This is a genomic window from Xanthomonas maliensis (assembly GCF_009192945.1).
Lineage (GTDB): Bacteria > Pseudomonadota > Gammaproteobacteria > Xanthomonadales > Xanthomonadaceae > Xanthomonas > Xanthomonas maliensis.
Window position 1 is genome coordinate 1 of sequence record NZ_NSET01000006.1, and the last position, 115,343, is coordinate 115,343.

Here is a 115,343-nt window from a genome sequence, read left to right on the forward strand (position 1 = left end):
CAGACCGCCAGCACCGTCGACGCGGCCCGCATCAGTCCCCAGGTGACCTTGCGGCTGATCGACCTGCTGGTCGCCAAGGGCGTGCTGACCCGCGAGCAGGCCGACGCGATGATCCAGGAGGCCGCGGTCACCGCGCCGGCTACCGCCACTGCGGACGTCGCCCCGGCGTCCAAACCGCCGTACCAGACCCAGCCTGGCGCGGTGGTCGTGCCCTATGTGCCAGCGCCGGTCCGCGAGCAGATCAAGGAGGAGCTACGCGGCGAAGTGACCGCACAGGCCAAACGCGAGGGCTGGGCCGCACCCGGCGTGCTGCCGGAATGGACCCAGCGCCTGCGCCTGTATGGCGACCTGCGCCTGCGTGGCGAAGGCATCTTCTACCCGGACGGCAACTACGGCTTCTTTCCCAATTTCGCCGACATCAACAACGGCTCTGGCTTCGATACGGTGGGCACATCGAATGCGCCCTTCCTCAACACCACCCGTAACCGCAGCCGCCTGCGCATCCGTGCCCGCCTGGGCGTGGAAGCACAGATCGCCGACTGGATCACCGGCGACGTGCGCGTGGTCACCGGCGCCGACCGTGGCCCGGTCTCCACCAACCAGACGCTGGGTGGCGGTGGCAATTTGGCCAAGGAGCCGATCTGGCTGGATCGCGCTGCGCTGCTGCTGCAGCCCACGCCCAAGCTGGGACTGTCGTTCGGCCGCTTCGCCAATCCGTTCTGGAGCAGCGAGCTGGTGTTCGACGAAGACATCAACTTCGACGGCCTCGCCGCCCGCTACGCCTTCGCGCCCGACACCGCGTTCGCGCCCTACCTGAGCGCTGGCGTGTTCCCGGTCTACAACACCGACCTGGACTTCGGCTCGACCAATACCGTCAAGACCCGCAGCCGCGACAAATGGCTGTATGGCGCCGAGCTCGGCGCGCACTGGCGCATGGGCGATGACACCGCGCTGCGGTTGGCGCTGAGCTATTTCCAGTACGACCAATTCGAAGGCAAGCGCTCCAGCCCGTGCCTGGCGCCCACCGCCAACGACAGCTGCGACACCGATGGCTCACGCCCGCAGTTCGAACAGTTCGGCAATACCCTGGTGCCGATCCGCAGCATCGTCACCGACCCGTCCAATCCGGGCGGGCCGCAACTGCAGTACTACGGCTACGGCAGCAAGTTTGGCGTCGCCAACCTGCATGCGCAGCTGGAGCTGGCGCAGTTCGACCCCATCAAGTTGGTGGTCGAAGCGGACATGGTCAAGAACACCCGCTATAACGCCGCCCGCGTGCGCTCGCTTGGCCCGGTCAACAATCTCGGCGATGGCGGCCGCTTCGATGGCGGTGATCAGGGCTACCTGCTCAACCTGTTGCTGGGGCATCCGCGCACGCTGGAAGCCGGGCAATGGAACGCGTCGATCGGTTACCGCTACCTGGAATCGGACGCAGTGCCCGATGCCTTCGCCGATTCGGACTTCCACATGGGCGGCACCAATGCGCGCGGCGTGATCCTCGGCGGCGCGTATGGCCTGGCGCACAACACCTGGCTGTCGCTGCGCTGGCTCAGCGCCAACGAGGTATCCGGGCCGCCGTACGCGGTGGACGTGCTGCAACTGGATCTGAGCGCGGAGTTCTGAGCATGCGCATGCGTCCTGTGCTGTCTGCCCTCGTGCTGGTCGGCTGCGTTCCGTGGATCGCCACCGCGCAGACCACCACCGAAGAACGTCTGCGCGACGCCCTGCGGCAGACCAGCGCGCAACTACGCCAGGTGCAGGCCGAGCTGGCGCAACAACAGCTCGCCACCGCCGCGGCGCAACGCGAGCACGAGGCCCAGCCACCGGCGCCGCCCGCCGCGAGCGCACCCAGCGATGCTGCGCGCACGGCGGCCTTGCAGCGCGAAGTCGCCCAGCTACGGCAGGCGCTGGAGCAGGAGCGCACGCAGCACGCGCGCGCCCTGGCCACCCAACAGCAGACCGCCGCCCAACAACAGCAGCAGCAGCAACAACAGGCGCTGGCGGACGCACGCAGCCAGACCCAGGCCCGGGTAAGCCGCTGCAACAGCGCCGGCGATGCGCTGTATGCCAGCGGTCGCAGCCTGGCCGGGCTGTATCGCGACCCGGCGTTCGTGCGCTTCGTGCGCCATCGTGGCCACGAGTTGTTCGGCATGACGCGAGTGGCGGAAGAGAACCGCGTGCACGCACTGGAAGACACGCTCGCCGACCAGCATGCGCGATTGCGCACCTGCCTGGACGGACGCGACGCACCGCCCCCGCAGAGCGCGGCGGCGCCATGAACCGCCTGGCCGTGGCGGCGCTGCTGCTGGGCCTGGCCGCGCGCGCCCTGGCCGGTTCGTCCGACGCCGCGGCACCGCCGATCTGCGTGGAAGTGCAGATCGGTCAGCATCGCAGCGGCCAGTTGTCGTGCTTGAACCAGCAGTTGCGCGACAGCGTGGCGCGTGCGCGCGCAGTTCCCAGCGCGACCGCGCCGCCGGTGGCCGGCACGCCGATCGCCCTGGGCCAGCCCACGCCGGCCGCGCTGCGACAACGCTACGGCCAGGCCTATGGCCAATCGCTGCAACCGCAACGCCCGCCCGCGCCGCAGTACGCCTCCCCCTTTGCACCGACGCGCTAGCCGCCTCGCCCAAGGATCTCGCCATGACCCGCACCTCCCGTCCCCGCCCGTTGCGCGTGCTGTTGCTGAGTGCCGCGATCGCCGCCGCGTTGGCCGAGCAGGCGTCCGCCCAGTCCAGTGCTTTCGTCCGGCGTGGTGCCGATCCATCCACCCAGGCGGCGCAGGCGGTGCAGCAGCAAGGTGCGCAGGCCGCCGCGGCCGGCCAGTTGGCGCAGAAATCGTTGCAGGCATTCCAACGTGCCGCGCAACTGCGGCAGGCGCTGGACGCCAGCCAGGCCGCGGCACGCGCCGCCGCGCAAGCAGCACAGGCCTCGGCCATCCCCGATGGTCTGGCGCAGGGCGGTCTGCAACTGCCGGACAACCTGCAGGTGGACCCGGGTGCGATCGCGCCCACCGACCCGCGCCTGGGCCAGCGCAATGTCTGGCTCGGCGCGCGGGCGCCGACTCAACAGACCAACAACGGCACCACCCAGGTCACCATTACCCAGACGCAGAAGAAGGCCATCCTCAACTGGGAGAACTTCAACGTCGGCAGCAAGACCCAGCTACGCTTCGATCAATCGGCCGGTGGCGATGCCGCCGCGCAATGGATCGCGTTGAATCGGGTCAACGATCCGAGTACCGCACCCAGCCGGATCCTCGGCAGCATCCAGGCGCCCGGCCAGGTCTATCTGCTCAACCGCAACGGCGTGCTGTTCGGCGGCAGCAGCCAGGTCAATGTGCACTCGTTGCTGGTGTCCTCGCTGGATCTGTTCGATCCCAATCGCGCGCTCAGCGACCAGACCTTCCTCAGTCGCGGGCTGTTCGGCACCACCGGCCAGAGCGGTGTGGTGCTCACCGGCCAGGATGCCGCCGCCTCCGGGGCGATGCCGGGCGATATCACTGTGGAGAGCGGCGCGCGCCTGAGTAGCGGATCGCAGGGCTACACCTTGATCGCCGCACCCAATGTCCGCAACGCCGGCACCATCGCTGCGCAGGATGGGCAAGCCTTGCTGGCCGCCGGGCTGGGGCTGCGGCAGTCGCAGGAGTTGCAGGGCCTGCTCAACCCCGCTGCCGGCACCGCCGCTCCGCTGGGGTTTTCCGGCTTCTCTTCGCCGATCAACAGCGACCTCTCGCGCATCGGCCATCTGGACAACAGCGGCATCGTCACCTCCATCCGCGGCAACGTGACCCTGGCCGGGTCCAGCCTGCAGCAGCGCGGCCTGGTCACCGCCACCACCGGCATCAGTCAGCCTGGCAGCGTCATGCTGCTGGCGATCGGCCAGGACAATGCCACCGGCGACGGCAGCCTGTTCGATTATCGCGGCGGCGCGTTGTCACTGGCGCCCGGCGCGGTGACCGCGATCCTGCCCGAACACGATGGCCAGACCACCGTGTCCAGCGCAGCAGCCGATCGCAGCTTCGTCGGTCCCAAGATGGTGCTGGCCGGCGCGCAAGTGCAACTGGCCGGACAGTCGCTGACGTTTGTTCCCGGCGGCAGCCTGAATCTGTACGGGCTGGCTGCCGAGAACACCCCAGGACAATTGCGCGGCCGTCAGGCACTGACCAATCGGGTCATGATCGACAGCGGCGCACAGCTGGCGGTCTCCGGCATCGCCAACGTGCAACAGACGATGCAGGACAATCTGGTGACGATCCCACGCGTCGGCCAGAACGAATTGGCCGATGCGCCGTTGCAACGCGATGGCACGCTGTTCCGCCAATCGCTGCAGTTCGACCGGCGTGTCAGCGGCGTGGACAGCCAGGGCCGGCCGTGGGTCGGCAGCCCGCTGCTCAACGCCCAGGGCTATGTCGACCAGGTGCCGCGCACGATCGACCAAATGCTGCTCGACGGCGGCAGCATCACCATCGCCGCCCGCGATGTGGTCATTGCGCCGGGCGCCCAGCTCGATCTGGACGGTGGCTATGTGCACACCCAGGGCGGCATGGTGGAAACGCCGCGCCTGCTCGGTGCCGATGGCCGTCTGTACGACCTGGCCAGTGCCGATCCCGAGCAACGCTATCTCGGCATTGCCGGGAGCCAGACCGTCAATCATGCGCGCTGGGGCGTCAGCGAACAGTTCGGCAATCCCCTGCTCGGCAGCCGCCGCTACTACGAAAGCGATTACCTGCAAGGCGGCAACGGCGGCACGCTGACCATCGAACTGGCACGCACCACCGGCCAGCCGGGCCTGGCCCTGCTGGGCGGCAGCGTATCGGCGCAGGCGCTGTCCGGGCGCTATCAACGTGCCGACGGCAGCATGGCGCAGGGTGGTGCCTTGCGGATCGACAGCGACAGCAACACCTATGCCGCCACGATCGGCAGTGCCGCCTTTGTCGAAGCGCGCGATGCACGCAGTTGGCAGATCCTCGACAGCACACTCGACTGGCCGCAAGGGCTGGCGCTCACGACTGCGGCGAGCGACGTGTCGGGCAGCGCAGGCGGTGCGCAGCAACGCGACAACCCGTTGTTCTGGTCGCAGCTGTCGACCCGGATGATCAACGGCAGCGGCCTGCAACAGCTGGCGATCGGCAATGCACCGACGATCGCGCTCGACGCCGGCGCGCGCCTGCAGGTGGCCGACGGCGGTAGCGTGTCGCTGCAGGCGCAGCGGGTCGAGCTCGATGGCGCGATCACTGCGCGCGCCGGCAGCATCGCCGTGCAGAGCGCCGGTGGCCTGGTCAATCCGCAGGATCCGCGCGCCAACGCAGCGCCGCTGTCGGTACGCGGCGATCTGTTGGTCGGTACGGGCGCACGCCTGGACGTCAGCGGGCGCTGGGTCAACGACGATCGCCGATTGACGCTCGATCCGGCCGGCAAGGCCTTCATCGACGGCGGCAGCATCGCCCTGGATGGCCTGCAGGCCCGCCTCACCGATTCGCTAAGCGGCGTGACGCGCGACCTCAGCGCCTCGGTGCAGGTCGCATCCGGTGCCGTGCTCGATGCATCCAGCGGCGGCTATGTCGCCCAGGATGGCAGCCTGACGCTCCGCGATGGCCGTCCGCTCGGCCATGGCGGCGACATCGCGCTGCGTACGTACGTGCGCGCCGGCAACGACGGCATCCCCACCCCGGCCGACGCCACCGATCTGCCGGTGGCCGACAATGCCGGCCGCCTGCAGTTCGATCCGGCCAGCCTGCATGCCGACAACTTCGCTGGCGGCGGCACGCTGCGTCTGCAGGCCTTCGGCGTGCAGATCGGGGCTGCGACGGCGAGCGACCCGCGGGTGCTGCAGCTGGCACCGGATTTCTTCGATGGACGCAGCTTCGGCAGCTACGATCTGGCGGCCTATCGCGATGCCAGCATCGCCGCCGGCGCCCAGGTACGGGTTCGCCAGCGCAACCTGATTCCCGACCAGCAGGCGCTGCGCAGCGCTCCCAGCGACAGCGCGGTGGTGGCCGGCGCGTCGCAAGCCGGCGGCAATGGGTATGCCACGCTTGCAACGCTGGATCCGTTCTATCGCCCGACGACCGATTTTGCGCTGCGTGGTGGCGAATTCCTGGCCTGGTCGGGCGCCAACCCGAACCTGAGCATCGCCAGCGGCCGCACCGCACTGGAAACCGGTGCCCAGCTGCTGCTGGACCCGGGCGCGAACGTGCGCGTCGGTGGCCGCGGCCAGGTCGATGTGCTCGGCAGCATCCAGAGCCAGGGCGGTCGCATCGCGATTTCCGGCGACTCCTCCGCCGACTCCGGCCTGTCCGCCCCGTCCGGCGGCGCGTCCGGCGTGGCGTACGCATTGCCGGGCAAATCGGTCTGGCTGGGCGCGGACAGCCGCCTGGATGTCTCCGGCATCGCCCTGCTCGATCCGCAGGCCGCGCTGCGCCCCAGCGCACGCGGCCTGGTGCAACCGCGTAGCGGACGCGTGCTCGACGGTGGCCAGATCATCCTCAGCAACGACAGCGGTGCCGTCGTGGTGGCCGCAGGCGCGCAACTGGATCTGCGCGGCAGTGCCGCGGTGCTCGACCTGCCCAGCGGCAACGGCGCGATCGGCGCCAGCGACACCTTGCAAGCGCAGACGGTCGGCAGCGCTGGCGGCCAGCTCGACCTGGCCGCGAACACCGGCCTGTTCTTCGAAGGCGCGATACGCGCTGCCGGCGGCACTGGGCAGGATCGCGGCGGTACGCTCTCGCTGTTGCCGCTCAATCTGGTCGATGGCCCGACCACCGTCCTGCCCGGGCCCAGCGGCATCATCCTCACCCAGCACGACAGCCGCCTGCCGGCGAGCGCGCAGTTGGGTCTGCCGTTGCCATCCGCTGGCGCCACGCCGGCACCGTTGTATTTTGCTGTCGATCGGCTGGACGGCAGCGGCATCGATACGCTGCGAGTCGGCGACCAGACCGGCGGCGAGCATGCGATGGTGCCGATCGGCTTTGCTGGCGATGTGACGCTGTCGCTGTCGCGCGCACTGCAATTGAACGCGCCGTCCTATGCGTTGCTGCGGGCCGATGCGCAGGATTTCTCCCGCCTGGCGGACGGCAGCCAGGTCAGCCTGAGTGCGGCCTATGTCGGCCTCAACGGTTGGCGTCAACCGAGCCGTGACGCCACCGTGTTGCCGCAGCCACGCAGCGGCAGCGGTACCACATTGGACGTACAGGCGCAGCAGCTGGATATCGGCGGCCAGCTCGCGCTGGATGGCGTCAGCCAAGCGGTGCTGTCCAGCACCGGTGCAGTGCGTCTGCACACACCGACCGACTACGCCTACCAGTTGGACGCCAACGGCGTGGCGAGCGCACGTGCCGGCGAACTGCTGACCGCCGGCGACCTGACCCTGCGTGCCGCGCAGATTTACCCGGCCAGCGGCGAGACCTTCCTGGTGCGTGCACTCGGTGTCGCCGATGCCAGCGGCACCCGGGCCGACACCACGATCCACATCCAGGCGCAGGGCGCGCTGCCGGCAGTGCCGCTGTCGGCCGGCGGCACGCTGGCGCTGGACGCCACCACCATCGTGCAAGAAGGCCGACTGCGCGCGCCGGGTGGTCAAGTGCTGCTGGGCGCCAGCGGCGACCCGCAGGACCCGGCCAGTGCGGTCTTCGGTGCGCGGGCGCTGACGCCGACCCGCACGCTGCAGCTGGGCGCCGGCAGCCTGACCTCGGTGTCGCTGGAGGGCGCGGTACTGCCGTACGGCACGACCGTCGACGGCAGCCAGTGGCGTTACGACTTCAGTCCCACCGGCAGCAGCGCTGCATTGACCGCGCCGCCACGCAAGCAGATCCTCCTGCAGGCCGACGCGATTGCGCTGGACGCCGGCGCACAGGTGAACGTGTCCGGCGGTGGCGATCTGCAGGCCAGCGAGTGGGTGCCCGGCACCGGCGGCAGCCGCGACGTGCTGTCTTCCAACAACACCAGCTACGCCACCGGCGTGGCGACGCAGGTACCGCTGTATCCGGACGGCCGCACGGTCTACGCGATCGTGCCGGGCGCGCAGCCGCTGGTCGCGGCCACCGACGCCGCATTCGAGCGCAGCGAAGGCGCGCCTGCGTTGGGCAGCGCGGTGGCGTTGAGTGGCGTTCCAGGACTGCCCGATGGCACCTACACCTTGCTGCCGGCGAAGTACGCCACCCTGCCCGGCGCCTACCGCGTGGTCGCCCGCAGCGGCAGCAGCGATGCTACCTCGGCACAAAACCTGATCGCGCCCGATGGCACTGCGGTGGTCGCCGGACGTCTGGTCGACACCTTGAGCGGCACCGGCAACGCGCGCACGCAATGGTTCGACGTGCAATCGGCCGCCAGCTGGGGGCTGTACTCGGAATACACCAGCAGCCGCGCCAACAGCTTCTTCGCCAAGCAGGCGGCCAGCGCCGGCCAGGTCGCACCGGCCCTGCCGCGCGATGGTGGACAGCTGATCCTGGCCGCCGGCGAACGGCTTGCGCTGGGCGCCACCCTCACCACCGGCGCAGATGGCGGCAACGCCGCCCAGGTCGACATTGCCGCCAAGGCGCTGCAAGTGCTTGGGAACAACCAGAGCGCCGCCAGCGGCTATCTCGGCGTCAGCGCCGCCGATCTCACCACCTTGAATGCCGGCAGCCTGCTGCTGGGCGGCATCCGCACGCAGACCACGGACGGCACGCGGGTGCAGGTCACCGCGCAGGATGTGCGCGTCAGCAACGATGCCAATGCGCCACTACGTGCGGCCGAGCTGCTGCTGGTCGCCGACGGTGCCGGTGGCAACGGCGTGCACGTGGATGCCGGCAGCGTCCTGCAGGCCAGTGGCGGCAATGGCACGGCGGCAACCTCAACGCTGTTGCTGGGCACGCCGACCAGCAGCGACGGCGACGCGGCGCTGGTGCGCTTGTCCAGCCTCGGCGCAGCCACACTGCAACGCACTCAGTCCGGTGATGCCGCACGACCGCGCGCGATGCTGCAGATCGGCGATGCCGCCGTGCTCGACGGCGCCGCTGCGCTGACGCTGGATTCGACCGGCGACAGCGCCATCGCTGCCGGCGCCTTGCTGCGCGCCGAGCGCATCGATGCCAGTGCCGGGCATGTCCGACTGGATCCGAATGCGCTCGGCAGCGACGCCGACGGCCTGGTGCTCGGCCCGGCCAGCCTGGGCCAGTTCGCTCAGGCCAAGCAGGTCACGGTGCGCAGCTATGGCGACATGGACCTGGCCGCCGGGCTCGACCTGCGGGTGGGCACGGCGCTCACCCTCAGTGCGCAGCGCTTCGTCGGCGAAGGTGGCGATGTCGGCCTGAGCGCAGACCGGCTCACCCTGTCCAATCTCGGCGGCAGCGATGCCGCGCCCGCAGACGATGCCGTGATCAGCGGCGGCACGCTGCGGCTGCAAGGTCGCGAGCTGGTCTTCGCTGGCGGCGACAAGCAATTGCTCGGCTTCGGCGCCCTGCTGGCCGATGCCAGCCAGACGCTGTCGGTGCAGGACCGTGGTCAGTTCGATGCCGGCGTGGCCAGCGTGCGCTTGCGTGCGCCCTTGCTGCGCGCCGATGCCGGCGCCGACCAGACCCTGCGCACCAGCGGGGCGATGCAGCTGCAACGCACCGACGGCAATGTCGACAGCGCCCAGCCGCTGGGCGGCCGCATCGGTCTGGAAGGCGGCAGCATCGACAGCACGGCGCTGATTCGCGCCAATTCCGGCGCGATCGCCCTGCGCAGCAGCAATGGCGCGTTGCTGCTGCACGACGGCGCCAGCCTGGACACCTCGGGCATCGCCGACCGTTTCTTCGACACGCTGCGCACCACCCCCGGCGGCAGCATCAGCCTGACCGCCCTTGGTGGCGATGTGCGTCTGGACGGCAGCAGCCGCGTGGATGTCGGTGCCAGCGGCAGCGCCGATGCCGGCCGTCTGGCGGTGTCGGCCGTGCAGGGCGGGGTCAGCCTCGCCGGCACGCTGGCCGGGCACGCCGCGCAGGGGCGCGGCGGGCGCTTCACCTTGGACGCGGGCACCCCGATCGCACTCGATCCGCTGGCGGCGCAATTGGCCAAGGGCGGCTTCGACGGCGCCATCGACGTGCACGCCCGCAGCGGCAACCTGGTGCTGTCGGCCGGCCAGACCCTGCGCGCCGACAGCGTCAGCCTGACCGCTGACGGAGGTACGGCGGCGGCGCGCGATGCCGACAATGGCAACCTGCGCATCGATGGCAGCATCGATGCGTCCGGGTCGCAGGGCGGCACCATCGGTCTGTGGGCGCGCCACACGCTTGCCGTCAACGGCACCCTGCTGGCCCGGGCCAGCACCGCCGATCGCCGTGGCGGCAGCATCCAGCTCGGCACCAGCGGCACTGGCGATGGCACCCTCAATGCCGACTACGGCTACCAGAACGTGCAGGCCGACGCTGCCGGCACCATCGCGATCGGCCCGAATGCGGTGCTGGACGTCTCCGGCGGCAGCGCCGGTGGCCTCTCCGGTGGCGAGGTGCAACTGCGCATGCCGCTGCTCAGCGACGGCGAAGTCAATCTCACCGTCGCCGCAGGCGCCAGCATCCGGGGCGCACGCGAGGTCGGCCTGGAAGCCTATGCGGTGTGGAGCACCACCGACGCCAGCGTCGATCCGTCCAAGCACTTCGACGGCATCGTCGATCCGGCCGGCTGGTACGACGCCCAGGGCAACCTGCTCGTCGGCAGCTGGGCGGACCTGTCGGGCAATGCGATCGCCAGCGCGCCCACCACTCCGGCGCAGATCGCCGACTACCTCAGCCGCTATGTCTTCACTCCCGACAGCGCCAACGCTGCGCATCGGCAGTTCTACGGCTACGCCGACGACACCGCCGGCACGCCTGGCACGTTGATGGGCTTCGTGCAGAACCCGGGGTTCCGCTTCGAGGGACGCCTGGCCAACGTGCCCAACCTGCGCGCACGTCCGGGCATCGAACTGCGCAACCCCGATCCCGGCATCAACGGCGGCGAGATCCGCGTGCTCAGCAACTGGAACCTCGGCTCCGGTGCCAATCGCAATCAGCTCGACTTCCGCTACCAGGGCACTGCGCCGACGCTGAGCCTGCGCGCGCAAGCAGGCGTCATGATCAAGGCCAGCCTGAGCGATGGCTTCTATCAGTTGAGCAATCCATTCGGCGGCGGCGGCCCGCAGGCGAACTACCCGAGCGCGCAGGCCGGCTACCAGGCGGTGCTGACCTTTGGCCAGGACCAATTCGTCTCGCTGGATGGATTGATTCCGGCACCGCCGGCCAATCCCGGAGGCGATCAAGAAGAAGCGTTGCAGTATTACGGGCAGTACCTGCAGCTGTTGGACATGCTGCAGAAACCGCAAGCCGAACTGCCGGGTTTCCCGCCCGCCAATACGCTGCTGGGCGGCTTCATCCTCAACTACGCGCCGGAGTCGGGATTCCCGGTACAGGATTATCCGGGACAACCCAGCGCGCCTGCCGGGCCGACCTCGCCGGCCGACTATGCGCAGTACCTGCACAACTACGAGCGCTATCTGCTCGACCTGTCGGCGTTCTACAACGCGCTGGGCGAATTCGCGCTGCCCACGCTCACCCTGCCCTCGCTGCCGGTGATCGGCCCGCTGTTGCCGGCCGCCACCCAGAACACGCCATCGCTGCAGGCCAATGCCCGCAATCCGCTGCCGATGGCGACCACCAGCCTGATCGGTGGCGACAGCACCCGCTATCGCATCGTCGCCGGTGCCGACTTCGCCAACCTGCGTCCGGATGCCTTGCGTCGCGACAGCACCGCCGACGTGGTGATCGACGGTCATCAGCGCTACCAGGAAGCAGGCAAGCGCGATGTGCTGCTGCCAACCGTGGTACGCACCGGCACCGGCAGCATCCAGATCGCCGCCGCGCGCGACCTGCGCCTGGCCGATGCCGATGCCCCGGCCAGCATCTATACCGCTGGACGACCGGCCGCCGACAGCGAGATCGGCACCGATACCCGCGTGCTGCGCAACGAAGACGCCGATGGCAATGGCGGCGTGATCAATCGCAGCGCCGACCAGGTGATCGGCGCGCAGGCCAATGCGGAGGCGGCCGGCGATCTGCTGCTGCAGGCCGGTCGCGACATCGTCGGCAACCGCCAGGTGTTCGATCGCGATGGCAGCCGCACCGGCCTGGTCGGCAACTATGTCGGCCAATACTGGTGGCCTTGGTTGCAGCTCGGCAATCCGGTCGGCGCCGATGGCAGCACCCCGCGTGCCGGGGTGATCAACTATGCAGGCTTCGCCCAGGGCATCCTCAGCAGCGGCGGCGATGTCGCGGTGCAGGCCGGACGCGATGTTCGCGAGTTGTCGGTGTCGTTGCCGACCAGCTACCAGCTCGATGGCAATGGCCGTCGCACCTATGGCGGCGGTGACCTGGACCTGGAGGCCGGTCGCGACGTGCTGGGCGGCGATTACTTCGTCGCACTGGGGCAAGGCCGCCTGCAAGCGGGCGGCAGTCTCGGCAGTGCCTTCTCGCTGTCGGCGCAAGGCTATGCGGGCACCGGTCCGCGCAGCGTGCAAAGCGGCATCGATCCGATCCTGGCCTTGCAGGACGGCCAATGGTCGGTGCACGCAGGCAGCGGCGCAGCGATCGGCGCCATCCTCAATCCCAGCTACCTGGTCGCCTCCGGCAATGCCGCGCCGACACTGGACAACGCACGCGCGACCATCGACTACGGCGATGCGTCGGCAGTGGCGATCGAAAGTCTGAACGGCGACGTCCGCCTGGGCACCCTCAAACTGCCGGGTTTGTTGTTCGCCAATGGCCAGCGCGAACGCAACGCGCTGGGAGAGGATGCGGTGATTCTCAGCGCCAGCGCCTACGACAGCGTGCTGCCGGCGCAGCTGCAGGCGATCGCGCACGGAGGCACGGTGCAGATCGAGAACAGCGCACGCCTGTACCCGTCCGCGCAGGGGCAACTGGAACTGATGGCGCAAGACGACGTACGGCTATTCGACGACACCTTGGTCGGCAACAAGCGCAAGTTCCAGTTGGCGATGCTCGATCAGGCCGGCGCCTATGCCGGCGACGACGGCCTGCCGGCTGCCGATGACCACCTCGACCTGCATCGCGACGATCCACAACCGGTGCGTATCTACGCCCGCCAGGGCGATCTGATCGGCGGCTACGCCACGACCGGCTTCATGGTCAATCCGCTGACGCTGGACTTGCCAAAAGCGGTCGATATCCGCGCAGGCGGCGACATCGTCAATCTGGACCTGCGCGCGCAGCATGACCGATCGTCCGATCTCAGCCGCGTGCAGGCCGGACGCGATCTGTACTACACCCCCATCCAGGGCGGACCGCGCAGCGACATCACCGAGACGGTACGCTGGGGTTGGCTGGACCTGGCCGGCCCCGGCACCTTCGTGGTGGAAGCCGGACGCAACCTTGGCCCGTTGACCTCTGCCAACGAAGCGCTCGCCAGCGGACTGTTGAACGACCGCAATGCCGGTGGCATCCGCACCAGCGGCAATCGCCGCAACAGCGCGCTGCCCACGGTCGGCGCCGATCTGGTCGTGCGTTATGGCGTGGCCAATGGCGAGGATGCCGATGCGCTGGCGGCGCTGTACCTGGATCCCTCCAGCCCGCAGAGCACGGCGACCTATCGCCAATGGTTGCTCGACTTCATCGCCCTGCACGATCCGCGCACCGGCACAACGATCATGCCTGCTGCGATGTCCACCACGCAGCCCTCCATGGAGGCGACCACGCCGACCGATGCCTGGCAGCTGTTCGCGCAATTGCCGGCCGACACCCGCAAACTGCTGGCCGAGCGCGTCTTCCTGGACGTCCTCAAGCAAGTCGGCGAAGGCTACGCCGACCCGGCCAGCGCCGACTTCCAGAAATACGCACGCGGCTATGCCGCCATCCAGGCGATGTTCCCGGCCGAACGCGGCTATACCCGCAATAACCTGGAGGGCGGCGCCAATGGCGCTGCAACCCGTGCCAGCACCGGCAGTTTGGACATGCGTGGCTCGACGCTGCAGACCGAGCGTGGTGGCGATCTGCGCATCCTCGGCCCGGGCGGCGATCTGCAGGCCGGTAGCACGCTGGCGCCGCCCAGCGTCGTCGACACGCAAGGCAGCGTGCTGATCGGCCCGGCGCAGCAAGGCATCCTGGCGGTTGGCCATGGCGATATCGGCATCTTCACCGATGCCAGCGTCCTGCTGGCCCAGAGCCGCATCTTCACCCAACGCGGCGGCGACCTGACGATCTGGAGTTCCAACGGCGACATCAACGCCGGCAAGGGCAGCAAGACCAGCGCCGAACGTGCACGTGCTCGCTATCTCTGCGACAACGACCAGTTCTGCATGTTCGACGCCAGCGGCCAGGTCAGCGGTGCCGGCATCGCAACCTTGCAGCTGACCGCGGACGATCCGCGCGGCAGTGCGGTCCTGGTCGCTCCACGCGGCACCGTGGATGCCGGTGATGCCGGTATCCGGGTCGCTGGCAACCTGGTGGTGGCTTCGCAATTCATCGCCAACGCCGACAACATCCAGGTCAAGGGCGACAGCGTGGGCATTGGCACCGCGCGTAGCGTGAATACCGCTGCGCTCAGCAGCGCCTCCACAGCCGCTGCGGCTGTGGCCGGTGCCGCCGACGACCTGTCCAAGCGACCGCCCTCGGTTACCGACACGCCATCGGTGATCACCGTGCAGGTCCTCGGCTTCGGCGAATGCGTCGACAACGATCCACGTTGCCGGCCGAGTCCGTGACAGCGCTGCGCTCGTGCCCGTCATCGTGCTGGCACGTAGCGCTGCATTGCAGCCGCAATTTTGACAACTTGCGGAAAAACGTGAGTTTCCGCACCCGCAAAGCCGCAATCGATCGCAGTTGGTGCAGGTAAGAAAACCGAATTGGTGCTGTCGCACCACGATCATGCACAGCGCGCACGCTGCAACGGCGATGAAGTCCCATCGCATGCCATTCGCACGGATCCCCCGATCCGACCCGCTGTTTTCCAATGAAGGAGAAAAGCAGTGCGTACTTTCGTCAATGCTCCCGCTTCGCTCACCGCCGCCCTCGCCATCGCGCTGAGCGCGCTGGCCACCCCCGCTTTCGCCGCGGAAACCCTCTACGGTGGTGGCGCCACCTTCCCCGCTCAGCCCTATGTCGGCAACGGCTATCTGAGCAGCAGCCCGAACGCACGTCTGTCCACCAATGCAGGCAATACCTCCGGCACCGCCAGCACCGCCGGCATCAGCGCCGGCTCGGTGTTCGCCGCGTTCAGTGCCGGCAGCAATGCCAACAAGGTGTCCTACTGCCAGACCGGCAGCGGCTTCGGCAAGAACACCCTTGCCGGCAGCACCGCCGCCAACCAGGCCTGTAACGATTTCAGCACGTCCCCCGCCGGTCTGAGCGCCGCCGCTGCCGCTCCGGACTTCATCGGCACCGATGCGCCTTACAGCACCACCGATTACAATGCCTTCCTCAACGGCACCAATGGCGCATCGCGCGTGGGCATCGTGCAGATCCCCACTCTCGCCGGCGCAATCGCCCTGCCGCACAGCGCAGCCACCAACCCCAGCACCGCCACCTTGGCGCTGACCACCGCCCAGGTCTGCCAGATCTACTCCGGCCAGGTCAGCGACTGGTCGCTGGTGTCCGGTAGCGGCGCGACCGGCGCGATCAAGATCGTGTACCGCACCGACGGTAGCGGCACCACCTTCGCCTTCACCAGCTATCTGGCGCGCGCGTGCAACAACACCTCCAACGTACCCTCCGGCTTCGTGTTCACCCCGAACCAGACCTTCAACTCGGCACTGCCTGGCGGCGTGAGCACCGTCTACGGCTCGCGTGCGATCGGTGCCAGCGGCAACAACGGCGTCGTGTCGGCGGTGCGTGCCAGCGGCAACAGCAATGCGGTGGGTTACGCCGATATCGGTGAAGTCGTGCTGCAGTCGGCGCGCTACGCCACTGTCGACAGCTTTGACCCGACCCAGTTCGGCAAGAACAGCGCCGGTCAGGCTACCCCGGTGGCGCTGGCGGCCGCCGCACTGCTGAGCGGCCGCGTGCTCGACGGCGCTACCGTCAACACCGTGCCGGGCAGCGGCTCGACGACCGTCAAGAATTGCACGCGTCTGGTCAATCCGACGGCCGCAATCACCAATGCCTACCCGATCGCTGCGATCACCTACCTGGCCGGCTACACCAGCGGCAATGGCAGCGCGGCCCATGTGCAGGCAGTGAAGGATCTGTTCGGCATCTTCTACAACTCCACTACCCGTCCGGCGCTGCCGACCGGCTTCGCTTACATCGATGGCGTGGCGGCGTTCCGTCAGCAGGTGCTGAACACCGTGAGCACCTGCGTGCAGTAATGTTCGCGCAATGCAGATGACAGACGGCGGGCAGCAATGCCCGCCGTTTTTCGTTGCACAGACACGCCGATGTCATACGGGCTGCGGCGAAAATGCCGCCATCGCGTTCGCCAACGGCGGCTGCGCGTTTGCCAGACGATGGAGGTTGGTGCAGCGCAACGACGCCACCGGGCGAGCAAGGCTTGGGCGCGCGCGCGACGCGGCCTGGCAGCCCAAGCGACCGACCATGGCCTGGCTGGCCAGCGCATTCCCATCGGTATCTGCCGTGGGAGGGCTCGCAGATGGGGAACACCCACGGCCCCTTCACACAGCATTCCTATGCTGGCGGCGCGCTGCAGCCTTGCAGCCGATTCAGGTCACATCACAAGGAGATCGCATGAAGACCGTGTACCGCACGTTGCTCGCTGGATGCCTGCTCGGGCTCAGCCCCCTGGCCATGGCCGAAGTCGCCAACCTGACCAACAGCGCCGAAGGCGCCAATCGCGAGGCGGGTATCACCGCCGTCAAGAAGAAATTGCAGGAAGCCTGTGAGTCGCGCAAAGGCAAGGTGAATATGGACTCGTTCGAGGTGGTGTTCGAGAAGACCAATCCCAATCCCGACGTCCCCAAGCCGTACTACGTGGACGCCAAGATCAAGTGCGATCTGCCATAACGACGCCATAAGCACGCTAGTCGTCTCGTAGGTCGCAGTCCTTCGACCAAGGCTCCGCTCTGCGGGGCCTTGATCGTTTCAGCGCTCGATCGACGTCGGCCCCGCGCAGCCGGATCTTGCTGCGGCGCAATAAAGCGATGAGCTGCTCTTGCTTTCCTGTCTGTGGAGGGAATCCATCCGGCGTGCCTCAATCGGCTGCATGCCCCATGCGGGCAATTGCGACGTTGACGCCCAGCTGCGCGCGCGCAGTATCCAGGGTCGTCATGATCTGGACGACTTCGTCCAGTGGGTGCAGTGGCGATTCGCGGCGACCTTCGCCGATGTAGCGCGCGGCCGCGGTAGCCTGCCACGACAGTCCGTCGTAGCCATGGATGCTGGTCGGATCCACCCACTCCATCGAGGTTCCGGCAGTGCTGACAATGCGCAAGGCGCCGGGATTATGGAAATCGTTCCCGAGATCGATACGCGCCTGGCTTCCTGCGATATAGGCGGTCGAGCTGCTGCGTCCGACGATGGAACTGATCAACGTGGATTGCGCCAGGGTTGCGTGCGACACCACCAGCGTCGAAAACGCATCCACGCCGGTGTCGGTCAGCGCGCCGACCGCAGTGATCGCCGTCGGCGCCGACAGCACCATCGACGAGAACTGCACGGTATAGACCCCCAGATCCAGCAACGCCCCGCCACCGAGCTCTGCGCGCCGCTGGCGATGCATGGGATCGGTGGGTCCGGATTGACTGAGATCGGCAAATACATGCCGCACCTCGCCGAGCGCTCCCTGCGCCAGCAGCTTGCGGATCACCGAGGTGTGCGGCTGGTAGCGGCTCCACATCGCCTCCATCAGGAACAGGCCACGTGCGCGTGCTTCCTGTACCAGCACGCGCGCATCGTCTGCGCAGGTGGTGATGGGCTTTTCGATCAGTACATGCTTGCCGGCGCGCAGGGCCAGCAATCCATGTGCGAGATGCGCGCTGTGCGGCGTGGCCACGTAGACGATGTCGACGTCGGGGTCTTCCACCAGCGCTGCATAGCGATCGTAGGAGCGCTCCAGTGCGAAGGTACTGGCGAATGCATCGGCGCGTTCGCGGCTGCGCGAAGCCACCGCGAACGGTCGCTGCCGGGTATTGCGGCGCAATGCCCGCACGAATGCCGACGCGATCGTTCCGGGGCCGAGAATGCCCCAGCGCAGGGACGGTTCGCCCTGCCCCTGCAGAAACAGCTCGGGCTCGGGAATGAGGATGTTCGCCATGTGGTGACGTTCCGAGGTGATACGGCGATGCTAGCAAGGCGGCAATCGCATCGACGTGCGGCCGTAGCGACGGCATGCGACAGCATGCGACAGCAGATCGTCGTCGCGCCGCCGATGGCTGCCTGAAGAACGTTCCACCCTCCGCCGGCGCAGCCGGCCGGCGGAGGCACGAACTTGCAACGCCTAGCGCGGGCTGGCTGTCTGCGGCGTCACGCGCCAGATGGTATTGGCCAGATCGTCGGCGATGATCAGCGCTCCGCGTGGATCGACCGTCACACCCACCGGACGCCCGCGGGTCTTGCCGTCGTCGCCGAAGAACCCCGACACGAAGTCGATGGGCTTGCCCACCGGTCGGCCATCGCGGAACGGCACGAACACCACTTTGTATCCCACCGGTGGATTGCGGTTCCAACTGCCGTGCTCGCCCACGAACACGCCATCGCCGAACTGCGTGCCCAGCGCGGGGGCGGAAAACGCCACGCCGAGCGCAGCGACGTGCGATCCCAGGGCATAGTCGGGCGCGATGGCGGACGCGACCTTGCCTGGATCCTGCGGCATCACGCGGGTGTCCACATGCTGGCCCCAGTAACTATACGGCCAGCCGTAGAAGCCGCCCTCGCGCACCGAGGTCAGATAGTCGGGCACCAGGTTCGGGCCGATCTCGTCGCGCTCGTTGACCACCGACCAGAGGACGCCGCTGCCTGGCTGGATCGCCAAGGCGGTGGGATTGCGCAGGCCGGTGGCATAGACCTTGTGCGCGCCAGTGGCGGCGTCCACCTGCCAGACCTGTGCGCGGTCGACTTCGGCCTCCATGCCGCGTTCGGTGATATTGCTGTTGGAGCCGATGCCCACGTAGAGAAACCGCCCGTCCGCACTGGCGGTCAATGACTTGGTCCAGTGGTGGTTGATCGCAGATGGCAAATCGGTGACCTTGCGCGGCGGGCCGTCGGCCTTGGTCTGCCCTTCGCGATAATCGAAGCGCACCAGCGCATCCTGGTTGGCCACGTACAAGGCCGACCCGATCAGCGCCAGGCCATACGGCGCGTTGAGCTTGTCGGCGAACACCGTCTTCAGCTCGTAACGGCCATCGCCGTCGGCATCGCGCAACAGGGTCAGGCGATTGCCGCTCTTGACCGAGGTCGTGCCACGCGCCTTGATCGGCGCGGCGATGATGTCCTTGGGCTTGAGCTTGGGTGCATTACCGCCGCGGCCTTCGGCCACCAGAATGTCGCCATTGGGAAGCAGCAGCGTCTGGCGCGGAATGGTGAGGTCTGTCGCGATCGCGTCGATCCGATACCCGGCCGGCACCGTCGGCTTGCGGTCGCCCCAAGCAACTGGATCGGCGATCACCATGTCCGGCATCAGACCACGCGCCGGCGCAGGCATCTCTGGCGTCTGACCGTATTGATCCAGCTGCGGCGCCTGACTGCAGGCGGCAAGGGCGATGGCCAACGACGTGCCAGCGATGCGTGTCACGTGATGAACCTTCATCGTGCACCTCCCCGCAAGCGTGCAAAACCCAGCACGGTGGCGACCAAGGCCAACGCCGTCGCGATCACCGACAACACCAACGCTGTGGGCATGATTGCCCAGGCATCGCGTCCGTGATGGACAGCATCGAAGAAGCCAACGCCCCAGGTTGCGAGCAGCACCAGTACATAGCCCAGGTGGCGCTGGCCGCGGATCAGCGCCACGATGGCGCAGACCAACGCCAAGGTCGCCATCACCATGGCGCCAACCAACAACCAGGCGGCAAAGTTGCTCCACTGAATGTGGTAGCTGCGCCAATAGGCGTAGTCGCTGAGCAACGCGCCCAGGAACAGCGGCCACACCGCGCCCAATAGCGCAGCATGCAGCGGACCGATGGTCCAACCGCGAGAAGACGAAGAGAGTGGCTGCATGAAGGCTCCGACAGCGGGATCGATCGGCCGATGCTGCCAGTCCACACGACTAGAGCCTGTGAGGCCGATGCAATGCGCTGATGACGACGCAGGCCGCACTGCGGCTGCCGCGCGGCGTTGCCGTGCCGCACGCCGCGGATGCACGCTGGCGCGTGGCATCAGCACAAGCAAGCGAACGCGGCCGCTCAGGTCGATGCGGCGTGGCGCGCGGAACGGCGGCGTGCCATCACCCAGGCGAAGAAGATCGGGGTGAACAGCACCCCCAGTGAACTGGCTGCCAGCATGCCACCGATGACGCCGGTGCCGATGGCGTTCTGACTGGCTGCGCCGGCACCACGGGCCAGCACCAGCGGTACCACCCCGAGGATGAAGGCCAGCGAAGTCATCACGATCGGGCGGAAGCGCAACCGCGCAGCCATCAGCGCCGCTGCACGCGCATCGTGGCCGTCGGCGTGCAGCTCCTTGGCGAACGCGACGATCAGGATCGCGTTCTTGGCGGCCAGACCGATGATGGTGATCAGCCCGACCTTGAAGTACACGTCATTGGCCAGGCCAGCGACCCACACCGCCGCAGTGGCGCCGATCGCGCCGATCGGAACGATCAACATCACCGACAACGGAATCGCCCAACTCTCGTACAGCGCGACCAACAACAGGAACACGATCAGCAGCGAAAAACCGAGCAGCAACGGCGCCTGCGTGCCGGCGGCGGCTTCCTGATAGGACAGCGCGGTCCATTCGTAGCCGATGCCGGCGGGCAGATCGTCGAGCAAGCGTTCCATCTCGGCCAACGCCTCGCCCGAGCTGGTGCCCTGCGCCGCCTCGCCGGTGATCTTGACCGCGGCATAGCCGTTGTAGCGGGCGATCTGTACCGGCCCCTGCTCCCAGACCAGGTGGGTGAACGCACTGAACGGCACCTGTTGTCCGTTGCGGTTGCCCACGTACAAGCTGTCCAGCGCCTCTGGCGTGGCGCGATAGCGGGCATCGCCCTGCACCACCACGCGCTGCAGGCGTCCTTGGTTGACGAAGTCGTTGACCATGGCCGAGCCGAACGCACTGGACAACACGTCCATCGCTCCCTGAAAGCTCACGCCCAGCGCCTCGGCCTTGCCGCGGTCGATCTGCAAGCGCAGCTGTGGCGCGTCGGCCAGCCCTTCGATCATGGCGTACGCCAGTCGTGGTGAATGACTGGCGCGCGCAAGCACCTGTTCGACCGCCGCCATCAGCTGCTCCCGGCCGAGATTGCCGCGATCCTGGATGCGCAAGGCGAAGCCGCCCGAGTTGCCCAAGCCTTCGACCGGTGGCGGCAGCACTGCCATGATGGTGGCGTCGCTGATGCCCGCCAGCGCGGCATTGGCTGCAGCGACCTCGCTGGCCGCGGAGGCGTCCGCATCGCGCTCGCTCCAGTCCTTCAAGGTCGGGAAAGCCAGCGCCGCATTGGCGCCGCTGCCGGAAAAGCTGAAGCCATAGACCAGGGTGATGTCCTGCATGTTGCGCCGGCCGGCGAAATAGCGATTGACCGCATCGCCCGCCGCCCGGGTGCGCTGGTCGCTGGCACCGGGTGGGAGCTGCACGTCCACCATCAGATAGCCCTCGTCCTCTTGCGGGACGAAGGCCTCCGGCAAGCGCAGATAGGCGAAGGCCAAGCCGGCCAGCAACGCCAGATAGATCAGCATGCAGCGTCCGGCCCGCCGCAGCAGGCGGCCATTGAGCGCATCGAAGCGCTCGGTCAGTGCGGCGAAGCGGCGATCGAACCAGCCGAACACCCCGCGCTTGGCCGGTTGCCCGTGTGCCGGTGCGAGCAGGCTGGCGCACAGGGCCGGCGTCATCGTCAGCGCCAGCAATCCGGAAAACAGGATCGAGACTGCCAGCACCGCCGAAAACTGCCGGTAGATCACGCCCACCGAACCGTCCATGAAAGCCAGCGGCAGGAACACCGCCGCCAGCACCAAGGTGATGCCGACGATGGCGCCACCCACCTGGTGCATCGCCTTGATCGCCGCTTCGCGCGGCGACAGGCCTTCCTCGGCCATCAGCCGCTCGACGTTCTCCACCACCACGATCGCATCGTCGACCAAAATGCCGATCGCCAGCACCATCGCGAACATGCTCATCATGTTGACCGAGAAGCCGAGCAGCTTCATCACCGCCAGCGTGCCGAGCAGGCACACCGGCACCACGATCGCGGGAATGAGCGTGTAGCGCAGGTTCTGCAAGAAGAGGTACATCACCAGGAAGACCAGCACCATCGCCTCGAGCAAGGTGCTCAACACCTTGTGGATCGCCACCTTGACGAAGGTCGAGCTGTCGAATGGAACCGAATAGGTGATGTCGGCCGGAAAGCCATGCGAGAGCTCCGCCAGCCGCGCCCGCACCGCGGCCACCGTCGCCACCGCATTGCCACCCGGCGCCAGTTGCACCGCGGCGCCGGCTGCCGGCCCGCCGTTCTGCTGCACGTCGAACTGGTAGTTCTCCAACCCCAGCTCCAGCTTGGCCACATCCGCCAGCCGCACCATGGCGCCATTGGGATCGGCCCGCAACACGATCTGACCGAATTCCTCCGGCGACTCCAGCATCCCGCGGACCACCAGGGGGGTGGTCAGCTCCTGCGCTTGTCCGAATGGGCGTTCGCCCAGATTGCCGGCAGCAACCTGCAGATTCTGTGCACGGATCGCGCTGTTGACGTCGGCGATGCTCAGGCCGTAGCCCGACAGCGCTTGCGGATCGACCCAAACGCGCATCGCCGCATCGGCACCGAAGAACTGCACCCGTCCCACGCCAGGAACCCGACGGATTTCGTTGTTGACCACGCGCGCGGCGTAATCGTTCAAGCGCACCACGTCGGTCGACGGCGCCTCGGGCCGGTAGGTGAGCGAATACAGCATCAGGAAGCCGGCGGTGGTCTGCTCCACCTGCAAGCCAAGCTGGGTCACTGCCGCCGGCAGACGCGACTCCGCTCGTCGGATCCGGTTCTGCACATCCACCTGGGCGATGTTCGGGTCGGTGCCCGGCTTGAAGGTCACCATCAGCTCGCCGCTGCCATTGGCGCTGCTGGACTCGTAATACAGCATGTCGCGCGCGCCGTTGAGCTCCTGCTCGATGATGCTGGTGACGGTGTCGTTGACCACCTGCGCCGACGCGCCAGGATAGGTGGCGTAGATGCTGATCTGCGGCGGCGCCACCTCTGGGTACTTTTCCACCGGCAAGCCTGGCAGCACCAGCACGCCTGCCAGCGAGATGAAGATGGCCATGACCCAGGCGAAGTTGGGGCGGTCGATGAAGAATCTGGACATGGCGATTACCTGGAGCCGCGGTGGTCCGGACGGACGGAAGAGCGTTAGCGCGCGAGATGCACGACGCTGCCGGGCTGGAGCTTGCCGGCACCGGAGACCACGTAGCGTTCGCCGGGGGCCAGGCCATCGAGCAGTTGCCACTCGGTGCCGACCATGGCGCCGGTACGGACCTTGCGTCGCTGCGCCTTGCCCGCCGCATCGACCACCATGACGCTCGCCTGACCTTCGGCATCGCGCTGGATGGCGCGCTGCGGGACGTAGACGGCGGTGCTGGCACCGCCATTGGGCGCACGCACACGCACGAACATTCCCGGCAACAACACTTGGTCCTGGTTGCGGAACTGCGCGCGCAAGGACACCGTGCCAGTGCCTTCATCCACACTCATGTCGGAAAACAGCAGCTCGCCCTCACGCGTCTGCGCCAGTTCCGGAATGTCGATGACCACCCTGACCGCGTCGGCATCCGTCTGCGCCTTGCGCCGCAGCCGCAAGGCGTCGGCGAGCGGACGTCGGAAGTCGGCGAAGATCGGATCGAGCTGCTGCACCAAGGCCATGGCCGTGGCGTCGCCGCCCTGTCCGACCAAGGCGCCCTCGGTCACCAGCGCCCGGCCGATACGGCCGTCGATCGGTGCCCGCACGGTGGCGAAGGCGCGCTCCAACTGCGCGGTCCGTAGCGCGGCCTGCGCCGACGCCACGGCCGCCTGCGCACTTCTGTCCCCGGCCTGGGTGGTCTCGAAGTCCTGCCGGCTGATGACCTGTTGTTCGACCAACCGCCGTGCGCGCTGGAACTGCGCACGTGCGTTGTCCTGCTCGGCCTGGGCACGTGCCAGCTCGGCCTGCGCACGCGCCACTGCGGCGTCGAACGGAGCCGGATCGATCTGGAACAACACCTGCCCGGCCTTGACGTCCGCGCCCTCGACGAATTGCCGGCTCAGCACGATGCCGGGCACTCGCGCACGCACCTGCGCCGCGCGGACGCTGGTGATCCGCCCAGGCAGCTCGGCGGTGGGCAGGACGGTCCGCGCATGCGCGACGGCAACCTCTACCGCGGGCGCGCTCGTGGGCGTGGCAGCCGGCTGGCTGCCGCAGGCGGCCAGGACAGCCGATAGGCAAAGCGGGAGAAGGACGAGGCGAGAAAGGACCACGGCGGCAATCCCTGAAGGCGGCAGCGGCATCATGCACCGTCGAATCAAATGAATCAAGTTTGATTCATAAGAGGCTTTGAGAAATCATTCGGTATGCTGTGGCTCCCTCGACGCCCAGCCCCGCATGAGCCAGGACGACCACCGTTTGATCCGCCTATTGGCCGCCACCCTGACGCGCCGCCCGCGCAGCACCCTCGCCGAGCTGGCCGCGGGTGCCGGCATCAGCCGCGCCACCTTGTATCGATTCGCTCCGACCCGCGCCGCGATCGCCGAACGCGTCACCCAGGTGGCCTGGGCCAGACTGGACGCGGCGCTGGAGCGCGGTCGCGAGCAGGATCCGCTGCAGGCGCTGGAACAGATGACCCGCGCGCTGGTCGAGGACATCGACCTGGTGATCTACGTCGTCAACCAGATGGGCATCGAAGGCACCGAGCGCGGAAACACCTACTACTCGGCGCCAGAGTGGGAGCCGTTCCAGGCGCGCCTGGATGCGTTCTTTCTCGATGGCCAGCAACGCGCCGTGTTCGGCATCGAATTCACCGCGCCCTGGTTGAGCGATTTCTATCTTTCGTGCCTGTTCGGCGCCGGCTGGGCTGTGGCCACCGGTCGGCTTGCGCCTGCGTCCGTGAAGCACGCGGTGCTGTCCTCCTTTCTGCACGGCGCCGTTGCCGCACCCAAAGCGATGCCGGTGCGCGACTGAAAGGGCGACAGTCGATCTGCGTTATTCGGGCGCGATCGGTGGGCTGGCAGTCTGTTTGAAACAAGGCACCTTGCTCAGTCGCCCCGCCGGGACACTCGCGCGATCGGATTGACTCGGCATTCCCCAGGGCGTCTCCGTCCGGCGCAATTGGGATGCCGCAGTTGGACGCGGGTGTGTTGAATCGCCGACGAGCCCGCAAGGAGACATAACCGCACGAGTCGCCTTTACGGCATGAAAATTCCAGGAGGGGCTGCCAAACCAAAATACTCCTTAATCTATTTTCCAAGACGTCGCGCCACCGCGCGGCATCAGGGTTAAGTCGTCTGGGTGGTTCCGTCCATATTCACTGCAAACGCGGGGCCAATTTTCACATTCGTGATTGATACAGGCACGACCGAGCGAATAGATGTCAGTGGCAAGTGTTATGGGTCATCGGTTGAGCCTGGCTATACTCAGATCCCCATTCTCCGAGGCACTGGTAATGAGCGATGCATGACGGTGCCGCTGCCTGGATGTGCTCAGCACAGGATTGATTGGAAGTTGCCCTGGACGCTGGCAAGAAGACCCCGCTACCGTTAATGTCATCGCCGCTGACGGACGCAACACAAGACATCCTTCGATGCGTCCTCATGCACTGACCACCCGCGATACGTCTGCTTAGCGAGCGCTGTTTCGACACGGGAACCGGATGCCATGACACGTGTGCGCGAACACAACCAAGCGTCGTTCGATTGGTCGGGCGTGCCGATCGAGCTCGGCGGTGCCGAGCCGCTGGAGCAAATCGCCCGTCTGGTCTGTCACGCCTTGGCCGCTCCGGCGGCGGCCCTGACCATCACCGAGGGCGGACGGCTGCGCGTGCTGGCGTCACGCGGCATCGCCGAGACGCATATCGAACGTGCGGTGGAGTTGTGCATGCCGCAAGCGCCATCCGCGGCGCACATCACCGAACGGGTGGAACCGGCGGCGCTGGAGTCGATCGAGCTGGGCGATGCCGCGTTTCCGCCGGGACCGGCGCGCTTTCTGGCGTGCGTGCCAGTGAGCGCCCCGCAGGCCGGCATGGCGGCAACCCTGTGCGTGGCCGACACCCGCGAACGCCGCCTGGCCAGCCAGGAACAGCAGCAACTGCAGATGTTCGCCAACGTGGCGGCAGCGCAGCTGGAGCTGCAGTTTGGCGCCGGCCGGCGCGAGCCGCACAGCGGCCTGCTCAACGCCCGGCAACTGCAATCGGACCTGGATGCCCTCGCCTTCGGCAGCCATCTGGGGCCGGCCTTCGCCGCGTTCATCGAGGTCTACGACAGCCAGGCGGCGAACGATGCCCGCCAGGCGCTGGGCATGCAGCCGCTGGACGAGCTGGTGCGTCACGCCAGCTACCTGCTGACCCGTGCGCTGCGCGGCAAGGCGACCGTCTATCACGTAGCGCCGATGCGCTTTGCCTTCTTCTTGATGAACTCAGCGCCCGACGAAGTGGAAGACCTGTTGCTGGACCTGCGCGATATGTTGCTGACACCGATCGATGCTGCGGGCATCCCGATGTCGCTCACCTTCCATGCCGGTGTGGTGCGCTTTCTCCCGCAGCAGCCGGAGACCCACGATGCCATGCGCAAGGGCCTGGTGGCGCTTGGCGATGCGATCGAACATCACGGCATCGTCTGCTGGTACAACGCCTCGCACGACGATGCGATCCAACGTTCCTACCGCCTGGCGCTGGACGCCGAGCGTGCCCTGAAGGACGGCGACTTCCGCCTGGTGTTCCAGCCACGGGTGGACCTGAGCGACCTGTCGGTGATCGGCTTCGAGGCCTTGTTGCGGTGGAAGCACCCGGTATTGGGAGCGATCGGCCCGGACGAGTTCATCCCGCTGTTCGAAAAGACCGCGCTGATGTGCACGGTGACCGACTGGGTGATCGCGACAGCACTCGACCAATTGGCCGCCTGGCGATCCGAAGGCATGGATTTCAACTTGTCGATCAATCTGTCATCGCGCGACTTCGGCAATCTCAACCTGGCCTCCGACGTCATCGATCGCTGCACCGCCTTGGGGATTCCCACCAGCCGCATCGAGCTGGAGATCACCGAAGGACGCTGGCTGCGCAGCAATGTGCAGGCCCTGCCGCGACTGCGCGCCTTGCGCGACGCCGGTGTCAGCGTGGCGATCGACGATTTCGGCACCGGCTACAGCAACTTCGGCTACCTCACCGAGCTGCCCGTGAACGTGCTCAAGCTCGATCGCTCGCTGGTCACCGGCATCGCAGTGACGCCCGCCATGCAGCTGCGTGCCGAAGCCGTAGTGCGCCTGGCCAATGCGCTGGGCTACCGAACGGTCGCCGAAGGGGTGGAAGACGCCGCCGAAATCGCCTTGTTGCGCAGCTGGGGCTGCGAGGAGGCGCAAGGCTATCTGCTGGCAAGGCCAATGGAGGCTGCCGCCATACCAGCGTATTACGCACAGACAAACGCCCTGCACTACTTGCCATGAGCGCGCTGCGGGCACGGCAGCGCTCGCTCAGCTCAGATCGTGCAAGTCCTTGCCCAGCGGCGGTCCCAGCCGCCAGTGGCTGAAACGCACCTGCAAACCGGCCCGCTCGGGGGTACAACACATCGGCCCGACCTGGTACGACGCCGCGTGCGGGAACGAGCACAGGCGCACCAACGGCCAGTGCTGGCCATCGGCCGACACCTGCAGGCGGAGGACGCCGCCGGCCACCGTCGCACGCATCCAGAAATCGGACGGATCGCCCTGATAGAGGCCGGTCGCCCAATCCGAGAGCCCGTTGGTCAACACGCTGCTGAGCATGGCGTGGCCATCGCTCAATTCGATGCCGGCCTTGACCCAGCGCGCCTGATCCACCCGCACCATCAGCCCGGCCTGGTCGTACAAGGCCGCGTACTGCGCCCGTATGCGGACCTGTGCGCTGAAGCACTCGCCGCTGGTGAATCCGAGAAAATGCCCGCTGTCGCGAACGAAGCCGTAGTGCGTGGTACGCCAGAAATCGGTGTTGCGGTCGGTAACGACGTCCAATACGTCATCGTCGATGCGTGTCTGGGTCGGACGGTTGAGCCACTGTCCGTCGGCCCACGAAGTGCCTGCATGCATGGGGATCTCCTTGTACTGTGTTTGCGCTCGCAGCGAGGTGCTCGCCGCCCGTCCCAGCACGCCAACGATCACACGGTGGCGCATTGCATCTGCCAGTGAAAACCGCTGGGCGCATGCTGCCGAATCCGGAATGGGAACCCCGTTCGCAAGAAAAGCACGCCGGCACGGCCGACGCAGCCTGCCGAGTATCCCCCGCTCAGCCTTGCGCCAGCGCGTAGTCCAGCGCCGCACAAATGGCCGCGACCTGGGCAGCGTTGCATTGCGCAGCGGTTGCGCGCGGGCTGTCTGGATAGACTTCGGTCGTGGTGCGGAAACGTGCATCGCTCAGTCCCGCGCACAGGCCCAGCCGACGCGCCGGATAGTGAATGACGCCAGGCGCGGCCAGTGGCGTACCGATCAGGCATCCACCGGCGTCGGCCGGGGCGATATGGGTGACCTGCGCAACCGCAGCGATGATCGCCTGCTGGAAGTGCGCTTCCGGCGCCGCGCTGTCGGCAACCAGGTAGAAGCCGTCGGGAATGCTGCCTGGCACGAACGGCACGCCATCGCGAGCGGCCAGCGCGGGGCGGAATTCGCTTTCGTCGCTGTCGGTGGTTTCGTGCAGATCGATATGCACGCGCAGGCCCGCCTGCAGGGGAGCGACCAGGGCCATCAAGGACGCCGCTTCCGGCGCCGGGCTGTCGGCACGGAACGAGCGATTGGGGTCGATCGCCGCCGCGTTCCAGCGTTGAATTCGTTCATACCCCCAGGGATTGACGCAGGGCGCGACCACCAGGTTGAAACGGCCGCGGTAGGCGTCGGCACGTTCGCGCAGGAACTGCAACGCACCATGCACGCCGCTGGTTTCATAGCCGTGCACGCCACCGCTCACCAGCGCCGTTGGCAACGACGCGTCCCACCGATCACTGCGGACTGCCAGCAGCGGGTAGCTCTCCTCATCGGCCGCGATGCTGCCGTAGGGCACGATGTCGAAGTGGCCGCGCAAATCATCGATGGCAGCGACCACGTCGTCTCGATAACTGCGCTGCCGGCGCTGCCGCGCCCGCCAGCGGTCTCGCTCCGCGTCTCCCCACGGTTGCCCGGGAACACCGATCGGATTGCGCAAAAAATCGCTCATGGCCACCATCGTCGATTGGGAGCCTATAAGCGTAAGCGTTGATGCGCCTGTGCGAAACCGTGACAGCGCCTGTGTGTGCGCAAAGCGACTGCGCGAAGGCCCCACCGACACTGGCAGGGATGCGCCTGTGCGAAACCGTGACAGCGCCTGTGTGTGCGCAAAGCGACTGCGCGAAGGCCCCACCGACACTGGCAGGGCCTTCGTTGAGACGGCGACGTCCTAGGATTGGTTACTTTTTGGCAGTGACGCCGGGCGTGGCATCGCGCACCAGAAATTCCTCGGTCAGTTGCGGCAAGTGCTCCAGCAGCCACTGTGCCATGGCCTGCTCCTGCGGCAGGATCTGCTCGCAGACACGAACCGTTTCGGCATCGCCCACCGTGCGTGCCGCCCCGATCAAGGCGGTGTAGGTCGCGATCTCCAGGTTCTCGAAGACATAGCTGGCCATCGCGCCCTTGACGATTTCATCAGAGGTGGTCATTCCACCCATCGCTTGCCCGAAAGCAGCCATCTTGCCCATGGCGTCCTTGATGATGGAGGGCGAGCCACCCAGTCGCTGGATGCAAGCCTCCACCAGCCGTTGCTGCCCCAATGTTTCCTCCAGGTGCTGCTCGATCCGGGCTTTGAGTTGGGGATAGTGCTCGATCCGCGCCGCCTGTGCCTTGAGCATCTGCTCGGCCTGCTGCTCCATGGCGTGCGCATCGCGCAGCCAGTCCAACAGGTGTTCCTGGGGTTCGGCCATGTCCCGTCTCCTTTGCGTTTGCGGTGACCCCAGCCTGCCCGGCGCCGGATCAACGCCACGCTTGCGTGGGGTGAACGCCAGGTGCGGCATGCACGGCAGCTTTACATCCACGGGCAAAGCACAGCCAACAAAGGTTGTCTCCGCAGATCTCACCCCTTTTATGACGGTGCGCGCTACAAGGCGCGCCCCTGTGCGACCGGTCACTGCGGCAGGTCTTGCGGTCGCGGTTAATGCGCATCTGACCAGCAGCGCGATTTTGGCCGCAATCGTTCTCGCTGCACACCGGGACCGTGCAGATTTTGCACGTTACGGACGAGGGCCTTGTGTGGCAGTGGATTGCAGCCTGGCAATGCCATGCGATATCGATTGCGATGCCTGCGAAATGCGCATCACTGCAATCGTTTGTTTTTTCATGACGCCGTGCATTGCACACCGGCGCTCCATCGCGTGCCCCGACCTCGCCAGGAACAACGCGACGGCCCGCGGTGGGGGCCGTCGCTTTTCACACTTAGGCTGATTCTTCCTGCGGCTTTGCCTGCTTGGACCGGCCACCCTTGCTGCCGATCCGCGACATATGATCGCGATCGCGGCTCACTGCCTGACCGCCCTTGCGGCCAGCCTCGCGTGCCTCGTCGCTGGTGAATTCATGGGCGTTGCCACTGGCGTGTGCCGCCTTGCCACCGCTACTGGCCAGGGCCCGGCGCTTATCCGGATCCAATGCGGCAAAGCCGCGCCGGCTGCGATTGGTGCTTGGTACGTCCTCCACTGTGCCTCCTCTCGATGCGTCGATACAACGTCATGGGTCAGACGTACTCCGCAACTATCGTGCCAACCGTAAAACCAGCCGATTCGGCCGCTCCAGCACGCATGCAGGCAAAAACGGCTGCGCTTGCTGTGCAAATCTTGCACTCGAGCTGGCCACCCATAAGACGACGCAGGTAGCGCTATCACACATGCGAATACCATCGCCTGTGATCCGTGGCACATCCCCGTATCAGCGCTCCGGGTGCCGCTGCTGCACTCGCTCGGCAACTGCCACGAGCCATGCGGTTGTACGCTGCTTGAGGAAGCCGTTGTCGCAACAGACCCTCACGCCCAAGCAGGCGAGCATGACCGGTCGACCCGTCGCGCGATCAACGCAGTGACCGGCATGCGTGTCCAGGAGCCATCGAATGCATTGCGGTAAGCGCCGCAGCGGGATGCGGTCGCCGGCGACGTCACGCTCTGATCAACGCCATGCATCGGTGACCGCCGCGCGAAGGATGCTGCAATGCCGCATCGCGGCTGCGATCTTCCGGCGAATGCGGAACTCGTGTGATGCGGAAGAGCTTGGCCTACTGTCTGCAACGCCCAATCGCTACGCTCTGCCCCCGACGTGCAAGCGGTAGCGATCGCCGCCATCACCTGCCCAGGCATGATGCTCGATCGCCGTGCTAGCCGAGCTTGCCGGCCCATCCCGATGCACAGATGTTCAGACCGCCCCCGGCAAGCCACCACCAGCAGTCTTAGCCCATTGCCTGATTGGCCAATGCCAGCAGCCCGTCGTCACATGCGTCCGCCGCCTCGGTCAGCGCACCGCCAACCAGCAGCAACGTGGGCAGCTCAGCGGCCAAGCCAGCTGCCGTCTCGGCCAGAGCACCGAGCGTGGTGAGCCGACGCTGCTGCTCCGGGCGCGAGGCCGCCTGCACGATTGCAGCCGCGGTGTCGGCCGGCAGATGCGCCAGCAAGGCATCGGCAACGGCAGCGGCCCGTCGTAGCCCCATGTAAATGCCCAGCGTGGTGCCGCTGGCCGCCAGCGCCGCCCAATTCGGTTGGCCATGGTCGTGCGTATGCGCAGTGACGAAGCTGATGCCGTGACAGTGCGCGCGGTGGGTGAGCGACACCTGTAGCGCCGCGGCAGCGGCAAAGGCGGCACTGACGCCATTGATCACCTGCACGCCAATGCCCGCCTGGCGCAGGAAGGCGATCTCCTCGCCAGCGCGGCCGAACAACAAGGCGTCGCCGCCCTTGACCCGGACTACGCGCACGCCTTGCAGTGCGTAGCGCCGCATCAATCGGCAAATGAAGTCCTGCGGCGTGGAGCGGCAGCCGCCGCGCTTGCCGACACGGATCACGCGTGCCTGCGGTGCCAGTTCGACGATGGCCGGGTTGGCCAGGTCATCCAGCAGCAGTACCTGCGCGGCAGCGAGCGCCTTGACCGCCTTGAGCGTGAGCAGGTCCAGGTCGCCAGGACCGGCGGAGAGCAACACGACCTCGGCACGATGGGAAGAAGTGGTGAGCATGGGGCATGCCTCGCGGAAAGTGGGGTGGCGTGGACTCAGGCAGAGCGGGCTTGCCGGCACAGCCGGGTGAGTTGCGGGATGCAGGAGCCGCAGACGCTGCCGCAGCCCAGCCGCTGTTTCAGTGCATCCAGATCGGCACCGTCGGCGAGCGCACGCTGGATCGCTGCCGTGGAGACCTGCATGCAGCTGCAAACGATCGGATCCCTGGCCGCGGCCTGCAGTGGCGCAAACACCGCCAAGCGCGGACCGGGCCAGGGCGCGCCCGTCAGCGCGGTGGCCAACAGCGTCTGGTTGGCCACGCTGGGCTGTGGTGCCGCCAGCACCACGCCATCGATGTAGCTGTGACCGCCCTCCCCGCGCCAGGCCACGCGCCGTAGCAGGCCGCGCCGCAGGTCGCGGTACTCGAGTACGTCGCTGCCGGTGGGGAATCGCAGCGCGGCCAGCAGGCGTGCCATCCACTCCGCATCGGGCGCCTGGCCGGCAGCCGCGTGCACTACCGCCCAAGCACCGCCGCCCGTGCCAGGCGGCTCGGCCTGCAGCCGCAAGCTGGCATAAGCGCAGTCGCGCAGCAGCGGTTGCAACGCCTGTTGCAAGGCCAAGGCATCGCCGCGGCGAGCCGCCAGCAGATGCCAGCCGAACGCGGTCTTCTCCACCCGCACCGCGGCGTGTTTGAGCTCGGGTTGCTGCGAGCGCGCATCCACCGCCGGCGTGCTCACCTCGTTGATGCCGCCGCTGGCCAGATGCTGGCCGCTCCAGTGCATGGCCGCAAACACGGTGCCGGAACGCAGCTCGTCGGACAGCTCCAGCGGCAGCACCAGAGCGCCGCGCTTGCTGGCCACCTGCACCAGTTCTCCGGCAACCAGGCCACGTCGGGCGGCATCGTCCGGATGCATGCGCACGGACGGCTCCGGGCTATGCGCGAACGCGGCCGGCACCCGTCCGCTGCGCGACATGCCATGCCACTGGTCGCGCAGGCGCCCGCTCAACAGGCGTAGCGGGAAACGTGCCGAGGTCGGCTCGGCGACCTTGCGGTAGGGCGTGGCATGGAAACGTGCGCGTCCATCGGCGGTGGCGAATACACCGTCGCTGTAACGGCGTGCACTGCCTTCCGCGGCACCGGCAGGAAACGGCCACTGCTGCGGTCCACGTGCATCCAGCAGTGCATGATCCAGCCCCGCCATGTCCAGATCGCGGCCCACGGTCAGCGCGCAGTGTTCGGCAAACACCTGTGCAGTGGTGTCGAAGCCGAACAGTCGCGCACCCTGCGCCGGTGCCAGCCGCGCCTCCAGCCGGCGGGCGACCTCGCGTGCGATCCACCAGTCCGCCTGCGCCTGCCCAGGCGCCTCCACAGCCTTGCGCACGCGGGTGATGCGGCGCTCGGAGTTGGTCACCGTGCCATCCTTCTCGCCCCAGCTGGCCGCCGGCAACAGGACGTCGGCATACGGCACGGTGTCGGTGCCATGAAAGGCCTCTTGCACGATGACCAATTCCGCCTGTTCCAGCGCAGCGCGGATCCCCTCCAGTTCCGGCATCGAGTGCACGGGATTGGTGCAGGCGATCCACACCGCCTTGATCGATCCGGCACGCAGGCGCTCGAACAACTGCACTGCCGGTGCACCGGCGTCGGCCGACAGCCGTCCTGCCGGCAGGCCCCACAGCCGTTCCAGTTCGGCGCGATCGGCGTCGTTGCCGATCTCCCGATGTGCCGCCAGCATGCTCGCCATGCCGCCGACCTCGCGTCCGCCCATCGCGTTGGGTTGACCGGTCAGCGAGAACGGGCCGGCGCCAGGCTTGCCGATCTGCCCGCACGCCAGATGCAGGTTGATCAGCGCCAGGTTCTTGTCGGTGCCATGGGCGGACTGGTTCAGGCCCATGCAATACAGCGATAGCGCGGCCGGACTGCGACCAAACCACTCGGCCGCCTGCACCAGATCCTCGTAGGCGATGCCGCAGATCTCCGCACTCATGCGTGGGGTGTAGTCGCGCAGCAAGCGCTTGAGCGCATCGAAGCCGTCGGTATGCGCGGCGACGAAGGCCGTATCCAGCAGTCCCTCCCAGATCAGGTGGTGCAGCATGCCGTTGAACAAGGCGACATCGGTCCCGGGTTCGATCGCCAGGTGCAGGTCGGCCAGCGCCGCGGTATCGGTGCGGCGGGGGTCGACCACGATCCAGCGAATGTCCGGATTGCGCGCACGCGCGTCCTCCAGCCGCCGGAACAGCACCGGGTGCGCATAGGCCATGTTGCTGCCGGCAAACAGTACGGTGCGCGCCAGCTCCAGGTCGGCGTAGCAGGTCGGCGGGCCATCGGCCCCCAGCGCCAGCTTGTAGGCGGTGACCGCGCTGGACATGCACAGGCGCGAATTGGTGTCGATGTTGTTGGTGCCCAGCAAGCCCTTGGCCAATTTGTTGAAGACGTAGTAGTCCTCGGTCAGCAGCTGTCCAGACAGATAGAACGCCACCGCATCCGGACCGTGGGCGTCGACGATGGCGGCCAGGCGCGTGGCGACATGATCCAGTGCCTGCTCCCAATCGACCGCTGCCCGCGGCGCCTGACGCGTGCGCCGCAGCTCCGGCACCAGCACTCGGCCGGTGCTGCTGGCAACGGTCTGCGGCAACGCCCTGCCCTTGCTGCACAGGCGCCCGAGATTGGCTGGATGGGTCGGATCGCCATCGATCCCGACGATGCGCGCGCTGCCGTCGTCGCCATGCTCGCTATGGATCAACACGCCGCAGCCGACTCCGCAGTAGCAGCAGGTCGAGCGGGTGACGCGCTGCGTCGGCATGGCCGCTGCGGTGGCGGCGTGCTCGACTGCGGCTGGCTGCAGGCCCTCGCTCATGCCATCGGCTCGGCGATCGGATCGGCCTGCGGCACTGGCTGCAGCACGATCCACACCACGCCGGCGTCGACCTTGACCGGATAGCGCGGCGCACAGCCCACATCCGGCGCGCAGGCCTGGCCGCTGTGCAAGGCGATCGCCCAGCCATGCAGCGGACAGGTCACGCTTTCGCCAGCGACAATGCCCTGCGACAACGGCCCCCCCTTGTGCGGGCAACGATCGCGCAGCGCGAAGACGGCATCGTCGGCGGTACGAAACAGCGCGATCGGCGGCAGTCCATCGACGGCGAGCACGCGCGCCCCCAGGACAGGCAGTTCATCCAACGCGCAGACGCGCGTCCAGCGGACATCGGCCATGCTCAGTCCTCCACCGTCGCTGCCGGCTCGGCGATGCGCAGCGGTTGATACTCCTGCCGGCGCGCGCCGGCGATCCGTGCTGCCCACGGGTCCTGCAAGCCCTCCAGCGCATACAGCAGGCGCTCGTAGAGTGCGCGCCGATTGGCGCCATCCTCGACCACCTGCGCACGGATGTAGTCCATGCCCACCCGCGCGATGTAATGCACGGTGCGATCCAGGTAATACGCCTGTTCGCGGTAGAGCTGCAGGAAGGCGCCGGTGTACTCGCGCACCTCCTCGGCGGTCGCCACCTTGACCAGGAAGCGCGCGACCTCGGTCTTGATGCCGCCATTGCCGCCGATGTGGAGTTCCCAACCGGAATCGACCGCGATGATGCCCACGTCCTTGATGCCGGACTCGGCGCAGTTGCGCGGGCAGCCGGACACCGCCAGCTTGACCTTGTGCGGGCTCCACATATTGGCCAGCATGGTTTCCAGGTCGATCCCCATCTGCGTGCTGTTCTGGGTACCGAACCGACAGAACTCGCTGCCAACGCAGGTCTTCACCGTGCGGATCGACTTGCCGTAGGCGTGCCCGGACGGCATGCCCAGGTCACGCCAGACGTCGACCAGATCCTCTTTCTTGACCCCGAGCAGATCGATGCGCTGGCCACCGGTGACCTTGACCATCGGCACAGCGTACTTGTCGGCGACATCGGCGATGCGGCGCAACTCACCGGCATTGGTGACGCCCCCCTTCATCTGCGGGATCACCGAGAAGGTGCCGTCCTTCTGGATATTGGCGTGCGCCCGTTCGTTGATGAAGCGCGATTGCGGGTCGTCGATGGCCTCGTGCGGCCAGGTCGACAGCATGTAGTAATTGATCGCCGGCCGGCAGGTGGCGCAGCCATTGGGCGTACGCCATTCCATGAAGGCATAGGCCTGCGCGTGGTTCAGCAGCTTGTGCTCGCGGATCGCACGGCGCACTTCGCCATGGCTCAGGTCGGTGCACCCGCATACCGCCTTGGTCTTGGGCGTTTCCTGGAAGTTGGAGCCCAGGCAGTTCATCAGGATCTGCTCCACCAAGCCGGTGCACGAACCGCAGGAACTGGCCGCCTTGGTTTGCTTTTTCACTTCGTCGACGGTGAACAGGCCTTGCTCGCTGATCGCCTTGACGATCGTGCCCTTGCACACACCATTGCAGCCGCACACTTCGTCGCTGTCGGACATCGCGCTGGCGCGATCCTGACCGGCGGTACCGGCATCGCCAAGCGCGCTCTCGCCGAAGATCAGCTGGTCGCGCTGGTCCTGGATCGGCATGCCGTCCTTGAGCAGCTTGAAGTACCAGCCGCCGTCGCTGGTGTCGCCGTACAGGCAGGCCCCGACCAGCACGTCGTCGCGGATCACCAACTTTTTATAGATGCCGCCGGCCGGGTCGGACAACACGATTTCCTCGCAACCATCGCCGCCCATGAACTCGCCGGCCGAGAACAGGTCGATGCCGGTGACCTTGAGCTTGGTCGACGCCACCGAACCCCGATAGATGCCGATCCCGAACTGCGCTAGATGATTCGCGCAGACCTTGGCCTGTTCGAACAGCGGTGCCACCAGTCCATAGGCGATACCGCGGTGGTTGGCGCACTCGCCCACTGCATAGACGCGCGGATCGAAACTTTGCAGGCTGTCGTTGACGACGATGCCGCGCGAACAATGGATGCCGGCCTCTTCGGCCAACCGGGTGTTCGGACGAATGCCGGCCGCCATCACCACCAGGTCGGCCGGGATCTCGCTGCCATCGGCAAAGCGCACCCCGACCACCTCGCCCTGCGCATTGCCCAGCAGCGCACTGGTACTGGTATTGAGGCGGAACTCCAGCCCGCGTGCGCGTAGCGCCTGTTGCAACAGACCGCCGGCCACCGGATCGAGCTGGCGCTCCAGCAGCCAGCCGGCCAGGTGCACCACCGTCACCTCCATCCCGCGCAGCTTCAGGCCGTTGGCTGCTTCCAGTCCCAGCAGACCGCCACCGATCACCACCGCATGCCGCTTGCTGCGCGCGGTGTCGATCATGGTGCGGGTGTCCTGGATATCGCGATAGCCGATCACGCCGGTGAGCGTGTTGCCAGGGATCGGCAGCACGAACGGCAGTGAACCGGTCGCGATCAACAGCCGGTCGTACTCGGCCTCGGTGCCGTCGGCGGCGATCACCCGGCGGCGGACGCGATCGATGCGCGTGACCTCCGTGTTCAGATGCAGCTCGATGCCGTTGTCGCGATACCACTGCAACGGGTTCAGCACGATGTCGTCGAAGGCCTGTTCGCCGGCCAACACCGGCGACAGCAGGATGCGGTTGTAGTTGGGATGCGGCTCGGCTCCGAACACGGTGATGCGGTACAGGCCGGGCATCAGCTTGAGCAGTTCTTCCACCGTGCGGATGCCGGCCATGCCATTGCCGATGACGACGAGTCTGGGTTGCTTCATTGCCTGGAGTCCTGTCGACATGGTCAAAGGCGTGCCGCGCCGGCGGTGGTCCATTGGCTGCGCCATTGCGCTTTGACGCCGGCCAGCAAGGCCCAGCCGCCCAGCGCGCAGCCGGCGAACAGCCACATGCCCAGCGCGTAGCTGCCGGTGTGCTGTTTGAGCACGCCCAATCCCGCCGCCAGCGCAAAGCCGCCGATACCGCCGGCCATGCCGATCAAGCCGGTCATCACGCCGATGTCCTGACCGAAGCGTTGCGGCACCAACTGGAATACCGCACCGTTACCGGCGCCCAAGCACAGCAGCGTCAGCACGAACAGCGCGAGCGTCACCGCGGCACCGCCCACGCCGATGCCGGCGGTGGCGACCAGCCCGGCCACCAGCAGATAGACCGTCAGCAAGGCACGGGTGCCACCGACGCGATCGGCGATGCCTCCGCCCAGGGGCCGCATCACCGAACCGGCCAGCACGCAGGCCGCCGTCGCCCAGCCGGCGGTGCGCGCGTCGAAACCGAACTGATCGTGGAAATAGCCGGGCAGCGCGCTGGCAAAGCCGGAGAAGCCACCGAAGGTCACCGCGTAGAAGAACATGAAGCGCCAGGCATCGCGGTTGCCGACCAGCACGCGCAGGTAGTCGCTCCAGCGTTTGCGCATGACGACGCCTGGTGCCTCGCGCGCGGCCAGCACGAACACCAGCAGCGTCAGCAGCAGCGGGACGCAGGCCAGGCCGAACACGTTGCGATAGCCGAACGCGGCTGCCAGTAGCGGCGCGAACAGCGCTGCCAGCACCGTCCCGGAGTTGCCGGCGCCGGCGATGCCCATCGCCGTGCCCTGATGCTCGGGCGGATACCAGCGCGAGGCCAAGGGCAGCGCCACCGCGAACGAGGCGCCGGCAATGCCCAGCAAGATGCCCAGCAACAGCACCTGGCCGAAGCTGTGCACGCCCAATTGCCAGGCGCCGAACAAGGAGGCGATCACCGCCAATTGCGCCAGCACACCGGCTCGCTTGCCGCCGATGCGATCGGCCAGCATGCCCAGCACCAGCCGCAGCAGCGCGCCGCACAGGATCGGCACCGCCACCATCAAGGCCCGCTGCTGGGTATCCAGCCGCAGCGCTTCGGCGATCGGCACCTGCAAGGGACCCAGCAGGTACCAGACCATGAAACTCAGGTCGAAGTAGAGGAAGGATGCGAACAAGGTGGGCGTGTGCCCGGATCGCCAGAACGAACGCTGCATGCGTACCTCTCCGAATGCGATGGCCAAAAAAAAGGCGCCCCTCCGGAAGAATCCGGAAGGACGCCGTTGTCCTGGATGCGCACGACTCGCCATTGAGCCGCTGCATCGTCTAGCGGTGCGTGGGCACGCCGTTGCACCCACCGGGAGTCTTAAGCAATCGGCATGCCAACTTTCGGCCCGCCAAGCGAACGCACGAAAAATGGCGGGAAATCAGCGCTTTCCCGTGATGTGGCGACTGCATTGGCGGCGCGCCCCGCCGCCGTACACCCCAGTCGCATGCCCGGCTTTCGTGCAGCGACGCACCAAAGCCGTGCGTTGGCTCGGCGTACTCAGGCCTGTGCCGGCGCCGCGCGTCGATCGCTGGTCGGCGCAGCGACCTCAGCGCGGGCAGCGGCGCGGCGATAGGCATCCAGTTGATGGATCTGCATCAGTCGCTCCGCGGCGGGCGGCTGCGTCAACCAGCCCCAACGTTGGAACTGGCCGAGAAACCATTCGCCATCCGACAACCAAGGCAGATTGACCGCCCCATCACGATGGAAGGCCAGCGCCGCGGCGTCGTCCGGCAATGCCGCGCCGGTGGCATCCAGGCAACGCACCAATGCTTCCGCCGGCACGCCGATGTGCTGCGGCTCGGCCAGCCACTGCGCGCATCGCACGCGATGGGCAACGTCGGCATCCAGCCACTGGCAGGCCGCCAGCACGCAGGCGGTCAGCCGCTCGGCCAGCTCCGGCTGCAAGGCGGCGAACTCGCGACGGCAGGCCAGCACTTTTTCCGGATGGCCGGGCCATAGCTCGCCACTGCGAATGACACGGCGACCGACTGCACGTGCCTGCGCCACCGCGGCCCAGGGCTCGCCCGAGCAATAGCCGTCGATCAGCCCGCTGGCCAGGGCGTCGGGCATCTGCGGCGGCGGAATGCTCAGTACATCGACCTCGCGCATCGGGTCGAGGCCATTGGCCGCCAACCAGTAGTACAGCCAGAGCGCATGCGTGCCGGTCGGGAAGGTCTGCGCGACCGCGGCACGTCGGCCGAGCGCCTGTACCGCTTGCGGCAACGACTGGCCGGCGTCCAGCGCCTGCGCCAGGCCGGGGGCGAGCGTGATCGCCTGGCCATTGTGGTTGAGCGTCATCAACCAGGCCATCGAGCATTGCGGCCCGGCGATGCCCAGGTCGATGGCATAGACCAGGCTGGCGAGCAGATGCGCGGCATCGACCTCACCGGCCAGCAGGCGGTCGCGCACACCGGCCCAGGCGGACTGCCGATGCAGTTGCAGCCGCAGCCCGTGCACCATGTCCAGGCCCAGCCGCTGCGCGGCCACCAACGGCGCGCAATCGATCAGCGGCATGTAGGCCACGCGCAACAACGGAAGATCGGTCGGACTCATGTGCTCATCCCAACAGGTCGGCCATGGCGAGGATGCGGCGCGCCACTTCGGCCAGCTTGACGCCCTGCTTCATCGCCTGCTGCCGCAGTACGGCGTATGCATCGGCCTCGCTGAGGCTGCGTTTTTCCATCAGCACGCCCTTGGCGCGGTCGATCTGCTTGCGGTCCTGCAAGGCTTGCTGCACCTCGTCCAAGCGCTTGCGCATGCTGCTTTCCTGCGCAAAGCGCGCCAGCGCCACCTGCACGATCGGCGCCAGCCGCGCCGGCGCCAGCCCATCGACCACGTAGGCGGTGACGCCGGCACCGACCGCTGCATGGATCAGCGCATCGTCGCCATCGCCGGAGAACATCACCACCGGCCGCGGCGCATGCGTGTGCAGCATCGACAGCTGCTCCAGGGTGTCGCGCGAGGGCGAATCGACATCGATCACCACCACGTCCGGCTGTTGCTGCTGCACTGCGTGCAGCAAGGCCCCGACCGAGGCAACGTCGTCCAGCACCGTATAGCCCGCCTGCACGAGCGCCTGGCGCAGTTCGCCGATCGGCTTTTCGGTATCGTTGACCAGCAGGACACGCATGGCGGTAGCGGGCATGGACGTGACCGGATGTTGCCATGCACCATGCCACTGGTGCGAGTCGCCGTCCTGGAGAGAATCGATGCCGCTGTTCCCCCTGTTCGCCAACCTGCAGGACCGCGCGGTCCTGGTGATCGGCGGTGGCGAGGTCGCCACCCGCAAGGTGCTCGCCTTGCTGAAGGCCGGCGCGCAGGTGCGCGTGCATGCGCACGCGCTGGCGCCGGAGCTGGAGGGTTTGCGCATGCAGGGTCGGTTGACCACGCTCGACGGCCGGTTCGATCCGTCCTGGATCGACGGCGTGTGGCTGGTGGTGGCCGCCACCGACGACGGCGCGCTCAATCGTGAGGTTGCAGCCGCGGCCGGCGCACGCCAGCGCCTGGTCAATGTGGTCGATGACGCCGAACTGTCCACCTATCAGGTGCCGGCCATCGTCGACCGCGATCCGCTGGTGATCGCGATTTCCTCGGCCGGCGCGGCGCCGATGCTGGCGCGCCGGCTGCGCGAACGGCTGGAGCGCGAGCTGCATGCCTCGGTCGGTGCGCTGGCGGCCCTGTTCGCCCAGCACCGCGAACGGATTCGCGAGCAGTTGCCGGACATGAACCGGCGTCGGCGCTGGTTCGATCAGGTGATCGACGGCCAGGTGCCGCGCTTGCTGCAGGCCGGCGACACCGCCGCCGCCGAGGCCGCCTTCGCCGCCGCATTGGACGCGGTGGACAACGTGCCTGCGCGCGGTAGCGTGCAATGGGTGGGTGCCGGGCCGGGCGATCCGGGCCTGCTCACGCTCGATGCGCTGCGCGCCTTGAACCTCGCCGACGTGTTGCTGCTGGCCGCCGACGTGCCGGCGATGGTCGTGGAACTGGCGCGCCGCGATGCCCATCGGCAAGCGTGGCCGCAGACAGAACGCGAGCAGCAGACCGTGGTGTTGGACCTGGTCGGCGCCGGGCTGCATGTGGTGGTCCTGCAACTGGGCAGCGGCGATGCGATCCCGCCGACGCTGGAAGCCGCCTTGCACGCGCAGGGCGTCGTGTCCGTGCGCGTTCCGGGATTGCCGCGGCAGTAAGTCCTGGTATCGCTCGGCGCGTCGCTCGGCGCGATGCGGCAGCGTAGCGACTCACCGCTCGCTCCACGTTCGGCGGGCTGGCAGCCGTGTGTCCGGCATGCCGATCGTGGCGAGATTCTGCGTACGGCTTCGATGCACTGCGGCACTGCGCAGCAGCGGCCAATGGCGACCGACGGCCGCAGATGCGCGCGCGCCATGCCTTGCCTCCGTGCATGCAGTGGCCCATGCAGCGCCTATCCGCGCATGACCGATTTCGCCCCCTGCCCGACCGAAAACGTCCCCAACACAGCGAACCGATCCGCCTACAGTCGAGCGCGTCATTCGGATCGGACATCGCCACGCCCATGCATACCCTCTCGCCGTCCCAGGCGTCTCCGCTGGATCGCTCCGATGCGGTCTGCATCATCGGCGCCGGCCCGGGCGGGCTCAGCGCGGCACGTGCACTCAAGGCCCAGGGACTGGACTACGACCAGTTCGAACGCCACTGCGATCTGGGTGGGCTATGGGACGTCAGCAATCCTGGCTCGCCAATCTACGACTCCACCCATTTCATCTCGTCGCGCGATCTGTCGGCGTTTATCGGCCATCCGATGCCGCGCCACTATCCCGACTACCCGTCGCATCGGCAGATCCTGGACTACCTGCGCAGCTTCGCCGAGACCTTCGGTCTGCGCGAGAAGATCCAGTTCCACACCGCCGTGCTGCGCATCGACAAACAGGTGGACGGGCGCTGGCAGGTGGCGTTGGCCGACGGCTCGCAGCGCATCTATGCAGCGGTGATCTGCGCCTCGGGCGTCAACTGGGATCCCAGCATGCCGCAACTGCAAGGCCACTTCGATGGCGACATACGCCACTCGGTCAGCTTCCGCCACGGCGACGAGTTCCGCGGCAAGCGTGTGCTCGTGCTGGGTGCGGGCAACTCCGGCGCGGACATCGCCTGCGAGGCGGCCAGCCACGCGCAGCGCGCCTTCCTCAGCGTGCGCCGCGGCTATCACTTCATCCCCAAGCACCTGATGGGAATCCCGGTCGACCAGATCGCCGAAACCGGCCCGCACCTCCCCTTGTGGCTGGCGCGCCCGATCTTCTCGGCGTTGCTGCGCCTGGTCAACGGCGATCTGACCAAGCTGGGGTTGCCCAAGCCCGACCACCGCCTGTTCGAGAGTCACCCGCTGCTCAACGCCCAGCTGTTGCACCATCTCCAGCACGGCAACATCGCCGTCAAGCCCGACATCGAGCGACTGGACGGCAGCCACGTCGTCTTCAAGGACGGCAGCCGCGAGCAGGTCGACCTGCTGCTCTGCGCCACCGGTTACCGCTGGAGCTGCCCGTATGCCAGCGACTATTTCGTCTGGAATGGCGGGCGCCCGCAGATGTACCTGTCGATGTTCAACCGCACGCATCGCAACCTGTTCGGGATCGGCTATCTGGAAACCAATTCCAGCGCGTACAAGCTGTTCGACACCCAGGCCCATATGATCGCGTCCTACCTGACCGCACAACGCCGCGATCCGGACAGCGCACGCCGGTTCGATGGATTGATCGCAGACGATACGCCGGACCTGTCCGGCGGCATTCGCTTCGTGGCGTCGCAGCGCCACGCGGTCTACATCGAGGCGCATGCATTCAAGCGTTATCTGCAACGGCTGCGTCGGCGCATGGGCTGGGGCGCACTGGACGAACACATGTACGACGGGCTCAAGCTCGACACCGGTCGCGATCGGCGCATGGGCACTGCCGCCACCGCACAGCTGGCCGACAGCGAGGTCGCCCATGGCTAAACCGCAGGATCTGCGCGGCTGGAATGCGGTGATCACCGGCGGTGCCGGCGGACTGGGACGTGCGATCGCTGCGCGTCTGATCCAGCGCGGCGTGCGTTGCCTGCTGGTGGATATCGATGCGGATGCGCTGGCGCGCGCCGTGCAGGCGCTCGGGCCATTGGCGTGCGCGCAGGTGGCCGACCTGACCGACCCGACCGCCCGCGACCGGCTCGCCGAGCGGCTCGACACGGACTGGGGGCAGTTGCAGCTGTTGGTCAACAATGCCGGCATCGTCGGCACCACGCCGTTCGAACAGCGGACACCGGAGTCGATTCGCGGCGAACTGGAGTTGAACCTGCTGGCGCCCTTGTTGCTGACACACCAGTTGCTGCCGATGCTGCAGCGCAGTGGCGACGGGCGCGTGGTGAACATCGTCTCGCTGGGCGGCATGTTCCCGTTGCCGGAGTCGACGGTCTACTCGGCCAGCAAGTTCGGGCTGCGCGGTGCCATGCTCTGCCTGGGACTGGACGGTGCACGCCTGGGCATCCGCGTCTCCATCGTCAATCCGTCGGCCACCGATACCCCGATGCTGATGCGCGAGGCCCTCCACGGCGGCAACAAATTGCAATTCATGGATCCCCCACAGCAACCGGACGAAGTCGCACTGCAGGTACTGCGGTGCCTGGACGCACCGTGCCTGGAGCGCTTCGTGCGCCCCAGTGAATCGTGGACGGTGCGGCTGGCCATGTTGCTGCCCAACCTGCTGACACGCGCCCTGCCGCTGTTCGCACGCAGCGCCGAGCGCGGGCATCGCACCTATCTTGCGTCGCTGGAGCAACGCGGCCTGATTCGCCGATGCCAGGACGGTTGGGAACCGGTGCCGCCCACTCCGCACCAAGACCTACCCACTGCGGTGCAGGTGGCTGCGCGACGCGCTTGAGTAACGCTACGCCCATGGCGGCTTGGGCCATCCCGTGTTGCTGGCGGATGCCAATGCCCCCGCAGCGCGGGCCGGCACATAGCCTGTCCTGACTGCTCGCCCCCGTTGGTCGGCTCAGCGCGGCCCGCGCGCCTGTCCGGGCGAACGGCCGGACCACCGTTGGAAGGCACGCCGAAACGCCCGTGCATCGGCGTATCCCACCGCTTGTGCCACCTCGGCGACGGTCATCTGCGAATTGCGCAGCAGATCCTGTGCGCGCTCATAGCGAGCCGCATCGCGCAGCGCACGGTAGCCGACCTGCTGCGCGCCGAGCCGACGCCGCAGGGTGCGCTCGCTGCAATTGGCCTGGCGAGCGAGCTCGGTCTGCCGCGGCGCGTGCTCGGCATCGCTGTGCAACCGCAGTGCGATCGATTCGACCAACTCATTGCGCGACGGCGGCCGCTGAATCAAGGTTTCCAATTGTTGCCGCAACAGCACGCAGGTGGTGCGGTCGTAGCCCGGCAGCCGCACGGCCAACCACTTGGCATCGAGCGTCATCCGGTTCCGGCCAGCTGCAAAACGCACCGGGCAGCGGAAAAAACGGGTATAGGCCTCCGCCGGCGCCGACGGTGCGAAGGCCAGTTCCAGCGCACGTGGCCGGATATCCGGCCCCACCATGCAGCGACTGACGTTGAGTGCGCCGGCAAAGGCTTCCTCGATGAGATAGGGCTCGATCTCCAGATCGCACACATGCGGCACCAGTTCGATGGACGCTTCGCGCCCCTGTTGGGCGAAGAGATGCTGCATCATCGCCCCCGCTTCGTGCTGATGGCTCAGCCCATAACCGATCGCTTCGCCGAAGGTTTCGCAGGTGAGCATGGCCAGCCCGGTCAGCCCCCAGGACACCGGCCGTTGCCGCATGCCGGCCGCCAGGCCCATCGCCGGCTCGTCCAACAGACGGCGGGCGCGAAGGATCACCGCACGCACCTGCCGGTAGGACAGCAGCAGATCGCGGTCGTGCAGGTCGCGATCCGTGAATCCCAGCCCCTTGCACAGGCGCTCCGGCGCGTGCCCACGATCTTCGACCAGGCCGAGCAGCGAGCGCACGGCGTTGGGAACGATATTGGCGATGCGGCGGCCATCGGCCGACGCCTTATCGGCCTGGCCGCCGACCGCGGCTGGTCGCCTGTGCGTTGCCGAACCCAGGGCGTGCGGCATGCTCAACCACCTTCCCGCGCGTGGCGACAGCCGACGCAGCGGCACGGCACGACGCTGCCGGCACCATCGATGCGCGGCCTCTGCCTGGCGGATGGAAAGGCCGGCTGGTGCCGAACGTCGTGCATGCGTTGCGTCCTCGCGGCAATGCGGGCTCGACCGCTCGGCCACAGCTTAGCGCAACCAGGTCCGCGCGAGCCTGCTCAAGCGACGCACTGCCATCTGCCAGGCACTCAGTCGCGCGGAAAGCGTTTGCGTGCGCTATCGCGCACATCGACGTCGAAGGTGACCTGCAAGGCCATCGCCTCGGCATGCCCGGCGCCCGCATCGAAACGGAACTGAAGACCGTCGCGGCGCGGCAACTGCCGTGCGTGCTCCTCCAGCGCATCGCGCGGGATCGCCAACTGCCAATGATCGGTCGCACAGTTGCAGGCCGCATGGCCACCGGTCAGGCTCACGCTGTGACGGACCAGCCGTGCGCCCTGCCCGCTCGGCAAACGACTGAGGTTGTCGACGCTGTGGCCGGCCAGCAGGCTGGCCAGCTCCTCCTCATCGATGCGAAACCGCACGTGCTGGCCTTCAATCTGGATTTTCATGGATCAGCCGGCTCCATTGCTCAGGCGTATTGCAATTGACGAACGCGGCGCGTTCGTTCGGGGTGACAGCCACGCGATGGCAGTGCAAGCCGGCCTGCAACGCATGCAGCGAGCGTGCGGAGCCTTCGCCTTCCAGCAAGCCCGCCAGCCGGGTGCGCAAGCGCGCATCGACCCGCAGGCGCATCGGCAACCGTTGATCGTCGAAGATCGCGCACGCTGCCTCCACGGGTGCGTCCAGCAAACGCGCCAGCAACGGCACCGGCAACAGCGGCATATCCACCGGCACCACCAGCAGCACGGTCGTATCGGCCAGCGTTTTCACCACACTGGCCAGCCCGCCCAGCGGCCCCAGGCCCGGCTGCGCATCGGCAATGCCGCCCGCGTCCGGGTAACGGCCGCTGACCAGGACCTCGTGCGCACCGGCAGTGCGCAGCAATGCCTGCATATGGGCAAGCAAGGGCTGTCCATGCCACGGCAGCAGTGCCTTGTCGCGCCCCATGCGCGAGGACTGGCCGCCGGCCAGCACCAGTCCGGTCCAGCCGTGCACGCCCGGTGCGACGCTCATTCGGCGTCTCCGCCGTTGAGCGGAATCGCTGTCGCCACCACGCTCACCGCGGAGACTCCGGCGTTGGCGGCTGCAGATGCCCCAGGCCATACACCTCCACGCGCGTCTGCGCCGGTGCATCGGCCACCTGCGGTGACACTACCGCCCATACATTGGCCTGCAACAAGGGCATCAGCCGGAACGATTCCTGTTGCGGCAGGATCGTCGCTGCCAATACGCCCGACTCGCTGCAGTGCAACTGCGCGCGCAGATGTTGCCGCCACAGCGGCCGTGCCTGCAGCGGCGTGTCCAGCGCCACCGACACGCCACGCTCGGGCGGCAGACCCAGCCAGCCGCGCAGCGCCGGCTCGACGAAGAAGCGCAAACCGGCCGCGCTGGCCATCGGGTTGCCTGGCAAGCCGGCGTACAGCGTTCCATCGGGCAACCGCGCCAGCAGCACCGGTTTGCCAGGACGCACAGCGACCTTGTGAAACAACAGCTGTGCGCCGTGGCGCGCCAAGGCCCCGGGAATGAAGTCATAGCGTCCGCGCGATACCGCGCCGGTACTGAGCACGAGATCGACACCGAGTTGCCGCGCCTGCGCCAGCGCCGTGTCGAACTCGGCATCGGTATCGCCGACCCGCGCGTGCCAGAGCAGCTCGGCACCGGCATGGCGCAGCTGGCTGCGCAGATAGGCGCTGGTGCCATCGTGAATCTGACCGGGCTGCAACGCTTGGGTCGGATCGTCGACCAGCTCGCGGCCGGTGGCGATCACCGCGACCCGCGGCCGCCGCACGACGCACACCTGCGCGCACCCCAGGCTGGCCAGCAAGAGTTGATGGGCGCTGCGGATCACGGTCCCGGCAGCGATGACGGTGTCGCCCACCGCAACATCCTCGCCGCGGCGCCGGATATGCCGACCGACAGCCACATCGCTGCGGACGCGGATACGCGGCAGCGCCGAGGCCTGCTGCGGTAGCCGTTCCACGTCCTCCAACGCCACCACCGTATCGGCGCCGGCCGGCAGCACGGCGCCCGTCATGATTTCCCAGGCGGTGCAGCCGACAGTGATGACATCCTGGCCAGCTGCGAGCACCCCGCCGATCGCATGCTCGCTACCGCTCAGCACGCCCTGCCCTGCAGTGGCGAGTGCAAACCCATCCATCGCGCTATTGTCGAAGGCGGGCAATGCCGACGCGCTGGACAGCGCGACGGCCACTACGCGACCTTCGGCGTCGGCGCTACTCACCCATTCGCTCGCCAACGGGCGGACTTGCTGCAGCACGCACGCCAGTGCCTCGGCATAGCTGATCATGGGCAGGAGAACCGCCGGGAGCGATAGATGACTTGGCTAGGATACCGGCGCATGGTCGGCCTAGTACAGGCAGCCGCGCCCGGTCCATGCGCTTGACGCTGCTCGCACATGCCGGCGACGCCGAACCCGGCAACGTGCAGTTGTCCCGTCACCCTGTCTACGCCTATGTCCCTGGTTGATCTCGTTGGCTGGCTCGCCAGTGCCGTCCTTATCGCCACCTTGATCCGGCAGATCTACAAGCAATGGCGCGCCGAGCAAGCGCAGGGCGTGTCACGCTGGCTGTTCGTCGGCCAGATCACCGCCTCGCTGCTGTTCATCCTGTACAGCGCGCTGGTCGACAATCCTGTCTTCATCGTCACGAACGTGCTGATCCTGGTGACTGCCATCACCGGCCACGTCCTGCATCGGATCAAATGCCGGCGCCTGCAGCAAGCCGATCCCCAGCCGACGACGCTGTCCTGAGTCGGATGGCGTGCAGCTTGTCCAGCACAGTGCGATGACGCCAGTGCCTCTCCGCCATCGTCGATGCACAGGCGACTCGTTGCTGGGTTGAAGTTCTTACCGCAGGCGTTGCTCTCCAGCAGCATCGAGTGGCTTTGATGCATGCCCCTGAAACCGCCGCGCTCGCTCGCCAAAACCGCGCAACCACCAGGCGCGACGGCCGGCGTTGGCCTCGCCTCAGCCTGCCTCGGAACGGCGTGTCCGCGCCCGCCCACGCGTTGGCTCTGGGTCGGGGGGCTGCGTGCGCGGCCGACCGCGGCGCGTGGTTGCAGCCTTCGCGCCAACCTGTTTGCGTGCGGCCGGCACGCGTACCCGCGCCCAGGTCGGCGCATGGTCGCTGGGCGATTCAAGTGCACGCACCCAGCGGTCCACGCCGGCATCATGCAACCCCGCGGCCAGCGCAGGATTGAGCAGAAGATGATCGATGCGCAGTCCACGGTCGCGTGCGAAGTGCTGGCGGAAGAAGTCCCAGTAGGTGTACGGCGCCCCCTCGGCGTGCACGCTGCCCAGGCTCTCGGTCCACCCTTGCGCCAGCAACTCGGCAAACGCCTGGCGGCTTTCCGGCTGCAGCAGGGCGTCCTTTCGCCAGCCCTTGGGATCGTAGATATCCGCATCGGTCGGCACCACGTTGAAATCGCCAATCAACGCCACCGGATGCGGCAACGCGACCAGGCTGCGTGCATGCTGCTGCAGCCGCCGCATCCACGCCAGCTTGTAATCGAACTTGGGACCTGGCTGTGGATTGCCGTTGGGCAGGTATAGACAGCCCACCACGATTCCATGGATGGCTGCCTCCAGGTAGCGACTTTGTGTGTCGTCCGGATCGCCGGGCAAGCCGCGCCGAATTTCCACCGGCTCGGCATCGCGTGCAAGCAACGCAACGCCATTCCAGGCGCGTTGCCCCTGCCAGATCACGCCGTAGCCGGCGTCCCGGATCGCCTGCGCTGGAAACACTTCTTGGGTGGCCTTCAGCTCCTGCAAGCCAACGATGTCTGGCTGCGCATGCTGCAACCACTCCAGCAAATGCGGCAGGCGACGGGCGATCCCGTTGACGTTGAACGTCGCGATGGTGCGCGTGGTCGTTGCCATCGTTTGCCGCCCGAAGTGAACCTGTAGCATGCGGACACCTGAATCAAGGCGACGTCACGCACGCAAGGCATCGGCTTGATCGCAACGCAGCGCCGGTAGCGCTCTTGACCCTCTGCTGCCCTCGTTGCAGAGCACACCAGCACGCTGCATCGCCCATGTGAAACAGGCCGCAGCTGTGCACCTGTTGCTCACCGAGCACCGACCGCCAAGCCACCACGCTGGTGGACAGACCCAACACTGGCGGAGCCCCTATGCGCTGTACCGTTCTGGCGATCGTCCTGTCTGGCACGGCATGCACGCGCACGCCCCCTGCGACCACGCCACCGGGCGCGGAGAAGCGCGCCAGCACCGTCATGCTGGAGACTGGCGCCAAGGTCCTGCAGTCGAATGGGCCAGTCGGCAAACTCGACATTTATCTGGTGGGCTTCCACCCGATGAAGGAGCAGCCGGACATGCAGATGGAAGCGCATCATTACTGTCATCAAGTCAACGAAGATCTCGCACAATGCGTGCTCTACGACGGCAACTCCGACCGAGCCAATCTCACCGGCATCGAGTACATCATTTCCGAGCGGGTGTTCGCTCAGCTGCCGATGGAGGAGCGTGACTACTGGCATCCGCACAATGGCGAGATCCTGTCCGGCCAATTGTCCGCACCGAATCTTCCGCTGGTCGCGGAAACGGCCTTGATGCGCAGCAAACTCAACAGCTATGGCAAAACCTGGCATACCTGGCACTCGCGTCACGGCAACACGTCCGGTGATCGTCTGCCACTGGGCATGCCGATGCTGGCCTGGTCGTTCAACCGGGATGGCGAGATCCAGCAGCCGCTGATCACGCGGCGGGACGCGGCCATGTCCGTCAGCACAGCCGAACGGCGCAGCAGCCGTCAGGACCTCGCACCCTTGGCGAAGCCCCAACACGGCGTCGATGCCTTACGAGAGGCCTTTCCCACCGCCACGCAAATTGCTGGCGTGGAAGACATCAGCACAGATGGGCCATAGCACGATCGCGGGCAGCGGATGCCGGCGATCGCTGCCTTGCCTTCGTCGGCTGCCAAATCGTGGCGCGTGGCGGCCGATGCGCCGTGCGTGATGGCCCTGGCGCGGCACTATGCGCTGCGGTCAGCGCGCCCCGCTCCGCCCAGCTGCTTGCTGCAAAGCCTCAGCCGCGGCGAGATGGTCGGCCACGTGGTGGCGGGTCGTCGTCAGGTGCTGAGCGACCTGCGGCGTCTTTGCTGCCGGGATCAACTTCTGATCCAGTGTCTGCAACGCCTCCCCGTGATCCTTGACCATCGCCTTGACATAAGCCATCTCGCGCTGCGTTCCCTGGGCCTGCTGCAGAGCTTGCAGTTCGGCCTTGCCCTTGGCCATCTGCGCCCTCGCGTCTGCCGCCGAGGTATCGGGCGACCAGCGCGCTACCGCCTGATTGTTCGCGGTGTGCTCCTTGACCATGCGTGCAGCGTAGTCGCGCACCGCACTGCTGGGCTGCGACTGCAACATCAGATTGGCGGCGTTGATCTCACTGGTATTGATGGCGCTCAACACCCCCAACGCGGCACGCTCTTCTTTGCTGGTCGCGTTCGTTGCGCCGTCGACTCCGGCTTTGGCGACGTCGCTGGTCGATTGCTGGCCGGCGGCGGCCGTAGCGGCTGCCATGCCTCCCATGCAAAGCGTCGATGCGATCATTAGATGACGGAAGCGGATCATGGCCAGTCCTCGTGCGGATGGTGGTGACCAAATGCTGAGGCGCCCGGCGTCATCCAGCCGTCGCGTCGATGTTCACGTGCAGCGAAAGCCGCCACGGCCGCAGCCCGCTACGCTCACATCGACTGAATGCAAGTCCTGTTGAGCCAGAAACCTATGCAGAATCAGCCGCTGCCGCATTCATGGGATCGTTGTTGACCACTGGCAGGCTGCAACCCCCGTAGTACCGCCGCTTTCTCAGGCACCCGGATCGGCTGGACCGAGTTGATGCGCGGCCAGCAGATCGTCGATCCTGCGCGCCACGTGCACGGCCTCGTCCTGCGAGGCGCGCGCGGTGATGGCATCGGTGCGTGCATGGAAGACGTCCCAAAAGTCGTCCGGGTGCTGCCGACGCAGTTCCGGCAGGTCGGCAGCGAGCTGATTCAATTCGGCGTCGAGTTCAGGGTTCATGGCGTTCTCCTTCTTCGTCTGCACGGTAGTTCGTCAGCGGTGAGCCCGATGCATAGGCCATCCCTGGCCCACGCCCGTCGCACGGCATGATCGCCATCGTTGGACTCGGCTCTGGACGGCACTGCGGGTGATGGGGGCAGCGCTGGGCGAATGCCCGACCGCGCGTGCGCCCCTGCAGACCGCAGCTGATCGTGGCACGCACCAACGACGGCACACCGACGGTTTTGCGCGACAATACGTCCATGAGCAGCAACGACCTCACGCCCGACCAGGCCCACGCACGCGCACTGCGTGGTGCCCTGTTGATCGACATCCGTCATCTGCATGAACGCGTGAGCGGCCAGGCCGAAGGCGCACGCGCGGTGGCGCAGGCCGACCTGGAAGCGATGCCGGCCCTGCACCTGCCTGATCCTTCGCAGGAGATCCTGCTGATCTGCCAGAGCGGCGCGCGTTCGGCGCGCACCGCCGCGCAGTTGCGTACGCGGGGCTATTCGCAGGTCTATTCCGTGCAGGGTGGCACCACTGCCTGGGAACGGGCGGCGCTGCCATTGGTCCGCCCCCAGCTGCCAGCCGACGAGCAGGATTTCTTTGAGCGCTACGCGCGGCATCTGCGCTTGCCGCAGGTCGGCATCGAGGGACAACGCCGCCTGGAACAGGCGCGCGTGCTGCTGGTCGGCGCCGGCGGCCTGGGCTCGCCGGCGGCGTTCTACCTGGCCGCCGCAGGCGTCGGCCATCTGCGCCTGGCCGACGACGACGTGGTCGACCGCAGCAACCTGCAGCGACAGATCCTGCATACCGAAGACAGCATCGGCCACGCCAAGGTCCAGTCGGCCAGTCAGCGGTTGGGTGCGCTCAATCCCCGCGTTCAAGTCGAGTCCGTGCAGGCGCGCGTGACTGCCGCCAACGTGCAGGCGCTGCTGCAGGACGTCGATGTGGTGGTCGACGGCGCCGATAATTTCGCTGCGCGCTACCTGCTCAACGACGCCTGCGTGCAACTGGGCAAGCCGCTGGTGTATGGCGCCGTGCAGCAGTTCGAAGGTCAGTTGAGCGTGTTCGACGCCGGCCGCCGACGTGGCCAGGCGCCGTGCTATCGCTGCCTGTTTCCCGAGCCGCCACCGCCGGAGTTCGCGCCCAACTGCGCCGACGCCGGCGTCCTGGGCGTGCTGCCGGGAGTGATCGGGCTGTTGCAGGCGACCGAAGCAGTCAAGCTGCTGCTGGACATCGGCGACAGCCTGGCCGGCCGGCTGCTCAGCTTCGATGCGCTGGCGATGCGATTCCGCGACATTCGCCTACCGGTGGACCCGCAGTGCCCCAGCTGCGCTCCCGGTGCCAACGGCGCCGCGTTGGTGGACATGGCCGAGGTCTGCCGCATCGCCGATCCGACCACGCGCTGATCACAGCGCGTAAGGAATGACGCGCACCACCTCGCCGGCCTGGTAGCGACGGGCCGGCTCGGGCAACACGATCAAGGCGCTGCTGTCGGCGGCACCACGCAGCAGATGCGAGGCATCGCCGGCATGCGGCAGCGCCAGCAGGCGTCCGTCCTCGCCACTCAGCAAGCGGCCGCGCAGAAATTCCAACCGCTCGTGGCGCTTGTCCCAGGGAGTCGCCAACGCGGCATGCCAGACCGGTCGCGGCTCGCTGCGGCCCTGCATCGCATCGAGCAAGGGCACGCCATAGGCAATCAACGTCGCCAGCACCGAGACCGGGTTGCCGGGCAACCCCAGTACCACGCAGCGACCGATCTGCCCCAGCACTGCCGGCATGCCCGGACGCATGCGCACTCGCCAGAAATGGATCCGCCCCAATTGCTCGATCAGGCGCGGCAGATGGTCCTTTTCTCCGGCCGAGACGCCACCGCAGGTGATCACCACATCGAAACCGGCGGCCACATCCTGCAGCATGCCGGCGATGCGCTGCGGATCGTCCGGCAGCGTCGGCCACGCGGTCGGTGCGTAGCCCAGCGCACGCAACTGCGCCATCAGCATGTCGCGGTTGCTGTTGTAGATCTGACCCGGTCCCAATGGCATGCCCGGCTCGATCAGTTCGTCACCGGTCGCCAGCACCGCGATGGTGGGCCGCGGCGCCACCGTCAGGCGTGAGATACCCAATGCCGCCGCCAGGCCGATCCGTGCCGGGGTCAGCACCTGACCGGCCTGGATCACCAACTCGCCGGCACGCACATCGCCGCCGGCGGCGCGCACTGCTGCGCCGCGCGATGGCGTGGTACGGATGCGGACATGCGTGCCATCCAGGTCGGCCTCTTCCTTGGGCACCACGGTGTCCGCACCGTCAGGCAACGGTGCACCGGTGGTGACGCGCAGGCATTGGCCGGGGTGCACGGTACCGTCCCAGCGCTGGCCGGCGAACTGCTCGCCGATCAGCTCCAGCCGTGCGTGGAGCTGCTGGACGTCGGCATGGCGCACGGCAAAACCGTCCATGGCGCTGTTGGCGAACGGGGGCAGCGCCATCGGTGCCAGCAGATCGGCCGCATTGATGCGGCCATCGGCGCGCGCGGTGGCGATGGTTTCGTCCGGCAGGCGCGCGCTGGCCGCGACCGCATGCAGAATTTCCAGCGCATGCGCGTAGGGAATACGGGAGGGATAGTCGCTCATGCCGCGCAGGATACCAGCGCGGCCAGCGAACTCATTTGCCCTTGACGTGCCGCATCAGCCGCCGCTTGCGGGCGATCTGCCGCTCGGTGAGCGGATTCTTCTTGCCCTCGTAGGGGTTGGCGCCCTCACGGAACAGGAAACGCACCGGCGTGCCGACCAACTTGAAGCGCTTGCGGAAGAAATTCTCCAGATAGCGCTTGTAGGATTCCGGCAGCACCTTCAGGCGAGTCCCGTGCACGATGAAGGTGGGCGGATTGCTGCCTCCCGGATGCACATAGCGCAACTTGGAGACGTGGCCGCGGATACTGGGCGGCGGATTGGTCTCGTAGGCGATTTCCAGCGCCTGGTTGACCTCGCTGGTGCTGAACTCGCGAATTGCCGACGCATGTGCGCGATGGATCGCCTGGAACAGCTCGCGCATGCCCGAACCATGCTTGGCGGAGATCCGCACCGCCTCGGCCCAGTTGACGAAACCCAGCTTGCGCGACAGCAGGTCCTCGGCCTGAGCACGTTGATAGTCGCTCTGGCCGTCCCACTTGTTGATCGCCACCACCAGCGCACGGCCGGCATCGAGGATCGCACCCAGCACGGTGGCATCCTGATCGGTGACGCCTTCGCCGGCATCGAGCATCAGCACAGCCACCTGACATTGCTCGATGGCCTGCAGTGTCTTGAAAGCGCTGAACTTCTCCACCGCTTCTTCCACCCTGCCCTTGCGGCGCAGGCCGGCGGTGTCGATCAGCCGGTACTGGCGGCCATCGCGCTCCAGATCCACCGCGATCGAGTCGCGGGTCGTGCCGGGCACCTCGGAGGCGATCATCCGCTCCTCGCCCAGCAGGCGATTGACCAGCGTCGACTTGCCGACATTGGGCCGGCCGACGAAAGCGATCCGCACCCGTGCCGGATCCTCGTCGAGCAGCTCGCCGGAGCCTTCTTCGGGCAGGCGCGCGCCGACTTCCTCCAGCAGATCGTCGATGCCATGCCGGTGCGCGGCCGACAGCGTCACCACGTCGGCGAATCCGTAGCGGGCGAAGTCCGAGCGCACCGACTCTTCGTCGGTGCCATCGATCTTGTTGATCACCAGCACGGTGGGACGCGCGAGCTTGCGCAACCAGGCCAGGATCTCGTCGTCGAGCGCAGAGGCGCCTTCACGACCATCGACCACGAACAGCACCAGATCGGCCTCGCCCGCCGCCGCACGCGCCTGACGCGCGGTGGCACCGGCCAGTCCTTCCTCGTCGCCGGCGATACCGCCGGTGTCCACGACAATGAATGGCTGCGCCGCGTCCAGCCGGCACACGCCGTAGTTGCGGTCGCGAGTGACGCCGGGCTGGTCGTGGACCAGCGCGTCACGGGTGCGCGTCAGCGCATTAAAGAGGGTCGACTTGCCGACATTCGGCCGTCCAACCAGGGCGACCAAGGGCAGCATCGCGAGGTCCTTATTGTGCCAACCGGAAGGCGGTGATATCGCCGTCGGTATTCTGTACCAGCAGGATGCCATCGGCGACGACTGGCTGCGCCAGCAAGGTGTCGCGTCCGGCGCGCGCGCGCGCAGCCAATGCACCGTCGCTCAACTTGAGCCAGTGCACGTAGCCCTTGTAATCACCCACCACGGCGTAGTCGCCCTGGATGGCCACACCGGTGAGGGAGCGCCGCGCCAGCGCGGCTTGCGACCACATGGCCGCACCGCTGGCCTTGTCCAGGCCCCAGACGGTGCCGGCGTTGTCGGCCACGACCACATTGCCGGACGACACGCCCGGGCCACCGGGGCCGCCATGGTCGCGGCTCCACAGCGGACGGCCGCTCGGACCTTCCAGGGCCAGCGTCTCGTTCTTGAAGCTGGTGGCGTACAACGTGGTGCCTTCGAGCACCGGCGCGCCATCGACGTCGGCCATGCGCTCCAGTTCGGTGCGTCCTTCCGGCACGCCGATCGCCTGCTCCCACAACGGACGACCATCCTGCAGCGCCAGCGCCGACAGGGTACCGCTATCGTTGCCGACGAACACCACGCCCGGACCGGCGATCACCGGTGCATTGCCGCGAACGGTCAGGGTCGGGCCTTCCTCGGAATGGAACCAACGGCGCTCACCGCTGGTCGCATCGAAGGCGGTCAGGCGGCCATCGTTGCTGCGCACCAGCACCAGGCCTTGCGTGACGGCCGGTGCAGTGATCACCTCGTTGGGCACCTTGGCGCGCCACTTCTCCACGCCATCGGCCTGATTCAACGCGATCACGTCGCCCGACAGCGTGCCGATCACCACCAGCCCGTCGCCGACGCCCGGGCCACCGGACAACCGCTGCTTGAACTTGCGATCGTTACGCTCTTCCTTCTTGGGCTCGTATTCCCACACGCGCTTGCCGGTCTGCAGATCTAGCGCCTGCACGCCACCGGTGATCGCAGCGGCATAGACCTTGCCATCGGCCACGACCGGGCGCTGACGCACACCGATCCGACGCTCGCCCTTGCCCACGCCGGTGGACCACAGCTTGTCGACCTTGACCGAAGGCGTGAAATCCACCAACTCGGCAGGCTCCTGCGCCTTCTTTGCCTCTGCATCCTTGCCGGCGAACCAGCCCTTGACCGTACTGCAACCGGCCAACGAAAAACCGACCAGGGCAATCAATGCGACACGCTTGTACATGGTGACCTGCTTCATCAAATCTGCTCCGCCGGATTGGGCACCGTGCCGCCCACATCCATCAGCTTGGTTTCCAGCAGGCGACGCTGCGGCGAGGCCACGTCCAACGTGGTCAGCGCCTGGGTATAGAGCGTGCGTGCTTCGGCCGGCTTGCCCTGTGCGAGCAGCGCATCGGCCCGAATTTCCAGGCTGGCGCTATCCTGCGCGTCGGACAACAAGGTAATTGCCTCGGCCGGCTTGCCGCTCTCGGTCAGGACCCGGGCCAACCGCTGCTTGACGATCGGCTGCAACTCACCGTTACCCGGCACCTGCCGCAGGGTCTTGATGGCATCGTCGTTCTTGCCGGCGTCCACCTGGGCCTTGGCCAGGCGCAGCGCGGCCAGCTCGGCGTAGATACCGGCCTTGCCATCGCCCAATGCCGCAATGTCCTTGGCCGCCTTGTCCAGATCCTTGGCCTGGATGGCCTTGACCACGGTCTCGTAGCGAGCATTGGCATCCGCGAGTGCGTTCACGTTGCGCGCCTGCCACCACTGCCAGCCCAGAATCAGCCCCAGGCCCACGACCACACCGCCTACCAGCCCCGCGCCATTCTTTCTCAACCAGGAACGAACGCGTTCGCCTTGTTCGTGTTCGTCGAGCAGATCGTCGATCGCCATGCGTACTCTCGCTCCGCCACCTAACAGCCGCGGAACATCAATAGGGAAAAATGAAAAACCGCAGTCCGCTTCACTCGGAAGCAGGCACCACGGAGCCGTCGGAGGATACCGCAAAACGCGCCACGTTAGCGCGCTGGAACGGTTTCACGTCGACGATACTGCCGCCTTGCTGAACCTGCACCGCCGACGCATTGCCCAGCTTGACGCGGCCTACCTGCCCGGGCGCATAGCTGCGCTGTTGGCCGGCCCGCACCATCGCCGTCTCCACCGTACTGCCGTCCGGCGCCAGGATTTCGACCCAGCTGTCGCCGTTGAAGGTCAACGACAACGCACCACTGCCGATGCCGGCCGGTGCTGCCGGGGTAGCAGTCTCGGGAGCGGGCGTGCGCGGCACCGGCGCCATCGACGCAATATAGGGCGTGGTTTGCTCGCGCGGCGTGGCCGCGGGCTCGCCACCAGGCGGGTTGGCGGCGGGGGCACTGGCCACCGGCATATTGTCCAGCGACTCGCGGCTAGGCGCTCCGCCATCCAGATGCGAGCGTGTGGCATACCAGACCGGGACAGCGAAGACGCCGGTGATGACCACGTACATCGCCTTGCGAGCGGTACTTTCCAGCACCCGGCGCGCGCGCGGGGTGTGGGTATGGCTGACCAGCTTGACTGGTTCGACCGGCGCGATGGTGGCCTGCTGCAGCAGCGGCTCCAGGTCCACCTGCAGCAAGCGGGCATAACTGCGCAACTGGCCGCGCACGAAGACCGGCGCGCCCAGGCGCTGCCACTCTTCCTGCTCCAGCGCCCGCACCACATGGGTCGGCATACGCAGCTTGCCGGCAACCTCGTCCACGCTCAGTCCTGCCGCCTCGCGCGCCTCGCGCAAGTGCTGTCCGCAGCCCTTTTCCTGTGCGAAAGGGTTCGGATTGGAATCGCTGATCACAATGCATTGGCCCCAGGAGTAGCGGTCGCTGCGTCAGGAAACTCCTTGACCAACCGCTGTTGATAACGGCTGGCAGCTGCCTTGTCGCCTAGCCCTTGCTCGATTCGAATAGCGATTTGTAACACGGATGCCGTCGCCGGTGCAGCCGCCAAGCGGCGCTCGATGAAGGCACGTGCCTCGAAGAAATTGCGCTTGTCCGCCTGCAGCCGCGCCATCGACTCCAATGCATAGGCGTTGTTTGGATCCAGCTCCAATGCCTTCTGCAGGTCGTTGGCCGCGCGTTGCTGCTGGCCAACCTTCAATGCGCAACCGCCCGCATTACCCAGCGCAGATGCCGGCGACGCATAGGTCCGATCGGCCAGTGCCCGATCGAACCACGTGAGCGACTCGGCGGGTGAGCCGTTGGCACACAGCCAGGCACCATAGTTATTGAGCACATCGCCACGCTGCGGCGCCAACTCGGTAGCCCGGCGATAGCTTTCCCCGGCAGCGGCCGTATCACCCCGGGCGCCCTGGATCACCGCGAGCAGCACGAAGGCATCGACCGAGCGCGGATCTTTCTTCAGCGCTGCGCGGACCTGCTCTTCCGCCGCAGGCAGGTCGCCGGTGCTCAAGCGGTTGCTGGCCAATCCCAGCTTCTCCTGCACCGCTAGCCGACTTTTGGTCGCACTGCTGTCGCGGAAGTTATAGGACGGTGCAGTCTCTTCCACGCTGCTGACGGTGCCCGCTTTGGCGTTACGCCAACTGCTGCACCCGCTCGACGCCAATACCACCAGCGCCAATGCGCCTATCGCGATATCACGCTGCCGCATCTCGACCGGCCTGCCCTTCCAATGTGCGGCGGAATTCCGCCTGGCGACGGGTACGATCCATGACCTGGCCCTTGAGCTGGCCGCAGGCTGCATCGATGTCGTCGCCGCGGGTGCGGCGCACCATCGTGAGCACCTGCGCATCGAGCAGGATCTTCTGGAACGCGCGAATCTCCGCTTCGCCGGAGCGCTCGTAGCGCGTACCCGGGAACGGATTGAACGGAATCAGATTGACCTTGCCCGAGTCCTTGGCCTGCACCGCATTGTCGAACTGACGCATCAACCGCGCCAGTTGACGCGCGTGCTCGGGCTGGTCGTTGATACCCTTCATCAAGGTGTATTCGAAGGTCACCGAATCGCGACGCTTGTTGGCACGCAGGTAGCGTGCGCACGCGGCCATCAGTTCGACGATCGGATACTTCTTGTTGAGCGGCACCAGCGTTTCGCGCAGGTCGTCGTTGGGTGCATGCAGCGACACCGCCAGCGAGACATCGCTTTCGGCCGAGAGTCGGTCGATCTGAGGCACCAGCCCAGAGGTCGACAGCGTCACCCGCTTGTTGGCCAGTCCATAGCCGAGGTCGTCGCGCATCACGCTCATCGCACGCACGACGTTGTCGAAATTCATCAACGGCTCGCCCATCCCCATCATCACCACGTTGGTGAGACGGCGCTGCTGATGCGGCACGTTACCCAGATGGCGCGCAGCCACCCACACCTGGCCGATGATTTCGGCGGTGGTGAGGTTGCGATTGAAGCCCTGGGTGGCTGTCGAACAGAAGGTGCAGTTCAACCCACAACCGACCTGCGAGGACACGCACAACGTGCCGCGGGTCTTGTCGGGAATGTAGACGGTCTCGATGGCATTCTTGCCATCGACGCCCATCGCCAGCAGCCACTTGTGGGTGCCGTCGGCGGAAGGCTTGTCGAACACAACATTGGGAACCAGGACCTCGGCGTGCTGGTGCAGCTTGGCACGTAGCGCCTTGCCGAGGTCGGTCATCTGGTCGAAGTCGGTGACGTAGCGGTGGTGGATCCACTTCATCACCTGATGGGCACGGTAACGCGCTTCGCCGAGGGTCTCGGCGAAGAAGCGCTCCAGTCCCTCGCGATCGAGGTCGAGCAAATTCTGCTTGTGCGCCGCCGGTGCCGGACCGGGCACATCCTGCAAAACGGCGGGGATAACGACCTCATTCACGATTCGACCCTCTCGGCCTCAGCGCGAGACCACTTCGGTGGCAGCGAAGAAGTAGGCAACCTCAATCGCGGCATTCTCGACCGAGTCCGAGCCGTGGGCGGCATTGGCATCGATCGAATCGGCGAAGTCGGCGCGGATGGTGCCCGGCGCAGCGTCTTTCGGATTGGTGGCGCCCAGCAGGTCGCGATGGGCGGCGACCGCATTCTCGCCTTCCAGCGCCTGGATCATCACCGGGCCGGAGATCATGAACTCCACCAGCGCGTTGAAGAACGGACGCTCGCGATGCACGGCGTAGAAGCCTTCGGCCTCACGGCGGGACAGCTGCTTGTACTTGGCGGCCACGACCTTGAGGCCAGCCTTCTCGAAGCGGCTGTAGATTTCGCCGATGACGTTCTTGGCGACGGCATCGGGCTTGATGATGGACAGGGTGCGCTCCAGCGCCATGGGATGATCTCCGTTGGGCGGGCCACTGAAGGCCCAAGGTTAGCATGAAAAAAACCCGCGTCAAAACGCGGGCTTAGACTTCTTTACGATGGTCAATTCTATCTGGTCGCGTGGCGCTTGCCTACCAGGGCGTGAATCGATGCTGCAACGCCACATGACCCCTCGTCGCGGGACGGCGTAGACTCAAACAATCGTTTGATTGAGCCCCGCTCTGCGCATGCCCAAGCCTGCCCACTTCTCCACCAAGGACCGCATCCTCAGTGCGGCCGAGGAGCTGTTCGCCCAGCATGGGTTCGCGGGCACGTCGCTGCGCCAGCTCACGACTCAGGCCGACGTGAATATTGCCGCGGTCAATTACCACTTCGGCTCCAAGGAAAACCTGGTCAACGAAGTGTTTCGCCGTCGCATGGATGAAATGAGCGCCGCACGCCTGGCGCAACTGGATGCGGCCAAGCGTGCTCATCCTGGCGAACTGACGGCCGTGCTGGCTGCGTTCGTCGAGCCGGCACTTGCAATGGCGCAGGATCGTCAGAGCGGCGGTGCGTTCGTGCGCGTCATTGCGCGCGCCTACGCAGAGAAGAACGACAACCTCCGCAAGTTCCTGTCCGACCACTACGGCCACGTGCTGCGCGAGTTCGGCAAGGCCATCGCCGCCTGCGTGCCTGCACTGAGCAAGGAAGAACTGTATTGGCGCCTGGACTTCCTGGCCGGCGCACTGACCTATGCCATGGCCGATTTCGGCCTCATCAAGCGCCCGCCGGGCGTCAGCGAGGCCGACCACCGCGCGCATGCCGCGCGTGAACTGATCCGATTCGCGGAACCCGGGTTCCGTGCCCATTCCACACCGTAGTCGCTCCCACCAAAGGCTCATCGCTATGACCAATCCATTGCTTGTCCGTCGTGCTGCCGTGCTCGGTGCCGGCGTCATGGGTGCGCAGATCGCCGCGCACCTCACCAATGCCGGTGTCGATACCGTGTTGTTCGACCTTCCCGCCAAGGAAGGTCCCGCCGACGGCATCGTGCTCAAGGCCATCGCCAACCTGGGCAAGCTCAACCCCGCCCCGCTCGCCAGCAAGGCACTGGCCGAGGCGATCACCCCGGCCAACTATGAGAGCGGCCTGGAGCAACTGCGCGACTGCGACCTGATCATCGAAGCGATCGCCGAGCGGATGGACTGGAAGCAGGACCTGTACAAGAAGATCGCCCCGTTCGTCGCCGATCATGCCGTGCTGGCGTCCAACACCTCCGGCCTGGGCATCAACAAGCTGTCCGACGTGCTGCCCGAACAGCTGCGCCATCGCTTTTGCGGCGCGCACTTCTTCAACCCGCCACGCTACATGCACTTGGCCGAGCTAATTCCGGCCAAGGCCACCGACAAGGCGGTGTTGGAAGGCCTGGAAGCCTTCCTGGTCACCACGCTCGGCAAGGGCGTGGTATATGCCAAGGACACGCCGAACTTCATCGGCAACCGCATCGGCGTGTTCTCGATCCTGTCCACCATCCACCACACGCAGGAATTCGGCCTGGGCTTCGACGAAGTCGATGCACTGACCGGCCCGCTGGTTGGCCGGCCCAAGTCGGCCACCTATCGCACCTCCGATGTGGTCGGCCTGGACACCATGGCGCACGTCATCAAGACCATGGGCGACACCTTGCCGGACGACCCGTGGCATCAGTATTTCACCTCGCCGAAGTGGCTGGAGGCGCTGATCGCCAAGGGCGCGTTGGGCCAGAAGGTCGGCGCCGGCATCTTCCGCAAGGTCGGCAAGGACATCGTGGTGGTCGACCTGGAGAAACAGGACTATCGCCCGGCCGATCGCGTCGCCGCGCCGGAAGTGGTCGAGATCCTCAAGATCAAGAATCCGGCCGAGAAGTTCGCCAAGCTGCGCGAGAGCCAGCATCCGCAGGCGCAGTTCCTGTGGGCGAGTTTCCGCGACCTGTTCCACTACAGCGCCTACCACCTGGCCGATATCGCTGAAACCGCACGTGACGTCGACCTGGCGATCCGCTGGGGCTACGGTTGGTCGCTGGGCCCGTTCGAGACCTGGCAGGCGGCCGGCTGGAAGCAGGTGGCGCAGTGGATTGCCGAAGACATCTCCAACGGCAAGAGCATGAGCAGCGCACCACTGCCGAACTGGGTGTTCGACGGTCGCGATGGCGTGCATGGCGCCGAAGGCTCGTACAGTCCGGCGCGCGACGCCAAGCTGCCGCGCTCGTCGCTGCCGGTGTACAAGCGCCAGCGCTTCCCCGATCCGCTGCTGGGCGAGCAGTTCTCGCCGGGCGAGACAGTGTTCGAGAACGACGGCGTGCGCATGTGGCACGACGGCGACGACATCGCCGTGGTCAGCTTCAAGACCAAGATGAACACCGTGTCCGACCACGTGCTCAATGGCCTGCAGGAAGTGGTTGGCCGCGCCGAGAAGGACTTTGCCGGTCTGGTGATCTGGCAGCAGAAGGAGCCCTTCTCGGCCGGTGCCGATCTGGCCGGTGCGCTCGGCCTGCTGCAGGCCGGCAAGGTCGATGCCTTCGAGGCACTGGTCGCCAACTTCCAGGCCACCAGCCAGCGCATCAAGTACGCGCAGGTGCCGGTGATCTCGGCCGTGCGTGGCCTGGCGCTGGGCGGCGGCTGCGAATTCCAGATGCACAGCACCAAGACAGTGGCCTCGCTGGAGAGCTACATCGGCCTGGTCGAAGCCGGCGTCGGCCTGCTGCCGGCCGGTGGTGGCCTGAAGGAAATCGCAGTGCGTGCCTCGATCGCCGCAGGTCCGGGCGGCGATGTGTTCGCCGAGCTGAAGAAGACCTTCGAGACCGTGGCAATGGCCAAGGTCTCCAACTCGGCCGTCAATGCCAAGGAACTGGGCCTGCTGCGCGCCACCGACAAGGTGGTGTTCAACAGCTACGAGAGCCTGCACATCGCCAAGGCCGAAGCGCGCGCACTGGCAGAGGGCGGCTACCGCGCGCCGCTGCCGGCGCGCCGCATCCAGGTCGCCGGCGACGTCGGCATCGCCACCTTCAAGATGCTGCTGGTCAACATGCTGGAAGGTCGCTTCATCAGCGAATACGACTACGAAATCGCCAGCCGCATTGCCACGGTGGTCTGTGGTGGCGAGGTCGATCGCGGCGCCCTGGTCGATGAAGAGTGGCTGCTGAAGCTGGAGCGCAAGCACTTCGTCGAGCTGGCCCAGCAGGAAAAGACCCAAGCGCGGATCGGGCACATGCTCAAGACGGGCAAGCCGCTCAGAAATTGATTGAAGCCGGGACCCGCGACGCGGGACCCGGAAAGGCAAGAGCCGCAGCAATGCGCTTCTGACTTCCGGGTCCCGGGTCCCGGGTCCCGAGCCCCGAACAAGCACTCTCCCAGCCATTCGAGACCCATCCCATGACCCGACAGATCCAAGACGCCTACATCGTCGCCGCCACCCGCACCCCGGTCGGCAAGGCCCCCAAGGGCGTCTTCCGCAACACCCGTCCCGATGACATGCTGGCCCACGTGCTGCGCGCCGTGGTCGCGCAGGCGCCGGGCATCGACACCTCGCGCATCGACGACGCCATCATCGGCTGCGCCATGCCCGAAGGCGAGCAAGGCATGAACGTGGCACGCATCGGCGTGCTGCTGGCTGGTCTGCCCAATTCGGTGGCCGGACAGACCGTCAACCGTTTCTGTTCCTCCGGCATCCAGGCCATCGCACTGGCTGCCGACCAGATCCGCCTGGGCAATGCCGACCTGATGCTGGCCGGCGGTACCGAGTCGATGTCGATGGTGCCGATGATGGGCAACAAGGTCGCACTGTCGCCGAGCGTGTTCGCCGACGATCACGTCGCCATCGCCTACGGCATGGGCATCACCGCCGAAAAGGTCGCCGAGGAATGGAAGGTCTCGCGCGACGATCAGGATGCCTTCGCGCTGGCCTCGCACCAGAAGGCACTGGCGGCCATCGCTGCCGGCGAGTTCCGCGACGAGATCAGCCCCTATGAGCTGACCGCCCAACTGCCCGACCTGGCCGGCAATACCATCCAGCTGCGCAAGAAGCTGATCGACACCGACGAGGGCCCGCGCCCGGACACCTCGCTGGAAGGCCTGGCCAAGCTGCGCCCGGTATTCCGCAACGGCCAGTTCGGCGGCAGCGTCACTGCCGGCAATTCCTCGCAGATGAGCGACGGCGCCGGTGCCGTGCTGCTGGCCTCCGAGCAGGCGATCAAGGACTACGGCCTGACCCCGCTGGCGCGCTTCGTCAGCTTCTCGGTCGCCGGCGTGCGCCCGGAAGTGATGGGCATCGGCCCGATCGCCGCCATTCCCAAGGCACTGAAGCAGGCAGGCCTGAGCAAGGACCAGCTGGACTGGATCGAGCTCAACGAAGCCTTCGCCGCGCAGGCACTGGCCGTGATTCGCGACAGCGGGCTGGATCCGTCCAAGGTCAATCCGCTGGGCGGCGCCATTGCCCTCGGCCATCCGCTCGGCGCCACCGGCGCGATCCGCGCCGCGACCCTGGTGCATGGCCTGCGTCGCCGCAAGCAGAAGTACGGCATGGTGACCATGTGCATCGGCACCGGCATGGGTGCGGCGGGCATCATCGAAGCCCTGTGACCCTCGGCCGTCGGGGCCGGCAGCGTGCCGGCTCCACCGGTGGACGTATCGGCATTGGGCGCGCGCAAGCGCGCTCAGTGCGTCTAGCAACGGCCATTCAACTGATGCACGCGACCGCGCCATCGCGGTCATGATTTCGCGCAGTTCAATGCATGGCGCACTTGCCGTCCGCCATGCCATGGCTCAGCGGGCAACCCACCACTGCCCGACCCGCGCACCCAGGAAGACCAGGGCCAAGCCGGCGACCAAGGTTAGCGCCAGATACACCCCGATCAGCAGCATGCGATCGCTGCGCGCGAACATCAGACACTCCATCATCAATGACGAGAACGTCGTCAGCCCGCCGATCACGCCAACCACCAACAGGGCCCGCAGCGGCCAGCTCGATGGCCCACGCGCCTCCAACCAGATCATCAGCAGGCCAGCCACGAACGAGCCCACCAGGTTGACGGTCAAGGTGCCCCACGGAAATCCGGCGCCAAAGCGCTGCAGCAACGATGCGCCGATGGCAAAGCGCAGCCCCGAGCCGAACGCGCCACCGGCCATCGCCAGCAGCAACTGCTGCCACCACACCGGGGCGCTCATCGACGCCACTCCCGACCGGCTACCCGCGACAGCCACACCCGCTGCAGCCAGCAGGGCGACATCTTCACTCTTCTCGGCATCACTCACTCCTCGACGATCACGATGCCGGGGCACGGTCCTGCCACCCCGGCGGGGGTTGGGCAGGCATCATCAGCACGCTGCAGCCGCAGCGGCGGTTCAAGGAGGAATGCCATCTCCTGTGGCGGCAATTATGCCGGCCGGCCGCGGCCCTTGTCAGCCCTGGCCTGCTCCCTGGCGGCGCGCAGGCGATCGAGCTTTTCCTTCAGCTTGATCTCCAGCCCGCGCGGGACCGGATGGTAATAGACCCGCTCGCCCATGGCGTCCGGGAAGCCGGTCTGGTCCAGGGCGATGCCGCCCTCGGCATCGTGGTCGTATTGATAGTCCTGCCCATAGCCGAGCGACTTCATCAGCTTGGTCGGCGCATTGCGCAGGTGCATCGGCACCTCCTGCGTGCCGGTGGCGCGCACTTCGGCCTTGGCCTGGTTGAAGGCCGCATAGCCAGCATTGGACTTGGCGGTGCTGGCCAGGTACAGCACCAGTTGCGCGAAGGCCAACTCGCCTTCCGGGCTTCCCAGCCGCTCGTAGATATCCCAGGCTTCCAGCGCCATGCTCTGCGCGCGCGGATCGGCCAGGCCGATGTCCTCGATCGCCATGCGGGTCAGACGCCGCGCCAGATAGGCCGGGTCGCAGCCGCCGTCGAGCATGCGGGTCAGCCAGTACAACGCCGCATCCGGATTGGAGCTGCGCACCGACTTGTGCAGGGCCGAAATCTGGTCGTAGAACTGCTCGCCGTTTTTGTCGAAGCGACGGGTGCGGTCGGCCAGCACCTGCAGCAAGGTTTGCGGAGTGATCTCGCCGCCCTCGTCGATGGCCAGCTCGGCAGCGATCTCCAACAAGGTCAGCGCGCGCCGCACATCGCCATCGGCAGCGGTGGCGATTTCCAGCAACGCCTGGACAGACACGGTGATGCCCTGCCCGCCCAGTCCGCGTGCGCGATCGTCGAGCGCACGCTGCAAGGCCTCGACGATGTCTTGCGGCGAGACCGCCTCCAGCACATGCACTCGGCAACGCGACAGCAGCGCCGAGTTCAGCTCGAACGAGGGATTTTCGGTGGTCGCGCCGACGAACAGGATGCTGCCGCGCTCGATATGCGGCAGGAAGGCATCCTGCTGGGCCTTGTTGAACCGATGCACCTCGTCGACGAACAGCACGGTGCGACGGCCGCCGGCAAAGCGCTGGGCGGCCTCTGCCAACACCTGCCGGACCTCCGGCAGTCCCGACAGCACCGCCGAGATCGCCTTGAATTCGGCATCGGCGTAGTGCGCCAGCAACAACGACAAGGTGGTCTTGCCGCAGCCCGGCGGGCCCCACAGGATCATCGAATGCACCCGGCCCGATTCCACCGCCCGGCGCAGGGCGCTCGACGGCGCGAGCAAACGCTTCTGCCCCACCATTTCGTCCAGCGTGCGCGGACGCATACGCTCGGCCAGCGGGCGCAACGGCGCGTTGTCTACACTGAGCAGATCGGCGGCGTCGCTGGCAGGGAGCTGGGTTCGTGCCACACGTCATTGTATCGCGTCCGGTGTCGTGGGCATTGCGGTCGCGCACGCTTGGTCGCACCATCAGCCATCCTTCTTCAGCGAGCCGGCCATGAGCCACCACCATTCCCTTGAGGCTTATCGCCATTCGCATGATTTCCTTGGCGCGGGGCACCAACAGAATGCACGGCGGACCTGGGGCGTCGTCGCGCTGACCACGGCGATGATGGGGGCCGAGATCGTCGCCGGTTGGTGGACCGGTTCGATGGCCTTGCTGGCCGACGGTCTGCATATGGCCACCCATGCCGGCGCGCTGACCGTCGCCGGCCTTGCCTATCTGTACGCACAACGGCACCGCCACGATCGCCGTTTCAGCTTCGGCACCGGCAAGGTCGGCGATCTGGCCGGCTTCTCCAGCGCCCTGGTGTTGGCGGTCATTGCGCTGGGCATCGGCGTGGAATCGCTCATCCGGCTGATGCAGCCGGTCGCCATCGCCTACGACGAGGCGATCTGGATCGCCTGCGTGGGCCTGGCGGTCAATCTGCTCAGCGCCTGGATGCTGCATGGCGACGGCCACCATGACCATCACCATCACCATCACGACGATCATCACCATCACGCCCAACATGCGCACGGATCGGCGAAGGCGGTCGACCACCACGTCGCACACCACACGCACGCGCACGCGACTGCCGACGACGCCAACAGCAACGCCCATGCCGACCACAATCTGCGCTCGGCGTACCTGCACGTGATCGCCGATGCGGTGACCTCGGTCCTGGCGATCGTGGCGCTGGTGATGGCCAAGTGGTTTGGCTGGATCTGGATGGATGCCGCCATGGGTGTGGTCGGCGCGGTAGTCATTGCCCGTTGGTCGCTGGCCCTGCTGCGCGACACCGGCATGGTCCTGCTCGACGCCTCAGCGTCCCCAGCCCTCTGCGCCGACATCACCGCACGCATCGAACAGGAAGGTGACCGCATTACCGACCTCCATGTCTGGCGGGTCGGCCCGGGCCACCATGCCGCCATCCTGTCCCTGGTCACCGATACGCCCAGGGCGCCGGCGACCTATCACGCCAAAGTGGCGGATCTGACGACCTTGCGGCACCTCAGCGTGGAAGTGCATCCCTGCCGCCATTGAGTCGCTCCGCCGGCTGAGTCGCTCCGCCGGCAGCGCGCCACGGCACAGGCGCGCTGCCGGCGGGATGGCCAAGCGCGCTTACTGCGCGTCGCCGACCACGTCCACCCCCTTGCCCGGCGTGTAACGGAAGGTGTCGGCGGCGAAGCTGGGATTGCGCTTCCAATCGCTGAAACTGATCGCGGTGCGCTGACCGACCGCATCGACCACCTCCATCCGCGCCAGCCCATCCTTGCCGAACCCCAGCGAGGCGATCTGGAAGCTGGCATCGGTATCGACCTTCGGCGTCAACGACAGCCATTGCAGGCCATCGCGCGGCGCGGCTTCCTCGCTGACGTCGTACTGGCGATCCAGACGGGACGGGTCGATCAGCGCGGTCAGCGGGCTGTTCTGCTCTTCGGCTCCCTGTGCGCGCACGGTCACCTGCTCCAAGTCGGGGTCGAACACCCAGACCTTCTTTCCGTCGGCAACGATCAATTGCCGGTACGGCTTGGCGTACTCCCAGCGAAACTGGCGCGGCGCCGACAACGCGACACGTCCGCTGGAACGTTCCTTGACGCGTCCATTGGCATCGGACACTTGCTGGCTGAACTGGCCATCGAGCCCTTTCAGGCCACGGGTGAAGGTATCCAGCTCCTGGCGGGCGCCGGCAATGGCGGTACCGGCGAACAGGGCGGTGGCGAGAACGGCATAACGCAGCGGGCGATGCATCGCAGGATCCTGGAAGGGAATGGAACAATTTTGAAGCGTCGTGGATGAATGGGCGAGCGCTGGCGCGGCCGATGGTTCAGCCAGCCGCGCTGGGTGGCCTCCGCTCACGGCGTGGAATGCGTGGTCTGCACCTGCGACAGGTCGCCGTAGACGATCTGTCCGCGAAATCCGCGTCGCACCTGCTGGTACAGCGCGCGGAAGGCCCGGTAGTCCTGCGGCTGGCACAGCGCCTGTGGGCCATGCACGGCGGCCCGCTGCAGACGGTGGACCGCGGTGACGGTCTGCCCTTCTCGACGCCAGTCGACGCTGTATTCGCCAGCGGCGTTGCGGAAGCTGCGGCTGCGCGGGATGGCGATGATCGGCACGTTGTCGGGAAACCGCAGCACGTAGGTTTCTTCGCGGACGTTGTCGTTGCAATAGAACGGCGTCAGGTTGTCCTCGGCCGAGGTGGTGGTGTAGATCGCCCGCACCGATTCGGCTCCAGGCATGTCGGGCAGGGTCATGCCACCGACCACGGAAAAATCCACCGCATCGTTGGCCTGGAACCGATAGCGGTAATTGAAAGGTGCGTTCAGATCCAGTGGATTGCCCTGAATCAGCAGCTCGCCATTGCCGTCGAAACCCGACTGGGCAAGGATCGACTCCTCGATCCGGTTGCGGTTCTGCGCATTGAGCTGGACGAACATCGCGCGCAAGCCGACCTCACCGGTCTGGCCGCTGTCGAGCGTTGTCGTGCCATCCACGCTGCCGTCGGCATTGAAGCGATACTCGGTCCGGGCGACATAGCGGCTGAGCTTGCGATCGTTGGGAGGCGTCCGCGTGACCTTGCCGTCGCGGGTATGCACCACCGGTGCGCCCAGATCGCCCGCCGGCAGCTGACCGAAGCGCGCATAGGGATTGGTCGAATCGACGTAGAGGTCGAATTCGGGGATGTAGCTGATGGCGTGATTGAAACGGCCCAGCACCGGGATCGGCGGCAGCGTAGGCCCGCCTTCGGCGCCGATCAACACGGGCGTGCTGGCGATGCCCTTGGCCGCCAGCAGCGCTTCCAGGATGACCGTATGGTCCTTGCAGTCGCCGTAATGGTTGGCCAGGATGCTGTCGGCGCTATTGGGTTCCAGCCCGCCATTGCCCAGGTAGACGGCCACATAACGGATATTGCGCGCAACCCACGCGTAGAGCGCCGCAGCCTGCCCGCGCCGATCGTCGATACCGCGGGTGACGCTGTCGGCCAGCGACTGGATCGCCGGCGTCACCGCCGCCGCGCGGCCGCCGGTGACATGGTAGGCCAACCCCATCTTCGACCAGCTGTCGAAGGTACTGGCCATCAGGGTGGGACTGAACTCCCAGGTGGCCGCACTCCAGTTCTGGTTCTTCATCGGCGCCTTGCGCTGATAGTGCCATTCCCAACGTGCCTGGCCGTTTGCGATCACCGGTTTGGTACCGCCATGCAGCCCCTGCACGGAAAAATGCATGGGCAGCGACTTGGGTGCCATCAGCGTCACCACCGCATCGTCGTACTGCGCGAATACGCTGAAGGTTTCCCACAGACTGAAGTAGCCAGGAAAGTACGGCGTGTTCTGCGTGCGGCGCACGCGGTAGACGATGCGCGCACCCGGCGCCAGGTTGGGAAACACCACCACCTTGACCTTGCGGTCCGCATACATCGCCGCCGATGCGCTGGAATAACTCTCCTGGGTATAGATCTTGTCGGCAGCCACCGGCTGGCGCAGTCCCTCGGCGGTCACGGTGTAGGCCTCCAGCACCTCCAGCGTCTCCATCTTTTCGCTATAGCTCAGCCGCACCTGACTGAACTGCTCCACCGCCGACTTGGTTTTCAGCAGGATTTCGTAGGTATCGGTTTCCACGCTGCTGGCGTCGGCGCGCACCTCGTAGTCGGCACGGTAACGGACGAAGCTGTAGTTGGTATCGGCCTGCGGCGTTGCAGCCGGTGGTGAGGCAGGCGCATTGCCCTGCTGGGCCAGGGCGGACAACGGCTGGAGCAGGCAGAGCACAAACAAGACGACGACACGAGACGGCATGGCGCTGATGAAGGACGGACCGGGGCGGCCCCTGCGTACAGGGTAGCCGTTGCGCTCGCCGATGACAGGGATTGGCTTGCAACAATGCCGCATCGCGAGGCAGTGGCACGCCTGCTGCAGGGCATTGCCGCCCTGCTCCATCATCGCCCATGCCGGACGGACAACCCGCAATGCCGCCGCCAGGTGTTCGATCCCCCAAAGCTGGGGCGGCCGAGCGTCGCTACCGGAGCGGCGCGTCCCGGCCTGCTACTTCGGTGGCGGCGGCGCCAGCACGGTGCGGTCGCCATTGTGCTCGGGCGGGCTGACCACGCCAGCCGCTTCCATCGCCTCGATCAGCCGTGCGGCGCGGTTGTAGCCGATCTTCAGCCGGCGCTGCACGCCGGAGATCGACGCACGACGGGTCTCGGTGACGATACGCAGGGCCTCGTCGTACAGCGGATCGGATTCGTCGCCGCCACCGCTATTGGTCTCCGGCAGGCCGGTGGCACCGACCACCACGCCATCGCCCATGGTCTGCACCTCGTCCAGCACGCCTTCGATATACGAGGTCGGGCCGCTGGCCTTCAGGTGCTCGACCACACGGTGCACTTCTTCGTCACTGACGAAGGCGCCATGCACCCGGTCCGGCAGCGCCGTGCCTGGCGGCAGGTACAGCATGTCGCCATTGCCCAGCAGCGCCTCGGCGCCGGATTGATCGAGAATGGTGCGCGAGTCGATCTTGGAGCTGACCTGGAAGGCCACCCGGGTCGGGATATTGGCCTTGATCAGGCCGGTGATCACGTCCACCGACGGGCGCTGGGTCGCCAGGATCAGGTGGATGCCCGCCGCGCGCGCCTTCTGCGCCAGGCGCGCGATGAGCTCTTCCACTTTCTTGCCGACGATCATCATCATGTCGGCGAATTCGTCGATGAAGATGACGATGAACGGCAGCGTCTCCAGCTGCCGCGGCGCCTCGCCCAGCTCGGGATTGGGCTTGAACAACGGATCCATCAGCGGCTGGCCGGCATCCTCGGCATCCTTGACCTTCTTGTTGAAGCCGGCCAGGTTGCGCACGCCCACCGCGCTCATCAGCTTGTAGCGGCGCTCCATCTCGGCCACGCACCAGCGCAGGCCATTGGCGGCCTCCTTCATGTCGGTGACCACTGGCGCCAGCAGATGCGGGATGCCCTGGTAGACGCTCAATTCGAGCATCTTCGGGTCGATCATCAGCATGCGCAGTTCCTTGTGCGAGGCCTTGAACAGCAGGCTGAGCACCATTGCGTTGACCGCCACCGACTTACCCGAGCCAGTGGTACCGGCGACCAGCAGGTGCGGCATGCGCGCCAGGTCGGCCACCGTCGGCCGGCCGGCGATGTCCTTGCCCAGCGCCAGGGTCAACGGGCTGGCCGACTTGTCGTATTCCTTCGAGCGCAGCAACTCGGACAGGAAGATCATCTCCCGACTGACGTTGGGAATTTCCAGGCCAATCACCGACTTACCCGGAATCACGTCGACCACGCGCACGGATTTGACCGACAGCCCACGCGCGATGTCCTTGTCCAGCGAGCTGATCTGGCTGACCTTGATGCCCGGCGCCGGTTCAATTTCGAAGCGGGTGATCACCGGGCCCGGGTAGGCCCCGACCACCTGCGCCTCGATGCGGAAGTCCTTCAGCTTGAACTCGATCTGCCGCGACAGCGTTTCCAGCGTCTCTTCCGAATAGCCCTTGGCCTGCGGCTTGGGGTCATCCAGCAACGCCAGGGGCGGCAGATCCGAGCCATCGGTGCTGACGCCCTGGAACATCGGAATCTGGGTGTCGCGCTTGGCGCGCTCGCTCTTTTCGACCACCACCGCTGGCGGCGGCTCGATCTTGACCGGTTCGCGCTTGGCCTGCTTGACCGCCTCGACCTTGCGCACTTCCTCGCGCTCCTCGCGCATCACCCGGGTCTGCTGCCATTCACTGGCCTGATGGGTCTTGCGTTGCAGCAGCGGGCCCAGCGCGAGCACCCACTTGCCGATGCGCTCCATCACCGCAAACCAGGACAAGCCGGTCGCCAGGGTGATCGAGACCAGCAGCAGCACCACCACGAACAGGTTCGCCCCCAAGGCACCGAAACCGGCACTCAGCGAATTGCTGACCAGTCGACCCAGGATGCCGCCGGCGCGCGCCACATCGCCGCCGTAGAGGCGCAGATGCAGGAAACCGGTGGCGGCGATCAGGAAGCCCACCATGCCGACCAGGCGCAGCGCCGGGGCAAGGTCGGCCTCGGCCTGGCCTTCCTTCTCCATGCCGAACAGCGCGATCCAGGCTACCGCCCCCAGCACCACGGGTAGCAGGAAGGCCACATAGCCGAACAGTTGCAGCAGCACATCGGCCGTCCAGGCGCCGACCCGGCCGCCCATGTTGTGCACCGGTGCGATCACGCTGCCGCTCTGCGACCACCCTGGATCGGTCGCCGAATAGGTGAACAGGCTGGCCAGCAAGTACAGCAGCAACGGCGCCACCGCGATCAGCGCCAGGTCGCGCCACAGCTTTTGCCGGCGCGGATTGTCCGCCACGGCCGCCTTGCGCGACGACGATTTGCCCTCTGCGGGCTTGCTGCGTTCGGGAACCTGCTTTGCCACCTGTAGCCAGACCTTAGAAAAATGCTGTTAGTGGTTGATAATAAACGACTGAAGGCGCGGTTTCAGCTATCGGCCCACGGCGCGCGCTCGAGTCCGGCAGCGGCATACGAAAAACGCCGCACGAAGGCGGCGTCGAACGCGTTCACGGGGCTGACCATGCCATCTGCGGCTCAGGCAGTTCCATCGCGCCGCCTTGATTCACCGGGTGGGGACCTCCACTCTATGCCGCCATGGGAGTGCGCCGACCATCGCGCCAATCCCCACCAACCCCAGATCGCGAGTATACATGAGCGCCACTTCTGCCAGTCCCGCCAAGCATTCCCGCCTGTTGATCCTGGGCTCCGGCCCGGCCGGGTGGACCGCCGCGGTCTATGCCGCCCGCGCCAATCTCAAGCCGGTCGTGATCACCGGACTGCAGCAGGGCGGCCAGTTGATGACCACCACCGAAGTCGACAACTGGCCGGGCGACCCCCATGGCCTGATGGGGCCGGATCTGATGGCACGCATGCAGGCGCATGCCGAGCGCTTCGACACCGAAGTGATCTTCGACCACATTCATACCGCCGACCTGTCGCAACGCCCGTTCCGATTGGTCGGCGACAGCAGCCAGTACACCTGTGACGCGCTGATCATCGCCACCGGCGCCACCGCCAAGTACCTGGGCATCCCGACCGAGGAAGCCTTCAAGGGCCGCGGCGTGTCCGCCTGCGCCACCTGCGACGGCTTCTTCTACAAGGACCAGGACGTGGTCGTGGTCGGCGGCGGCAATACCGCGGTCGAAGAAGCGCTGTACCTGTCCAATATCGCCCGCAAGGTCTACCTGGTGCATCGTCGCGACACCTTGCGCGCAGAGAAGATCATGCAGGACAAGCTGTTCGCCAAGGTGGCCGCCGGCAAGATCGAGACCGTTTGGCACCACGCGGTGGATGAAGTGCTGGGCAACGATGCCGGCGTCACCGGGGTGCGCGTCAAGTCCACCCAGGACGGCAGTACTCGGGATATCCAGGCGCATGGCTTCTTCGTGGCGATCGGCCATCATCCCAACACCCAACTGTTCGATGGCCAGCTGGCGATGAACAACGGCTACCTGGAGATCCGCTCCGGCCTGGGCGGCGCGGCGACCGAGACCTCGGTGGCTGGCGTGTTCGCTGCCGGCGACGTGGCCGACCAGCATTACCGCCAGGCGATCACCTCCGCCGGCTTCGGCTGCATGGCGGCACTGGATGCCGAGCGGTATCTGGACAAGAGCGCTTGACCGAGCAGGCTGCCCGAATCGCCCCACAGTATTGGCGCGGCCACGCGCTCGCCGGACTGCTCACGGTGCTGGTCACGGCCACGGCGGCTGCCGAACCCACCACTGCCCCGCCACTGATGGTGGGCGCAGCGGACGCGGTGCACACGGCGTTCTGCTCCTCGCCCATGCGTGCCGAGGCAGGCGCCGAAGATGCCAGCGCCCGCAGGCTGCTCATCCACTCCCCGGGCAAATGCCTGCTGGCAGGCATTCGACAATGAGCCAAGTGCGCTGGCTGCAGCGGCTTGACGACGTTGCATCACGCGACTGGGATGGACTGCACGACGGCCGCAATCCGTTCGTCGCCTACGCCTTCTTGGCTGGTCTGGAGCAGCATGGCTGTCTGCGCCCGGATTGGGGCTGGAAGCCGCTGCACCTGACCTTGTGGGAAGGCGATGCGCTGGTAGCCGCGGCGCCGGGTTACCTGAAGAGCAACTCACATGGCGAATTCGTGTTCGACCACGCCTGGGCGCATGCTTACGCGCGTTATGGTCAGGACTATTTCCCCAAATGGCTGTGCGGGGTGCCCTACTCGCCGGTGACCGGTCCGCGCTTGCTGGCGCGTGACCCCGCCGCCCGGCAGGCCTTGCTCGCGGCGATGCAGGAGCTGACCGCACGCACCGGGCTGTCCTCGGCTCACGTCAATTTCCATCGCACAGAGGACGACCCCGCATTTGGCGCCGACTGGCTGGAGCGCAACGACGTCCAGTACCACTGGCACAACACCGCCGGCTGGAGCACGTTCGACGACTACCTGATGGCGATGGACCATAAGCACCGCAAGAACATCCGCCAGGAACGCGGCAAGGTGCAGCGCGCCGGTATCGTCTTCCGCGTCGTCCACGGCGACGAGGCCAGCGAGGCGGACCTGCAGGCGATGCACGGCTTCTATCTGCAGACCTTCGAGGACTACGGCAACTCGCCTGCGCTGACCCCGGCATTCTTCTCGCATATTGCACGAGAAATGCCGCATAACTTCCTGATATTTCTAGCCGTGCAGGACGATCAACCGCTCGCTGGCGCGCTCTGTCTGCGGGGCGGCGACACCTTGTACGGACGCTACTGGGGAGGCGCCAACCTGCCCGGCCTGCATTTCGAAACCTGCTATTACCAGGGCATTGCCTACTGCCTGCGCGAGGGCCTGACCCGCTTCGAGCCGGGCGCCCAGGGGCAACACAAGATCGCTCGCGGTTTCCTGCCGACCCTGGTGCGCAGCCGCCACTGGATCGCCGACCCGGGCTTCCGCGAGCCGCTGGCCGACTGGTGCGCGCAGGAGCGGGCCGAGGTCGAGCAGCACGCCGCTGCGCTGCTGCGCCATTCGCCATTCCGCCAGGATTGATCGCCTCCGCGGCAGCGCCCCCCTCATCCCGGCGCCGCCTACAATGCGCACATGACCCGCTCGTTGCCATGGCGCCTGGCCGCCGCGCCCGAAGCGCCCTTCCCGCCCGCCGAGACCGCGCTGCGCGAGCCGGACGGCCTGCTCGCCGTCGGCGGCGACTTGCACCCACAGCGCTTGCTCAACGCCTACTCGCAGGGCGTGTTCCCCTGGTTCTCCGAGGATCAACCGATCCTGTGGTGGAGTCCTGACCCACGCACAGTCTTCCGCACCGACCAGATCCACTTGAGTACCCGCTTTCGGCGAAAGCTGCGGGTGAGCACTTGGACCTTGCGCGCCGATACCGCCTTTCCTGCGGTGATCGACGCTTGCGCGAGCATCCCTCGGCGCGGCCAGGACGGCACCTGGATCACTCCCGCCATGCGCCAGGCCTATCTGCGCCTGCACGCCCTCGGCCATGCGCACTCGCTGGAAGTCTTCGATGGCACGCAATTGGTCGGTGGAATCTATGGCGTGGCGATCGGCCGGATGTTTTTCGGCGAAAGCATGTTCAGTGCGGTCAGCGGCGGCTCGAAGGTCGCCCTGGCCGGCCTGGCCGCCTATCTGCGCGCCCGGGGCTGGCCGCTGATCGATGCGCAGGTAGAGAATCCGCATCTGCTGCGGCTGGGAGCGCAACGCTGGCCACGCAGCGACTTCCTGCAGGCCGTTCGCCTCCTGGTCGACGATGCGCAGCCAGCCGGGCACTGGACGACAGACCATGGCGAACGGTCCGCGCAGGCCCTAGGTGAAGCCCGCTTAACATAAAATTTGCGCCACGGCGAGATGGGGCGTAAAATATCGTCCCTTACGGCCCTGCCGGGCCACCGTGATTGCACAGGATTACATGTCGAAAGACGACTCCATCGAATTCGAAGGCAGTGTCAGCGAAACCCTGCCCAACACCACGTTCCGGGTCAAGCTGGAAAATGGCCACGAGATCATCGCCCATATTTCCGGGCGCATGCGCAAGAACTACATCCGCATCCTGACGGGTGACCGGGTCAAGGTCGAAATGACCCCGTACGACCTGACCAAGGGCCGTATTACCTACCGCATGAAGTAAGCGGTTGCGTAAGTGCGAAGCAAACAGCGGCCATTGGCCGCTTTTTGTCGTGTCTCGGACCGGCCAGGCGCTTCCATTCTGGCGATGCGATGAACGGGACACTACGCCTTTGACGCTGGAAGCGCCTAACCGGGGCCCGTTACCCAGTCTTGCGTCCCCTTTGCCGCCTCTTGGTGAGGAGGTACGTGACCGACTCCGGGCGCTGCAATCCGAACCCTGCAGTCACCGTCGCGCACCGACCGTGCGGTGCGGTGCGCGGTACCCTGCAAACAGGAACCGCCCCTTTCGGGGCGGCTCTGATGGTACGGCAGCTCGTGAGGGCGTCTCAGTCCACCGTGGCCGGCAACAGACGCTCTGGCTCCGGATGCGCTTCGACCACCAATTCGCCGTCCTTGACATCGATATTCACGCGACCGCCTTCGACAAGTTTGCCGAACAGCAGCTCGTCGGCCAGCGGGCGCTTGATCTTCTCCTGGATCACCCGTGCCATCGGACGCGCCCCCATCAGGGGGTCGAAGCCGTGCTGGGCCAGCCAGTCGCGCGCGGTCGGCGTGGCCGACAGCGAGACATGCTTTTCCTGCAGCAGCATCTCCAGCTCGATGATGAACTTGTCCACCACCCGCAGGATATGGTCGAAGCCCAGCGGCTGGAATTGCACGATCGCATCCAGGCGATTGCGGAATTCCGGGCTGAAGCCACGTCGGATCGATTCCATCGCATCGGTGGAATGGTCCTGCTTGGTGAAGCCGATCGAGCGGCGCGATGCTTGCGTGGCGCCGGCGTTGGTCGTCATCACCAGGATCACGTTCTTGAAATTGGCCTCGCGCCCGTTGGTATCGGTCAGGATGCCGCGGTCCATCACCTGCAACAGGATGTTGAAGATGTCCGGGTGCGCCTTCTCCACTTCGTCCAGTAGCAGCACGCAGTGCGGCGTCTTGACGATCTTCTCGGTCAACAGGCCGCCCTGGTCGAAGCCGACATAACCCGGAGGCGCACCGATCAGACGGCTGATCGAATGGGCTTCCATGTACTCGGACATGTCGAACCGCACCAGCTCGATGCCCAGCTGCAGAGCGAGCTGCTTGGTGACCTCGGTCTTGCCGACGCCGGTGGGACCAGCGAACAGGAAGTTGCCGATGGGCTTGTCGGGGTTGCCCAGCCCGGAACGCGCCAGCTTGATCGAACTGGCGAGGGTCTCGATGGCCGGATTCTGGCCAAAGATCACCATTTTGAGGTTGCGCTCCAGATGCTGCAGTACGTCCTTGTCGGTCGCGCTGACCTGCTTGGCCGGGATGCGCGCCATCTTGGCGACGATGGTCTCGATTTCCTCGATGTCGATCAGCTCCTTGCGCTGCCCCTCGGGCAACAAGCGCTGGCGCGCACCGGCTTCGTCGATGACATCGATGGCCTTGTCGGGCAGCAGGCGATCACCGATGTGCTTGACCGACAGGTCCACTGCCGCCTGCAGCGCATCGTCGGCATAGGTGACGCCATGATGGGCTTCGTACTTCGGCTTGAGCCCTTGCAGGATCTCGAAGGTCTCGCCGACGGTCGGCTCGACGATGTCGATCTTCTGGAAGCGGCGAGCCAGCGCCCGATCCTTCTCGAAGATGCCACGGTATTCCTGGAAGGTGGTCGAGCCGATGCACCGCAGCTCGCCCGAAGCCAGCGCCGGCTTGATCAGGTTGGAGGCGTCCATGGTCCCACCCGATGCCGAGCCGGCACCGATGATGGTGTGGATCTCGTCGATGAACAGCACCGCATTGGGAACCTTCTTCAGCGCGGTCAGCACGCCCTTCAGACGCTTCTCGAAGTCGCCACGGTATTTGGTGCCGGCGACCAGGGCGCCCAGGTCCAGCGAGAAGATCACCGCATCGGCCAGCACCTCGGGCACGTCGCCATCGACGATGCGCTTGGCCAGGCCTTCGGCGATCGCGGTCTTGCCCACGCCTGCCTCGCCCACGTAGAGCGGATTGTTCTTGCGGCGGCGGCACAGCACCTGGATGGTCCGCTCGATTTCGTCGGCGCGACCGACCAGCGGGTCGATCTTGCCGTTGCGGGCCTGTTCGTTCAGGTTGCTGGCGTACTCGGCCAGAGCATCGCCCTTGGCCTCGCCTTCGCCCGACTCGCTTTTGGACTCGCTGTCGCTGGCCGAGGACTGTTCGCCCTCTTCGCCGAGCTTGGCGATGCCGTGGGACAGGTAATTGACGATATCCAGCCGGGTAATGTCCTGTTGATTCAGGAAATACACCGCATGCGAATCCTTCTCGCCGAAGATCGCCACCAGCACGTTTGCGCCGGTGACCTCCTTCTTGCCGGAGGACTGTACGTGGTACACCGCCCGCTGCAGCACGCGCTGGAATCCCAGGGTGGGCTGGGTGTCGCGGCCATCGTCCTCGGCCAGGCGCGAGACCGAGGCCTCGATCGCCTGTTCCAGGTCGTTGTGCAGGCGAACCTGATCGGCACCACAGGCCTTGAGGACTGCCTGTGCGGAGGGGTTGTCCAGCAGCGAGAGCAACAGGTGCTCGACGGTCATGAACTCATGACGCGCCTCGCGTGCCCGCTTGTAGCACTGGCCGATGGTTTGCTCGAGGTCTTTGCTGAACATTGGTCACTCCGAACGGCTGATGCCAACAATATGCGGCTTGAGTCTGGAATTTCCACAACCCTATCGGATAGCCGTGTTCATACGGCGTTAGCATGCGGTTGCAACCGCAGTGTTGCAGCGATGGAACGCGCGGGCAAGCCGGTCAGGCCTGCTCCATGGTGCACAGCAGAGGATGCTGGTTCATCCGCGAGAATTCGTTGACCTGGGCGACCTTGGACTCGGCAACCTCCCGGCTATAGACGCCGCAGACGCCCCGGCCGCGGGTATGGACGTGCAGCATCACCTGCGTGGCGCGCTCCAGGTCCAGGTTGAAGAACTGCTGCAGCACGGTCACCACGAAATCCATCGGGGTGTAATCGTCGTTCAGCAGCAGGACCTGGTAGCGCGGTGGTGGCGCCACTTCCGGCTTGCTGGTCTCGACCGCTAGGCCGTGGTCGTGTTCGTGGGATGTCTTACGAGGCATGCGGCCATTATACGGTTCATCCTCGCCCACATTGGACGATTCATGCCGCGCGCCCCACAATTTGCCCCCAGTTCCTTGTTCCGGTTCCGATGATCGCTACCCAGGCTGCCTCCTCGCGGCGGGCCCTCGCCCGCTCCGCTCTTGCTCGTCCGGGCCCAGGACCGGCACGGCTGTCGACGTGCACGAGTTGGTCGCGTTCGCAGGCGCTGCCTCCCGCAGGAGAGGCGCGATGAGCGAGCAGCCGATGCGCTGGCACCCCGATGTGACCGTGGCGACCGTCGTGGTGCGCGAGGGACGCTTGCTGCAGGTGGAAGAAGTCATCGGCGGGCAACTGCTGCTCAACCAACCGGCCGGCCACCTGGAAGCGGGAGAAAGCTTGCAGGACGCGGCCGTGCGCGAGACCTTGGAAGAGACCGGCTGGGACGTGCGCCTGACCGACTTCATTGGCAGCTACCAATGGACCGCCCCCAACGGGCAATGCTTCCTCCGCTTCGCCTTCGCCGCCGAGGCCGTGCGTCACCATCCCGGGCGCGCCCTGGACGTCGGCATCGTGCAGGCAGCTTGGCTGACACCCGAACAGTTGCAGGCGCAATCCGAGCGCTGGCGCAGCCCACTGGTGTGGGAAGTGGTGGCCGACTATCTCGCTGGCCGGCGCCACCCGCTGGACCTGGTCAGGCGCGTCGGATGAGCTCGCCGCGCATCATCGTGGGCGTCTCCGGCGGAGTGGACTCGTCGGTCGCCGCCTGGCGGCTGGCGCAGCAAGGCGAATCCATCGCCGGTCTGTTCATGCAGAACTGGGCCGATGACGGCAGCGGCGATTGTCGCGCCGAGGACGACCGCCGCGATGCGGTGGCGGTCTGCGGTGTGCTGGGCATCCCGTTCCATTTCAGGGATTTCTCCAGCGAATACTGGCAAGGCGTGTTTGCGCACTTCCTCGCCGAATACGCCGCCGGCCGGACACCGAATCCCGACGTGCTGTGCAACCGTGAGGTCAAGTTCAAGCACTTCCTCGAGGCTGCACAGGCGCTGGGGGCCGAACGCATCGCCACCGGCCACTACGCCCGCGTGGACCGGCGGGGCGGACGCTGGCGGCTGCTGCGCGGCGCCGACCGCGGCAAGGACCAGAGTTACTTCCTGCATCAGCTCGGCCAGACCCAGCTGGCGGCGACGCTGTTCCCGATCGGCGATCTGGAGAAATCCACCCTGCGCCGGATCGCCGAGGAAGCACGCCTGCCGACCCATGCCAAGAAGGACTCCACTGGCATCTGCTTTATCGGTGAGCGCGACTTCCGCGAATTCCTCGGCCGCTACCTGCCGGCGCGCACCGGGGAGATCCGCGACCCCGAGGGCCAACGCATCGCCGACCATCCGGGCGTGTTCTATTTCACCCTTGGCCAACGCGAGGGACTGAACATTGGCGGCGTGCGCGGACGTGCGGCCGCGCCCTGGTACGTGGTGGGCAAGGACGTCGCCAACAACGTGCTGTATGTCGACCAGGCCCATGACAGTGCACTGCTGCAGTCGACCTGGCTGCAGTCCGAGCTGGCACACTGGGTCGCCGGTGCACCTCCGGCCCGGCAGTTCGACTGCACTGCACAGACCCGATACCGGCAGGCCGACGAACCCTGCACGGTGATGGTGCAGGACGACGGCAGCGTGCAAGTCCGCTTCCGCCGGCCACAGCGCGCAGTGACCCCGGGCCAGTCGCTGGTGCTGTACGAGGGCGAGGAATGCCTGGGCGGCGCGGTCATCGCCGCCACCGACGCGCCGCTGGAACGCCGGTTGGCCGGTTCTCTTTCTTACCCCGAAGGTGTGGCTTGATGAGTTCTTCGATGGATCACCGCGTGCTGGCCCTGGCCGGCCTCGCCCAGGCCCTGCAGCAGGTGCGGCGCATCGCCGAGACCGGGCACTCGGAGGTGGCGACGGTGCGCACGGCCATGGACAGCGTCTTTCGCGTCGATGCCGCCTCGCCGGAAGCGGTCTATGGCGCGGCCAGCAATGTGGCGCCAGGACTGCGGCTGCTGCACAACTATTTCCACAACCAGGGCCAGGACGAGGTGCTGCCCCGGCTGGCGCTGGCCGTGCTGCAGCTGGAGCGCCGCTTCGTGCGCGAAACGGCCACCGTCGCCAGCGTCTCGGCCGGTATCGCCGCGGCCGAGCGGCAGGCGCGTGCGCTCGACGACAGCGCCCATCCGGATGTGCTCGCTGCACTGGGCGGCCTGTACGCCCAAACCATCAGCCACCTGCGGCCCAAGGTCATGGTCCAGGGCAATCCGCATTACCTCGGCCAAGCCGGCGTGGTGGCCGAGATTCGGGCCTTGCTGCTGGCAGCGGTGCGCTCGGCGGTGCTGTGGCGTCAAATGGGCGGTAGTCTCTGGGACTTCCTGTTCGCCAAACGCGCGATGATCGACGCGGTGACGCGCGCGCTGCGCTAGGCGAGCTGAAGCGCACTGGCCCGCAAATGCGGGCCGCGCCTGCGCCTATGCAGGCGCACGGGGGCAGAAGCGGCGATCGTCGCTAAAGACGCAGGGGGTACGGCCGATACAGCAACCGTGACTCTGCCGAGAACGCCCATGTATTCACGTCCACTCATTCGTCTCGCCGCTCCTCTGGCGCTGACCGTACTGTTTCCATTCGCCGTTGGCTTCGACTGGCCCGCCTCCGTGCGCTGGGCGATCCTGGCGACCATGACCCTCAGCTGGTTGGGCTTTGCGGCCTGGGTGACGTATTCCCAGTTCCGGCGCAATCCGGACCAGACCCGCATCCTGCGTGAGCAGGACCAACTGCTCAACGAACTGCGTACGTTCGTCAGCAACGAAGTCGACGGTTCGCGCGCCGAAGTCGAGCGTGCCCGCGAACTGATCCGCCAAGCCGTATCCGGCCTGGGCGGCAGCTTCGAAGCGATGAACCGCAAGTCGCGCCAGCAGAGCCAGGCCCTGGCCCGCATCGTCGACCGTGCCGGCGACGACGGCAGCGCCGGCGTCGACGTCGCCCGCTTTGCCCAGCACGCCAGCTCCCGCATGGAGCAGTTGGTGGAAGCGCTGGAGCAGGTGAGCGGCCAGAGCAACACCACGGTGCATCACATCGACGAGATGGCCCAGCACCTGGACGGCATCTTCGCCCTGCTGGAAGACGTCAAGTCGATCGCCGACCAGACCAACCTGCTGGCGCTGAACGCCGCCATCGAAGCAGCACGTGCCGGTGAAGCCGGTCGTGGCTTCGCGGTGGTCGCCGACGAGGTACGCAATCTGTCCGAGCGTTCCACCACCTTCAACGAGCAGATCCGCAAGCTGGCGCACAGCTCCAAGGAATCGATCGCCAAGGTGCGTGAAACGGTCTCCCAGTTGGCCTCGCGCCACATGGACCGCTCCCGCGAGGCACGCCACGAATCGGCCGCCATGCTGGAGAACGTCGCCCAGATCAACGCATCGTTGGGCGATGGCATGCGCGAAATTTCCGAGTGCGCCCGTGCCATCGACGGCAGCGTGGCCGAAGCGGTCCGCGCGCTGCAGTTCGAGGACATCGCCACCCAGACCCTGAGCGGCATCCACACCCACCTGGATCGTCTCACCGCGATCAACCGTGAGGCGGTGGCGTTGCAGGAACTGCTGCACCGCAATGGCGGCGTCTACGACAGCGACCTGGTCGCCGCGCTACAGAAGGTCTCCCACCGCCTGCGCGACATGCGCGTGGAGTGGGAACGTCCGCCGCACAAGCCGGTGGCTCAGCAGGGCATGGGGGCCGGCACGGTCGAGCTGTTCTAAGACCGATGCCGCCGCGCAGCCTCTAGACTTGCGACATTCCCCGGCCTCCCGGGGATTTGTCGTTCCGCGTTAGCCTGGTGTCCGACTCATGACGCTTCTTTCTCCGCCCCTGGATCCGCCAACCGCCGCGCTGGAAGCGGCCGCCCTGGCGGCAGCACAAGCCGAGCGCATCGCGCAGAGCGCTGCCGCGCGTCCGACGCTTCAGCGCGTGCGCCTGCCGGCTGCGTTGGAACGGCTGGAGCAGGCAGCCCGTGCAGAGATCCAGGCATTGCTCCACCCCCGCCGCGACTGCAGCGAAGAGGCCCTGCTGTTTGCCGCCGTGGCCTGGGATCTGGGCCTGGATGGCGCCGCAGTCGACGCATCGAAACGTTGATGCCTTGATGGCGTGGCGCGCCTTGGCAGGCGCCTCGCCGTGCTGTTCCATTGCCAAGCCTCAGGCTCGCCAGCCCACGGCGTCCGTAAAACTTCCCACCAGGGCGCTTCCCGCGTACGCGGCTGCAGGCGCCCTGCCCGGCCGATATGTGATGACGGCCCACGGCACCGCAGACGTCGCCGCAGACACCACGACGATCCACCCCAGCGCACGCATCGTTGCCGAAGTTGGGATCTGAAAAGATCGCCTTCGTCGGCCGGTTGGGCAACGCGACTGCCGACAAAACGCACGCGCTGGGTTGCGTTGGCCGCCGCCGCTGTGGCGTGCATGGCCCGTGCGGCGGATAAGAGCGCCTATATCGAATTCCTGTGGGATGCGCGTCCTCCGCATGCGATTGCCCGTCAGCAAACCCTGCAGTTCCTGACCGATGGCCAGCGCGATCACCAGGTCTGTGTGGCGACGGACTTCGCCGATACCGATGTCGGCGGGCTGAGACTGACGGCATGCGACGCAGCCGGCAAAGAGGTCTCCTGCCACCAGTACCCCGACTACCGTGGCGTCAAACGGTGCTACAGCGCCGACCTCGGCCACGGGGGAACGCCCGGGCTGTGGACGTTTCGCGCACGAACAGGCGATGGACGTACCGGCCAAGACACGATCCACGTCGATGCGAAACTCGCGGATGCCTCGCCCTCCAGGGATCCTGGAATACCGTACGTGGCTGGCCGCCCGAACGACGACGCCAGCATTCCGCCAGGCCAGTGGCGTGGGCGTCTGGTAGGGGAAATGACGGTCGATGCCCAGGGCATGGTGACCGATGTGTCCGTGGGAACGGCAGAAGGTGTCGGCACGAAAATCCGCGATTGCGCCATCGCTGCCGGATAGCTATCGCTGTTCTTCCTGGACAGCCGGCGAGCGCGCAAGCCGCTGGTCTGGAGACGCGAGCTTTCGTTCGAACCCGAATGAGAACCGGCACGTCGGCGTTTACGTGTGCCGCGCGCCGCACGGATGCCGTGCGTTGCAGATGCGCCGCCGCACGCGATGCAGGATGCGAGCTGGAGATGGCCTTACCGCATGCCGCAAACGCTGTGCCAGCGCTGGTCCGCAGGCACGAATGGATGCGATGCGACGGCAGGCCGCTGACTGCCCGCCGGGCAAGGCCTCAGCTGGCGATGACCAACCGCGCGCCCAGCCGCATGCCGGCTTCGGCCTCGCGCAGCCATTGCGCCATATCGCGCGGCGACAACGGGCGGGAGTAGAAGTAGCCCTGGATCTCGTCACAGCCTTGCTGCCGTAGCAGCGCGTCTTCCTGCACGGTCTCCACGCCCTCGGCCACCACCTGCATGCCCAGCGCGTGACCCAGGTGCACGATGGCCTGGGTGACCTCGGCGGTGTTGGCGTCGTCGAGCATGCCCTGCACGAAGCTGCGATCGATCTTCAAACGCTGCACTGGGAAGCGATTGAGATAATGCAGGTTGGAGAAGCCGGTGCCGAAGTCGTCCACCGCCAACAGCACGCCGTTCTGTTCGAACAGCTCGAAGCAGCGCCGCAGCGAATCGGAGTCGCGGATCAGCGCCGACTCGGTCAATTCCAGTTCCAGCCGCGTCGGCGACCAGCCGTTGGCGCGGCAGATCTCCAGCACCCGCTCGGCAAAGCCGCGTTCGCGCAGCTGCACGGCCGAGACGTTGACCGCGATACGGCTGAAGTTCAAGCCAGCACGGTCCCATACCACCGCCTGGCGGCAGGCTTCGCCGATCACCCACTCGCCCAGGCGGACGATTTCGCCGCATTCCTCGGCGATCGGGATGAACTCGGCCGGGCTGCACGGGCCGTGACCGGGACGGTTCCAGCGCATCAGCGCTTCGATCGCCGGCGAGGTGTCGTCCACTGTGTTGACCAGCGGCTGGTAGACCAGAGTGAATTCTTCGCGCTCCAACGCGCCATGCAAGGCGTGCTCGAGCTCAAGCCGGCGCTGTGCGCGCAGCAGCACGTCCTGGCTGTAGTAATGGAAGGTGTTGCGGCCGGACTCCTTGGCCGCATACATCGCCGCATCGGCCGCGCGCAGCAGGCTATCGAAATCCGTCAGGCCTTCGGACTGCACGGCGATGCCGATGCTGGCGCCGAGCTTGAGGGTGACATGGTCCTTGCGCAGCGGCTCGCCGAGCGCGCCGATCAGCTTGCGGGCGACATGGCCGGCATCTTCCGGCTCGGACAGGTCGCGCAGCAGCACGATGAACTCATCGTCGCTGAAGCGGCCGAACAGGTCGCTGTTGCGCAGGTGCTGATGCAGCCGTGCCGAGGCCAGCTTGAGCAGGTTGTCGCCGGTGGCGTGGCCGAAGGAGTCGTTGATGCTCTTGAAGCCATCCAGGTCGATCAGCAACAGCGCCAGCACCTGGCCGCGCTGCTGCGCTTCGCGAATGGCGTTTTCGGCCTGGTCGCGCAGCAGGAAGCGGTTCGGCAGGCCGGTGAGGCGGTCGTAATGGGCCAGCAGCTCGATGCGCTCGTTGGCCTCGCGCTCGCGGGTGATATCGCGGAACAACGCCACGAAGCGCGGCGGCAGACCTTCGCGACGATCCAGCTCGATCAGCACCTGCACCCAGATGCGCTGTCCGGAATTGCGATAGAAGCACAGCTCCAACTGTTCGGGCAGGCCACCATCGGCGATGCGCAGCAGCGCCGCCTCGAAGGCGTCGCGCGAATCCTGCGTATACAACGACAGCGCCTGCTCCAGGGTGATGGATTCCTTGCGCAGGCCGTGGATGCGATAGCACTCCTCGGTCCATTGCATGCGCCGGGAGTCGACTTCGATCTCGCAGCCACCGATCTTGCCCAGCGCCGAAACGCGGTTGAGCAACTCGGTCCGCCAGCGGATCAGCGCATCGGTCTGCCGCTGTTCGGTGACGTTCTGCAACTGGCCGAGGACGCGCACCATGCTGCCGTCGCCATCGAATACCGGCTGCGCCCAGACCCGCAGATGATGCGGATTGAGCCCGAGCAGGCCGTTGACCTCCAGCTCGAAGTGGACCGGCAGGCCGTCGTGCTTGATCTTGCGCCAGCCGCTGCGCAGTTGCGCCACCGAGCCGCCGCCGAGCAGCCGCAGCAGGTCGCGCAGGCCGTGCAGGCACAGTTGCGCCATGCCCAGCTGCTGCAGGAAATCCGGCGAGACCCACAGCTGGTTGCTGGACATGTCCAGGCTCCAGCTGCCCATGCTGGCGATGCGCTGGGCCTCTTCCAGTTGTGCCTGCTGCTCGCGGAGCTGTTGCTCGAGCAACTTGTGATGATGGACATCGGTATGGGTGCCGACCATGCGCAACGGCCGGCCATCGGCGGTACGCGATACCACCCGACCGCGGTCGAGGATCCAGCGCCACTGGCCATCCTGCTGGCGCAGGCGAAATTCGGCGACATAGGTATCGGTGCGGCCTTCCAGATGCGCCTGCACAGCCGCACTGACCCGCGCATGGTCGTCCGGATGGATCAATCCCGACAACGCGGTCAGGTTGTTCGGCAGCGGCTGATCGGCATAGCCCAGCATGCGGGTCCAGCGCTCGGAGCGATAGACCACGTCGGTGGCGATGTCCCAGTCCCACAGGCCGTGGTCGGCGCTGTCCAGGCCGATTTCCCAGCGACTGGTACCGTCGGCACCCATCGGCTCGGGAATGCTCAGGGTGAACGCCATCACCTGGCTGCGCTCGTCGCACACCGCCCGCAACCACCCTTCCAGGCGGCCACCGTTGGCAGCAGGCAGCGTGCAGGCGGTCATGCCGCCGGAGGCGGCGACCTGCGCGCGGCTGCTTTCCAGCAACTCGGCGTAGGCAGCCAGGGTGGTCGGCAACCCCAGCGACTGGGCGACCCGGTTGGCCGCCAGCGGCTGGCCATGCGCATCCAGCAACACCACCGCTGAGGTCAGCGGGTGTTGCAGCATGCTTGCAATGACGCCTGAGTCCACTCTGGAGCACTCCGAAAGTCGACCCCACCCTCGGAGTCGCAATGGATAACGGCCGTCCAACCGATTAATTGAGCCGCCGTAAGGAGACCGGCGTCGCGGACCGACTTGCGGCTAAGATTGCGCATCGCCCGTCCCGGAGGTCGTTCGCGGATCATGCCCCAGCCCGTTGCCGCGCCTGAGCCAGCGTTCTCCTCCCCTCCCGTTTCCCGCCTGCGCCTGGCCGAACGGTTGCGCGGAGGCATCTGGACCCTGACCGCCCTGTACCTGCTGGCCGGGGTGGTCTGGCTGCTGCTCGGCAACCGCCTGTTCGATCTGGCCGGCATGCCGGCGCCGGAGCGCTGGTCCGATGCCAGCTTCCTGGTGGTCTCCAGCGTGGTGATCCACTTGGTGCTGCGGCGCTGGGTCGGGCTGATCGTCGACGAACAGGACCAGTTGGCGCAGTCGCAGGCGCTGATGCTGGCCCGCTTCCACGCCCTGCCCAGCCCCGCCTGGATCTACGACCTGGCCACCATGCGGATTCTCGACGCCAATCCGGCGGCGCTGGAATTCTTCGGCTGGGAGCGCGACGAATTCCTGCAGCAGACCCTGCACGTGATCTGGCCCAACGCCGACCCCGATCGGCTGGAAGAGATCGTTGCGCAGATCCGCACCAAGGGCGATGCGACCTGTGCGTTGACCGAGGATCTGTTGACCCGCAGCGGCACGCGGCATGTCGAGATCCGCAGCAACCAGTTGCAGTTGCACAGCGGCCCCGCGCGCCTGGTGGTGACCGTCGACCGCAGCGAGGAGCGCCAGGCCCAGCACCTGCGCGACGAAGCGCTGAGCCGACTGGAGGAGGCGCAAAGCATTGCGCGGCTGGGGTCGTGGGAACTGGATCGTGCCACCGGCCTGGGGCGTTTTTCCCCGGCGGTCTATCGTGTGCTCGGCCGCAGCGCGCCAACGGTGCGGCGCGAACATCGGCTGGAAGAGTTGCTGACCGCCTCGGACACCGCCACGCAGTTGCGCATCGAACGCATGATCGAGGACATGTGCACGCACGGCGAGGTCCAGATCGACGTGCTGTTGCCTTTGATCGGCGGCGATTCGCAGCCACGCACCATCCATCTGCGCGCCGAGAGCACGACCGGGCCCGGTAATGTCCCGCGCATCCATGGCACCCTGCAGGACGTGACCGAACGCGAACAGTCGCGTCGCCTGCTGCGCGAGCGCGAGGAACAATTCCGCGAACTGGTGCGAGTGCTTCCCGATGGCGTACTGATCCTGGCCGACGAGCGGGTGATGTACGCCAATGCCGCCGGTTCGGCGCAGTTCGGCTTCCAGGGCGAAACCATTCTGGGCGAGCCGCTGCAAACCCTGGTCGGCGACAACGACCTGGCGTCCGTGCGCGATTTCCTGCGAACCGGCAGCGATCGTCAAGACCCGGTCTCAAACGCACGGGCGATGCAACGCCGCGACGGCAGCACCTTCTACGCCGGGCTGTCGGCCGGCGACATCCGCTATGGCGGCCGCAGCTGCAAGCTGTTGGTGGTGCGCGACCTCAGCGAACCCGAACGCATGCGCGATGCGCTGGCCGAGAGCAATGCCGAGTTGCAGGCCATGGCCAAGCGGCTGTTTTCCCTGCAGGAGGACGAGCGCCGCGCGATCTCGCGCGACCTGCACGACGACATCGGCCAGGCGATCACGGCGATGAAGCTGTCGGCGCACGCGGCGCTGGACGAGCCGGAGGCGGATGCGCGGCGCGAGGACCTGCTGGAGATCGTCAGCCTGGCCGACAGCACGGTGACCAAACTGCGCAACCTGTCGATGCTGTTGCGTCCGCCGCAACTGGATGCGCTGGGCCTGGAAGCAGCACTGCGCTGGCAGGCCTCGATGCTGTTCCGCGCCTCGCCGGTGCGGTTGGAGCTGGACATCCATGCCTTGCAGGAGCGGCCGGGCAACGAGATCGAACAGGCCTGCTTCCGTATCGCCCAGGAAAGTCTGACCAATGCGTTGCGGCACGCCTGTGCCGGCGAAGTCCGGGTGCGGCTGCAATCGATCGACGACGCGAGTTTCCAGCTGGATGTCAGCGACGACGGCGACGGCTTCGAACCGGAAGGCCCACGCGGCCTGGGGCTGATCGTGATGCGTGAGCGCGCGCAAACCGTCGGTGGCGCACTCGCGATAGACTCAGCCCCTGGCGCCGGCACGCGCGTAACACTGCGCCTGCCCTATCATCCGGTCGGCGAGTCCGCCCATGAAAACGGTGGACGTTGAACCATGTGGAGTCCTGTCATCCCGCCCGGCCTGGAGATCGTCAAGCCGACCCGGCTAGGCGCAGGAAGCCCCGAGCTGCTGCACCTGGTCGACGCGGCCGCCTCCGGCGGTCCGCCGCTGATGCTGTTCCATGTCGATATCGACCACTTCGCCTCGATCAACGAGAACATGAGCGCGGAGGTCGGCGATCAGGCGCTGACGCTAGCGGCCCGGCGCCTGCAGGAATTCCTCGGCGACCGTGGCAAGCTCTGGCGGCACGGCAGCGACGAAATGGTGGTCGTCGCCGTCCGCCGCGACGATGTGCCTCTGCCGGAAGACTTCGCCGAAGAGATTCGCGAGCAATTGGAACTGCCGCTGTCGGTGCTGCCGTACACCTTGTTCATGACCGGCAAGGTCGGTATCAGTCTGTGTCCCGAGCATTCGACCTCGCTCTCCACCCTGCTCGATTACGCCGAGGAAGCCTGCTACCAGGCAGCCCGCGAGGGCGGCAACACGGTGCGGATGTATACCCGCAACTCGGCCACCAACGCACACAGCGAAAGCATCATCGCCCGTCAGATCGTCGACGCCATCCCGCATGGCGAATTGCGCCTGCGTTACCAGCCGCTGGTGAGCGCTCGCGATGGTCGCATCGTCGGCATGGAGGCGCTGTTGCGCTGGCAGTCGCCGACCCTGGGCATGCTGGTGCCGGAGCGCTTCATGCGCACCGCCGAGCGGTTGGGCGTGATCGTGCAGATCGGCGAGTGGGTCCTGCAGAACGCGGTGCGCCAGGCGCGGCTGTGGCGCGACCAGGGCTTCGATGATTTCAGCATCGCGGTCAACGTCTCCACCCTGCAGTTGTTGCGCCCGGGCTTCTTCAACGAAGTCATGGCGATGCTGCAGACCGCTGGCGTGCCGGCCCAGTTCGTCACCCTGGAGATCAACGAAAGCGCGTTGACCAACAACGTCAACTTCGTCCACGAGACGATGGCCAACCTGCGCAACGAAGGCATCAGCCTGAGCCTGGACAACTTCGGCACCGGCGATTCCAGCCTGAGCGCGCTGGTGCGTTATCCGGTGGACCGGCTGAAGATCGATCGCAGCTTCATCAAGAGCGCACCGGCCGGCAGCCGCGAAGCGGCGATCGCCCGCGCCATCATCGCCATGGGCCATCAGCTGGGCATGACCGTGATCGCCAACGGGGTGGAATCGCAGGCGCAGCTGGGATTCCTGCGCCGCAACGATTGCGACATCTTCCAGGGCTATCTGTTCGGTGAGCCGATGTCGGCCGAGTCGGCCGGCATGGCGCTGCGCCGACGCTACCTGCGTCCGGAATCGTTCGCCGAGAGTCGCCCGGACCGCACCCTGCTGCTGCTGGACGACGAGGAGAACGTGCTGCGCTCGCTGGTGCGGCTATTCCGCCGCGACGGCTACAGGATCCTGGCGGCCGGCAACGTGCGCGACGCATTCGATCTGCTGGCCACCAACGATGTGCAGGTGATCCTCTCGGACCAGCGCATGAGCGACATGAGCGGTACCGAATTCCTGGGCCGGGTGAAGATGCTCTACCCGGACACGGTGCGATTGGTACTGTCCGGCTACACCGACCTGGCCACGGTGACCGAGGCGATCAACCGTGGCGCCATCTACCGTTTCCTGACCAAGCCCTGGAACGACGACGAGCTGCGCGAGCACATCCGCCAGGCCTTCCGCACCCATGATGAGCTGCGGAACGGCCGGGAATAGCGATTCGCAACGGGGAATTCGCTAGCGCGGCTGCCGGACCGGCAGCACGATGCGAAAACAGGCGCCCTGCCCTGGCGTGCTCTCCACGTCGATGCGGCCGTGGTGCTTGTTGATGATGCCGTAGGAGATCGACAGCCCCAGCCCGGTGCCGCTGCCGACCGGCTTGGTGGTGAAGAACGGATCGAAGATGCGCTGCAACAGGTCCGGGGCGATGCCGGCGCCGGTGTCGCGGAACTGGATCCACACCTGCTCGGCGCCCTCGCGGCCAGTGGTCACGGTAATGGTGCCGCGCTCGATGATGGCCTGGCCGGCATTGAGCAGCAGGTTCATGTACACCTGGTTGAGCTCGGATGGCAGGCATTCCACCAGCGGCAACTCGGCGTACTCGCGCTCCAGCGTGACCTTGTACTTGAGCTCGTTCCAGATGATGTTGATGGTCGATTCCAGACCGGCGTGCAGGTCGACCATCTTCCAGGACTCGGACCGATCCGAGTAGGAGAAGTCCTTCAAATCGCGCACGATCCGGGTCACGCGCTCGATTCCTTCGCGCGACTCGGCCATCAACTGCGGCAGGTCGCGACTGATGAAGTCGATATCGGCGCGATTGCGGATATCGTCGATTTCCGGAATCAACGCCTTCGGATCGGGCGCCTGCAGCGCGCGCTCGTAGGCTTCGATCAGGGTGAACAGGCTGCGCAGGTATTCCTGCAGACTGCCCAGGTTGGAATGCACGTAGCCGATCGGATTGTTGATCTCGTGCGCGACGCCGGCAGCGAGCTGGCCGATGGAGGCCATCTTCTCCGACTGCAACAGCTTGTCCTGGGCACCATTCAGACGCAGGTAGGCCTGGCGCAGTTCGGCGTGGCGCTGCTGCAGCTCGCGCTCGTAGTCCTGCTGGCCTTCGATATTGTGGAACAGCACCAGGAAATAGCCGACACCCTGGTCCTCGTGGAAGTAGACGTGGGCAATCACGACCCGATCGGCCACCGGCAGGCTGCCGGTCCAGTTGCCCTTGCTGCGGGCCTGGTTCAAGGCATCGGATGGCAGGACCTGGGAAATCCGCTCGCCAAGATTGCGTTCGTCGGCGGACGCGTCCTTGCACAGACTTTGGCGCGCGATCGTATTGGCCAGGATCAGCTGCCCGTCGGCGCGGAACAGCAGGATGCCCTCCTGCATCTGATCGCCCAGCGAGCGCAGCACGGCAGAAGTCGGCAACAGCGTCTGATTGATGAAGAAATTTGCAGTCACAGGCGAGCAGGCAACGTAGGGGACGCCTCAATATACGCTGAACCCGCCCAGGCCCGGTGGCCGGCGTACCGCTTGATCTCAGGCCACTGCCAGCGAACGACCGGCGCGCAGCGTGCTCGACTGCCCATTGGCGTCGTAGGCCGGCGCGCTTTCGGTTCGCCCGAGGTGACGCAAGGCCCAGTTCACTTCGCGACGGCGACGTGCCAGCAGCGCACCATTGGCGCGGTTGGCCTCGGCCAGCTCGCGCAGGCGCTCTTCCTGGCCCTGGGGCATCTCCGCCTCCAGTGCCCGCAGCGCCGCCAGCTTGTCCTGGGTGTGGCGCATCAAGCCTTCGATGTCGTGTTCGATCAACGCCTGCCGTTCGCCGGCGAGCGCATCGCTGAGACGTTGCAGGGAATCGTTCACGGTCATCCTTCTTGCGGTTGGTGTCAGCCGGCCAATTGCTGATTCATGTCGATCATGCGGTTGGCGATGGCGTCCGGGTTGATGGTGTAGCTACCGTTCTGCAGCGATTCCTTCACCGCCTGCACGCGGGCGGTGTCGATCGCCGGCGCCTGCGACAGCTCGCGCTGCAGCACTTGCAGGTTGGTCGCCTCGCCGGTCAGCTTGACGCTGTCGGTGGCGGGCGTGGCGGCTACCGGAGCGGTGCGATCCTCACCGGCCGACGCGATCTTGCTGCTGACGGCATTGGTCCGAAGGGTCGCTGCGGTGGGTAGATTACCTTCGATTTTCTGGCTCATGTCAGGAACTCCTCTACAGGTCGTAGGGGATAACGGCGGCCAGAAAAAAAACTTTATAGATATTTTTCTATCTGGACACTACGACGGTTCCGCTCGCTTCCACGATCCCCTGGACAACCTTGCGGGACGAGGAATTTTCCACCGAGACGCGCTCGTTTTCACCCGCGTCGGACAGCGCGCGGCCCGTCATGCGCACCTCCAGCCCGCCGTTGCGCGCCACCAGCGGCACCGTGTCGCCGCGCCGCACCAGCCGCGGGCTGACCAAATCGTTGGTCGACAGCAGCGTCCCTGCCGACAGGACGCGGCGGGCGGTCTTGCCCACCGCCGCGGCCGGATCGGCAAGCACGGCACCAACGATGCGCGCGGCATCGCGCTTCTCGATGCTGATATCGGCCAGGCTGATGGTTTCTCCAGCACTGATGCCGCGCCGCAGCACCAGCACATCCTGGTTGCGGCGGACCTTCAACGGAACGAACAGCCGCCAGCCGGCTGGCTGCGGGCAGGAGACCTCGACGGTGTTGGTCGCGGTCGGCTGGGCCTGCAGCGCGACCGGACACGCCGGCATGCGCAGGCCTGGGTCGAGGGTGGCCTCGGCCTCGGCGTCGGGACCGACCGTGGCCAGGGCAGCGGCACGGATGGCATCGACCGATTGATAGCCATCGGCCCAGGCCGGGGCGGCCACCAGGAGAATGACGTGCAGGAGCAGGCGCATGGGACCAAGTCCGGAGGAAGACGGGAATGTTCCTGCAAGCGGCGTGCCGGTCTTTGGGGCTCGGGGCTCAGGAATGCAGGAGCCCGGTGCGGCGGCGCGGCACGCTTCTGTTTGGGTTCCAGCTAGGGGGCGGCAGGATTCGAGCTGGAGCGCCCCGCGCTCACCCACCGATGAGGTCACCGGCGCCTTCCACTGTCGTTCCCAAGCAACGCACCGCCACACCCGAGCCTCAAGTTTCCCCGCGTCGCTGTCGATATCTGCGCCATGACCCACGATCTGCTCAACCGCATCGACCAGCGCACCCGCCTGGCTGGCCACAATCGACTGGCCCTGCTGCTGTTCCGGCTGGGCGGACGCCAGCTTTTTGGCGTCAACGTCTTCAAGGTGCAGGAAGTGCTGCGCCGTCCGGAGCTGTTCCAAGTGCCCGGCCTGCCGTCCGAATTCGCCGGCGTGGCCGATGTGCGTGGCCGCTCGGTGCCGGTCCTGGACCTGGGCTTGGCCATTGGCCACCCCGAGCGCGCGCCGGGATCGGAGACCTCCCCAGGCTATCTGGTGGTTGCCGAATTCAATCGCTCGGTGCAGGGCTTCCTGGTCAGTGGGGTCGAGCGCATCGTCAATATCGCGGTCGAGGACATCCATCCGCCGCCGGAACTGGGTGCCGAGGCCACGTATCTGACCGCGGTCACGCGGTTTCAGGGCGAGCTCATCCAGGTGATCGACGTCGAAAGCGTGCTGGCCGACATCGCCAAGGTCAGCAAGGACGTCCAACTCGACCCCTCGCTGGAGCTGGTCACCTCCGACCGGCAGTTCCAGGTGCTGGTGGTCGACGATTCCCGCGTGGCGCGCCAGCAGATTCGCAGCCTGCTCGACCAATTGGGCGTGGCCGCCACCCTGCTCTCGGACGGCCGGCAGGCGCTGGACCACCTGCTGCAGGTGGCCGCATCGGGCGAGAACCCGGCCGAGCGCTATGCGATGGTCATCTCCGACATCGAAATGCCGGCGATGGACGGCTATACGCTGACGACGGAAATCCGGCGCACGCCGGGCCTGCAAGGCCTGTACGTGCTGTTGCACACCTCGCTGTCGGGCGTGTTCAACAACGCCATGGTCGAGCAAGTCGGCGCCAATGCCTTCGTGGCCAAGTACAGCGCCGCCGAGCTGGCCGATTACGTGCTGGCCCGCCTCCGGGTCGTGGCCGAAGCGGCCTGACCCTTGCAGGTGGCGGGCCAGGCCCCGCCACCACAGCCTTCCTGAGCATTGCACTGCCGGCGCTTGCCGGCTGCCGGCGGGCAGACCCCCGGCCTGGACCATCGCCGACGTTCATGTCTGGACGCCTCCTGCGTCCTGAGTCCAGCAATCCCCTGCTCCGCGGGGGGCCCAGTGGCACAAACCTTGCTTTCTCCCTGGCAACACCTCGCGGGAGAACACCGTGTCCAATCCCATCGCTTCCTTCCTCGGCGTCCATGGCGACGCCCTGCCGCTGCGCGAGCAGCGCATGAAGCTGATTGCCAGCAATCTGAGCAATGTCGACACGCCTGGGTACAAGGCCAAGGACCTGGACTTCGAAGCCGCGCTGAAATCGGCCGAGGGCGTGCGCGACGGCAGCCAGCTGCAGACCAGCGACAGCAAGCATTTCCAGGTCGGCGGCAGCCCCGGGCTCAATCCGTTCCAGTTCACCCGCGAAGCCAACCAGCCCAGTCTGGACGGCAACACCGTCGACCCGGATGCCGAACGCGCCGCCTACGGCCGCGCCGCGCTGGAATACCGGGCCTCGCTGAGCTTCCTTGAATCCAAGGTGCGCTCGATGCTCACCGCGATCACAGGCCAATAAGCCATGAGCAATCTTCCAATCTTCGATGTGGCCGGCTCGGCGCTGCGCGCCCAGTCGGTGCGCCTGAGCACCATCGCCTCCAACCTGGCCAACGCCGACACGGTGGCGGGCTCGGCCGAGGCGACCTACAAGCCGATCGAGCCGATCTTCCAGGCCCAGCAAAACCGCCAGGACCCGAGCCTGACCGGGGTGAACGTCAAAGAGATCACCACCACCAACGCGCCGCCGATCCGTCGCTACGAGCCCGGACATCCGCTGGCCGACGCCGATGGTTATGTGTTCTCGCCCGACGTGGACCCGGTCTCGCAGATGGTCAACCTCATCTCCGCCTCGCGTAACTACCAGGCCGGGGTGGAAGTGCTCAACACCGCCAAGGATCTGGCGCTCGCCACCTTGACCATGGGTCGCTGACCCGCCAACCCGGAATTTTCCAGATGAGCACCTCGATCAACAGCGACATTTACAACAGCCTGGGCTTGAGCGCGAGCAGCGCGACTCCGACCAAAAAGAAGGAGGAATCGCTCGGACAGGCCGACTTCCTGAAATTGATGACCGAGCAGCTGAAATACCAGGATCCGCTCAAGCCGATGGAAAACAGCGCCTTTCTCGGCCAGCTGGCGCAATTCTCCACCGTGCAGGGCATCGGCGATCTCAACAAGACCGTCACCGGGTTTTCGACCTCGATGAACAGCGATCAGGTGCTGCGCGGCGCGGCCTTGGTCGGCCACCAGGTGCTGGTGCCCTCGGCGCAGGTCGCATTGGATGCCACCGGCAGTGCCCAGGGCGCGGTCGCCGCCACTGCGGCCGGCACGGTCAATTTCGACATCACCAACGCGAATGGTCAGGTCGTCAAGACCTTGAGCGTGCAGACCACCGCGGCCGGCGAAACGCCATTTGCCTGGGATGGCACCGATGCCAACGGCAACCGCCTGCCGCCCGGCAAGTACGGCATCACCGCAACGCAGATCGCCGCCAACACCGGCGACAAGAGCAAGTTGTCCACCTACGTCAACGCCCCGGTGGACAGCGTCACCATCGGCTCGGACGGCCTGTACCTCAACCTGACGGGGCTGGGGACGGCCCCGATCGCCAACGTGCTCCGCGTCAGCTGAGCCGGCACTCGAACACCAACGGAGCTCATCCATGGCTTTCAATACCTCGTTGTCCGGCATCAACGCAGCCAATGCCGATCTGAACGTCACCTCCAACAACATCGCCAACGTCAACACGACCGGCTTCAAGGAGTCGCGCGCCGAGTTCGCCGACATGTTCCAGACCACCAGCTACGGCCTGTCGCGCAATGCGGTCGGCTCCGGCGTGCGGGTCAGCAACGTGGCTCAGCAGTTCTCGCAGGGCAATATCGACCCGACCGGGCGTAGCCTGGATCTGGCCGTCTCCGGCGAAGGCTTCTTCACCGTGTCGTCCAATGGCGCACGCATGTACACCCGCGCCGGCAACTTCCAGACCGACTCCAATGGGTATGTGATCAACCCGCAAGGCGCGCGCCTGCAGGTGTTTGCGCCCAATGCCAGCGGCAACGGTTTCGACGTCGGCCGCCTGTCGGATCTGCAGCTGTTGACCACCGACAGCCCGCCCAAGCCAAGCTCCACGGTCAATCTGTCCTTCACCCTGCCCGGCAACGCCAGTGCACCGACCGTGACCCCGTTCGACCCGGCCGACGACAGGACCTACAACCACTCCACCGGCGGCATCAATGTCTACGACTCGCTGGGCGTCAGCCACGTGCAGACCTCCTACTTCGTCAAGACCGCCAATCCCAACGAATGGCAGGTCCACAACTACGTCGACGGTGTCGCCGTGGGCGCACCGACCACGCTGCAGTATTCGGACACTGGCGCGCTGACCACGCCCGCCAACGGCATCATCGCGATGGACCCGTTCACCCCCAGCACCGGCGCCGGTGTGTTGAACATGCGCCTGGATGTCAGCGGTTCGACGCAGTACGGCGAATCGTTCGCCCTGCGCGATACCCGCCAGGACGGCTACGCCAGCGGCAAGCTCAACGAGATCAGCATCGACACCAGCGGCGTGGTGTTTGCGCGCTATTCCAACGGCGCCGACAAGGCGCTGGGCCAGGTCGCCCTGAGCACGTTCGTCAACCCACAGGGCCTGCAGTCGCAGGGCAACAACATGTGGGCCGAAAGCTACACCTCCGGCGCCCCGCGCACCGGCGCACCGGACACCTCGGACCTGGGACAGATCGAATCCGGCTCGCTGGAGTCCTCGACCGTCGACCTGACCGCACAATTGGTCAACATGATCGTGGCGCAGCGTAATTTCCAGGCCAATGCGCAGATGATTTCGACCCAGGACCAGGTCACGCAGACGATCATCAATATTCGTTGATGAGTGAGGGGGGGACCCGGGACCCGGGACCCGGGACCCGGGACCCGGAAAAGCGTAGGCCGCCGGGTCGCCCTGTTCGCTTTCCAGGTCCACCCGCCTTTCCCAGCTCCACCGCTCCTGCTCTTACGGGTCCCGAATCCCGAGTCCCGGGTCCGGGCTCTAAAAGCCTTACCGCTCCTGCTTCACGGGTCCCGGGCCCCGAGTCCCGGCTCTCAAAGGAATTCCCATGGACAAAGCCCTCTACGTCGCCATGACCGGTGCCCGCGCCTCGCTGCAGGCCCAGGGCACGGTGTCGCACAATCTCGCCAATGTGGACACGGTGGGCTTCAAGGCTGCGCTGGCCAATACCGAGGCCTTCAAGATCCAGGGCAAGGGCTATCCCTCGCGCATCGACGCACTGCATGTGGATCAGGGCTTCGATCGCAGCCAGGGCCATCAGAAGGTCACCGGCAATCCGCTGGATGTGTCGCTGCAACAGGACCGCTGGCTGGCAGTGCAGTCGCCGGACGGCAAGGAGGCCTATACGCGCAATGGCGAGTTGGCGCTCACCGCCAATGGCCAGCTGGTCACTGCCAACGGACATGCGGTGCTGGATGAGGCCGGCAACCCGATGGTGATCCCGCCGCACCAGGCGATGGAGATCGGCGGCGACGGCAGCATTTCCATCATTCCGCAGGGCGAAGGCCCGCAGACCATGGCCATCGTCGGCAAGATGAAAGTCGTCGATGCGCCCGCCGACCGTTTGACGCGGCGCCCGGACGGGCTGATGCGCAATGTCAGCACCGATCCCGCCCAGGCCTTCCCGCTGGCCACCGGCAAGACCGTCAACAGCGGCATGTTGGAAGGCAGTAATGTCGATGCGGCCGGTGCGCTGGTGGAAATGATCCAGTTGCAGCGCCAGTTCGAAATGCAGGTGAAGCTGATCAAGACCGGCGACGACAACGCCCAATCGGCCAATAGCCTGCTACGACTGAACGGCTGACGCCGTCGTCGCCGCCCGCGGCGGCGCGCACGCCGCCAGCCTTGCTTGGCCTCGGCGTTCCCGCGCCCGGCATCGCCTGCGTGACTCGCTCATCTGTGAACAGGCGCGACCGGCCCGCCCGCACCCGCCGCCGAGTCTCTTCCTCACGCTGGCCAGCCGTCTGCCGTCACGCTGCGCTTGCTGTTCCATCACAGGCCGCGCGGCATGCGCGCATTGCGCATTGCCCTAGCCGCCTGGGCGGCGGCGACACCTGCCAGACCGGCAAAAACGTGATCGACCGCGAGTAGGCCAAAAAACCGGCACTGCTTTGGCACGGCACATGCATCTATCCCCGCATCCCGGACGACGTTCGGGACTTAGACGAGGAATCGGGTCATGAATCAGGCTTTGTGGGTCGCCAAAACCGGACTGGACGCGCAACAGACGCGCATGTCGGTCATCTCCAACAACCTGGCCAACACCAACACCACCGGCTTCAAGCGCGATCGTGCCGCCTTCGAAGACCTGCTGTACCAACAGGTCCGCCAACCCGGCGGCTCCACCTCGGCACAGACGCAGTTGCCGACCGGCCTGCAGCTGGGCACCGGTGTGCGCGTGGTCTCCACCTTCAAGGGCTTCGACCAGGGTAGCCAGCAGCAAACCGGCCGCGCGCTCGACGTGATGGTCAACGGCCGCGGCTTCTTCGAAGTGCAGATGCCCGACGGCACCTCGGCCTATACCCGCGATGGCACGTTCCAGATCAACGCGCAGGGCGAGCTGGTCACCAATAGCGGGTATCCGTTGCAGCCCGGCATCCAGATTCCCGAGGGTGCGCAGTCGCTGACCATCGGCAACGACGGCACCATCAGCGTCACCGTTGCCGGCCAGGCTGCCGCGCAGGAAATCGGCGCGTTGACGCTGACCGACTTCATCAATCCCTCGGGCCTGCAGGCCAAGGGCGAGAACCTGTTCGTCGAAACCACCGCCTCCGGCCCGGCCCAGAACGGCACGCCCGGCCTCAATGGCCTGGGCACCACCGTGCAGGGCGCGCTGGAAGGCAGCAACGTCAATACCGTGGAAGAGCTGGTGAGCATGATCGAAACCCAGCGCGCCTACGAAATGAACGCCAAGGCGATTTCCACCACCGATTCGATGCTCGGCTACTTGAACAACAACGTCTGAGCGGCTCGCCGCTCGTTGACCTCCAGGACCGCACGCCATGTCACGTCTGCCCACCCTTTCCTCGGCCTGCCTGGCCGCCACCTGCAGCCTGTTGCTGGGCGGCTGCGTGGCAGCCGGCGACGTTCGTCCCTACGCGGCGATGGCACCGATCGTGCCGGTGGTCGCACCGACCGTGCAGCCGACCGCCGGCGCCATCTACGCCGCCGGCCCCGGCCTGAACCTGTACGGCGATCGCCGCGCACGCGATGTCGGCGATCTGCTGACCATCACCCTGATCGAGAGCACCACCGCCTCCTCCAGCGCCAACACCAGCACCAGCAAGAAGGACGCCACCACGATGGCATCCCCCACCCTGCTGGGTGCGCCGCTGACGGTGGGTGGACTGGACGTGCTGCAGAACACCCTCAAGGGCGACCGCGCCTTCGATGGCAAGGGCAATACGGCGCAGAGCAATCGCATGCAGGGCAGCGTGACGGTCACCGTGATCCAGCGCCTGCCCAACGGCAACCTGGTCGTGCAGGGGCAGAAGAATCTGCGTCTGAACCAGGGCGACGAGCTGGTGCAGGTGCAAGGCATCGTCCGCGCTGCCGACATCGCGCCGGACAACACCATCCCCTCCAGCAAGGTGGCCGAAGCGCGTATCGCTTACGGCGGCCGCGGCGCGATCGCGCAATCCAACGCGATGGGCTGGCTGAGCCGCTTCTTCAATTCCCGTCTGTCGCCTTACTGAGCCTGCGACCATGAACCTGTCTTCCCTGTCCTTTCGTCTGCTGGCCACGTTGCTGGGTGCCTGCGTGGTCGTCGCGCCGGCCTCGGCCGAGCGCATCAAGGATCTTGCCCAGGTCGGCGGCGTGCGCGGCAACGCGCTGGTCGGCTACGGCCTGGTGGTCGGCCTGGACGGCAGCGGCGATCGCACCAGCCAGGCGCCTTTCACCGTGCAGAGCCTGAAGAACCTGCTCGGCGAACTCGGCGTCAATGTTCCGGCGAACGTCAATCCGCAGCTGAAGAACGTCGCCGCAGTGGCCATCCATGCCGAGCTGCCGCCGTTCGCCAAACCCGGCCAGCCGATCGACATCACCGTGTCCTCGATCGGTAACGCGGTGTCGCTGCGCGGCGGCTCCTTGCTGATGGCGCCGCTGAAGGGCGCCGACGGCCAGGTGTATGCGGTCGCCCAGGGCAACCTGGTGGTCGGCGGCTTCGGCGCGCAGGGCAAGGACGGCTCACGTGTGTCGGTCAATATCCCCAGCGTCGGCCGCATTCCCAATGGCGCCACGGTGGAGCGCGCACTGCCGGACGTGTTCGCCGGCAGCGGCGAAATCACCCTGAACCTGCATCAGAACGACTTCACGACCGTCGCCCGCATGGTCGCGGCGATCGACAACAGCTTCGGCGCCGGCACCGCGCGCGCGGTGGACGGCGTGACGGTGGCGGTCCGCTCGCCGACCGATCCGGGTGCGCGCATCGGGCTGCTGTCGCGGCTGGAAAACGTCGAGCTCTCGCCCGGCGATGCGCCGGCCAAGGTCGTGGTCAATGCACGCACCGGCACCGTGGTCATCGGCCAACTGGTGCGGGTGATGCCGGCGGCGATCGCGCATGGCTCGCTGACGGTGACCATCAGCGAGAACACCAACGTCAGCCAGCCCGGCGCCTTCAGCGGCGGCCGGACGGCGGTGACGCCGCAGTCCACCATCACGGCCACCTCCGAAGGGAGCCGCATGTTCAAGTTCGAAGGCGGCACCACGCTCGATCAGATCGTTCGCGCGGTCAACGAGGTCGGCGCGGCCCCCGGCGACCTGGTCGCCATCCTGGAAGCCCTGAAGCAGGCTGGCGCGCTGACGGCGGAGTTAGAGGTGATCTGACATGCGTATCGCAGCCTCGCCCATTGATCTCAACCCGAGCACCAAGGCCGATCCCGCCAAGATCGACAAGGTCTCGCGTCAGCTCGAAGGACAATTCGCGCAGATGCTGGTCAAGAGCATGCGCGATGCGAGCTTCGGCGATTCGCTGTTTCCCGGCGAGAACCAGATGTTCCGGGAAATGTACGACCAGCGCATGGCCAAGGCCATGACCGACGGCAAGGGACTAGGGCTGTCGGCGATGATCGCCAAACAGTTGGGCGGCGGTGAGAGCAACGGTCCGGCACTCAATACCTCGCTGAGCACGGCGCAGGCGGCCAAGGCCTATGCGCTGGTTGCCGGCAAGCGCGACGCCAGCCTGCCGCTGGACGCCACCCGCGGCGTCGGCGCGGCCGGCGGCGTGGGCATGAGTCAGGTCCTGGACCTGATCGCCGGGCGCACCAGCAGCAGCGCAACCGGCGATGGCGACGATGCGGCGGCGGTGAGCTGGCCATCGGCCAACGATCGCTGGAGCGATGTCACTGCGGAAGGCGACGGGGCGATCGATGCGGTCGGCGCCAGCGCAGCCTCTACAGCGGCCGCCAGCCTGGGCGAACGCACACCGGAAGGCTTTGTCGCCAAGATCTGGACGCATGCACAGAAAGCCGCGCGCGAGCTTGGCGTGGATCCGCGTGCGCTGGTTGCGCAGGCAGCGCTGGAAACTGGCTGGGGCCGGCGCGGCATCGGCAACGGCGGCGATTCCAACAACCTGTTCGGCATCAAGGCCACCGGTTGGAACGGTGCCAAGGTCAGTGCCGGGACCCACGAGTATGTCGATGGCGTCAAGACCAGCGAGACGGCCGACTTCCGCGCCTATGGCTCGGCTGCCGAAAGCTTCGCCGACTACGTGCGCCTGCTGAAGAGCAACAGCCGCTACCAGACGGCGCTGCGCGCAGGGACCGACATCAAGGGTTTTGCACGCGGCTTGCAACAAGCCGGTTACGCCACCGATCCGGCCTATGCGGCCAAGATCGCGGCCATCGCCAACGGTCCGACCATCGACCGCGCGGTGGCGGCGATCGGCAACGCAGCAGCGGATCTGTCCAACCGTTACGCCAGTACCACCGAGCCGAGCGGGTTCGGCCCCCTTCGCCGTTGAGGTAATCGCCCATGTCCATCCTGTCCACCGGGACCAGCGCGCTGATCAACTTCCAACGGGCGTTGTCGACCGTCAGCCATAACGTCGCCAACATCAATACCGAGGGGTACAGCCGCCAGCGGGTGGAATTCGCCACGCGCACGCCCACCGACATGGGCTACGGGTACGTCGGCAACGGCGCCAAGATCACCGATGTCGGCCGGGTGGCCGACCAGTTGGCGATCTCGCGACTGCTCGACAGCGGCGGCGAACTGTCGCGCCTGCAGCAGCTTTCGAGCCTGTCCGGCCGCGTGGATAGCCTGTTCTCCGACAAGGCCACCAACGTCGCCGGGCTATGGTCCAATTTCTTCGACGCTGCCAGCGCGCTGTCGTCCAACGCCTCTTCCACCGCCGAGCGGCAGAACCTGCTGGACAGTGCCGGGGCGCTGACCACCCGCTTCCAGCAGCTCAACGGCCAGCTGGACGGCCTGAGCAACGAGGTCAATAGCGGTCTGACCTCCGCCACCGATGAAGTCAACCGGCTCACCCAGCAGATCGCCAAGATCAACGGCACCATCGGCAACAATATCGACAAGGCTCCGCCCGACCTGCTGGACCAGCGCGATGCACTGGTCTCCAAGCTGGTCGGCTATACCGGCGGCACCGCGGTAATGCAGGACGGCGGCTTCATGAATGTCTTCACCGCCGGCGGACAAGCGCTGGTGGTGGGCACCAACGCGTCCAAGCTGACCACCGTGCCCGACCCGTACCAGCCGAGCAAACTGCAGATGGCGATGCAGACCCAGGGGCAGAACGTCAGCCTCAATGCCGGCGCCTTGGGCGGGCAGATCGGCGGCCTGCTGGAGTTCCGCAGCAATGTGCTCGAGCCGACCCAGGCCGAACTCGGTCGGTTGGCGGTGGCGATGGCCAGCAGCTTCAACGACGCCCACAGCCAGGGCGTGGACCTGTACGGCGCGCTCGGCGGCAACTTCTTCAACACCGGCAACCCGGCGGTCGCAGCGAATCCCAGCAACACCGGCACGGCGAGCTTGAGCGCCAGCTTCGGCGATCTGTCGGCCGTGGACGGCCAGAACGTCAGCCTGAGCTTCGACGGCACCAACTGGAAGGCGGCGCGGACCGATACCGGCGCAGCGGTTGCCATCACCGGCACCGGCACCGCGGCAGATCCGCTGCTGATCAACGGCGTGCGCGTGGTCGTCGGTGGTGCTGCGGCCAATGGCGACAAGTTCCTGCTGCAACCCACCAATGGCCTGGCCGGCAAACTGTCGGTGGCCATCACCGACCCGTCGCGCATCGCCGCTGCCACCGCGGTCAAGGCGACCGCACCGGTCGGCAACCTGGGCACCGGCAAGATCAGCGACGTCAAGGTCACCAACGCCAGCAATCCGGCGCTGCTGACGCCCTCGTCGGTGGACTTCATCGATGCCAATCAATACACCATCGATGGCGCCGGTCCGTTCCCCTACACCGCCGGGCAGACCATCAGCGCCAACGGCTGGAGCTTCGTGCTCGATGGCGTGCCCAAGGCCGGCGACAGCTTCGGCGTGGGCCCGATGGGTGCCGGCTCCAGCGACAACGGCAATGCCAAATTGCTGGCCGGTGTGGAAGACCGCAAGGCACTCAACGGCGGCACCGTCACCCTCAACGGCGCGTTGGCTGGCCTGACCACCTCGGTCGGCTCGGCCGCGCGCGCGGCCGATTACGCCGCCGACGCCCAGAAGGTGATCAACGACCAGGCCCAGGCCAGCCGCGATTCGATCTCCGGCGTCAACCTCGACGAGGAAGCCGCCGATATGTTGAAGCTGCAGCAGGCCTATCAGGCGGCTGCACAGATGATCTCCACGGCCGACACGCTCTTCCAGAGCATCCTCAACGCGGTACGCTGATGACTACTCGCATCTCAACCAGCATGATGTACAGCCAGTCGGTGGCCTCGATGACCACCAAACAGGCGCGGCTGAACCAGCTTGAGTCGCAACTGTCCAGCGGGCAACGCCTGGTGACCGCCAAGGACGATCCGGTGGCGGCCGGCACCGCGGTTGGCCTGGATCGCGCCCTGGCGGCGATCACCCGCTTCGGCGAGAACGCCAACAACGTCCAGAACCGGCTCGGTCTGCAGGAGAACGCCCTGCAGCAGGCCGGCGACAAGATGGCGCGAGTCACCGAGCTGTCGGTACAGGCCAGCAATTCGTCGTTGAGTCCGGACGATCGCAAGGCCATCGCTGCCGAACTGGTCGCCCTGCGCGACAGCATGGTCAGCCTGGCCAACACCACCGACGGCAGTGGCCGCTACCTGTTCGCCGGCACCGCCGACGGCGCGGCGCCGTTCATCAAGAGCGGCGGCAGCGTCGTCTACAACGGCGATCAGACCCAGAAGCAGGTCGAGGTGGCACCAGACACTTTCGTCAGCGACGCCCTGCCCGGCAGCGAGATCTTCATGCGCATCCGTACCGGCGACGGCACCGTGGATGCGCATGCCAATACTGCCAACACGGGCACTGGCCTGCTGCTGGACTTCAGCCGCGATGCCAGCACAGGCAGCTGGAACGGCGGCAGCTACAGCGTGCAGTTCACCGCCGCCGATACCTATGAAGTGCGCGATAGCACCAACGCCCTCGTCAGCACGGGCACCTATAAGGAAGGCGAAGACATCACCGCTGCCGGAGTGCGCATGCGCATCAGTGGCGCGCCGGCGGTGGGCGACAGTTTCCAGATCGGACCGGCCGGTACCAAGGACGTGTTCTCCACGATCGACGACCTGGTCACTGCGCTGAACTCCGACACCCTGACTGCGCCGCAGAAGACGGCGATGATGAACACGCTGCAATCGTCGATGCGCAACGTCGCGCAGGCGTCGTCGAAGATGATCGATGCCCGCGCCTCCGGCGGCGCGCAGCTGTCGGCGATCGACAACGCCAACTCGTTGCTGGAATCCAACGAAGTGACCTTGAAAACCACCTTGTCATCGATCCGAGACCTGGACTACGCCTCGGCCATCGGTCAGTACCAGCTGGAGCGCGCCTCGTTGCAGGCAGCGCAGACGATTTTCCAGCAAATGCAGTCGTCGTCGCTGTTCAACATGATCCGCTGATCCAATCGGCCGATCCTGCAAAACAGCGGCAACGTCCTTCCTGCGCCATTGCCTCAACGGGCGCAGGAGTGCACTTGTCGGTCGCGATATTTTTCCGTCCTAAAGATCGGGGCGCTGCGGCCGAACTTACCCAAACCCTTGAAATACGACGCGCTTCCAACCAGGCGTAGCAGAAAAAAAAGAAAAAAAATATACGGATATTCCCTAAAGGTTGTTGAGGCATCGCCGTTATTTATCTCAGCAGCGGCAACGGCCAATTGATGGCCCCCCTGCGGAGGCTCCAGGCAAGCCCCCCTTGCCGGAAAAATCGCTTAGAGGACAAATCAAATGGCACAGGTAATCAATACCAACGTAATGTCGCTGAACGCTCAGCGGAACCTCAACACCAACAGCTCGAGCATGGCGCTGACCATCCAGCAGCTGTCGTCCGGCAAGCGCATCGTCAGCGCCTCGGTCGACGCCGCAGGCCTGGCCATCTCCGAGCGCTTCACCACCCAGATCCGCGGCCTGGACGTCGCCTCGCGCAACGCCAACGACGGCATCTCGTTGTCCCAGACCGCCGAAGGCGCGATGGTGGAAATCGGCAACAACCTGCAGCGTATCCGCGAGCTGTCGGTGCAGTCCGCCAACGCCACCAACTCCGACACCGACCGCGAAGCGCTGAACTCTGAAGTCAAGCAGCTCACCTCGGAAATCGACCGCGTCGCCAACCAGACCAGCTTCAACGGCACCAAGCTGCTGGACGGCTCGTTCACCGGCGCGCTGTTCCAGGTCGGCGCCGACGCTGGCCAGACCATCGGCATCAACAACATCGTCGACGCCAACATCGATTCGCTGGGCAAGGCCAACTTCGCTGCCGCCGTCTCCGGTGCCGGCGTCACCGGTACCGCCACTGCGTCGGGCTCCATCAGCGGCATGTCGCTGTCCTTCAAGGACGCCAGCGGTAATGCCAAGAGCGTGACCATCGGCGACGTCAAGATCGCCTCCGGCGACACCGCTGCCGACATCAACAAGAGGGTGGCCTCGGCGATCAACGACAAGCTGGACCAGACCGGCATGTACGCCTCGATCGACACCAGCGGTAACCTGAAGCTCGAGTCGCTGAAGGCCGGCCAGGACTTCACCTCGCTGAGCGGCGGCACCTCCAGCGCCGCTGGCATCACCGCGAGCGCCGGCCTCAACACCGCCTCGGCCGCTTCCGGCAGCACGGCCGTCACCCTGAGCAGCCTGGATATCTCCACCTTCACCGGCTCGCAGAAGGCCCTTGAAATCGTCGACAAGGCGCTGACCGCGGTCAACTCCTCGCGCGCCGACATGGGCGCGGTGCAGAACCGCTTCACCTCCACGATCGCCAACCTGGGCGCAACCTCCGAGAACCTGCAGGCCTCGCGCAGCCGCATCTCCGATACCGACTACGCCAAGGCCACCGCCGAACTGACCCGTACGCAGATCCTGCAGCAGGCCGGTACCGCGATGCTGGCGCAGGCCAAGTCGGTCCCGCAGAACGTGCTGAGCCTGCTGCAGTAATCGGCAACGCACTGACATAGCACCTGGAAAGCCCCTCTTCGGAGGGGCTTTTTTGTTGCGCCAGTCGCTGGCGACAGGCATTTGACGCAGGATCGGAATGGAACTTGCAGGTGGTTGGAGGAGACGCCAAATCGCCGCTCAAGTCCCGCCAGGTGCGGCCGATATCCGTCTCGTAAGCTCACGCGTCCGCACTGAGGACGCTCAGACGAGGAATGCATCATGGCATCGTTGGTCAGCCCATCAAGCTCGGGCCTGGATATCCCGACCATGGTCTCCACGCTGGTCGCCCAGCGCAAGGACCCGGAGCAGGCGCGCATCAACAAAGCCGGCACCGCGGCAACCACCCAATTGTCGGCCATCAGCCAGATCAAGAGCAGCCTGACCACGCTCCAGTCCGCGCTGCAGAAAGTCGTCAGCAGCGCCGACACCAATGCCTACAAAGCCACCGTACCGAGCGATGCCGGCTTTACTGCCACCACCACCAGTTCGGCTGCGCCTGGCAACTACTCGGTGGAGGTCGTATCGCTGGCGACCTCCCAGAAGCTCGCCTCCGGCGCATTTACCGCCGATGCCACGGTCGGAAGCGGCACGCTGACGATCGGCTACGGCGACCAGAGCCTCAGCGTGGACGTTAGCGGTACCGACAAGCTCACTGACATCGCCGCGGCCATCAACAAAGCCGCGGGCGGCAAGGGCGTGACCGCGAGCGTGGTGACCGCCAATGACGGCCAGCACTTGGTTTTGAATGCAGTGGATACCGGCACCAAGGGTGCGCTGACGGTCAGTGCAAGCGACCCCAGCCTGAACAGCTTGACCTATGGCCCCGGCGTGACTGGCGGGTTGAACCAGACCATCGCCGCAGCCGATGCACTCGTGCGGGTGGACGGCTTCGAGCGCACCTCCAGCTCCAACACCGTCACCGACATCGTCCCGGGCGTCGTGCTCAACCTCACCAAGGCCGCCGAAGGCACCAAGGTCAACCTGGCCATCACGGCCGATACCAGCGGACTCAAGGGCAATTTGACCGCGTTCGCCGCCGCCTACAACACGGCCAACACCCTGCTGGCGAAAAGCAGCGCCTACGACGCGACCACCAAGACCGCATCTGCGCTCACCGGCGATTCGCTGGTGCGCAGCCTGCAGCAACAATTGCGCGGCCAGGTCAGCGGCAATATCAACGAGCTCAAATCACTTGGCCTGACCATCGACAAGGATGGGGTGATGAGCTTTGACTCCACCAAATTCGATTCCACCATCGCCGCAGACGGCGGCGCTGCCGCGGACGTGTTCGGCAAAGACAGCAAGTTCGGCGCCGGCATGGGCAAGTTGCTGGAAACCAACGTCAACGCCAGCACCGGCACGCTGACGCTGCGTTCGGACGGCCTGAATAAGCAGATCAAGGGCTATGAAGCCGATCTGGACGATCTGGACGACCGTATGACGAAATTCAGCGATAACCTGACCGCACAATTCACCGCGATGGAAACGATGATCACCCAATTGAAAAGCAGTACCAGCTCACTCAGCGGACTACTCAACAATAGTTGATTTTACGTGACCGGATTCCTCAAGTCCGGCAGCACGATGGCCGATAAATTCAGTATCCATCGTGATGTCGGCCTTGCGTTACACCAGGCATGCGATCACGGGAACACCCCGCCCCGCGACCCGCGCAGGCCAGCCAATTGAGGGAGTCATCCATGTACGGTTCCAATCGCCAATACGCCGAGCAATACCGCAAGGTCGGCGTGTCCACCAGCGTGACGGAGGCCGATCCGCACAAGCTGGTTGCCTTGCTGTTCGCCGGCGCCTGCCAGCGCATTCGGCTCGCCCAGGCCTGCCTGGCGCAAGGCGACCAAGCCCGCAAGGGCAAGGCGATCGGCGAGGCCTGTGCGATCGTCGGCCATCTGAACGGCTCGCTCGACCACGAAGCCGGCGGTGAGATCGCCGGCAACCTGTCGGCGCTGTACGATTACGTGATGCAGCGGCTCACCAGCGCGAATCTGCACAACGACGACGCCGCGCTTGCCGAAGCGCTGGATCTGCTCAGCGAGATCGACGCGGCCTGGAACTCCATCCCGGCCGAACAACGCGGCATCGCCGCTCTGTCGTGAGCCCGACCATGCATAGCGTGCAAAGCCTTCAAGCCGAAATGACCGCGCTCCGCAGCGCAATGGCGCGCGAAGACTTCGATGCCATGCCGGAGCTGCTGGCGGCGCACGACCTGCATTTGCAGACCTTCTGCCAGACCGTGGATCTGGAGCGCGACCGCGCCGGTCTGCTGACGCTGCAAGGTATGCAGCAGGACCTGATCCAGGCGATGCGCGATCGTCAACGCGTCCTGATCGATATGATCCGCGCCCAGCGCACCTCCGCGGCCGCGACCCGCGCCTACGCTGGAATCGGGCGCTTCTGATGGACGCGCCGGGCGCGCTCGCGGCCGCGGCCGAGGCGGCGCTGTTCGGCGAGACCCTGAGCTGCGAACTGCAGTTGCCGGCCGACTTCACGCCCGACGTTGCCGCTGGCGCACCGCAGGCAGCAGAAACATTGCTGCGCAGCCTGGGACAGATCGAGGATCTGCGCAGCGATGAAAGCGGCGAGGACCGTGGCGACCTGCCGTTGTTGGTGCAACGCATGGACGCCAAGCTCGACCTGATGCTGGCCTTGATCGGCCGACTGGTGCGTCAGGCCGGCGGCGGGCCAGCGATCGGCCCCGTCCGTTGGTCGGTTCGCGGCATCCGCCTGCGATGCGATGCGTCGCCACCCGCCGTCGGCAGCGCGGGCAGCATCCGTCTGCAGGCCTCGGACTGGCTTCCTGAATACGTACAGTTTCCCGCAGATGTCCTGGCGACCGCGAGTGAGGGACAAACGCACTGGCTGTGGCTACGCTTCGCTCCACTGGGCCCCGGTCTGCAGGACGCCCTGGAGCGCCACCTGTTTCGTTTGCATCGCCGGCAAGTCGCCGAGGCGCGCCGCCAGCGCTGAGGCCGGCAGTTGGCGCCAGACGCCAGGTGGGCTAAGGTGTTCTTTCCTGAATAAGGTCTCTTCTGCGCCGTGCGAGTTATCATCGTCGACGATCACACCCTAGTCCGTGCCGGCCTCTCGCGGCTGCTGCAAACCTTTGCCGGCATCGACGTCGTCGGTGAAGCGAGCAATGCCCAACAAGCCGTGGACATGACCACGCTGCATCGACCGGACCTGGTGCTGATGGACTTGTCATTGCCCGGCCGGAGTGGTCTGGATGCGATGACCGATGTGCTGCGCGCCGCGCCGCGTACGCATGTGGTGATGATGTCCATGCACGACGACCCGGTGCATGTTCGCGATGCGCTCGACCGCGGCGCGGTCGGCTTCGTGGTCAAGGATGCCGCGCCGCTGGAACTGGAACTGGCCCTGCGCGCAGCGGCGGCTGGCCAGGTGTTTCTGAGCCCGCAGATCTCTTCCAAGATGATCGCGCCGATGCTTGGACGCGAGAAGCCAGTCGGCATCGCGGCCTTGTCGCCCCGCCAGCGCGAGATCCTGCGCGAGATCGGTCGCGGCCAGAGCAACAAGGAAATCGCCGCCGACCTGGGCATCAGCGTCAAGACCGTGGAAACCCACCGCGCCCGCATGATGGAGTCGCTGGGGTGCCGCCGCGCCAACGATCTGGTGCTGCTGGCCGCCAAGCATCACAACGAGCTGGTGTAAGGCTGGCCTCTCGGGGCATCCGGCTGATCGCCTGCAAAAGAGTGACGGGATTCCGACGGGCACGCTTGAGCTCGCGCCGCCTGTCGGGAACTTCCTGACGGTGCGTCGGGAAAATCACCAGCAGACTCACACGACTCCCTGATTCGAAACCCGTCACTCCGTCCTGCAAGATGCGTTCCATCGCCGCCGTGCGCGGCGCAACCGGGAAGCGCCTCCATGAAGCCGACCATCTCGACCCAGCTTGGCCAGCAACTGCACCTCACTCCGCAGTTGCTGCAGTCCATTCGCCTGTTGCAGCTCGACGGTATGCAGCTGGAACTGGAAATCCGCCGCGCACTGGAAACCAACCCATTGCTCGAGCTGGACGAGTTGGCCGAGACCAGCGATGAGTCCACGCCGGGAAGCGACGATGGCGCCACCGACGTGGCAGCGTTCGACGAGTTGCCGGAAAGCACGATGTGGGACGTGGCCGGCAGCAGCTGGAACGACGGCGACGACGACCGCATGCAGCGCGTGGCCGCCGGCGAATCCAGCGACCCGCATGTGCGCATCCTGCGCGAGCTGGCGCTGGACCTGGACGAGGCGGCGCTGGCAGCGGCCGCGTTCTGGCTCGAACAGACCGACGACGCCGGCTACCTGACCGAATCGCTGGCGACCCTGCAGTTGCTCGCCGCGACCCGCCTGGGCATGACCGTGCAGGAAGTCGAGGCGATCCGCCAGCGGCTGTTGCATGGCGATCCGGCCGGCCTGGCCGCCTGCGATCTGCGCGAGTGCCTGCAGGCCCAGCTCACCGCCCTGCCCGGTCGCGTGCCGGCTCGCCATTTGGCCGCCCGCCTGCTCGCTGGCGATCTGGACCTGCTGGCCAGCCACGACTATCCGCTGTTGGCCCGCAGCCACGATGCCGAAGTCGACGACGTGCGCGAAGCGGTACGGTTGATCCTGTCGTTGCAGCCGCGTCCGGGCGAGGACCTGCTGCAAGACGGCAATGGCAGCGTGATCCCCGATGTGCTGGCGTGGCATGCCGACGGCAGCTGGCGGGTGGCGCTCAACCCGGCCACCACCCACCGCGTCAGCATCAATCCGGTGCACGAACGCGCACTGGCCGATGCCGGCGAAGCCGCGCAGCCGCTGCGCGACATGCTGCAGGAAGCGCGC

92 protein-coding genes, 1 pseudogene and 1 riboswitch (1 of these 94 running past the window's edge) are annotated in these 115,343 nt (G+C 66.4%); of the genes and pseudogenes, 50 read left to right on the forward strand and 43 right to left on the reverse strand.

Annotation, left to right across the window (positions count from 1 at the left end; all coding sequences use genetic code 11):
- From CKY51_RS01835 to CKY51_RS01855, 6 genes are all read left to right on the forward strand, one after another.
- Nucleotides 1-1,623, forward strand: a 1,623-nt coding sequence (locus CKY51_RS01835; protein WP_152248793.1) for a putative porin, incomplete at its 5' end; no start/stop codon positions are given.
- A 2-nt stretch (nt 1,624-1,625) separates the two neighbouring features.
- A complete protein-coding gene (locus tag CKY51_RS01840) occupies nt 1,626-2,279 on the forward strand; it encodes a hypothetical protein (RefSeq protein ID WP_031340127.1) in 654 nt (217 codons plus the stop codon).
- Nucleotides 2,276-2,617, forward strand: coding sequence for a hypothetical protein (locus CKY51_RS22350; RefSeq protein ID WP_022973039.1), 342 nt, complete (start codon nt 2,276-2,278; stop codon nt 2,615-2,617). Before CKY51_RS01840 ends, CKY51_RS22350 begins: the two co-directional genes overlap by 4 nt.
- Nucleotides 2,618-2,640: 23 nt before the next feature.
- The gene (locus tag CKY51_RS01845) at nt 2,641-14,706 is read left to right on the forward strand and encodes a filamentous haemagglutinin family protein (RefSeq protein ID WP_170292283.1); all 12,066 of its coding nucleotides are present in this window, start codon (nt 2,641-2,643) and stop codon (nt 14,704-14,706) included.
- 264 nt (nt 14,707-14,970) lie between these two features.
- On the forward strand, nt 14,971-16,308 hold the full coding sequence (locus CKY51_RS01850) for a PstS family phosphate ABC transporter substrate-binding protein (protein ID WP_022973041.1): 1,338 nt from the start codon (nt 14,971-14,973) through the stop codon (nt 16,306-16,308).
- Nucleotides 16,309-16,684: 376 nt separating this feature from the next.
- Nucleotides 16,685-16,960 (forward strand): hypothetical protein, encoded by a 276-nt coding sequence (locus CKY51_RS01855; RefSeq protein WP_152248795.1) that lies wholly within the window; start codon nt 16,685-16,687, stop codon nt 16,958-16,960.
- A 187-nt stretch (nt 16,961-17,147) separates the two neighbouring features.
- On the opposite strand, the gene CKY51_RS01860 is transcribed toward CKY51_RS01855, so the two are convergent.
- The 5 genes from CKY51_RS01860 to CKY51_RS01880 form a co-directional block, all read right to left on the reverse strand.
- Nucleotides 17,148-18,209 (reverse strand): Gfo/Idh/MocA family protein, encoded by a 1,062-nt coding sequence (locus CKY51_RS01860; protein WP_022973043.1) that lies wholly within the window; start codon nt 18,207-18,209, stop codon nt 17,148-17,150.
- Between the two features lie 183 nt (nt 18,210-18,392).
- Entirely contained in the window at nt 18,393-19,700 is a 1,308-nt protein-coding gene (locus CKY51_RS01865; protein ID WP_022973044.1) for a PQQ-dependent sugar dehydrogenase, read from the reverse strand.
- Nucleotides 19,697-20,110: a hypothetical protein gene (locus CKY51_RS01870; protein ID WP_031340134.1), complete on the reverse strand. Its 414-nt coding sequence runs from the start codon at nt 20,108-20,110 to the stop codon at nt 19,697-19,699. The genes CKY51_RS01865 and CKY51_RS01870 overlap by 4 nt, the downstream gene beginning before the upstream one ends.
- 185 nt (nt 20,111-20,295) lie before the next feature.
- Nucleotides 20,296-23,403 (reverse strand): multidrug efflux RND transporter permease subunit, encoded by a 3,108-nt coding sequence (locus CKY51_RS01875; RefSeq protein ID WP_022973046.1) that lies wholly within the window; start codon nt 23,401-23,403, stop codon nt 20,296-20,298.
- A gap of 44 nt (nt 23,404-23,447) precedes the next feature.
- Nucleotides 23,448-24,581 carry an efflux RND transporter periplasmic adaptor subunit gene (locus tag CKY51_RS01880; RefSeq protein ID WP_484607007.1) on the reverse strand — a complete coding sequence of 378 codons (1,134 nt, stop codon included), beginning with the start codon at nt 24,579-24,581 and terminating at the stop codon, nt 23,448-23,450.
- Nucleotides 24,582-24,672: 91 nt separating this feature from the next.
- On the opposite strand from CKY51_RS01880, the gene CKY51_RS01885 reads away from it, so the two are divergent.
- Nucleotides 24,673-25,248, forward strand: a complete 576-nt coding sequence (locus CKY51_RS01885; protein ID WP_031340136.1) for a TetR/AcrR family transcriptional regulator — start codon at nt 24,673-24,675, stop codon at nt 25,246-25,248.
- A gap of 693 nt (nt 25,249-25,941) precedes the next feature.
- Nucleotides 25,942-27,720: an EAL domain-containing protein gene (locus tag CKY51_RS01890; RefSeq protein WP_022973049.1), complete on the forward strand. Its 1,779-nt coding sequence runs from the start codon at nt 25,942-25,944 to the stop codon at nt 27,718-27,720.
- Between the two features lie 27 nt (nt 27,721-27,747).
- On the opposite strand, the gene CKY51_RS01895 is transcribed toward CKY51_RS01890, so the two are convergent.
- The 11 genes from CKY51_RS01895 to CKY51_RS01945 all read right to left on the reverse strand — a co-directional run bounded on the left by CKY51_RS01895 (nt 27,748) and on the right by CKY51_RS01945 (nt 41,319).
- Nucleotides 27,748-28,338: a DUF1349 domain-containing protein gene (locus tag CKY51_RS01895; protein WP_081641416.1), complete on the reverse strand. Its 591-nt coding sequence runs from the start codon at nt 28,336-28,338 to the stop codon at nt 27,748-27,750.
- Between the two features lie 196 nt (nt 28,339-28,534).
- Nucleotides 28,535-29,455, reverse strand: coding sequence for a M14 family metallopeptidase (locus CKY51_RS01900; RefSeq protein ID WP_031340138.1), 921 nt, complete (start codon nt 29,453-29,455; stop codon nt 28,535-28,537).
- Between the two features lie 229 nt (nt 29,456-29,684).
- Nucleotides 29,685-30,194: a ferritin-like domain-containing protein gene (locus CKY51_RS01905; protein WP_152248797.1), complete on the reverse strand. Its 510-nt coding sequence runs from the start codon at nt 30,192-30,194 to the stop codon at nt 29,685-29,687.
- Nucleotides 30,195-30,702: 508 nt separating this feature from the next.
- The gene (locus tag CKY51_RS01910; RefSeq protein WP_022973053.1) at nt 30,703-30,960 is read right to left on the reverse strand and encodes a KGG domain-containing protein; all 258 of its coding nucleotides are present in this window, start codon (nt 30,958-30,960) and stop codon (nt 30,703-30,705) included.
- A 739-nt stretch (nt 30,961-31,699) separates the two neighbouring features.
- The gene (gene cobA, locus CKY51_RS01915) at nt 31,700-32,476 is read right to left on the reverse strand and encodes a uroporphyrinogen-III C-methyltransferase (RefSeq protein ID WP_022973054.1); all 777 of its coding nucleotides are present in this window, start codon (nt 32,474-32,476) and stop codon (nt 31,700-31,702) included.
- Nucleotides 32,477-32,511: 35 nt separating this feature from the next.
- The gene (locus CKY51_RS01920) at nt 32,512-35,313 is read right to left on the reverse strand and encodes a nitrate reductase (RefSeq protein WP_022973055.1); all 2,802 of its coding nucleotides are present in this window, start codon (nt 35,311-35,313) and stop codon (nt 32,512-32,514) included.
- Nucleotides 35,310-35,675: a nitrite reductase small subunit NirD gene (nirD, locus tag CKY51_RS01925; protein WP_031340140.1), complete on the reverse strand. Its 366-nt coding sequence runs from the start codon at nt 35,673-35,675 to the stop codon at nt 35,310-35,312. Before nirD ends, CKY51_RS01920 begins: the two co-directional genes overlap by 4 nt.
- The gene (gene nirB, locus CKY51_RS01930) at nt 35,672-38,125 is read right to left on the reverse strand and encodes a nitrite reductase large subunit NirB (protein WP_152248798.1); all 2,454 of its coding nucleotides are present in this window, start codon (nt 38,123-38,125) and stop codon (nt 35,672-35,674) included. Before nirB ends, nirD begins: the two co-directional genes overlap by 4 nt.
- Before the next feature lie 23 nt (nt 38,126-38,148).
- Nucleotides 38,149-39,318 carry an MFS transporter gene (locus CKY51_RS01935; RefSeq protein ID WP_031340146.1) on the reverse strand — a complete coding sequence of 390 codons (1,170 nt, stop codon included), beginning with the start codon at nt 39,316-39,318 and terminating at the stop codon, nt 38,149-38,151.
- A gap of 368 nt (nt 39,319-39,686) precedes the next feature.
- Nucleotides 39,687-40,742, reverse strand: a complete 1,056-nt coding sequence (locus CKY51_RS01940) for a CmpA/NrtA family ABC transporter substrate-binding protein (protein WP_022973059.1) — start codon at nt 40,740-40,742, stop codon at nt 39,687-39,689.
- A gap of 4 nt (nt 40,743-40,746) precedes the next feature.
- A complete protein-coding gene (locus CKY51_RS01945; RefSeq protein WP_022973060.1) occupies nt 40,747-41,319 on the reverse strand; it encodes an ANTAR domain-containing response regulator in 573 nt (190 codons plus the stop codon).
- Between the two features lie 79 nt (nt 41,320-41,398).
- Here CKY51_RS01945 and CKY51_RS01950 point away from each other — a divergent pair, with 79 nt between their 5' ends.
- From CKY51_RS01950 to CKY51_RS01960, 3 genes are all read left to right on the forward strand, one after another.
- Complete coding sequence (locus CKY51_RS01950; RefSeq protein WP_022973061.1) at nt 41,399-42,376, forward strand: NAD(P)-dependent oxidoreductase; 978 nt, start codon at nt 41,399-41,401, stop codon at nt 42,374-42,376.
- A gap of 344 nt (nt 42,377-42,720) precedes the next feature.
- Entirely contained in the window at nt 42,721-44,154 is a 1,434-nt protein-coding gene (locus tag CKY51_RS01955) for a flavin-containing monooxygenase (RefSeq protein ID WP_022973062.1), read from the forward strand.
- Nucleotides 44,147-45,073, forward strand: a complete 927-nt coding sequence (locus CKY51_RS01960) for an SDR family NAD(P)-dependent oxidoreductase (protein ID WP_022973063.1) — start codon at nt 44,147-44,149, stop codon at nt 45,071-45,073. The genes CKY51_RS01955 and CKY51_RS01960 overlap by 8 nt, the downstream gene beginning before the upstream one ends.
- 114 nt (nt 45,074-45,187) lie before the next feature.
- On the opposite strand, the gene CKY51_RS01965 is transcribed toward CKY51_RS01960, so the two are convergent.
- The 4 genes from CKY51_RS01965 to CKY51_RS01980 form a co-directional block, all read right to left on the reverse strand.
- On the reverse strand, nt 45,188-46,270 hold the full coding sequence (locus tag CKY51_RS01965) for an AraC family transcriptional regulator (protein ID WP_022973064.1): 1,083 nt from the start codon (nt 46,268-46,270) through the stop codon (nt 45,188-45,190).
- Nucleotides 46,271-46,500: 230 nt separating this feature from the next.
- The gene (locus CKY51_RS01970; protein WP_022973065.1) at nt 46,501-46,863 is read right to left on the reverse strand and encodes a hypothetical protein; all 363 of its coding nucleotides are present in this window, start codon (nt 46,861-46,863) and stop codon (nt 46,501-46,503) included.
- The gene (locus CKY51_RS01975) at nt 46,847-47,428 is read right to left on the reverse strand and encodes a molybdenum cofactor guanylyltransferase (protein WP_022973066.1); all 582 of its coding nucleotides are present in this window, start codon (nt 47,426-47,428) and stop codon (nt 46,847-46,849) included. Before CKY51_RS01975 ends, CKY51_RS01970 begins: the two co-directional genes overlap by 17 nt.
- A 43-nt stretch (nt 47,429-47,471) precedes the next feature.
- Complete coding sequence (locus CKY51_RS01980) at nt 47,472-48,722, reverse strand: molybdopterin molybdotransferase MoeA (RefSeq protein ID WP_022973067.1); 1,251 nt, start codon at nt 48,720-48,722, stop codon at nt 47,472-47,474.
- A 165-nt stretch (nt 48,723-48,887) separates the two neighbouring features.
- Here CKY51_RS01980 and CKY51_RS01985 point away from each other — a divergent pair, with 165 nt between their 5' ends.
- Nucleotides 48,888-49,184, forward strand: a complete 297-nt coding sequence (locus CKY51_RS01985; protein WP_022973068.1) for a PQ-loop domain-containing transporter — start codon at nt 48,888-48,890, stop codon at nt 49,182-49,184.
- Between the two features lie 332 nt (nt 49,185-49,516).
- Here CKY51_RS01985 and xth read toward each other — a convergent pair.
- A pseudogene (xth, locus tag CKY51_RS01990) lies at nt 49,517-50,312 on the reverse strand (exodeoxyribonuclease III); the annotation flags it as partial.
- A 251-nt stretch (nt 50,313-50,563) separates the two neighbouring features.
- Between xth and CKY51_RS01995 the strand changes: the two are divergent.
- Complete coding sequence (locus CKY51_RS01995) at nt 50,564-51,316, forward strand: OBAP family protein (protein WP_152248834.1); 753 nt, start codon at nt 50,564-50,566, stop codon at nt 51,314-51,316.
- 120 nt (nt 51,317-51,436) lie between these two features.
- Here CKY51_RS01995 and CKY51_RS02000 read toward each other — a convergent pair whose 3' ends face one another.
- On the reverse strand, nt 51,437-52,021 hold the full coding sequence (locus tag CKY51_RS02000) for a DUF4142 domain-containing protein (protein WP_031340152.1): 585 nt from the start codon (nt 52,019-52,021) through the stop codon (nt 51,437-51,439).
- Between the two features lie 234 nt (nt 52,022-52,255).
- On the reverse strand, nt 52,256-52,468 hold the full coding sequence (locus tag CKY51_RS02005) for a hypothetical protein (protein WP_031340153.1): 213 nt from the start codon (nt 52,466-52,468) through the stop codon (nt 52,256-52,258).
- Between the two features lie 242 nt (nt 52,469-52,710).
- Here CKY51_RS02005 and moeB point away from each other — a divergent pair, with 242 nt between their 5' ends.
- Nucleotides 52,711-53,862 carry a molybdopterin-synthase adenylyltransferase MoeB gene (gene moeB / locus CKY51_RS02010; protein ID WP_081641417.1) on the forward strand — a complete coding sequence of 384 codons (1,152 nt, stop codon included), beginning with the start codon at nt 52,711-52,713 and terminating at the stop codon, nt 53,860-53,862.
- Here moeB and CKY51_RS02015 read toward each other — a convergent pair whose 3' ends face one another.
- The 8 genes from CKY51_RS02015 to ndk all read right to left on the reverse strand — a co-directional run bounded on the left by CKY51_RS02015 (nt 53,863) and on the right by ndk (nt 61,760).
- On the reverse strand, nt 53,863-55,083 hold the full coding sequence (locus CKY51_RS02015; RefSeq protein WP_022973075.1) for a molybdopterin molybdotransferase MoeA: 1,221 nt from the start codon (nt 55,081-55,083) through the stop codon (nt 53,863-53,865).
- 31 nt (nt 55,084-55,114) lie between these two features.
- The gene (gene der, locus CKY51_RS02020) at nt 55,115-56,512 is read right to left on the reverse strand and encodes a ribosome biogenesis GTPase Der (protein WP_022973076.1); all 1,398 of its coding nucleotides are present in this window, start codon (nt 56,510-56,512) and stop codon (nt 55,115-55,117) included.
- Nucleotides 56,513-56,522: 10 nt separating this feature from the next.
- Nucleotides 56,523-57,740, reverse strand: coding sequence for an outer membrane protein assembly factor BamB (gene bamB / locus CKY51_RS02025; RefSeq protein WP_031340155.1), 1,218 nt, complete (start codon nt 57,738-57,740; stop codon nt 56,523-56,525).
- Nucleotides 57,740-58,378, reverse strand: a complete 639-nt coding sequence (locus tag CKY51_RS02030; protein ID WP_022973078.1) for a YfgM family protein — start codon at nt 58,376-58,378, stop codon at nt 57,740-57,742. The genes bamB and CKY51_RS02030 overlap by 1 nt, the downstream gene beginning before the upstream one ends.
- Before the next feature lie 70 nt (nt 58,379-58,448).
- Nucleotides 58,449-59,312, reverse strand: coding sequence for a RodZ domain-containing protein (locus tag CKY51_RS02035; RefSeq protein WP_022973079.1), 864 nt, complete (start codon nt 59,310-59,312; stop codon nt 58,449-58,451).
- Entirely contained in the window at nt 59,309-60,124 is an 816-nt protein-coding gene (pilW, locus tag CKY51_RS02040) for a type IV pilus biogenesis/stability protein PilW (protein WP_022973080.1), read from the reverse strand. Before pilW ends, CKY51_RS02035 begins: the two co-directional genes overlap by 4 nt.
- Entirely contained in the window at nt 60,111-61,316 is a 1,206-nt protein-coding gene (gene rlmN, locus CKY51_RS02045; protein ID WP_152248801.1) for a dual-specificity RNA methyltransferase RlmN, read from the reverse strand. Before rlmN ends, pilW begins: the two co-directional genes overlap by 14 nt.
- Before the next feature lie 18 nt (nt 61,317-61,334).
- The gene (gene ndk, locus CKY51_RS02050; RefSeq protein WP_022973082.1) at nt 61,335-61,760 is read right to left on the reverse strand and encodes a nucleoside-diphosphate kinase; all 426 of its coding nucleotides are present in this window, start codon (nt 61,758-61,760) and stop codon (nt 61,335-61,337) included.
- Nucleotides 61,761-61,977: 217 nt separating this feature from the next.
- Between ndk and CKY51_RS02055 the strand changes: the two genes are divergently transcribed.
- The 3 genes from CKY51_RS02055 (at nt 61,978) to CKY51_RS02065 (ending at nt 66,345) form a co-directional block, all read left to right on the forward strand.
- On the forward strand, nt 61,978-62,610 hold the full coding sequence (locus CKY51_RS02055; RefSeq protein WP_022973083.1) for a TetR/AcrR family transcriptional regulator: 633 nt from the start codon (nt 61,978-61,980) through the stop codon (nt 62,608-62,610).
- A 25-nt stretch (nt 62,611-62,635) separates the two neighbouring features.
- Nucleotides 62,636-65,008 carry a 3-hydroxyacyl-CoA dehydrogenase/enoyl-CoA hydratase family protein gene (locus CKY51_RS02060; protein WP_022973084.1) on the forward strand — a complete coding sequence of 791 codons (2,373 nt, stop codon included), beginning with the start codon at nt 62,636-62,638 and terminating at the stop codon, nt 65,006-65,008.
- A 131-nt stretch (nt 65,009-65,139) separates the two neighbouring features.
- Entirely contained in the window at nt 65,140-66,345 is a 1,206-nt protein-coding gene (locus tag CKY51_RS02065) for an acetyl-CoA C-acyltransferase (RefSeq protein ID WP_022973085.1), read from the forward strand.
- A gap of 183 nt (nt 66,346-66,528) precedes the next feature.
- Here the strand turns inward: CKY51_RS02065 and crcB are convergent, their stop codons facing one another.
- Together crcB and CKY51_RS02075 are read right to left on the reverse strand one after the other, a co-directional pair.
- Nucleotides 66,529-66,930, reverse strand: a complete 402-nt coding sequence (gene crcB / locus CKY51_RS02070; RefSeq protein ID WP_022973086.1) for a fluoride efflux transporter CrcB — start codon at nt 66,928-66,930, stop codon at nt 66,529-66,531.
- Between the two features lie 134 nt (nt 66,931-67,064).
- Nucleotides 67,065-67,137, reverse strand: a riboswitch (Fluoride riboswitch).
- A gap of 2 nt (nt 67,138-67,139) precedes the next feature.
- A complete protein-coding gene (locus tag CKY51_RS02075; protein ID WP_425479895.1) occupies nt 67,140-68,429 on the reverse strand; it encodes a replication-associated recombination protein A in 1,290 nt (429 codons plus the stop codon).
- A 172-nt stretch (nt 68,430-68,601) separates the two neighbouring features.
- Between CKY51_RS02075 and dmeF the strand changes: the two genes are divergently transcribed.
- Nucleotides 68,602-69,630, forward strand: a complete 1,029-nt coding sequence (gene dmeF / locus CKY51_RS02080) for a CDF family Co(II)/Ni(II) efflux transporter DmeF (protein ID WP_031340160.1) — start codon at nt 68,602-68,604, stop codon at nt 69,628-69,630.
- A 78-nt stretch (nt 69,631-69,708) separates the two neighbouring features.
- On the opposite strand, the gene lolA is transcribed toward dmeF, so the two are convergent.
- The 3 genes from lolA to CKY51_RS02095 form a co-directional block, all read right to left on the reverse strand.
- Nucleotides 69,709-70,338: an outer membrane lipoprotein periplasmic chaperone LolA gene (gene lolA / locus CKY51_RS02085; protein WP_022973089.1), complete on the reverse strand. Its 630-nt coding sequence runs from the start codon at nt 70,336-70,338 to the stop codon at nt 69,709-69,711.
- A gap of 104 nt (nt 70,339-70,442) precedes the next feature.
- Nucleotides 70,443-72,380 (reverse strand): DUF3857 domain-containing protein, encoded by a 1,938-nt coding sequence (locus CKY51_RS02090; RefSeq protein WP_152248802.1) that lies wholly within the window; start codon nt 72,378-72,380, stop codon nt 70,443-70,445.
- Nucleotides 72,381-72,626: 246 nt separating this feature from the next.
- Nucleotides 72,627-74,984, reverse strand: a complete 2,358-nt coding sequence (locus tag CKY51_RS02095) for a DNA translocase FtsK (protein ID WP_022973091.1) — start codon at nt 74,982-74,984, stop codon at nt 72,627-72,629.
- Between the two features lie 286 nt (nt 74,985-75,270).
- Between CKY51_RS02095 and trxB the strand changes: the two genes are divergently transcribed.
- From trxB to infA, 5 genes are all read left to right on the forward strand, one after another.
- Nucleotides 75,271-76,239 (forward strand): thioredoxin-disulfide reductase, encoded by a 969-nt coding sequence (trxB, locus tag CKY51_RS02100; protein ID WP_022973093.1) that lies wholly within the window; start codon nt 75,271-75,273, stop codon nt 76,237-76,239.
- Nucleotides 76,236-76,496: a hypothetical protein gene (locus tag CKY51_RS02105; RefSeq protein WP_022973094.1), complete on the forward strand. Its 261-nt coding sequence runs from the start codon at nt 76,236-76,238 to the stop codon at nt 76,494-76,496. The genes trxB and CKY51_RS02105 overlap by 4 nt, the downstream gene beginning before the upstream one ends.
- Nucleotides 76,493-77,614, forward strand: coding sequence for a GNAT family N-acetyltransferase (locus CKY51_RS02110; protein WP_022973095.1), 1,122 nt, complete (start codon nt 76,493-76,495; stop codon nt 77,612-77,614). The genes CKY51_RS02105 and CKY51_RS02110 overlap by 4 nt, the downstream gene beginning before the upstream one ends.
- Before the next feature lie 51 nt (nt 77,615-77,665).
- Nucleotides 77,666-78,415 carry a leucyl/phenylalanyl-tRNA--protein transferase gene (aat, locus tag CKY51_RS02115; RefSeq protein WP_022973096.1) on the forward strand — a complete coding sequence of 250 codons (750 nt, stop codon included), beginning with the start codon at nt 77,666-77,668 and terminating at the stop codon, nt 78,413-78,415.
- A gap of 79 nt (nt 78,416-78,494) precedes the next feature.
- The gene (gene infA / locus CKY51_RS02120; RefSeq protein WP_002813418.1) at nt 78,495-78,713 is read left to right on the forward strand and encodes a translation initiation factor IF-1; all 219 of its coding nucleotides are present in this window, start codon (nt 78,495-78,497) and stop codon (nt 78,711-78,713) included.
- Between the two features lie 325 nt (nt 78,714-79,038).
- Here the strand turns inward: infA and clpA are convergent, their stop codons facing one another.
- A complete protein-coding gene (gene clpA / locus CKY51_RS02125; protein WP_152248803.1) occupies nt 79,039-81,321 on the reverse strand; it encodes an ATP-dependent Clp protease ATP-binding subunit ClpA in 2,283 nt (760 codons plus the stop codon).
- Between the two features lie 142 nt (nt 81,322-81,463).
- On the reverse strand, nt 81,464-81,784 hold the full coding sequence (gene clpS, locus CKY51_RS02130; RefSeq protein ID WP_031340171.1) for an ATP-dependent Clp protease adapter ClpS: 321 nt from the start codon (nt 81,782-81,784) through the stop codon (nt 81,464-81,466).
- A gap of 229 nt (nt 81,785-82,013) precedes the next feature.
- Between clpS and CKY51_RS02135 the strand changes: the two genes are divergently transcribed.
- The 6 genes from CKY51_RS02135 to CKY51_RS22620 all read left to right on the forward strand — a co-directional run bounded on the left by CKY51_RS02135 (nt 82,014) and on the right by CKY51_RS22620 (nt 86,806).
- Nucleotides 82,014-82,472, forward strand: a complete 459-nt coding sequence (locus CKY51_RS02135) for an NUDIX hydrolase (RefSeq protein ID WP_022973098.1) — start codon at nt 82,014-82,016, stop codon at nt 82,470-82,472.
- Nucleotides 82,469-83,605: a tRNA 2-thiouridine(34) synthase MnmA gene (mnmA, locus tag CKY51_RS02140; RefSeq protein WP_022973099.1), complete on the forward strand. Its 1,137-nt coding sequence runs from the start codon at nt 82,469-82,471 to the stop codon at nt 83,603-83,605. The genes CKY51_RS02135 and mnmA overlap by 4 nt, the downstream gene beginning before the upstream one ends.
- Entirely contained in the window at nt 83,605-84,219 is a 615-nt protein-coding gene (gene hflD, locus CKY51_RS02145; RefSeq protein WP_031340174.1) for a high frequency lysogenization protein HflD, read from the forward strand. Before mnmA ends, hflD begins: the two co-directional genes overlap by 1 nt.
- Before the next feature lie 138 nt (nt 84,220-84,357).
- Nucleotides 84,358-85,548 (forward strand): methyl-accepting chemotaxis protein, encoded by a 1,191-nt coding sequence (locus tag CKY51_RS02150; RefSeq protein WP_022973101.1) that lies wholly within the window; start codon nt 84,358-84,360, stop codon nt 85,546-85,548.
- Between the two features lie 88 nt (nt 85,549-85,636).
- Nucleotides 85,637-85,921: a hypothetical protein gene (locus CKY51_RS02155; protein WP_022973102.1), complete on the forward strand. Its 285-nt coding sequence runs from the start codon at nt 85,637-85,639 to the stop codon at nt 85,919-85,921.
- 327 nt (nt 85,922-86,248) lie between these two features.
- Nucleotides 86,249-86,806: a hypothetical protein gene (locus CKY51_RS22620; RefSeq protein ID WP_238319556.1), complete on the forward strand. Its 558-nt coding sequence runs from the start codon at nt 86,249-86,251 to the stop codon at nt 86,804-86,806.
- 277 nt (nt 86,807-87,083) lie between these two features.
- Here CKY51_RS22620 and CKY51_RS02165 read toward each other — a convergent pair whose 3' ends face one another.
- A complete protein-coding gene (locus tag CKY51_RS02165) occupies nt 87,084-89,870 on the reverse strand; it encodes a bifunctional diguanylate cyclase/phosphodiesterase (protein WP_031340176.1) in 2,787 nt (928 codons plus the stop codon).
- Nucleotides 89,871-90,023: 153 nt separating this feature from the next.
- Between CKY51_RS02165 and CKY51_RS02170 the strand changes: the two genes are divergently transcribed.
- Nucleotides 90,024-92,123 (forward strand): sensor histidine kinase, encoded by a 2,100-nt coding sequence (locus CKY51_RS02170; protein WP_022973104.1) that lies wholly within the window; start codon nt 90,024-90,026, stop codon nt 92,121-92,123.
- Between the two features lie 3 nt (nt 92,124-92,126).
- Nucleotides 92,127-93,848: an EAL domain-containing protein gene (locus tag CKY51_RS02175; protein WP_152248804.1), complete on the forward strand. Its 1,722-nt coding sequence runs from the start codon at nt 92,127-92,129 to the stop codon at nt 93,846-93,848.
- 21 nt (nt 93,849-93,869) lie between these two features.
- On the opposite strand, the gene CKY51_RS02180 is transcribed toward CKY51_RS02175, so the two are convergent.
- The 4 genes from CKY51_RS02180 to flgA all read right to left on the reverse strand — a co-directional run bounded on the left by CKY51_RS02180 (nt 93,870) and on the right by flgA (nt 96,548).
- Nucleotides 93,870-95,096, reverse strand: coding sequence for an ATP-binding protein (locus tag CKY51_RS02180; protein ID WP_022973106.1), 1,227 nt, complete (start codon nt 95,094-95,096; stop codon nt 93,870-93,872).
- 78 nt (nt 95,097-95,174) lie between these two features.
- A complete protein-coding gene (locus CKY51_RS02185) occupies nt 95,175-95,507 on the reverse strand; it encodes a flagella protein (RefSeq protein WP_022973107.1) in 333 nt (110 codons plus the stop codon).
- Nucleotides 95,508-95,524: 17 nt separating this feature from the next.
- Nucleotides 95,525-95,836, reverse strand: a complete 312-nt coding sequence (flgM, locus tag CKY51_RS02190; protein ID WP_022973108.1) for a flagellar biosynthesis anti-sigma factor FlgM — start codon at nt 95,834-95,836, stop codon at nt 95,525-95,527.
- 67 nt (nt 95,837-95,903) lie between these two features.
- Nucleotides 95,904-96,548, reverse strand: coding sequence for a flagellar basal body P-ring formation chaperone FlgA (gene flgA, locus CKY51_RS02195; RefSeq protein WP_022973109.1), 645 nt, complete (start codon nt 96,546-96,548; stop codon nt 95,904-95,906).
- Nucleotides 96,549-96,812: 264 nt separating this feature from the next.
- On the opposite strand from flgA, the gene CKY51_RS02200 reads away from it, so the two are divergent.
- The 19 genes from CKY51_RS02200 to rpoN form a co-directional block, all read left to right on the forward strand.
- On the forward strand, nt 96,813-97,757 hold the full coding sequence (locus CKY51_RS02200; RefSeq protein ID WP_031340178.1) for a chemotaxis protein CheV: 945 nt from the start codon (nt 96,813-96,815) through the stop codon (nt 97,755-97,757).
- A 220-nt stretch (nt 97,758-97,977) separates the two neighbouring features.
- Complete coding sequence (flgB, locus tag CKY51_RS02205; RefSeq protein ID WP_022973110.1) at nt 97,978-98,379, forward strand: flagellar basal body rod protein FlgB; 402 nt, start codon at nt 97,978-97,980, stop codon at nt 98,377-98,379.
- Nucleotides 98,380-98,382: 3 nt separating this feature from the next.
- The gene (gene flgC, locus CKY51_RS02210; RefSeq protein ID WP_022973111.1) at nt 98,383-98,790 is read left to right on the forward strand and encodes a flagellar basal body rod protein FlgC; all 408 of its coding nucleotides are present in this window, start codon (nt 98,383-98,385) and stop codon (nt 98,788-98,790) included.
- Between the two features lie 23 nt (nt 98,791-98,813).
- On the forward strand, nt 98,814-99,491 hold the full coding sequence (locus tag CKY51_RS02215; RefSeq protein ID WP_022973112.1) for a flagellar hook capping FlgD N-terminal domain-containing protein: 678 nt from the start codon (nt 98,814-98,816) through the stop codon (nt 99,489-99,491).
- 31 nt (nt 99,492-99,522) lie between these two features.
- On the forward strand, nt 99,523-100,746 hold the full coding sequence (gene flgE, locus CKY51_RS02220) for a flagellar hook protein FlgE (RefSeq protein WP_152248805.1): 1,224 nt from the start codon (nt 99,523-99,525) through the stop codon (nt 100,744-100,746).
- Between the two features lie 226 nt (nt 100,747-100,972).
- Entirely contained in the window at nt 100,973-101,728 is a 756-nt protein-coding gene (gene flgF / locus CKY51_RS02225) for a flagellar basal-body rod protein FlgF (RefSeq protein WP_022973114.1), read from the forward strand.
- A 375-nt stretch (nt 101,729-102,103) separates the two neighbouring features.
- Nucleotides 102,104-102,889, forward strand: a complete 786-nt coding sequence (flgG, locus tag CKY51_RS02230; protein WP_022973115.1) for a flagellar basal-body rod protein FlgG — start codon at nt 102,104-102,106, stop codon at nt 102,887-102,889.
- Between the two features lie 37 nt (nt 102,890-102,926).
- Nucleotides 102,927-103,619 carry a flagellar basal body L-ring protein FlgH gene (gene flgH / locus CKY51_RS02235; protein WP_022973116.1) on the forward strand — a complete coding sequence of 231 codons (693 nt, stop codon included), beginning with the start codon at nt 102,927-102,929 and terminating at the stop codon, nt 103,617-103,619.
- Nucleotides 103,620-103,629: 10 nt separating this feature from the next.
- Entirely contained in the window at nt 103,630-104,748 is a 1,119-nt protein-coding gene (locus tag CKY51_RS02240; protein ID WP_022973117.1) for a flagellar basal body P-ring protein FlgI, read from the forward strand.
- 1 nt (nt 104,749) lies between these two features.
- Complete coding sequence (flgJ, locus tag CKY51_RS02245; RefSeq protein ID WP_022973118.1) at nt 104,750-105,883, forward strand: flagellar assembly peptidoglycan hydrolase FlgJ; 1,134 nt, start codon at nt 104,750-104,752, stop codon at nt 105,881-105,883.
- Between the two features lie 11 nt (nt 105,884-105,894).
- Entirely contained in the window at nt 105,895-107,769 is a 1,875-nt protein-coding gene (gene flgK, locus CKY51_RS02250) for a flagellar hook-associated protein FlgK (protein ID WP_022973119.1), read from the forward strand.
- Nucleotides 107,769-108,974, forward strand: a complete 1,206-nt coding sequence (gene flgL / locus CKY51_RS02255) for a flagellar hook-associated protein FlgL (protein WP_152248806.1) — start codon at nt 107,769-107,771, stop codon at nt 108,972-108,974. Before flgK ends, flgL begins: the two co-directional genes overlap by 1 nt.
- Nucleotides 108,975-109,301: 327 nt before the next feature.
- Nucleotides 109,302-110,501, forward strand: coding sequence for a flagellin (locus CKY51_RS02260; RefSeq protein WP_152248807.1), 1,200 nt, complete (start codon nt 109,302-109,304; stop codon nt 110,499-110,501).
- Between the two features lie 219 nt (nt 110,502-110,720).
- The gene (fliD, locus tag CKY51_RS02265) at nt 110,721-112,049 is read left to right on the forward strand and encodes a flagellar filament capping protein FliD (protein WP_152248808.1); all 1,329 of its coding nucleotides are present in this window, start codon (nt 110,721-110,723) and stop codon (nt 112,047-112,049) included.
- 152 nt (nt 112,050-112,201) lie between these two features.
- A complete protein-coding gene (fliS, locus tag CKY51_RS02270) occupies nt 112,202-112,615 on the forward strand; it encodes a flagellar export chaperone FliS (RefSeq protein WP_022973123.1) in 414 nt (137 codons plus the stop codon).
- An 8-nt stretch (nt 112,616-112,623) separates the two neighbouring features.
- Entirely contained in the window at nt 112,624-112,917 is a 294-nt protein-coding gene (locus tag CKY51_RS02275; RefSeq protein ID WP_031340185.1) for a hypothetical protein, read from the forward strand.
- Nucleotides 112,917-113,486: a PilZ domain-containing protein gene (locus CKY51_RS02280; RefSeq protein ID WP_022973125.1), complete on the forward strand. Its 570-nt coding sequence runs from the start codon at nt 112,917-112,919 to the stop codon at nt 113,484-113,486. Before CKY51_RS02275 ends, CKY51_RS02280 begins: the two co-directional genes overlap by 1 nt.
- Before the next feature lie 69 nt (nt 113,487-113,555).
- A complete protein-coding gene (locus tag CKY51_RS02285; RefSeq protein ID WP_022973126.1) occupies nt 113,556-114,188 on the forward strand; it encodes a response regulator in 633 nt (210 codons plus the stop codon).
- A 216-nt stretch (nt 114,189-114,404) separates the two neighbouring features.
- Nucleotides 114,405-115,343: the 5' portion of an RNA polymerase factor sigma-54 gene (gene rpoN / locus CKY51_RS02290; RefSeq protein WP_022973127.1), read on the forward strand. The gene runs 468 nt beyond the window's last position; 939 of the gene's 1,407 nt are visible here — the first part of the coding sequence; its start codon is at nt 114,405-114,407; its stop codon lies off the right edge, out of view.

Bases quoted from the DNA above. Each gene is read 5' to 3' on its own strand.
- CKY51_RS01845 (WP_170292283.1), top strand. From the start codon at position 2,641: ATGACCCGCACCTCCCGTCCCCGCCCGTTGCGCGTGCTGTTGCTGAGT.
- fliD (WP_152248808.1), top strand. From the start codon at position 110,721: ATGGCATCGTTGGTCAGCCCATCAAGCTCGGGCCTGGATATCCCGACC.
- CKY51_RS01970 (WP_022973065.1), bottom strand. From the start codon at position 46,863: ATGAAAATCCAGATTGAAGGCCAGCACGTGCGGTTTCGCATCGATGAG.
- moeB (WP_081641417.1), top strand. From the start codon at position 52,711: ATGAGCAGCAACGACCTCACGCCCGACCAGGCCCACGCACGCGCACTG.
- CKY51_RS02075 (WP_425479895.1), bottom strand. From the start codon at position 68,429: ATGCGTCCGCGCACGCTGGACGAAATGGTGGGGCAGAAGCGTTTGCTC.
- flgA (WP_022973109.1), bottom strand. From the start codon at position 96,548: ATGCGCCTGCTCCTGCACGTCATTCTCCTGGTGGCCGCCCCGGCCTGG.
- nirB (WP_152248798.1), bottom strand. From the start codon at position 38,125: ATGAAGCAACCCAGACTCGTCGTCATCGGCAATGGCATGGCCGGCATC.
- CKY51_RS01865 (WP_022973044.1), bottom strand. From the start codon at position 19,700: ATGAAGGTTCATCACGTGACACGCATCGCTGGCACGTCGTTGGCCATC.
- fliS (WP_022973123.1), top strand. From the start codon at position 112,202: ATGTACGGTTCCAATCGCCAATACGCCGAGCAATACCGCAAGGTCGGC.
- crcB (WP_022973086.1), bottom strand. From the start codon at position 66,930: ATGAGCGCCCCGGTGTGGTGGCAGCAGTTGCTGCTGGCGATGGCCGGT.
- cobA (WP_022973054.1), bottom strand. From the start codon at position 32,476: ATGCTCACCACTTCTTCCCATCGTGCCGAGGTCGTGTTGCTCTCCGCC.
- CKY51_RS02240 (WP_022973117.1), top strand. From the start codon at position 103,630: ATGAACCTGTCTTCCCTGTCCTTTCGTCTGCTGGCCACGTTGCTGGGT.
- flgJ (WP_022973118.1), top strand. From the start codon at position 104,750: ATGCGTATCGCAGCCTCGCCCATTGATCTCAACCCGAGCACCAAGGCC.
- CKY51_RS02150 (WP_022973101.1), top strand. From the start codon at position 84,358: ATGTATTCACGTCCACTCATTCGTCTCGCCGCTCCTCTGGCGCTGACC.
- CKY51_RS01920 (WP_022973055.1), bottom strand. From the start codon at position 35,313: ATGAGCGAGGGCCTGCAGCCAGCCGCAGTCGAGCACGCCGCCACCGCA.
- CKY51_RS01995 (WP_152248834.1), top strand. From the start codon at position 50,564: ATGCGCTGTACCGTTCTGGCGATCGTCCTGTCTGGCACGGCATGCACG.
- CKY51_RS01945 (WP_022973060.1), bottom strand. From the start codon at position 41,319: ATGCGTGTCCTGCTGGTCAACGATACCGAAAAGCCGATCGGCGAACTG.
- CKY51_RS01890 (WP_022973049.1), top strand. From the start codon at position 25,942: ATGACACGTGTGCGCGAACACAACCAAGCGTCGTTCGATTGGTCGGGC.
- infA (WP_002813418.1), top strand. From the start codon at position 78,495: ATGTCGAAAGACGACTCCATCGAATTCGAAGGCAGTGTCAGCGAAACC.
- CKY51_RS01855 (WP_152248795.1), top strand. From the start codon at position 16,685: ATGAAGACCGTGTACCGCACGTTGCTCGCTGGATGCCTGCTCGGGCTC.
- CKY51_RS01955 (WP_022973062.1), top strand. From the start codon at position 42,721: ATGCATACCCTCTCGCCGTCCCAGGCGTCTCCGCTGGATCGCTCCGAT.
- CKY51_RS02000 (WP_031340152.1), bottom strand. From the start codon at position 52,021: ATGATCCGCTTCCGTCATCTAATGATCGCATCGACGCTTTGCATGGGA.
- CKY51_RS02135 (WP_022973098.1), top strand. From the start codon at position 82,014: ATGAGCGAGCAGCCGATGCGCTGGCACCCCGATGTGACCGTGGCGACC.
- CKY51_RS02030 (WP_022973078.1), bottom strand. From the start codon at position 58,378: ATGGCGATCGACGATCTGCTCGACGAACACGAACAAGGCGAACGCGTT.
- CKY51_RS01965 (WP_022973064.1), bottom strand. From the start codon at position 46,270: ATGCCGCACGCCCTGGGTTCGGCAACGCACAGGCGACCAGCCGCGGTC.
- CKY51_RS02215 (WP_022973112.1), top strand. From the start codon at position 98,814: ATGAGCACCTCGATCAACAGCGACATTTACAACAGCCTGGGCTTGAGC.
- flgG (WP_022973115.1), top strand. From the start codon at position 102,104: ATGAATCAGGCTTTGTGGGTCGCCAAAACCGGACTGGACGCGCAACAG.
- lolA (WP_022973089.1), bottom strand. From the start codon at position 70,338: ATGCATCGCCCGCTGCGTTATGCCGTTCTCGCCACCGCCCTGTTCGCC.
- ndk (WP_022973082.1), bottom strand. From the start codon at position 61,760: ATGGCGCTGGAGCGCACCCTGTCCATCATCAAGCCCGATGCCGTCGCC.
- flgM (WP_022973108.1), bottom strand. From the start codon at position 95,836: ATGAGCCAGAAAATCGAAGGTAATCTACCCACCGCAGCGACCCTTCGG.
- dmeF (WP_031340160.1), top strand. From the start codon at position 68,602: ATGAGCCACCACCATTCCCTTGAGGCTTATCGCCATTCGCATGATTTC.
- trxB (WP_022973093.1), top strand. From the start codon at position 75,271: ATGAGCGCCACTTCTGCCAGTCCCGCCAAGCATTCCCGCCTGTTGATC.
- CKY51_RS02260 (WP_152248807.1), top strand. From the start codon at position 109,302: ATGGCACAGGTAATCAATACCAACGTAATGTCGCTGAACGCTCAGCGG.
- CKY51_RS02275 (WP_031340185.1), top strand. From the start codon at position 112,624: ATGCATAGCGTGCAAAGCCTTCAAGCCGAAATGACCGCGCTCCGCAGC.
- clpS (WP_031340171.1), bottom strand. From the start codon at position 81,784: ATGCCTCGTAAGACATCCCACGAACACGACCACGGCCTAGCGGTCGAG.
- flgC (WP_022973111.1), top strand. From the start codon at position 98,383: ATGAGCAATCTTCCAATCTTCGATGTGGCCGGCTCGGCGCTGCGCGCC.
- flgH (WP_022973116.1), top strand. From the start codon at position 102,927: ATGTCACGTCTGCCCACCCTTTCCTCGGCCTGCCTGGCCGCCACCTGC.
- CKY51_RS02155 (WP_022973102.1), top strand. From the start codon at position 85,637: ATGACGCTTCTTTCTCCGCCCCTGGATCCGCCAACCGCCGCGCTGGAA.
- CKY51_RS02015 (WP_022973075.1), bottom strand. From the start codon at position 55,083: ATGAGCGACTATCCCTCCCGTATTCCCTACGCGCATGCGCTGGAAATT.
- flgF (WP_022973114.1), top strand. From the start codon at position 100,973: ATGGACAAAGCCCTCTACGTCGCCATGACCGGTGCCCGCGCCTCGCTG.
- CKY51_RS01880 (WP_484607007.1), bottom strand. From the start codon at position 24,581: ATGATGCCGCTGCCGCCTTCAGGGATTGCCGCCGTGGTCCTTTCTCGC.
- flgK (WP_022973119.1), top strand. From the start codon at position 105,895: ATGTCCATCCTGTCCACCGGGACCAGCGCGCTGATCAACTTCCAACGG.
- CKY51_RS01840 (WP_031340127.1), top strand. From the start codon at position 1,626: ATGCGCATGCGTCCTGTGCTGTCTGCCCTCGTGCTGGTCGGCTGCGTT.
- CKY51_RS22350 (WP_022973039.1), top strand. From the start codon at position 2,276: ATGAACCGCCTGGCCGTGGCGGCGCTGCTGCTGGGCCTGGCCGCGCGC.
- CKY51_RS02200 (WP_031340178.1), top strand. From the start codon at position 96,813: ATGACCCACGATCTGCTCAACCGCATCGACCAGCGCACCCGCCTGGCT.
- der (WP_022973076.1), bottom strand. From the start codon at position 56,512: ATGCTGCCCTTGGTCGCCCTGGTTGGACGGCCGAATGTCGGCAAGTCG.
- CKY51_RS01870 (WP_031340134.1), bottom strand. From the start codon at position 20,110: ATGCAGCCACTCTCTTCGTCTTCTCGCGGTTGGACCATCGGTCCGCTG.
- flgE (WP_152248805.1), top strand. From the start codon at position 99,523: ATGGCTTTCAATACCTCGTTGTCCGGCATCAACGCAGCCAATGCCGAT.
- CKY51_RS02280 (WP_022973125.1), top strand. From the start codon at position 112,917: ATGGACGCGCCGGGCGCGCTCGCGGCCGCGGCCGAGGCGGCGCTGTTC.
- CKY51_RS01960 (WP_022973063.1), top strand. From the start codon at position 44,147: ATGGCTAAACCGCAGGATCTGCGCGGCTGGAATGCGGTGATCACCGGC.
- CKY51_RS01980 (WP_022973067.1), bottom strand. From the start codon at position 48,722: ATGATCAGCTATGCCGAGGCACTGGCGTGCGTGCTGCAGCAAGTCCGC.
- CKY51_RS01905 (WP_152248797.1), bottom strand. From the start codon at position 30,194: ATGGCCGAACCCCAGGAACACCTGTTGGACTGGCTGCGCGATGCGCAC.
- CKY51_RS02055 (WP_022973083.1), top strand. From the start codon at position 61,978: ATGCCCAAGCCTGCCCACTTCTCCACCAAGGACCGCATCCTCAGTGCG.
- CKY51_RS01860 (WP_022973043.1), bottom strand. From the start codon at position 18,209: ATGGCGAACATCCTCATTCCCGAGCCCGAGCTGTTTCTGCAGGGGCAG.
- CKY51_RS02110 (WP_022973095.1), top strand. From the start codon at position 76,493: ATGAGCCAAGTGCGCTGGCTGCAGCGGCTTGACGACGTTGCATCACGC.
- CKY51_RS01950 (WP_022973061.1), top strand. From the start codon at position 41,399: ATGCCGCTGTTCCCCCTGTTCGCCAACCTGCAGGACCGCGCGGTCCTG.
- CKY51_RS01940 (WP_022973059.1), bottom strand. From the start codon at position 40,742: ATGAGTCCGACCGATCTTCCGTTGTTGCGCGTGGCCTACATGCCGCTG.
- CKY51_RS01985 (WP_022973068.1), top strand. From the start codon at position 48,888: ATGTCCCTGGTTGATCTCGTTGGCTGGCTCGCCAGTGCCGTCCTTATC.
- CKY51_RS02185 (WP_022973107.1), bottom strand. From the start codon at position 95,507: ATGACCGTGAACGATTCCCTGCAACGTCTCAGCGATGCGCTCGCCGGC.
- CKY51_RS01975 (WP_022973066.1), bottom strand. From the start codon at position 47,428: ATGAGCGTCGCACCGGGCGTGCACGGCTGGACCGGACTGGTGCTGGCC.
- bamB (WP_031340155.1), bottom strand. From the start codon at position 57,740: ATGAAGCAGGTCACCATGTACAAGCGTGTCGCATTGATTGCCCTGGTC.
- CKY51_RS01885 (WP_031340136.1), top strand. From the start codon at position 24,673: ATGAGCCAGGACGACCACCGTTTGATCCGCCTATTGGCCGCCACCCTG.
- flgL (WP_152248806.1), top strand. From the start codon at position 107,769: ATGACTACTCGCATCTCAACCAGCATGATGTACAGCCAGTCGGTGGCC.
- clpA (WP_152248803.1), bottom strand. From the start codon at position 81,321: ATGTTCAGCAAAGACCTCGAGCAAACCATCGGCCAGTGCTACAAGCGG.
- hflD (WP_031340174.1), top strand. From the start codon at position 83,605: ATGAGTTCTTCGATGGATCACCGCGTGCTGGCCCTGGCCGGCCTCGCC.
- CKY51_RS02005 (WP_031340153.1), bottom strand. From the start codon at position 52,468: ATGAACCCTGAACTCGACGCCGAATTGAATCAGCTCGCTGCCGACCTG.
- CKY51_RS01900 (WP_031340138.1), bottom strand. From the start codon at position 29,455: ATGAGCGATTTTTTGCGCAATCCGATCGGTGTTCCCGGGCAACCGTGG.
- aat (WP_022973096.1), top strand. From the start codon at position 77,666: ATGACCCGCTCGTTGCCATGGCGCCTGGCCGCCGCGCCCGAAGCGCCC.
- CKY51_RS02175 (WP_152248804.1), top strand. From the start codon at position 92,127: ATGTGGAGTCCTGTCATCCCGCCCGGCCTGGAGATCGTCAAGCCGACC.
- pilW (WP_022973080.1), bottom strand. From the start codon at position 60,124: ATGCGGCAGCGTGATATCGCGATAGGCGCATTGGCGCTGGTGGTATTG.
- CKY51_RS02090 (WP_152248802.1), bottom strand. From the start codon at position 72,380: ATGCCGTCTCGTGTCGTCGTCTTGTTTGTGCTCTGCCTGCTCCAGCCG.
- CKY51_RS02060 (WP_022973084.1), top strand. From the start codon at position 62,636: ATGACCAATCCATTGCTTGTCCGTCGTGCTGCCGTGCTCGGTGCCGGC.
- CKY51_RS01875 (WP_022973046.1), bottom strand. From the start codon at position 23,403: ATGTCCAGATTCTTCATCGACCGCCCCAACTTCGCCTGGGTCATGGCC.
- CKY51_RS22620 (WP_238319556.1), top strand. From the start codon at position 86,249: ATGGCCCGTGCGGCGGATAAGAGCGCCTATATCGAATTCCTGTGGGAT.
- CKY51_RS02065 (WP_022973085.1), top strand. From the start codon at position 65,140: ATGACCCGACAGATCCAAGACGCCTACATCGTCGCCGCCACCCGCACC.
- mnmA (WP_022973099.1), top strand. From the start codon at position 82,469: ATGAGCTCGCCGCGCATCATCGTGGGCGTCTCCGGCGGAGTGGACTCG.
- CKY51_RS02170 (WP_022973104.1), top strand. From the start codon at position 90,024: ATGCCCCAGCCCGTTGCCGCGCCTGAGCCAGCGTTCTCCTCCCCTCCC.
- CKY51_RS01895 (WP_081641416.1), bottom strand. From the start codon at position 28,338: ATGCATGCAGGCACTTCGTGGGCCGACGGACAGTGGCTCAACCGTCCG.